Source organism: Aeromonas sp. 600774 (assembly GCF_049175075.1).
Lineage (GTDB): Bacteria > Pseudomonadota > Gammaproteobacteria > Enterobacterales > Aeromonadaceae > Aeromonas > Aeromonas veronii_A.
On record NZ_JAAKUJ010000018.1, the window covers coordinates 1 to 87,611 of the forward strand.

The following is an 87,611-nucleotide window of genomic DNA, read 5'->3' on the forward strand; positions in this document are numbered from 1 at the left end:
TGCAAAGAGACCTACTACGACTTGCCCGGTAAAAAGCGTCATTTCAAGAAAGTGGATATGCACAATCCCAAAAGCCACTTGGGCCTATGGCTCGGTCAAGAGTTCATCGTCGTCAAATAACCCATTTGTGCTGGTACTGCCTTCACCACTCGGTTGCGTGGCGGTGTTGTGTTGCCGAAATCTGAAACCATATGCGTGATATCTTGAAGAAAACCTGCTTGTTGCCACTCTCATTGCTGATGGCGATCTCTGCCTCGGCCAACAACGCGGCACCACTCAAGATCGCCAACGTCATTATTCCGGCCAGTTTTGCTCAGGCACTGGCAGAAGGGCTGGTCGTTCCAGTTCGTCTCCAGTACTCGGATAAAAAAAACCGGCTAGACACCCTGACCGATAACCCGATCGGCAATGCCACCCTACTGCTGCAGGACGGCAAGCTGCACCTGCTGCACATCGATTTCGGTGTTGGCCAGCAACAAGGTCTGCTCAACGATCAGCTTACCGCCATGCTCGCCAGTGAACAGAAACGCACGTTTTCTGCCGAGGGTCGCTTACAGATAGATGCCAATGCCAGTATGCAGCTTGACCTGGTGTCCATGTTGCTGACGATTCAAGTCTCACGCGAAGCATTCGGTCAAGCCAGGCAACCGGACAACCGGGTGACCTTGACTCCGACTGTCGACACCTTGACCGGGGTGCATCGCTACAATCTCGGCTACTCCTTCAACAACAATCGGCAAAGCGGTCATAGTGACTCCAGCTTCCTGCAACTGGACAGCACCATCGGGCTGGGGGCTCATCACGTGGCGCTGGACGCATCCCTCTACAATCTTGGCGAACCTGAACAGAGCGGTGATATCTATCGTGTCATGTACGAACGAGATCTGGACGATCGCCGCATTGCAGCCGGCATGGTCTCGGCCTGGGATCTGCAGACTCTGGGGGTGGTGACCGGCTTGAGTGCTGGCCGCATTTATGGGGCATCGTATGGCAACCAGGCCATGTCACGTAAACAGAACGTCGACGCGTCGACGACCCCGGTACAAGTCTTCATGCCTGCTAATGGCGAGGTCAGGGTGTACCGTGAGGATCGCCTGATCAGCCTCCAGAACCTGGCTATCGGCAACCAAAATATCGACACCTCGGCTTTCCCCAGTGGCATCTACAATGTCACAGTCGAAGTCTATGTAGATGGACAGCTGGCCAGCACCACGACCCAGCGTGTTACCAAGTTGGGCGGCAGTCTGGGCTTTACTCAGGAGTGGGGATGGCAATGGTGGGGAGGCATGATGGAAGACGCCCAGAACAACGGTGATTCGCCGCTGTTGGGGGTATCGCTAGCGCGTTCGCTGGATACTCTGGAGCTGGCCACCACAACCTATACCTTCAAGGATGCAGCGGTAGGCGAAGCGCGTGCAAAGTGGCAGGCAACCGATCGTATCAGTGCCCAGTTGCAAAGCATGCTGGCCTCCGACCAATCGTGGCGATTCGTATCCAGCCTCACCCTGCAGGCCCATGACAATGCCTCCCTCTGGGTCAGCCAGGAAAAATTGAACGCAGGTGATGCCCTGGGTGGGAGTGAAACCGAGCTCTACTCTGCCGGCATCACGCTCAATCTGGGGGGCTGGGTCAGCGGTCTCGGCCAGCTCACCTTCAACACCCTGCGCGACCGCCATATGAATAGCGATCGCAACTATGCCGATTACTACCAACACCTTTATGCCGGCAGATACGGAAACCTATCGATGCGCGCCAGCCTGCAGAATGACAGCGGTACGCTCAACGGATTCAATAACAAGAGCATCACGCTGGATTACTCGATCCCGTTCGACAACCTGTTCAGCTTTGGCATGAGCAGCAACGAGCAGGGCGAGACCACGGCCAACGTCAACTACCAGAAACGCATGGACGGTGTCATCAATCTGGCCTCGTTCAATGTCTCGCGTATGGTGCACGGCAGTGATGAACACAATATGGCGCTCTCAGGCACACTAGGGTTCGAGAACAGGGTCATCGGCGGCACCATGACGCTGGGCCGCGGCCACGGTGGCGACATAAATGGCAACCTGATTGCGCGCGGCGCTCTAGTTAACACGGAAGAGTCACTGGTCGCCTCGAGCCGCAGCGCCTCAGGGGCCGGCGTGATTATCAATACCGGGATCGATCGCGAAGGCCAGATGCTCGCCAAGGTCAACGGTCAGGACTACCCCCTGCAAGGGGAACAGACATTCCTAGCACTCCCACCCTATCAGGAGTACGAGGTGGAACTGCTCAACAGCAAGACGGGCAAGGACAGCTACGATATCAATACCGGCAAGCAGCACTACACCCTGTTTCCCGGCAACGTGGCCACCTTGGATGCAAGCAGCTCAATCAAAGAGATGGTCACCGTCTTTGGTGTGATACGAGCCGAGGACGGTAGCCCGCTGGTCAACGCCCGTATCGACAACCATATCGGTACAGCCATGACAAATACCGCCGGTGAATTTTCCTTGGATGTGGATAAAAATCATCCTACATTAACATTTAAACATGGCGATAAATATTGCGAAGCGAATATGGACCTTTCAAGTCATACAGGGGCTGCCTGGGTAGGTGATGTTCTATGTAGAGGCCTAGAAAGTTACGCGATGAGATGATTACATTACACAGGTATCAAAATGAGAATAAAGCAACTAAGTCTATTTTTTCTTTTAACATTACTTATATCGCCAATAGTAAATGCTATCAATGTGACTATTCTTCCACCAACACAAAGTAAGTTTATCAGTATAGAGGACAGAGATAATATTTATATTGGTGCTCTGTCAAGTGGAGCTAGAGTCACAGGTTCAAGTAACTTTACCACTCATCCTGATCACGGTGGACTGTCTTATGTTTCTGATGGTGAAGATAGAACAGTTCCCGGTATGCCTTGGGGTTATATTTACAATATAGAAATATGGGAGGATAATCCTATCGTTAACTCCCCTTACCTAGGATTACACTGTTGGAAATATCAGAGTGGCTGCCAGTCATCTATCTTTGAAGCAAACAACACTTCAATTAAAAATAATGGTTTTCGTCTAGTCACTCATGATAGCAGTGCTCGCTTGATAAACCCTAGAATAAGCCAAGGGTATATGAATTATCTAAAAGGAATGTCTGTAGGAAATCAATTCACTACTAATATAAACTACTGTTGGACCGTCAGTTTATTCTATGGGGTTGACTGCACTACCCACAGTAATGCTGTCGCGGATAACAACCGTTGGCATAAAAAAAGCGTCACCTTCATTAAAGAGGGGCATCTTCGTCTATACAATATTCCTCTCTCTATTGATGTAATGATCTCAAGTAGTGGAGAGTTTTATGTTTCACCTAGCTCTCGAGAGTGTGAAGCACTAATAGTTGAAGGAAATTATGGTGTAGCATGTCGCTTCCTGACGCATGAGTTCACTCTTGCATCATCCATAGATATCGATATGTTATCACTCACTCCAAGCATTAAAGATAGTAGATTGACATACCTCTCACAGAGTGACTTTCAAATAAGCACGGATAAGGGAGTTTGGTATAAACAGGGTTCCAAGATGCCATTTAGCCAGTTAATGAAATCAGATTCTGTTTATGTCTTCTTGTCAAATAATATGATAGGGCAAATTTCTAAAATTCCTCCTCCGAGAAGCCTTGTCGACATGTTTAGATTGATTGTGAGTAATGACCTTCATCCTGGTAGCGGATTTTATGAAATAAAAGGATCTGCTGATGTTAACTTTACCAGCAGGCAGATGTCCGTGGCTATCAGAGAAAAAGATGGGTTAAGCCAACCAGTCAAAATCGGTACAGTGGGCCGTGATAAACTCGAATTTGAATATTTTATTACTGAATCAGCCAGCGTACCATCGGAGTCATTGGAAGTATCTGTCAGACAGGACTTAGGGTCACCATACGAAAAAAACTGCACATTCTATCCCCCTAACAATGTTAATCAGACGTTGGCAGTTCCAATTCCAGCCAGAATACTCTTCACTAACCGTATTGGCTCATCAAAGAACATATCTATCCAAGTTAGCTGTGATGGCACTCCATTAGATCTTAGGCCGTATAACATTATCGAAAGTCGTTCCTCCATCCCTTGGCAAGAGTCTGATAATGTTACAGGGGCGATTCGCTTCTATGATATCAGCTTGCTATTTGACCTCAGATCCAATCAGGTATTCGAGACCATTGAAGGGGAAGCATGGGAAGGAGAAGTGTATCAAAGTGGTACTATCAGTATAAAAAGCGTGTGGAAGTAAACAGATGGTATGGATGCGATTCAAAGTGCTGACGTTCGTAGCCTTTTCTTGGCCAACATTTGCCATAGACATCGGAACGGCCACAACCGTAATGGCTTCCTCGGATGACTTTTTGGCTAAAACAGTCACCAATAACAATACGACCACTAAGGTATATGAGGTTAAGGTTAAAAAAATCACGAATCCCACGACCAGCGGCCAAGCGATAGATATGCCTGCGGGGGAACTTCTATATTCACCAAAACGCTTTGTTCTATCTGCCGGACAACAGCAGAATGTCAAAGTCTTCTACAAGGGCTTGGAGGACCATCAGGAGCGATATTATTGGCTGACCTTCATTGAATCTCCCACCGCTCAGCTGGCAACGCAAGAAGTTAGTGACGTGACAGGGACTCAAGAGATGAAAGTGGCACTGCAATCGATTCTGGTGGTTCGCCCACGGCGGGTACGTTTTGAATATCAGCTAAACTTGGTCGAGGCGAGCATCACCAATACCGGCAACACCTACTTCGAATTCATGGTCAAGCAAGGCTGTGAGCAGCCGGACAGCGAGGCAGACAGCAAATACCTGTTGCCTGGCGAGACCTACAAGAACCCGAGAATCGGCCAAGCAGGGAACCAGAAGCTGATCGTTTATCAGTCCCGCTTCATCCCGGTCGGCAAGGATTGCTGGCCTGACTAGTCGCTTGCAACCGGGCACTTGAAAATGGCCATGTCCTAATTACATGTTGTATGAGGTGCTTGGGCATCCTATCCAGCAAACCTGAAATCGTTAACAACGCAGCTTAAATACGCAAAGAAAACTGAAAAGCGATTTTGTGATGACGAATCACACTTAAAGTTTGTGCTGTCAGATCAAAAGACTATCGAAAGGTCGTGTTTTGAGCATCATGCTGTGGTTTCAAAAAGGTATACCCCATATAAACCACTTAATACCCTCTCGAAAATCATATTGAAACCACTTATATTGAACCAATAGTTCGGAACCACTTTAAACAGACTGATGGGGGTTCAGTGTTCATACGGGCGTATTTACGTGCATCGACTGTGGAACAGGATGCTGAGCGGGCACGAGAGCTGCTGATTGGTTTTGCTGCTGAGCATGGCCATCAGATTGCCAGTTTCTATGTAGAGAATGAGTCGGGGGCGACGCTGGACAGGCCTGAGCTTATGAGGCTGATCCGCGACGCTGCAGATCGTGACATTGTGCTGGTAGAGCAGATTGATCGTCTGGCCCGTCTCAATCAGACAGATTGGCAAACACTGAAGCAGTTGTTGGCCCAGAAACAGCTCTCCATCGTTTCTCCTGAACTTCCGACTTCCTGGGTGGCATTACAGGGGGACAGTCGTTCCGAGTTCACCAGCGCCATCTTGCTGGCTGTAAATGGCATGCTGCTGGATATGCTGGCAGCCGTCGCTCGCAAAGACTACGAAGATCGCCGACGCAGGCAGAAGCAGGGTATTGCCAAGGCCAGGGATGAGGGGAAATATCGCGGTCGCCAGAAAGATGAAAAGAAGCGTCAGCACATCGCCAGGCTGTTGGTGACAGGCCATAGTTATTCCGCGATCCAGGAGATGCTTGGCTGCTCAAGGTACCTTATCGCCAGTGTGGCCAAGGAGACACGCAGTTAGCTCCAGAAGTAGTAATTTTTGATGACCGGCCCACCCTTGCGCTGTGGACGTGGGGTTGTCTTGAGGGTTTTCGCTGTCCAGATAAGGGCGATGCTCAGCGCTGTGAACAGCCCGGCGGGCCAGTGCCAGCAGGTGAGGGCTGCAAGAGCCATTAACTGCAACCAGGCCGTGATGGGGCGCCTGGTGGCCCAGGCCAGTATTGGCCAGCACCAGTAAACCGGTGGCAGGCAGATCAGCAGCCATGCAAACACCGTGTCGCCAAGTGCCATCAAGCCCAGCGCAACCACCGCCATGAGGGCGATATCAGCGATCGGTTTCATGGTGTCGCTCTTTTTTGTGCATTTTGTAGCTATACAGACTCCACACGAAGACAAGCGTGAAGAAGGCCAGCAAGCCTAACATCCCCCAGCTGAACGCATCCATCGTGTTACTCCACCACTGAACATAATTTCAGCATGGCACCGAAGGCATTGGTTTTCAATCAACTTATTGAAAATGTTGATTTTGTTCGCTCGTGACAAAGTTGGAATACTGGAATCCAGTGGCTTATTGACCAGTGGAATCAGCGCCCTTATCCCCGGCCAATCTCTGTCCAATTCCTTTCCACATAACTATCTATCTGGAATCTTGGTGCGGATATTCCAGATAGTGGAATGCCGCTTCAGAACGAGCACTTGGAACATTGATAGGGGCCTTCCCATCTATCTGGAATGTTCGTGCTGTTTTTCGCTCTGGAATGTTGGCCACTCTGTCTGAGGTGAGTGGGAAAACCCGGTGTGCTGGAATTGATGGGGGCAGATTCCTATCTATCTGGAATCTTAGCCTCTGCATTCAGCGAGAGCCAAACCGGCTGACTTGCTATGGGACTAACTCAAGCGATGCCCTTCAACAATCATTCACTACGGCCTAGTTATGCCATTGCCAGACGTTTCCTTGACCCGAAGGCATGCCATCAAGAGCTGCTCCCCATGTTGTTTTATGAGTCTGAAATCAATAACACCCGGCTGATTTTATGAGAGAATTTTGAGCAATATTGTCCCCCGACCGGAAGAGTGCTCATGGCCGAGATCATTGCCTATCAGGCGCAACTTGATTTGGCCAGAAAGGTAACGCCGGTTGACCAGATCCCGGAAAAAACCTTAATCGCTGGCATTTAGGCGAGGGTAACCTGATTGAGCTGCCATCGAGCAGATCGCCATCTCCAACCAGTGGGGAACCGATACCGAACTGTTGCTGCAGGGTATGACACAGTTGGGCTACCAGATTGAAAAGGTCTAGCAATACAAGGGGATATTGAGGTTTGACGGGCCATCCATCCGATGATGGGCTGGCCGTGATATCACCGATAAGCAAACCACGCTGGCAGGCCAAAAACCGTCAAACAACAACCCCAGCGTAAGTTGCATAGCAACCAAGCGGCCGGGGTCATGTTGCTGGCAACCTTAAAGATACGCCCTCTTTCAGTCAAACATTTTTGCCCCATTTTGTGACGGATAGGGTGTTAGTCGAGTGGGTATTAAAGCAGGATCTCAAAGGCTCTTCAGCTACGTGAGAGCCTGCTTGAAATATCAATATTACAAGGAGTTGCGATGCTACATGCAATCCTGCATGGCAAGGCTGGGCGTATCGAGCGGGAAGGGGAATCCCTGCGCTGGCGCGACCTGTTTAAAGGCAGCGAAGATCTGCTAACTGCCACTTTCTTTGGCCGTCTGCCCCACCTCTCTGACGGTGCTCTGCGTGCCTTGCTGCACTTTCTACTCGGTGACAATCCGCTAGACCTGGCCACCTTTCACCGGCTGGAGCTGTGGCCAAAACTGGCATCGCTGCAGGATCGCCGTTATGTCGAGCCCGATGTGTTGCTCCACTTTGACGACGCACTGGTGGTTATCGAGGTGAAGCCCCCGTTCGGTGGTGACCAGTATCGGGAGCAGTGGCTGGCACAGGTCAATGCTGTGGTCAGCGAAGCCGAGTTTGATGACTATGAAGACCGGCTATATTACGTTGCGCTTGGTAATATCCCTGTCGCCCCGCTGATTCGCCCAGAGCTGCCCGCACGCTTTGTCCAGATGACCTTGCGTGAATGGGAGCCACTGCGCCGCTATCTGCAAACTGCCTCCGAGTTTGAATCCTGCCGTCAGGATCGCGCCATTCGCGATGAGTGGCTGCAGGCGTTTGAGCTGTTTGGCATGGCCCCGGTGGTGCCTGAATGGGCGCCGCTGTTTGCCTACGCAGGGCTGCTGGACCTGGATTGCGGGGTGATGTCTGAGCGGGAAACTCCCCTACCGGCTGAACCTACTGGTTGGGCTGCTCTGCTCGACTATGCCGGGACATTGCACCTCTCTCGCCCCGATTTCTCTTTTTTGAATCACTGACTTTGGCTAAGGATGCCGTCATGCAACACGATCTTGAACAGACCACCCAGCTGGTTACCCAACTGCAAAAAGCCCACCGACTCGCCGCCGGTTTCTACCAGCGTATCCTGCCGCTATTCGATCAGATCGCCAGTCAGGCGCTGGACGCCGAGTTCTGGTATTGGGAGCCCAGCGAAAATAGCCGCCCCTGCCGCTCGGGAACCCGCCCATCCAGCAGTTGGGCATGGGACTATCTGCCACTGTTTGCTTCTACCCATTGTTACCGTGATTGGGGTGGCGATACGGCCGAAAAGAACGATATCACTCTGGCTTTCCGCCTTTACATTGATAGCGATTTTCGCCATACCTCAGTGCTGCGGGCAGGGGTAAAAGGCCAGCCAGACCCTCTGCAACTTGATGGCCAAGCCATTGTTGAAGTGAGTCTGTTCCGTTGTCTGGAAGATAGCGACAAGCATTTCGATGAGCTGTGGCGCCCGGTGCCTTGGCCCCTTCATCAACCGGATTGGAAGCAAAGTGAGGAGTGCGGCCAGCTCGCCTTGTGCTCCAATCATCTGCCGCTCGCCCAGCTGCTTGCCGACCCTGATAGCGTGGCTGATTGGATCAAAGAAATGAACCATCGCTGAGCCTGTGGTTGGCTTGGGATCGCCAACCTAGTGGAGCCTGATGACTTTACTGGCGGTCTCTCGCCAAAATGTCATTTGGCTCTACCAACCCCCCTTCCTGTTTCCATCTTAAATTTCACATCCGAAAATTTTCCAGAAAACGCTGTAAGTGCCCAAAACGGGCACTTACAGCGGTCTGGATTTCGTTAGGTCCCCGGTACGCTCTTGCATGCTGATGTTTGTAACTAGGAGACAATCTGCATGCGCGAACAAAATTCGTCAGTTTTCAGTGATCCGAATGGGGCAATCCTGAAAGAGCTTTATGAGCTTAAGCAGTTGGTAATCCAGCAAGGACAGGCGCAAAAAGAGGTGCTTTCTGCCGAGGAGTGCGCTGAGTTGCTGGGGGTTTCTGTCTGCTATGTGTACCGGCTGACCAGTGAAAAGCGTCTGCCGCATTACAAGCCACAAGGCAAAAAGATCTACTTCAAGCGCGTTGAGCTGCTGGACTGGCTGCTCTCCCACCGCATTTCACCAGACGCCGAACTCACTGAGCATGTAACCAAGCGTGTGCGGCAAGCTAGCCATGGGCGGTTGTGAGGTGGGTATGACACAGGATCTGATTACATCTCTCTGCCCCCAGGATCTCCGGTCGGCTTTTATTGAACCTCCGAAACCCCTCGATTTTGTCCTCCCGGGGCTGCCTGTTGGCTGCGTTGGTGCGTTGGTGTCACCGGGAGGGGTGGGCAAATCGATGTTGGCATTGCAACTGGCAATGCAGATCGCCGGTGGGCCGGATTGGATTGGACTTGGCAAGCTGGGCAGGGGAACCGTGCTCTACCTGCCTGCTGAGGACCCTTGGCCTGTACTGCACCAGCGCTTGTTTGCCTTGGGCGGAGGTCTTGATGCTGAACTTCGTGCCAACGTCGAACGAAACCTTCGTCTTATACCGCTGCAGGGCTCCAGTCCGAATGTGCTGGATAGCCATTGGTGGGAAGCGATTGCTATATGGGCTGAAGGGGTGAGGTTGATTGTCATCGATACTTTGAGGCGCTTCCACGATGCCGACGAGAACGCGGCCTGTGCCATGATGCAGGTACTGGGTCAGTTGGAGCGGCTGGCCATGAGGCTGGGATGCGCTGTGTTGTTTGTACACCACACCAGCAAATCCGCAGTATTCCAAGAAGTTGGCGATCTGCAGCAGGCAAGCCGTGGTTCGTCGGTGCTGGTAGACAATGTGCGCTGGCAGGGCTACCTCGCCACTATGACCAAGAAAGAGGCGCAGCAGCTGGGTGTATCGGCAGAGAAGAGCAAGCTTCACGTGCGGTTTGGGGTAAGCAAAAGTAATTATGGGCCGCCACTACCGGAGTGCTGGTTGGTGCGGGGGGACGGTGGCGTGCTGTATCCCGCTCCCGCTAGGTTGGGCGTAACACGCCGAGCGGGAGGCAAACGTGTCTTGCTTTGAATTGACCCATGCTAGGCATGACCATATGCACTGTCTTGCACCCGGGTTGTTTAGGGCGATCTCGCATGGCCAACGCCGCCGTGACAAGCTGGAGGTGATTTACCGTTTCGGTGGTGGCAATCAGATCGAGTTCTCCGGGCCTGAGCCGCTGGGTGCAGATGACCTCCGTGTGCTTCAGGGGTTGGTTGCCCTGGCTGGACTTGAGTCACAAAGTAACGAGATTGAGCCAGTTGCGGTGAGCGAAACTGGGGCGATATTGCGAGATCTTCTGGATCTTCGTTGGGCTGCCAACCAGCAAAGGGTATTGGTGGTCAGAAGCAGCCTGCGCAAACTGGCCAAGGAGGTTGGATACGCCAATCCTCGGGATACCAATACTGTACGTTGCTGTATCGAGCGATTGTGGAAGGTGTCGGTGATCGCAAAGGTGGCTGGCCAGCGTAGCGGCTTTCGCTTATTGGCGAACTATGTCAGTGACACTCAGACTGATGGACTTTTTTTGGCGCTTAATCCCTTGCTGACCTATGCCATTATGGGTAATGGTCGCCATGTTCGTATCGACATGACAGAAGTTCGGCACTTGAATGGCAGCATCGCTCGGTTGTTGCATCAGCGGCTATGTGCCTGGGTGGATTGTGGTCAGAAAAGGGCAGTGCAGTTAGACACCTTGGTCGCTTATGCCTTTCCCGATGAGGTCAGCACGGCCACCCATCGCAAGCGGCAATCACGAGTTCGTAAGGCATTGGATGAGCTGACTGCTTTGGGCTGGTCTATCTGCGAACATGCCAAGGGGCGCTTTACCATCGGCCGGCCTGCACTATCACGATAACGGTCACAAGCCAATTCAGTGAAACCCAGTTACCGCTTGGGCTGCAGGGCGATCCTGAAATCCGATCTATATTATCTAAGATAATCTAGGCCAGCGCATAGTTGCGCTGGCCTATTTGTTGGCTCTTCCTGGCCATGATCTCGTCGAGGGTGCTTCTATCACCCCAAGACATTGGGGAAATCGAGCATGGCATCTCGGCGCCGCGATTCAAGAATGTCGGCGTAGATCTCGGTAGTTCTCAGCTCACTGTGCCCCAGCAAGCGGGAGAGGGCATAGATATCGACGCCGCGGTTAAGCTGGATGACGGCGAAGGTATGACGCGCGCTGTGGAAGGTTACCTTCTTGGTTATACCCGCCAGCAACGCCCACCGGGTGAGCTCCATGTTGTGCCAAGCCGAGTACTTGAGGCCCTTGAAGATCCGCTCTGTTGCCTTGCCTGGGCGCCCCATCAGCTGCATCGCCATGTCATTCAAATCTAGGTATTGCAGGCCGCTGGTCTTTTTCTGGGTGAAGACGATACGGTAATGGCTATAGAAGGGCTCCAGCTCGGCCCAGGTCAGCTTGTGAATGTCGGACCAGCGCAAGCCAGTGCAACAAGAGAACAGAAAGGCGCGCTTAAGAACGTCGTAGCGGCACTCGGCCTGGGCCAGGGCTCGTACCTCGTCTTCGGTCAGATAAACCCGTTTGTTCTTCTCCCCCTGGATAGCTTTGACTCGTCGTACCGGATTATCCGGTAGCAGCCGTTCCTGCTCAGCCTGGTTCAGGGCCGCCCTTAACTTGTTGAAATAGGCACTCTGGGTGTTGCGGCTCAGTGGTGTGCCGCTTTTGGTTCGGGCTTTGTGCATCAGGTAATGCCGAAAACCCTCCAGGAACAGCTGATCTACTTCCTCGAAAGTCAGCTCCGGCAGCTTATGGTACTGGCGTAAATGCTTGAGGGCTGATATCCAGATGGAGTGGTTGCTCTTGCTGCCTGCCGCTTTTTGGTCTGTAACCTCTTGGAAGTACTCGAAGAAGCTGGCCTTGTAGGCGTTCGAGAAATCCAGATGGTGTTTACCAGTCTCGTACTCGAAGAGTCGCTTGGCGCGGATGGCTTCGGCTGCTCGCTGGGTTTCTTTGTTGTGGAGTCGCTGTGCTGGTGTACGCGGCTTGTCGTACAAGAAGAGATCTAGGGGCTCTCTGCTGCGTTTGTGCTTGCGGATGCCCGTGGTTGGTTCAAGGTAGGAGCCGGCGTAATAGGTTAAGCGCAGAGCGCGCTTGCCTTCGGCGTCAGGTTCGCGGAATTCGATGCTGATCTTCATAATTGTCCCCCGAGAGTACCCCGAGAGGTTACTTCGGGGTACTCTCGGGGTAAATTCTCACGAAACAAGATCAGGCAAGAATAGCCAGTAAAAAACAAAGTCCAATATTTACAATGCCTTATGTTCTCACTGGCTGCTTTTTATTGCTGATTTTTCACCACATTACTTGCCGATGCAGAAGCTGGAGAAGATACGGCCCAGCAGATCGTCGGAGCTGAATTCGCCGGTGATCTCGGAGAGGGACTCCTGCGCCAGGCGCAGCTCTTCGGCCACCAGCTCACCGGCCACGAACACTTCCAGCTGCTCCTTGGCCACCAGCAGGCGCTCGGCGGCGCGCTCCAGCGCATCCAGATGGCGGCGACGGGCCATAAAGCCCCCTTCGGTGTTGCCCTGGAAGCCCATGCAGGCTTTCAGGTGCTCGCGCAGGGCGGGCAGCCCCAGTTCGGTCTTGGCGGAGATGCGATAGACGGCATGGCCCTGCTCCTGGCTCGGTGCCAGATCCTCGCCGGTCAGGTCGGCCTTGTTGCGAATGACGGTGAGGCCGATATTTTTTGGCAACCGATCAACAAATTCCGGCCAGATCTCCCGCGGGTCAACCGCATCCGTAGTGGTGCCATCCACCATAAACAGCACTCGGTCTGCCTGTTCGATCTCTGCCCAGGCGCGCTCGATACCGATCTGCTCCACCTTGTCCTGAGTGTCGCGCAAACCGGCGGTGTCGATGATGTGCAGTGGCATGCCATCGAGATGGATGTGCTCGCGCAGCACGTCGCGGGTGGTACCGGCAATCTCGGTGACGATGGCCGACTCGCGCCCCGCCAGGGCATTGAGCAGGCTCGATTTGCCGGCGTTGGGACGACCGGCGATCACCACCTTCATCCCTTCCCGCAGCAGGGCGCCCTGCTTGGCTTCACCACGCACGTCGTCCAACTCGGACATGATGGCGTAGAGATCGCCCGCCACCTTGCCATCGGAGAGGAAATCGATCTCCTCGTCCGGGAAGTCGATGGCCGCTTCCACATAGATGCGCAGCCGGATCAGGCTCTCCACCAGTTGCTGGATTTTACTGGAGAACTGCCCCTGCAGGGAGTGCATGGCGCTGCGGGCGGCCTGTTCGCTGGAGGCTTCGATCAGATCGGCGATGGCTTCGGCCTGGGCCAGATCCAGCTTGTCGTTGATGAAGGCGCGCTCGCTGAACTCGCCGGGGCGGGCAGGGCGGATGCCATCGATTTTCAGAATGCGGCGGATCAGCATGTCCATGATGACGGGACCGCCGTGGCCCTGCAGCTCCAGCACATCCTCGCCGGTGAAGCTGTTGGGGGCTTTGAACAGCAGGGCGATGCCCTGATCCAGTACCTGGCCTTGCTCATCCTTGAACGGCAGATATTCGGCGTAGCGCACCCGCGGGAGCTTGCCGAGCACTATTCCGGCGACCTGTTCGGCGGCGGGGCCGGAGACCCGGACTATGCCGACGCCACCACGGCCTGGCGCGGTGGCCTGGGCCACGATCGTATCTGTTGTCATCTTGCTTGGCTCGTTTGTTCGCTGATAGGAAAACGTAGTGGGAGACATTGTAATAAAAAAGGCGGCCCGAAGGCCGCCTCTTTTGTCATCACGGGAAGATTAGCTGCGTGAATGCAGTCCTTTCTTCTCCAGCTGACGATAGATGATGGTCTGCTGGATGATGGAGATGACGTTGCTCACCAGCCAGTAGAGAGTCAGACCAGCCGGGAACCAGAGGAACATGAAAGTGAAGATGATCGGCATGAACTGCATCACTTTCTGCTGCATCGGGTCGGTTACGGTGGTCGGGCTCATCTTCTGCAGATACCACATGGAGGCACCCATGAGGATTGGCAGCACGAAGAAGGGGTCCTTCACTGACAGGTCAGTGATCCACAGGGCAAACGGCGCGTGACGCAGTTCAACGGACTCCATCAGTGCCCAGTAGAGGGCGATGAAGATCGGCATCTGAACCAGGATCGGCAGGCAGCCACCCAGCGGGTTGACCTTCTCCTTCTTGTACAGCTCCATCATGCCCTGAGACATCTTCTGGCGGTCGTCGCCGAAGCGCTCGCGCAGGGCCGCAATCTTGGGTTGCAGCATGCGCATCTTGGCCATGGAGGTGTACTGGGCCTTGGTCAGCGGGAACATGATGCCGCGCACCAGCAGGGTCAGCATGATGATGGCCAGACCCCAGTTCTGGACGAAACCGTGGAACACGGTCAGCAGCCAGTGCAGCGGTTGGGCGATGAACCACAGCCAGCCGTAGTCGACGGTCAGGTCGAGGTGGTTAGCCACCTTGGCCATCTGGTCTTGCAGCTTGGGACCAACCCACAGCTTGCTGGTCACTTCAGCCTGTTGGCCGGCAGCCACGTCAACCAGCGGCGCCTTGTAACCGATGATGGCCTGGCCTTTGCCCGGGATCACACGGCTGTAGAAGCTGTTGGTATCGCCGGCATTTGGTGCCCAGGCAGAGACGAAGTAGTGTTGCAGCATGGCGACCCAACCACCCTTGGTGGTCTTGTTCAGGTCGGCATCCTTCATCTCGTCGAAGGTGTACTTCTTGTAGCGGGTATCTTCAGTGGAGAAGGCACCACCACGGTAAGCGCTGGCTACCATGGCATGACCTTCCTGATCCTTCGGTGTGGCTACGGTCTGCTTCAGCTGACCATAGAACTGCACCTGAACCGGCTCGGCAGATTTGTTGTCGATCTTGTAATCAACGCCAACGGCATAGTCGCCACGCTTGAGGATGAACTCCTTGGTGAAGACAACGCCCTTGCTGTCGGTCCAGGTCATCGGAACGACGACTTGATCCTGACCATCGGCCAGCTGATAGCTGGTCTGGGCGGCTTCATAGGTAGGACGACCTTCGGCCTGACTGTCCGGACCGTTGCGACCCACCAGACCGCTCTGGGCGATATAGAGGTGCTCAGGCTTGCTGGTCAGCAGCACGAACGGTTGGTCCTTGCCCTCTTCCAGTTGGTGAGACAGCAGTTCGGCAGACACGATGTCGCCACCCTGGGTATCCAGGGTCAGCTTGAGCACGTCAGAGGAGACGGTGATCAGCTTGCGTGCGGCAGTCGCATTGGCTTGCTCGGAAACCTGAGGAATATCACCGGATTGACCGGCTTCAGGTACGAAATGTTCGGTTTGGGCCACGGTCGTCGGGGCCGGCTTCGGAGCCTTGTCGGACTCCCACTGTTGCCAGAGCAGAAAGCTCACGAACAGCAAACCGATCAGGAGTAGATTGCGTTGTGATTCCATAGTTTTCAGTTTCTTCGCTTTGGTTGCGGAACCGGGTCATAACCACCCTCGGATAAGGGATGGCATTTTAATAGACGTTTGCTGGCTAACCAAACGCCTTTTATGAAACCGTGAAGTCGGATGGCTTCTATCGCAAATTGGGAACAAGTTGGAGTAAAACGGCAGCGCGGCCCGAGCAGAGGGCTAATGATTAGCTGATACAGGCGTATCAGTTTGATAGCTACCCATTGCAACGGCGTGACAGGGTGCGCCATAGCTTTTCCAGTAACTTGAACAGTTCCTCGTTATCCATCTCTTTCACACCGGCCTTGGCGATCACCACGATGTCGATAGCGGGCAGCTGATGTTGTTTTAGGCGGAAACTTTCCCGAACCACCCGTTTGACACGATTACGCCAAACGGCACGCTTGAGTGCTTTTTTGGGCACAGCGAGACCAAGACGAGGGTGTTCGAGCGAATTGGGAGAAGCGAGAAGGGTTATCTGCGGAGAGGCGGCCCGGACAGGCTCGGCGAAAACGCGTTTGAAGTGTTCGGGAGTTAACAGACGTAACTCCCGAGAGAAGGTGTGCTGGGTAGGCATTAGACTACCAGGCGGGCACGACCCTTGGCACGACGAGCGGCCAGAACTTTACGACCGTTGGCAGTTGCCATGCGGGCGCGGAAACCGTGAGAGCGCTTGCGCTTCAGGTTGGACGGTTGAAAAGTACGTTTCATGATTCGATTCCGTATTTCTGTACAGTTTTGATTGTCACACTTAGCCGACGCGCCAGCTATAGCGTGTGACGACTAGCAAAAGAGGCCGAATTCTAAACAGAGTTCGGCTTTTAGTCAATCCGCCGTTCCCTCTCATCCTGCCATGGTCTTGAAAAGGCCACTGCCGAGCGTGAGGATCCAGAGGATCAAGGGCTCCGGATTATACTGGCAACCCGTGGTTAAACAAGGGATCCCTCAATAAAAAAGGCGGCCAAGCCGCCAAAGAGAGAGCTATTTAAGGACTTTCCGCAAGAACTCCCGGGTACGGGGATCCTTGGGAGCGACCAATATCTGATCCGGCGGGCCCTGCTCGACGATCCGCCCCCCTTCCATGAAGATCACCCGATCGGCAACATCACGAGCAAATTCAATCTCATGAGTAACCACCACCATGGTCTGGTGCTGGCGGGCCAACTCTTTCATCAGTCCCAAAACCTCGTCGACCCACTCGGGATCGAGGGCCGAGGTGGGCTCGTCAAACAGGATCACCTTGGAGTGTGCCGCCATGGCGCGACCAATGCCGACCCGCTGCTGCTGGCCGCCGGAAAGGGAGGCCGGATAGGCATCCTGCTTGTCGGCAAGACCAATGTCCTTGAGGATGCCGAGCGCTGTGGCGCGGGCTTCAGCTTTTGGCTGCTTCCAGACGGTGATCAGCCCTTCGGCGATGTTGTCGAGCGCCGTCTTGTTGGCAAAAAGGGCGTAGTTCTGGAACACGAAGGAGGCCCGCTTGCGCAGCTCGATCGCCTGCTGTTCACTGGCCTTGGCCAGATTGAGCTCGAGATCGTCGATGGCCAGGGTGCCCGCATCCGGGGTCTCCAGCAGGTTCAGGCAGCGCAACAGGGTCGACTTGCCGGTGCCGGAGGGGCCTATGATGACGACAATTTCCCCCTTTTTGACCTCCAGATCGATGCCGTTGAGTACCTGATTGCCTTGATATGCCTTGGAGAGGCCGGTTAGCTTGATCATGAGAGCCCTCCTTTAATAGGCACGGTTGAGACGAATTTCCAGCAGGTGCTGCAAGCGGGTAAAGAAGATCACCACCACCCAGTAGATCAGCGCCACCGCCATAAAGCTCTCGAAGAACTTGAAGGAGGAGGAGGCTTCCATCTGCGCCTTGCCCATGATCTCGGCCACTCCCAGTGTGAAGGCCAGCGAGGTGCTCTTGATCATGTCGATGAAGTAGTTCATCAGCGACGGGGTGGCGATACGGGCCGCCTGCGGCAGGATGATCCGCTGCATCGCCTGATAACGGCTCATGCCGATACTGAGCGCCGCTTCCATCTGGCTTTTGTGAATGCCGAGGATGGCTGCTCGGATCGACTCGGCCATGTAGGCGGCGAAATGCAGGGTCAGACCGACGATGGCGGCAGTAAAGGCATCCATCCCCACGAAGATCGGGAACAGTTGCGGCAGTCCGTAGTAGAGCAGGAACAGCTGAACGAGTAGCGGTGTACCCCGAAAGAACGAGATATAGAGCATCGCCAGCCAGTGAATCGCGGGGACGCGAAACACCCGTACTATCGCCAGGGCCAGCGAGAGTACGAGTGCCAGCACGAATCCCCACAGGGCCATTTCCATCGTGGTGCCCAGGTATTTGAGCAGGATGGGAAACAGCCCCAGCGTGTATTCGAGGTCAAATTCCATCATTTATTTGTCGGTGATGTCGGACGCGAACCATTTCTCGGAGATCTGACGCAGTGAGCCATCCTTGCGCATGGCGGTCAGGGCCTCATCGACCTTCTTCAGCAGCGCCTGTTTCTCCGGGGTCTTCAGGAAGGGCAGGGCGTTCTCGATAGTCTCGAACGGTGCGCCTGCCTGTTGCAGCGGCAGCTTGGACTCTTTGATCAGCTGGGCGGTGGAGACGCGGTCCATCACGAAGGCATCGATGCGACCCAGGGCGACATCCTGCTCGAAGGCGGAGTCATAGGTGCGGATGTCGATCTTCTTGTTCGGGTCGTTCTTGCGCAGCAGCTCTTCAAAGTTGGAACCCAGGTTCACGGCCACCTTCTTGCCTTCCAGATCCTTGATGCCATGAATGGTGCTGTTGCCCTTGCGTACCACAATCTGGGCGCCGTCATAGACGTAAGGCTGGGAGAAGTCGTACTTCGCCTTGCGCTCGTCGGTGATGGTGATCTGGTTGGAGATGGTATCGATGCGGCCGGTTTCCAGCATGCCGAACAGGCCGGAGAAGCTGGCGGTCACGAATTCGACCTTGTAGCCGGTGCGCTCGCCGATCTGGTTCCACATATCCACTTCAAAGCCCTGCAGCTTGTCCTGCTTGACGAAAGTGAACGGGAAATATTTGCCAGACATGCCGACCTTGATGGTCTCCTGGGCGATGGCCTGACCGGACAGGGTGGCGAGCAGGATGGCTGCGCCGGAAATAAGCTTGATGGAAGTTTTCATGGGGTTTCTCTCTCTAAATGTCTTGTATTTGTAGTTGTAATAACTGCTTTGGCGCTGATGTTATTGGAATAAAATTTAAAAAATAAATGACATTTGGTTATATGAAATAACAGGAGTGCAGCACGAGATCCGCCAGTTGCAGCAGTGGATCAAGCTGTGGGTAACTTTGGGGATGAAATCCGATCCAAAGGCGCTGGATCCTTGAAAGTCAAGGATCTTATTTGCTGGATCCACCGGGCGATGGCTGGAGATCCGGCGGCTAAAAACGTAGAATAGCCGGTCTTTAGTTAATCAATCGACAGGAGTTTAGAGTGACTGCTTCGCTATGGCAGCAGTGCCTTAACCGGCTGCAAGATGAGTTGCCCTCGGCAGAATTCAGCATGTGGATCCGGCCGCTTCAAGCGGAGTTGAGTGACAATACTCTGACCCTGTATGCACCGAATCGCTTTGTTCTGGACTGGGTACGAGACAAGTATCTCATCCGGGTTAACGGCATCATCAACGAACTCTGCGGGGTCGACGGCCCCGCCCTGCGTTTTGATATAGGCAATCGTCCCCATCCTGTTGCTGTCGCCAGAGCGCCGGTACAGGGTGCCGCGCCTGTGAATAACTTGCAGAAGAGCTGGGAAAGCAAGGCTGAAGCCAAGCCCGAGCCGAACCACAAGAGCAACACCAACGTGAACTATACCTTCGAGAATTTCGTCGAGGGTAAGTCCAACCAGTTGGCGCGTGCGGCTGCCCGTCAGGTAGCGGACAATCCGGGTGGTGCTTACAACCCGCTGTTCCTCTATGGCGGCACCGGCCTGGGTAAAACCCACCTGCTGCACGCCGTTGGCAATGCCATCAAGGAGAGTAAAAAAGATGCCAAAGTCATCTATATGCACTCCGAGCGGTTTGTTCAGGACATGGTGAAAGCGCTGCAAAACAACGCCATTGAAGAGTTCAAGCGTTACTACCGCAGCGTCGATGCCCTGCTCATCGATGACATCCAGTTCTTCGCCAACAAGGAGCGCTCCCAGGAGGAGTTCTTCCATACCTTCAATGCCTTGCTGGAAGGTAACCAGCAGATCATCTTGACCTCGGATCGCTATCCGAAGGAGATCAACGGTGTAGAAGATCGCCTCAAGTCCCGCTTCGGCTGGGGCCTGACCGTGGCGATCGAGCCGCCGGAGCTGGAGACCCGTGTCGCGATCCTGATGCGCAAGGCAGACGAGAACCAGATCCATCTGCCGGACGAAGTGGCCTTCTTCATTGCCAAACGTCTGCGATCCAACGTCCGTGAACTGGAAGGCGCCCTCAACCGGGTGATCGCCAACGCCAACTTCACCGGCCGTGCCATCAACATCGATTTCGTGCGCGAAGCGCTGCGCGACCTGTTGGCACTGCAGGAGAAGCTGGTCACCATCGACAATATCCAGAAGACGGTGGCGGAGTACTACAAGATCAAGCTGGCGGATCTGCTCTCCAAGCGTCGTTCCCGCTCCGTTGCCCGTCCGCGCCAGTTGGCGATGGCGTTGGCCAAGGAGCTGACCAACCACAGTTTGCCGGAGATAGGTGATGCCTTTGGTGGCCGTGACCACACTACCGTTCTTCATGCCTGCCGCAAGATCGAGCAGCTGAAGGAGGAGAGTCACGACATCAAGGAGGACTATTCCAACCTGATCCGTACCCTTTCTTCCTGATAACGGAATCGAGTGGACAGATGCAGCGCGAATATTCCAACCTGATCCGAATCTTTTCCTCCTAATCACAACGGAGAGCACAGATGCAGCTCGAAATTAGCCGTGAGGCCCTGTTACGTCCTCTGCAACTGGTGTCCGGCGCCCTCGGCGGCCGACCGACCCTGCCGATCCTCGGCAACGTGCTGCTTGATGTCAGCAATGGTCTGCTGTCACTGACCGGTACCGATCTCGAAGTAGAGATGATCGGTCAGGTCTATCTGAACGGGGCCAGTGAAGATGGCCGCACCACAGTACCGGCGCGCAAGCTGCTGGATATCTGCCGTGGTCTGCCGGAAGGCGCCGAGATCCGTCTCAATACCGAAGGCGAGCGCCTGATCATCCGCTCCGGTCGCTCCCGCTTCAACCTCTCGACCCTGCCGGCGACCGAGTATCCGAACATCGAGGATTGGGAATCCGTGCTCGAGTTCGATATCAGCCAGCTGGAGCTGAAGAAGCTGATCGATGCGACCCAGTTTTCCATGGCAAGCCAGGATGTGCGTTACTACCTGAACGGCATGCTGTTCGAGAGCGAAGGTCACGGTCTGCGTACCGTGGCGACCGACGGTCACCGTCTGGCCACCTGCCGCCGCGAGGTGGTAGGGGAATCGCTGCCCGATCATCAGGTTATCCTGCCGCGCAAAGGGGTACTGGAGCTGGTGCGTCTGCTGGAGGCGGAAGACAAGCCGGTGCGGCTGCAGATCGGTCGCAGCAATCTGCGTGCAGCCCTCGACGGCTTCATCTTCACCTCCAAGCTGGTGGATGGCCGCTTCCCGGACTGGCGCCGCGTCATTCCGCGCAACAGCGACAAGGCCCTGATCGCCGGTCGTGAGGATCTGCGTCAGGCGTTTGCCCGCGCCGCTATCCTCTCCAACGAGAAATTCCGTGGGGTGCGTCTCAATCTGCAGGAAAACCTGCTGCGCATCACCGCCAACAACCCGGAACAGGAAGAAGCCGAAGAGCTGCTTGACGTACAATATGCCGCTGGCGAGATGGAGATCGGCTTTAACGTCTCTTATGTGCTGGACGTGCTGAATACGTTAAAATGTGACCAAATTCGGATTAGCCTGAGCGATTCCATCAGCAGTGCCATTATTGAGGATTTTGAACATCAGGATGCTCAGTACGTGGTGATGCCGATGCGGATCTAGTCGTGTCCCTGGTCAAACTCCAGCTCAGCGACTTTCGCAATATCCAGCAAGCCAGTCTCAAGCTGTCGCCCGGCCTCAACATTCTGGTCGGGTGCAATGGCAGCGGCAAGACCAGCGTGCTGGAAGCCATTCACTACCTTGGTCTGGGGCGCTCCTTTCGCACTCATTTGACCGGGCGGGTCATCCGCCAGGGGGAGAGGGCCTTTACCCTGTTTGCCCAGTGCGAGCTGGAGGGGCGTCAGGTACCGATCGGTCTTGCCAAAGACAAGAGTGGCGAGACCCAGCTCAAGATTGCCGGGGCGCAGGCCCAGCGGCTGGCCGATTTGGCGGAGCTGTTGCCGGTGCAGTTGATCCATCCCGATGGCTTCAACCTGCTGACTGGCGGGCCTCAGGCTCGCCGCGCCTGGCTCGATTGGGGCGTTTTCCATCAGGAGCCGACCTTCTTTGCCTTGTGGGGGCGAGTGCGGCGGCTGCTGAAACAGCGCAATGCGCTGTTGCGCCAGAGCACCCAGTACCGCCAGCTGGCGTTCTGGGATCAGGAGCTGGTGCGGCTGGGGGGTGAGCTGGCCGAGTTTCGCGCCAGTTATTGTCAGGCCATTACGCCCCTGATCAAGGAGATGACGGCGGATTTTCTGCCGGAATTCGATATCAGTCTCGGCTTTTACCGGGGCTGGGAGAAAGATACTCCCCTCGGCGATTTGCTGGAGGCGGGGTTTGAGCGGGATCAGGCGCTGGGCTATACCGGTGTCGGTCCACAAAAAGCCGATGTGCGCCTCAAGGCGAACGGGGTACCCGCTCAGGATATTTTGTCCCGGGGTCAGCTGAAGTTGCTGGTCTGCGCCATGCGACTGGCCCAAGGGCTCTATTTGAATCAACATAGCAGCCGTGGCTGTATTTTTTTAATTGACGATTTTGCCTCTGAACTGGATGTCGACAAGCGCCGCTTGCTGGCCGCAAGGCTGAAGCAGTGTGCGTCCCAGGTGTTTATCACCGCCATCGACACCGGTCAGCTCGCAGACATGATGGATGCGAATGACTGCAAGTTGTTCCACGTGGAACAGGGTAAAATCTCCGAAACGTTAGAGAAGGCAGAGAGTAAGCTATGAGTGAAAATACTTACGACTCCTCGAATATCAAGGTGCTGAAGGGCCTGGATGCGGTCCGCAAGCGCCCGGGGATGTATATCGGCGATACGGATGATGGCTCGGGTCTGCACCACATGGTGTTCGAGGTCGTCGATAACTCCATTGACGAGGCGCTCGCTGGCTACTGCTCCGATATTCTGGTCAAGATCCATTCCGATGGCTCCGTCTCCGTGCGTGATAACGGCCGTGGTATTCCGGTCGATATTCACCCGGAAGAGGGCCGCTCCGCTGCCGAAGTCATCATGACCGTGCTGCACGCTGGCGGTAAGTTCGATGACAACTCCTACAAGGTTTCCGGTGGTCTGCACGGCGTCGGCGTCTCCGTCGTTAACGCCCTCTCTGACAAGCTGTTGCTGACCATTCGTCGTAACGGCCACGTCTACGAACAGACCTATCATCTGGGTGAGCCGCAAGCTCCGCTCAAGCAGATTGGCGACAGCACCGGCACCGGTACTGAAGTTCGCTTCTGGCCGAGCCCGACCATCTTCAGCGACACCCTGTTCCACTACGAGATCCTGGCCAAGCGCCTGCGCGAGCTCTCCTTCCTCAACTCCGGTGTTTCCATCCGTCTGATGGATGAGCGTGACGGCCGTGAGGCGCATTTCTGCTACGAAGGTGGCATCAAGGCGTTCGTTGAATACCTGAACCAGAACAAGACCCCGATCCACCCGAAGGTGTTCCATTTCACCACCGAGCAGGATGGTATCGGCGTTGAAGTGGCGATGCAGTGGAACGACGCCTATCAGGAAGGGGTTTACTGCTTTACCAACAACATCCCGCAGCGGGATGGTGGTACTCACCTCGTTGGCTTCCGTACCGCGCTGACCCGTACTCTGAACTCTTATATGGACAAAGAGGACTACAGCAAGAAGGCCAAGTCTGCCGCCAGTGGCGACGACGTGCGTGAAGGTCTGATTGCCGTTATCTCCGTCAAGGTGCCGGATCCCAAGTTCTCCTCCCAGACCAAAGACAAGCTGGTCTCTTCCGAAGTGAAGACCGCCGTTGAACAGGCGATGGGTGAGAAACTGGCCGACTTCCTGCTGGAAAACCCGGGCGATGCCAAGATCGTGGTCAACAAGATCATCGATGCGGCCCGTGCCCGTGAAGCGGCCCGCAAAGCCCGCGAACTGACCCGCCGCAAAGGCGCGCTGGATATCGCAGGTCTGCCCGGCAAGCTGGCTGACTGTCAGGAAAAAGACCCGGCGCTCTCCGAACTCTACATAGTGGAAGGGGACTCTGCTGGCGGTTCCGCCAAGCAGGGTCGCAACCGTAAAAACCAGGCCATCCTACCGCTCAAGGGTAAAATCCTGAACGTGGAGAAGGCCCGTTTCGACAAGATGATCTCCTCGCAAGAGGTGGGCACCCTGATCACCGCACTGGGTTGCGGTATCGGTCGCGACGAGTACAACCCGGACAAGCTGCGTTATCACAACATCATCATCATGACCGATGCGGACGTCGATGGTGCGCACATCCGAACCCTGCTGCTGACCTTCTTCTATCGTCAGATGCCGGAAATCATCGAACGCGGCTACGTCTACATCGCCCAGCCGCCGCTCTACAAAGTGAAGAAGGGCAAGCAGGAGCAGTATCTGAAAGACGAAGACGCGCTGCTGCAGTACCAGACCGCCATGGCGCTGGATGGTGCCACTCTGCACGTCAACGAGTCTGCTCCGGCCATCGGTGGCGAGGCTCTGGAGCGTCTGGTCAACCAGCACCGCTCGGTGACTCACCTGATCACCCGCATGTCTCGTCGTGCGCCGGAAGCCGTGCTGACCCAACTGATCTATCAGCCGGAGTTGAACGAAGCGCTGCTGAACAGCGAGAGCGATCTGCTGGCCTGGTGTCAGGGTATGGAAGCCGTGCTCAACGAGAGCAACCACGGTATCCAGTACCAGATCCAGGTTCGTCGTGACGAAGAGCGCAGCCTGTACGTGCCGCACGCCGTGGTACGTCAGCACGGTGTCGATCGCGAATATCCGCTCAGCTACGACTTCCTGCAATCCTCCGAGTACCGTCAGCTGGTCTCGCTGGGTAAGGAGATCGCCAACCTGATCGAGGAAGGCGGTTACATCAAGCGTGGCGAGAAGGTCAAGCCGGTCTCCAGCTTCGTCGAAGCGGTTGAGTGGCTGATGGGCGAAGGCAAGCGCGGCATCTACATCCAGCGCTACAAAGGGCTGGGCGAGATGAACCCGGACCAGCTGTGGGAAACCACCATGGATCCGGAAGCTCGCCGCATGCTGCGCGTCACCATCGACGATGCCGTCGGTGCCGACCAGCTCTTCTCCACCCTGATGGGGGATGCAGTAGAGCCGCGTCGCGACTTTATCGAGACCAACGCCCTGCGCGTAGCCAACCTCGACGTCTAATTCGACGCTGTCAGTTCGATATAAAAAAGCCGCTCCCTGTGAGCGGCTTTTTGTTTTTCTGGCGAAGGAGGTGCACGTTCCACGTGAAACATGGCTCCGTCTTGATGGTGCCGGCTCAGCCCAGTTCGGGGGTCGGGCAGTAGAGGCGCAGACGATGGCCATCCGGATCGAGCGCCATGCAGGTGTAGCCAAACTCCATCTTGGTCGGCGCCTGGATCAGGGGGACCCCGCGCGCCAGCCACTCGGCAGACAGGCGATCGACGGCATCATCATCGGGGAGGGCGAAGGCCAGCTCCATTGCTCCGGCCGTTTGGGTCACGGCAGGTTCAACTGTGGCGCTGGACCAGAGTGCCAGTCTGGCGCCAGATTCGAATACGAACATGGCAAAGGTAGGTGACTCCTCCACCGGTTCACGCCCGAACAACTCGCGGTAGAAGAGCGCGCTGCGGGTCGGATTGGTAACGTAGAGGATGGTGAACTGGGGGACTAACATGGTGATGCTCCTTGCTGATGAGATGGCGCATCAGCGCCGACCCCGTCAGCATGGCGCTACCTGCTGTCAGTTTCTGTCAGCAATGAATTTCGGCTGCGGGATCTGCTGGGTGGCGCGCCACTCCTTCAGCAGGCTCTCTCTGCTTTTTGGATAGCGGCAATCTTGCGGTTGCATCCGGGTGATGCGATCCACCCGAAAGTGGCGAAAGCCCTGACGCAGTTCGCACCAGGCCACCAGTACCCGTACCTGTTCGAAGTAGCCGAGGGCAAAGGGCCAGACGGTGCGCTCAGAGGCCTCATCCTTGAGATCGCGATAGATCAGGGTCACCTTGCGTTGCTGGCGGATGGCGCTGCGCAGCGGGGCTTCATCGGTGAGGCTGTCGTCGCGGGAGGTGCCGATCAGCAGGGCATTGCTCTGGAGCTGCTGGCGATAGCCGGCGGGCAGCACGGCTTCTATCTTGGCCAGCGCACTGCTGGCCGATGCACTCAAGGCTCCGTCACCGTGGGCGACTACCCAGCGCGACCCCAGCACCAGCGCATCCAGCTCCTCTTCACTGAACATCAGTGGCGGCAGCATGAAGCCGGGACGCAGCACATAGCCGATCCCCGGTTCGCCTTCGATATGGGCACCTTGTGCCTGCAGGGTGGCGATATCCCGATAGAGGGTGCGCAGGCAGATGCCAAGCTGGCTGGCCAGCTCCGCGCCAGTGATGGCGTAACGGTGGCCGCGCAGCAGCTGGAGCAGGGTCAGCAGGCGTTCGGAACGGGACATGGAATGACTCCTCGGGATCTCTGGTTAGCCTGCCATAGCGGAGTGAGCGGGTATAGAGGATGTCATCAGACATTGTTGCCGCGAAAAGATCGTCGCCACTCGCTGGGGGAGATGGCAAAGCGGGCGCGGAAGTGATTGCGCAGGGAGGTGGCACTCTTGAAGCCAACCAGCTCGGCGATGCGATCGATGGAATGGCCGCTCACCTCCAGCAGCTCCTGACTGCGCCTGAGCCGCTCCGCCAGCAGCCATTCACCCACCGAGAGGCCGGTTGCCTGATGAAAACGGCGGGTAAAGGTGCGCCGACTCATCAGGGTATGGGCTGCCAGAGAATCCAGGGTGTGAGGCTCGGCCAGATGGGCACGCAGGTGGTCGAGCAACTGGTTCATCCGGACATCGCGGGTGGAGGCGGGCACCGGCTGCTCGATAAACTGGGCCTGACCCCCTTCTCGGTGAGGTGGGATCACCAGCCGCCGCGCCACCTTGTTGGCGATGGCCGAGCCGTGGTACTGGCGCACCAGATAGAGGCAGCAGTCCAGCCCGGCGGCAGTACCTGCGGAGGTGACCAGCCCTTCGTCCTCCGCATAGAGGGCGTTGGTATCGAGCTGCACGCAGGGAAAGCGGCGGCAGAAATCCTGTTCGTACTCCCAGTGGGTCGATGCTTTGCGACCATTAAGTAGGCCGGCGTAGGCGAGCACATAGGTGCCAAGACAGAGCCCGACCAGCCGGGCACCTCTGGCTCTGGCGGCAATCAGGGCATCGAGCAGCGCTGCGGGTGGCCGTGCTGCCGGGTCGTGCCAGAAGGGGATGACGATGATCTCCGCCTCGGCCAGCACCTCCAGCCCATAGGAGGCCTGAATGGTGAAGCCTTGTGCCGAGTGTGCGTGGCGGTTGCCATCGCCGCAGCAGATCTTGAGCTCGAACAGCGGCTGGCCCGGCAGAATATCGCCGAAGATGAGGCAGGGGACGGCGCAGTGAAAAGGGCTGAAGTGATCGAAGGTCACCACGGCAACGATCGGGGTGGTCATGGTGTTGGCTCCTCTCTACGCGCAGACCTCTCATCATAAGCATTTGGCAGTGAAAGCCGAAGGGCCGTGCGCGCTGTTCGGCATGGCCCAGTCAGTTACAGCGAGAGAGCCTCGCCATCCGCCGGTATCCGCACCCGATCCATCATGCCTCGCTCGGTCAGATAGGTATGAAGTTCCTGACGTGACAGCACGGCGTGGTTGACCGCCTCCATATGGCTGGCGATCAGCGTGGCTTGCGGTGCGGCCTGATATACAGCGGCGACATCCTCCTTGCCCATGATGATGGAACCGAGTCCGGGCACCTGTGCATCGCCACAGTTGAGGATGATGACCTCGGGTTGATGCTGTTGCAGGGCTTGTTTGACCGAGGGATGCCAGATGGTATCACCGGCCAGATAGAGGCTCTGTTCATCGGGGTGGGAGAAGACCACACCGCACACTTCTCCCATGCGCTCGCCCAGCACCGCCATCAACTGGTCGCTGCCGTGCTGGCCACCGGTTTGTTGCAGGCGAATGCCAGCAAACTCGGGCTGATCGCTCAGCAGGCGCACATCCTCAAAGCCACTGGCACGAATGGCATCGGCATCTTTCTGATGTTGTACCAAGAGCGGCAGATGTTTGGGGATTAGCGCTCTGGCGGCATCATCCCAGTGGTCGGGATGGTCATGGGTGACGATAACGGCGTCCACATCGACCAGCTCATCGATCGGCAGCGGCAGCTCGACCAGCGGATTGCGCAGCTGGCTGTTGGCGGTGCCCTCAAAGCCGGGGAAGGCACCCTTGGCCGAGAGCATGGGGTCGATCAGAAAGCGGGTGCCGGCATAGTCGAGCAGCAGGGTGGCGTTGCGAACCTGGGTAATCTTCATGGGATGGCTCCATGTTGGCTGGTGGATATGCAACCAATTATGGGGTGCGGAGCGCATTGCCATCAGGGGCCCATGGGTCGATTATCATCACTATCGGGCCAACAGGTTGATGTGCCAAAGGTCGGCACGGCCATTTAAAAAATTTGAAAAAATCCCCTTGAAAGGAAAAAGTGAGCCCCTATATAGGTAACAAGGCCGGAACGCTCAACAGAGGTTTCGACCAGACGCCCGTCCATCAGGAGGGCAAACAATCCGTTATCGCTCACAAGAGGGTAATACTATGCGTTCTATCGATTTTTCTCCGCTCTATCGTTCTGCCATCGGTTTCGATCGTCTGGCCAATCTCATTGAATCTGCGGCCAGCAATGGCAATGCCGGTTATCCCCCCTACAACATCGAGCAACTGGGTGACAACGACTACCGCATCAGCATGGCGGTGGCGGGCTTTACCCAGGAAGAGCTGGAGCTGAGCTTCCAGGAAAATCTGTTGACGGTGAAGGGCAACAAGCAGGCCGATACCGGGCGCAACTATCTCTATCAGGGGATCGCCGAACGTGGTTTCGAGCGCCGCTTCCAGCTGGCCGACTATGTGCGGGTGAAAGGGGCCGACCTGAAAAACGGCTTGCTGCACATTGAGCTGGTGCGTGAAGTGCCCGAGGCGATGAAGCCGCGCAAGATAGAGATCAACGGCTGATAGCCTGAATTCACTGAAATTTTAAAATTTCCCGGGTGCCGATGACGGGCCTGTGGAGAGTTGAACCTGTTGCTTATTAGAAGGATAGGATTATGCGTAACCTCGATTTTTCTCATCTCTATTCCAATGCCGTCGGCTTCGAGCGGATGGCCCGTGAGTTGGAAGGTCTGTTCGAGCAGAAGACCGCTGCTTACCCCCCGTACAACATTGAAAAGCGCGATCAGGATGGCTATCGCATTACGGTCGCCGTGGCTGGCTTCGAGCGCGAAGAGCTGGAGCTGGAGACCGAAAACGGCACCCTCAAGGTGAAGGGTCGTAAAGGGGCCGCGGCCGGTGAACGTCAGTTCCTCCATCAGGGGATTGCCGAGCGTGACTTCGAGCTCGCCTTCAAGCTGAGCCAGCACGTGGAAGTGCAGGGCGCCAAGCTGGAGCATGGTCTGCTGACCATCGATCTGGCCCGCGAACTGCCGGAGGCGCTCAAGCCCCGCGCAATCCCCATCGGTAAACCCGAGCAGCTGGCGCTGCCCGGCTAAGCAAACCGGATCGCGATAAATGACAAAGGCCTGCATCTGCAGGCCTTTCTGTTTTGTATCGCTGGATTGGATTAACCAGCATAGAGGGTGTTGATCTCGTCCGCCAGAATGGCGATGCCGCGACGCACCAGCTCCTCGCTCTGGGAGTAGTTGAGGCGAATGCACTCCTGGCTGTGGCGCCACTCGGGGTCATCAATGCCGGGGAAGAAGTAGTGACCCGGCACGATCAGCAGGTTCTTCGCCTTCAAGCGCTCATAGAGCTCCTGACAGTGGATCGGCAAGCCTTCAAACCAGAGCCAGAGGAAGAGGGCGCCTTCCGGTTTATGAATGTGGAAGCGCGGGTCGGGGATCGCTTCGCGCAGCAGCTGCACCGCCAGCTCTGCCTTTTGCTGATAGAAGGGTTTCACCACCTGTTCGCTGAGGGTGATGATCTCGCCGCTCTCAATCATCGGGATGGTGATGGCAGGCCCCAGACTGCCCGGCGCCAGATTGATGATGCCGCTCAGGTTGGTGATGGCCTGAATGATCTTCTCGTCGGCGATGACGATGCCGCAACGGGTGCCTGGCAGGCCCAGCTTGGAGAGGCTCATGCAGAGGATGGTATTGGTGTTCCAGAACGGCTTGGCTTCGCTGAAGATGATGCCCGGGAAGGGGACGCCGTAGGCGTTGTCGATCAGCAGCGGAATTCCCTTGTCACGGGCGATCTGATCGAGGTGTTCGATCTCTTCGTCGGTCAGCACGTTGCCGGTCGGGTTGGTCGGGCGGGAGACGCAGATCACCCCGATATCGTCACCTACCTGCAGGCTCTCGAAATCCACGTGGTATTTGAACTGGCCATCGGGCAGCTTCTCGATGGTGGGCTTGTAGGCCACGAAGTAGTCGTCGGCCAGCGCCGAGTCGGCATAGCCGATGTATTCAGGGGCGAGCGGGAACAGCACCTTCTTCTTGCGGCCATCGGCAAATTCGCCGGCCAGCAGGTTGAACAGGTAGAAGAAGGCATTCTGGCTGCCGTTGGTCAGGGCGATATTGCGAGCCGAGATATCCCATCCCAGCTCCTTGCTGAGCAGGGCTGCCAGCGCTTTAGTGAACCTGTCTTTGCCCTGTGGGCCGTCGTAGTTAGCCATCGCTTTGACCAGCTCGCCGTTGTCGAGCAGGTTTTTGGCCTCGGCCTGAAAGCGCTCCAGCATGGCGGGGATGGGGGCCGGATTGCCGCCACCCAACATGATGGCGTCCGGATTGGTCAGCCCCTGATTGAGGTCATCCATGAGTTGGGTAATGCCGGCGTGGCGAGTGAACTTCTCGCCGAACAAGGAAAATTCCATTCAGTGACAGATCCAGATTTGAGTTACGGGGATGTAGCACCATAGCTCAGTTTAAAAGCGGGTGTCGATCAAAAAGATGGGACGTTCCACGTGGAACATGGTGCAAAAATCAAGCGTGGTTAAAATCACCAACTGTTGGTTTAAAAATGACTGGGTGGGATGCATTTTGCGACTCAATTTGGTATCGCAAGATAGTTAATTTAAACAAAATCATCATGTTATGAATTGCACGAGGATTGGCACAACTATTGGAATAGCTATCTGGTCATCTCAACCATCCCGGAGCAAACCAGATGAAAAGCCTGATCGCTACCCTGATTGTGAGTGCCCTGAGCCTGAACGTGATGGCCAACGAAAACCCGCGGCCCGAGCTGGAGAGTGCCCAGCTGGAGCAGGATGTGCAGAGCGAGTTGCAACAGGCATCCCATGCCGTGGTGCAGGATGCGCTGCACAACCTCAAACCGCTGGCGCTGGATACCCTGGTGGTGGAGGCGAGCCAGGCTGTGGCGACTCACCCCGAGAGCTGAGATAGCGCAGGGGGGTCTGTCCCGTATGTTGCTTGAAGAAGCTGATGAAGGCACTGTCGCTGGAGAACTCCAGCGCAGCGGCAATCCGGCTGATGGGCTCGCTTTCTGCCAGCAGCTCCATGGCGCGCAACAGTCGCCACTGCTGGCGCCAGGCCTGGTAGCTCATGCCGGTTTCTCGCATGAAGATACGACCTATGGTCTTGTCACTGGCACCCACCCGTTCGGCCAGCCGGTTGAGCCGCTCGGGCAGGGTGTCGCCCCGCTTCACTTCCTGCAGCCAGCCGGCCAGACGTGGGTCTGACGGCAGCGGCAACTGCCAGGATTCCCGTGGCGCTTGCGCCAGCTCCTCCTGCAACAGCGCCAGCGTGCAATGCTGCTCCGCAGCCGGCTTGTCCCACGGCCAGATCGCCATTCGTTCGATGATCTCCCGCAGCAGCGGGTTGACCGCCAGCACCGCCATCTCGGTCGGCAAGCCGGGCTCCGGCTGGAAGTAGAGGGAGCGATATGCCACCACCCCACGCATCAGCACCCGATGGGGCAGGCCTGCCGGCAACCAGGCCGCTCGCGTCGGCGGCAGCAGGCAGACCTGATCGTCCAGCTCTATGGTCATGCAGCCGGCCTGGGCGAACAGCAGCTGATGGCGCCTGTGCTGATGGCGGCCGGAGTCGTGCCAGCCGAGGGCGGAGGCGATCCCGATGGCGCTGCCGTCGTGCTGATCCGGGTCAAAAGGGTGATCGGGAAGAATAAAGGCCACGTGTCCGATTATTGATGTTTATAGTCCTGTTTATTGTAATCGGACAATCGGCGTCACTCTAGAATGACGGCCTCTTGTGAAGGAGGTTTGTCATGAACAACAAGTTGCCACCGCTCTGGCTGGTGGTCGGATTGATGATGTTTCCACAGATAGTGGAGACCATCTACAGCCCGGTGCTGACCCATATCGCCAGCCAGTTTCGGGTGAGCGAGGGGCAGGCATCCCAGACCCTGTCGGTCTATTTTCTGGCGTTTGCGGCGGGCGTGGTCTGCTGGGGCAGACTGTGCGATCTGGTCGGGCGGCGTCCCGCCATGCTGGCGGGGCTGATGACCTATGGCGCCGGCACTCTGCTGGCATTGCTGGCCACTCAATTTGAAACCCTGCTGCTGGCCCGGGTCATCGCGGCCTTCGGCGCCGCCGTGGGCTCCGTGGTGACCCAGACCATGCTGCGCGACAGCTATCAGGGCAGCGATCTGGCGCGGGTCTTTTCAGTGATGGGCATCGCGCTCTCCCTCAGCCCGGTGCTGGGACTGGTGAGCGGCGGCCAGCTGGCGAGCGGGTTCGGCTATCTCGGGGTATTCAGTGCACTGATGGTATTGGCCGCCGGATTGCTGTTGGTCACTTGCTGGCAACTGCCGGAAACCCGGCCGGCCATCACCCAGCGGGTGGCACTCTGGCCGCTGGCACAACGGATGGTGCGTGATGCAGCCTTGTGGCGCAGCGCCGCACTGGTGGCGCTGTTCAACACCATGCTGTTCGGCTACTACAGCCTGGCTCCCTTCCTGTTTGCCGGGCTGGGGTTGAGTGCGGGCGAGTTTGGTTACTCCGGCATCTTGCTGGCGCTGGCGACCCTGGGGAGCAGCCTGCTCAACAAGCGCCTGCTGGGGCGTGGCTGGTCGCCTGCCTCGCTGATCCGGCTCGCTGCCGCGTTGGCGCTAGGATCCGGCTGGCTGGTATGGGCCAGTCAGACTTCGCTCTGGTTCCTGCTGCCCATGATGGGGGTGGTGGTGGCGTTCGGGCTGGCGCTCCCCAATGTGCTGAGCCAGGCGCTGCTGGCCTATCGGGAGGTGGCAGGTAGTGCCGGTGCCCTGTTCGGGCTCGGTTATTACCTGTTGCTCAGCCTGGGGTTGGCGGTTGCAGCCAGCTTGCAGGATCTCGGTCTGCTGCTTGGCGGTTGTGGTCTGCTGGCCCTCTGCTGCGGTTGGCGTCGTTCCACGTGAAACATCAGCTGCCGATAAAGCGGTAGCCGATGCCGGATTCGGTCTCGATCAGCGTGGGTTGCTGGGGGTTATCTCCCAGCTTCTTGCGCAGGCTGGCGATGACGATGCGCAGGTAGTGGGTGTCTTCCTTGTGGCTCGGTCCCCAGATGTCGTTGAGCAGCTGGGTCTGCAGTACCAGCTTGCCGGGGTGGCACACCAGCGCCTGCAGCAGGGCGAACTCTTTGCGGGAGAGGGGCACCTCTTCCTCTCCCAGGGTGACCCTGTGGCTGCTGCTGTCCAGGGTCAGCCCGCACTGGGGGAAGTGGCGTTGCTCGCCGCTGCTGACCCCGGCCCTCTGGCGCAGCAGCACCCGGATACGGGCCATCATCTCGCCGATGCCGAACGGCTTGCTCATGTAGTCGTTGGCCCCCGCATCCAGCAAGCGCACCTTCTCCTGTTCAGAATCCCGCGCCGACAGCACCAGTACCGGGTGCTGATGGTGCTCGCGAATGGCCTGCAACACCTGGATGCCGTCCCCGTCCGGCAGGCCGAGGTCCAGGATCACCAGATCGGGATTGAGGTGGCGATACTGCGCCAGCCCCTCATTGACGCCGACCGCCTCGCTCACCTGATGCCCCTCGGCGATCAGGCTGATCCGCAAAAAACGGCGGATGGCCGCCTCGTCGTCGATGACCAGTATGTGAGCCATTCAGCCTCCAGCTGGATAGAGTAAAAAGGTTCAGGCCGCGGCTGCATTGAGCGCCAGCGGCAGGGAGATGCGCATGCAGGTGCCGTTGCCGTTGGGGCCGGAAAATGCCCAGATGCGGCCACCGTGGGCCTCTATCATAGCGCGGGAAATGGCGAGACCAAGTCCGGTGCCGCGGCTGCCGCAGTCGCCGACCGGCTGGGTGTAGAACAGATTGAAGATCTTGTCCCGATCCGACTCGGCGATGCCGACCCCGATGTCGATGATGTCGAGGATGAGATCGGGATCCGCCAGCATTACCTTGAACTCGATGGGGGTGCCGGCCGGTGAGTAGCGGGAGGCGTTGTCGAGGATGTTGACCAGCACCTGCTCGATCAGGGCGCCGTGCACATAGAGGCGGGGGATCTGCTGATCGAAGTGCACCAGCAGCTTGTGCTGGCGCCAGGAGGAGTCGAGCCGGCGGCGTGCGTTCTCCACCAGATCCGCCAGGTCGACCCAGTCCCGTTTCAGCTGGAAATCCGGCGAGCCGATGCGGGTCATGTCCAGCAGGTTTTGCACATAGCTGTGCAGGCGACGCGCCTCGTCCTGCACCGAGTGCAGCAGCTCGCTGCGATCTTCGCTGCTGATCCGGTCACCATATTCCAGCAGGGTGCTGCCGGCCCCCATGATGGTGGCCAGCGGCGTCTTCAGATCGTGCGAGACCGAGGAGAGCAGGGCGGCGCGCATCCGGTCGGTCTCCGCCTGCAGCTGGCTGTCGGCCAGCCGTTCGTTGAGATCGATCCGGGCCAGCGCGGCGCGGATATCGGTGAGCAGGGCCTGCAGCTGATGCTCGGCCGAAGAGGCGAGCGGATTGGCCAGCACTATCCCCAGCACCAGTTCATCGCTGAGGTGGTGGTACTGGGCCTCGGCCGCGTTGAGGGTGGCGGTGTGGGCGCCGGCGCTCTGTTTCTGGGCCAGACACCAGTCGATGGCCGCCTTGTCGGTCTGCCCCGGCTTGTGCTGGGTCGAACCGGCCCTGTGCTGGTAGTGCTGATCGAGGGCGAACACCGGCTGGCCCAGCGCCAGCAAGATGGCCTGGGATCCCTGTCTGAGCACCTCTTCCGGGCTGCTGGCGGTGGCCAGCCCCTGGCTCAGCGACAGCAGGGCATTGCCCAGTTGCTGGGTCTCGCGCAGGCCGATCAGCTGTTGGCGCTGACGGGAGGCGAGCCGCCCGGCCGTGATGCCGACGATCAGCAACACGAACAGGGTGAGCAGATCGCTGTGGCTGGCCACGCTCAAAGAGAAGTAGGGGGCGGTGAACAGCAGATTGTGGCCGACGAAGCCCAGCACCGCGGCCAGGATGGCGGGCATCAGGCTGGTGGTGAGCGCGGTGGCCAGCACCCCCAGCACGAACAGCATGGGCAGGGAGGCGGGCGGCAGCCAGTGGGAGAGGCCCCAGACAGCGGCCGAGGTGGTCCCCATGATGGCTACCGCCAGCAGGCTCTGACGAATGTCCTTGGGGTGGAGCGGCTGCAAGCCCAGGCTGGGCTTGCGCTTCTCGGTATCCACCAGCGTGATCTCGAGTCCTTGCGCCTGCTTGAGCAGGTGCTGCACCAGCGAGCGACGCCAGGGCGCCTTGTGGGGTTTGCCCAGCAGCAGTTGCGATACCTGCTGCTGCTCGGCGGTCTCCAGCAGGGTGTCGGCCACCGCCGGACTGGAGAGGGTCAACACCTTGGCCCCCAGCTGGGAAGCGAGCGCCAGCGCCTGCTCCAGCTCGACCGAGCGCTGCCCCTTGCTGTCGATGTGCACCACCAGCCAGGGCAGCTGGCGGCGCTGGGCGAAGCGGTGGCCGTAGCGCACCAAGGCCGCGCCGTGCTGATCGCCGAGGCAGACCATCAGCTTGCCCCGCAGCGGCAGAGTGGTCTTGCCGGCGGCCTGCCACTGCAGTTGCAGATCCCCCTCCACGTGGCTGGCGGCGGTCTGCATCGCCAGCTCGCGCAGGGCGGTGAGGTTGTTCAGAGAGAAGAAGGATTGCAGGGCGGCCTTGGCCTGATGGGGCACATAGACCTTCCCCTCCTTGAGGCGGCCGAGCAACTCCTTGGGGGGGAGGTCGATCAGCACCAGGCTGTCGGCCTCCAGCAGCACCTGATCCGGCAGGGTCTCCTTGACCCTGACCCCGGTCAGCTGCCACACCAGATCGTTGAGGCTCTCCAGGTGCTGCACGTTGAGGGTGGTGTAGACGTCGATGCCGGCACCCAGCAGCTCCTCCACATCCTGCCAGCGCTTCTCGTGGCGGCTGCCGGGGGCGTTGCTGTGAGCCAGCTCGTCCACCACGGCGATGGCGGGCTTGCGGGCCAGCAGGCCGTCCAGATCCATCTCCTCCAGCCGCTGCTGGCGGTGCAGGTGCAGCTTGCGCGGCTGGATGGCGAGCTTGTCGAGCAGGGCCAGGGTCTCCTGGCGGCCGTGGGTCTCCACCACCCCGATCAGGATGTCGACTCCCTCCTTGGCCTGCTCCCGTACCGCTTGCAGCATGGCGTAGGTCTTGCCGACGCCGGGGGCGGCACCGAGAAACACCTTCAGCTTGCCCCTGTGCTCCTGTTCCAGGCTCGCCAGCAGGGCGTCCGCCCTCACCTCATCACGCATCCCCGTGCTCCCGTTGCATCGGCCGAACCGCGGCCGTGACCTCATTGCTCATGCTTGTCCCCGTGTCGAAAGGGAGCCTGTCCCGAACTACAAGGAGCGCCCTCAGGCGCCCTTTTGATGATCGAGTTGCAGGTTCAACTGGAGAATGTTGACCACCTGCGGGCCAAGGATACCAGCTTGTGCCGCCGACTTGACCTGCTCTGTCAGCTGAACGGGATCCAGCCCCCGTTGCCCGGCGACCCGCTTTACCTGAGCCAGCGCTGCAGCGAGCGGCAGATGGGGATCGAGGCCGGAGGCGGAGCGGGTCAGCAGGGCGGGGACCCTGGCTTCTAGCTGCGCCCTGACCGCGGCGGCGGCAAACTCGGCCCGCAGCGGCGAGCTCATCCCCAGGTTGCTGGCGCCTCCGCCTATGGTGGCGAAGTCGCTGGCGGAGGGGCGGGAGTGGAAGTAGTCGGCCCGCTCGAACTTCTGTGCCAGCAGGGCGCTGCCGACCACCTGCTGCTTGGCGTTGGTGAGCAGGCTGCCGTTGGCCTGCCAGGGGAAGATAAGCTGGGCCAGCCCGGTGACGGCCAGCGGATACGCCACCCCCAGCAGCAGGGTCAGGGTCAGCAGGGTTCTGATTGCGATCATGTATTTTTGCTCCAAAAGATTGATGGGGTACAAGCCAGGCCTGCACCCCGCTATGTGGTTACACCAGCCCCAGGCCGGTGATAACCAGGTCGATCAGCTTGATACCTATGAAGGGCACTATCAGGCCGCCGACGCCGTAGATCAGCAGGTTGCGGCGCAGCAGGCTGGCGGCCGAGCCCTGCAGGCTGACCCCGCGCAGGGCCAGCGGCACCAGCGCTACGATGATCAGGGCGTTGAAGATGATCGCCGACAGGATGGCGCTCTCGGGGCTGCCCAGCTGCATCAGGTTCAACACCCCCAGCTGCGGATAGGCGGCGATGAACAGGGCCGGCAGGATGGCGAAGTACTTGGCCACGTCGTTGGCGATGGAGAAGGTGGTCAGGGCGCCGCGGGTCACCAGCAGCTGCTTGCCTACTAGCACCACGTCCAGCAGCTTGGTGGGGTTGGAGTCGAGATCCACCAGGTTGCCCGCCTCCTTGGCGGCCTGGGTCCCCTCGTTCATGGCCAGGCCCACGTCAGCCTGGGCCAGCGCCGGTGCGTCGTTGGCACCGTCCCCGCACATGGCGACCAGCCGGCCGTCGGCCTGCTCCTGACGGATGTAGGCCAGCTTCTTCTCCGGCGTCGCCTCGGCGATGAAGTCGTCCACCCCGGCCTCGGCGGCGATGGCGGCGGCGGTCAGCGGGTTGTCACCGGTGATCATTACGGTGCGAATCCCCATGTGGCGCAGGATCTGGAAGCGTGCCTTGATGCCCGGCTTGATGATGTCCTTGAGGAACACTACCCCCAGCAGCTTCTCGTGGGTGCAGACCAGCAGCGGGGTACCGCCCTGGCGGGCGATGTTGTCCACCGATTTGAGGATGAGCTCGGGCACCGCCTTGCGATCGAGCGAGAGGTAGCGCAGCACAGCATCCACCGCCCCCTTGCGATAGTGATGGCCGTTGCGATCCAGCCCGCTCAGCCGGGTCTCGGCGCTGAAGGGGATCAGGATGTCGCTCTCCAGCTGGCTCGGCTTGGTGTGGCTCTTGCCCGCCAGGGTCAGGATGGATTTGCCCTCCGGGGTATTGTCACCGAGCGAGGCCAGCATGGCGGCCTGGGCCAGCAAGGAGGGGTCCACGCCGGGGGCCGGGATCAGCTCGTCCGCCATCCGGTTGCCGAAAGTGATGGTGCCGGTCTTGTCCAGCAGCAGGGTGCGCACGTCGCCGGCGGCTTCCACCGCCCGGCCCGACTTGGCGATCACGTTGAGCTTCACCAGCCGGTCCATACCGGCGATGCCGATGGCGGAGACCAGACCGCCGATGGTGGTCGGGATCAGGGTGATGAACAGCGCCAGCAGATAGAGCCGGGGCACCTGGGTGCCGTTGTAGTCGAGGAACCAGGGCAGGGTGGCCACCACCAGCAGGAAGATCAGGGTCAGCCCTACCAGCAGCGCGTCCAGCGCCATCTCGTTGGGGGTCTTCTGCCGCTTGGCCCCTTCCACCAGCGCAATCATGCGATCCAGCGTGCTTTCGCCCGGGTTGTTGCTGATGTGCACCCAGATCTGGTCGGAGACGACGGTGGTGTTGCCGGTCACGCCGCTGCGGTCGGTGCCCGACTCGCGGATGACGGGGGCGGATTCGCCGGTGATGGCCGCCTCGTTGACCGAGGCGATGCCAGCGACCACTTCGCCGTCGGCCGGGATCATCTCGCCGCTGCGCACCAGCACCAGATCGCCCTTGAGCAGGCTGGTGGCCGGTACCCACTCGCCCTTGTCATCCTGCGGGCTGGTGACTCGACGTGCCTTGAGCTGGCTCATGCCGGCCTTCAGGCTGTCGGCCCGCGCCTTGCCGCGCCCCTCGGCCAGGGTTTCGGCGAAGTTGGCAAACCAGAGGGTGAGCCAGAGCCAGGCGGTCAGCTGCCAGGTCAGCGAAGGAGCGACGCCGGAGAGCGGCTGCCCCAGCAGCGACTCCAGGGTCGCCATCACGGCCGCCAGCCAGAGGGTGAACAGGATGGGGCTGCCGAGCAGTGCCTTGGGGTTGAAGCGATAGAGGGCTTCCACCATGGCCTGCAGGATCTGTGATTTCTGTTTCTTGCCCTTCACCTGAATGGTGTCGGTGCTCATTGAAGCGGACTTGCTCATTGGAAAGCTCCCTGCATCGAATAGTGGGTCACGCAGATCAGTCGGGTGTGCAGCATCAGAAGGCACCTCCCAGCAGGCTCAGGTGTTCCGCCACCGGGCCCAGCGCCAGTACCGGCAGGAAGGAGAGACCCCCCATCAGCAGCACGGTGACGATCAGCAGGGTGATGAAGAGCGGGCCGCTGATCGGGAAGTCCCCTTCGCTCGTCTCCTGGCGCGGGGCGCGGGCCAGCTGGCCGGCGATGGCCAGCACCGGAATGATGTAGCCGAAGCGGCCGAGCAGCATGGCCAGCCCGATGGCGATGCACTGCCAGCTATCGGCGGCGGCAAAGCCGGCGAAGGCGGAGCCGTTGTTGCCGGCGGCCGAGGCGTAGGCATAGATCAGTCGGGACAGGCCGTGGGGGCCGTCGTGCCCGATGACGGTGGCGGAGTCCGGCATCAGCAGGGTAATGCCGCCGATCACCAATACCCCGACCGGCATCACCAGCATGCTGGCGACCACCCACTTCATCTCGGTGATGCCGAGCCGTTTGCCCAGATAGGTGGGGGTGCGCCCCACCATCAGGCCGCACAGGAACACGGTCAGCAGCACGAACAGCATCATGCCGTAGATGCCGGCCCCGACGCCGCCGAACACCACTTCACCCAGCAGCATGTTGATCATGGCGACCATGCCGGCGAGCGGGGCGAAGCTGTCGTGCATGGCGTTGACCGAGCCGTTGGAGGCGGCGGTGGTGGCCACTTCCCAGATGCTGGACAGCACGGGGCCGAAGCGACTCTCCTTGCCTTCCCAGTTGCCGGCTTCGCTGGTGAGGTGGGCGAGGGCGGGATCCGGTTTCAGCTCCTGGCCGATGGCGAGGCAGAGCCCCAGCACCAGCATGATGGTCATGGCGATGAGGATGGCGCGGCTGTGGGCCAGATCCTTCACGTAACGACCCAGGGTGCAGACCATGGCGGCGGCCAGCGTCAGCAGGGCGACCATCTCCAGCCAGTTGGAGAGGGCGGTGGGGTTCTCGAACGGATGGGCCGAGTTGATGCCGAAGAAGCCACCGCCGTTGGAGCCGAGCTGCTTGATGGCGATCTGGGAGGCGGCCGGGCCGAGCGGCAGCAGCTGCTCCTGGCCTTCCAGCCCGTGGAACGGCAGGTAGGCCGACAGGCTCTGGGGCACCCCCTGCCAGACCAGCAGCAGCGCCAGGATCAGCGCCATCGGCAGCAGCACGTAGAGACAGAAGCGCACCAGATCCTGCCAGAAGTTGCCGAGGTGGGTGGTCTGCTGGCGGGCGATGCCGCGAAACAGGGCGATGGCGACCGCGGCGCCGGTGGCGGCGGAGACGAAGTTCTGGGTGGTGAGCCCCACCATCTGGCTGAAATAGGAGAGGCTGGCTTCACCGGAGTAGGCCTGCCAGTTGGTGTTGGTCATGAAGCTGACCGCGGTGTTGAAGGCGAGTTGCCAGTTCAGCCCGGGCAGTTGCTGCGGGTTGAGGGGCAGCAGCCCCTGCGCCAGCAGGATCAGGAACAGCAGGCCGAAGCCTGCGCCGTTGAAGGCCAGCAGGCTGAGGGCGTAGGACTTCCAGTCCTGCTCGCGCCCGTCCGTGCCGCAGCAGGCCTGGGTGGCACGCTCAAGCGGGGCGAGCCAGCGACTCTTGCCTTCAAATACCCGATACAGGTAGTTGCCAAGCAGAGGCGCCGGCAGCAGCACCAGCAGCACGAACGCGACGGGATAGATGATCTCTTGCCACATATCCGGTTCCTCACTCATGGGTGCGCGCGAGGGCGCGCAGCAGATAACCCGCGAGGGCGAGGACCAGCAGCAGATATAGCCAATTCATAACGACTCCGTTGAGGTAATTAGCGTCAGGGATCGATGCATATCCGTGTCGATCCCATAGGTCTCATTGACGCTGAAAGGGTATGTAAAACGGGCGTAAAGGCGCCATAAAGCCCGATTTGGCTGGCGTAAAATCGGCGTAAAGAACGAGGTTTTTGCGAGGGTTCTGGTGGCGAGGCGGGATCAAAAGACCCGGCCTGAGCCGGGTTTGAACGCTGGTGGAGAAGATGACCTGATAGTGGCAGGTCAGTCTGCAACGTGCTTATCGCATTGTTACAAACTCTTCCGCGCTAGTCGGGTGGATGGCGACACAGTTGTCGAAGTCTGCCTTGGTGGCACCCATCTTCATGGCGACGCCGAAGCCTTGCAGGATCTCGTCCATCGCAAAGCCGATGCCGTGCAGACCGACTACCTTCTCTTCCGGGCCGACACAGACCAGCTTCATCCGGGTGGGCTGGCGATGCTGGGTCAGTGCCGAGTACATGGCGGTGAACTGGCTGCGGTAGACCTTCACCTGATCTTCGCCGTATTCGGCGATGGCTTCCGGTTCGGTCATGCCAATGGTACCTATGGGCGGGTGGCTGAACACCACGGTCGGCACCAGATCGTAGTTGAGGTGCTCGTTCGGTTTGTTGTTGAACAGCCGCTCCGAGAGGCGGCGGCCTGCCGCGACAGCCACCGGGGTGAGCTGGATGCGGCCGGTGTTGTCACCGACGGCATAGAGGTTGGCGACGGCGGTGTTCTGGAACTTGTCGGTCGGGATGAAACCCTGCTTGTCCAGCTCGATACCGGCTGCGGCCAGGTTGAGGTTGTCAGTGGCCGGGACGCGGCCGATGGCCCAGATCAGGCAGTCGACGGTGAGGTGGCGACCATCTTCCAGCTGCAGGGTCAGGCTCTCATCGGCGTTCTTGACCACGGCTTTCGGAATGGCGTGGGTGTGCAGCTTGGGCCCTTCTTGCGCCATGATCTCCACCAGAGTCTCGTGGATCATGGGGTCGAAGTTGCGCAGCGGCGCGTGTTTGCGCACCACCAGATGGGTCTCGGAGCCCAGTGCTTGCATTACCCCAGCGATCTCGACGGCGATATACCCTGCCCCTACCACGGCAACCCGCTTGGGCTGGCTTTGCAGCTCGAAGAAGCCGTCGGAGTCGATGCCCAGCTCGGCGCCCGGGATGGCTGGCACTTCAGGACGGCCGCCGGTGGCGATCAGGATGTGATCGGCGCTGTACTGCTCACCATTCACTTCGATGGTGTTGCTGCTGACGAAGCGGGCGAAGCCCTTGATGACGGTGATCTGGTTCTTGCCCAGTACGTTCTGGTAGGACTGATGAATGCGGCCGATGTAGGCCTGGCGGGACTCGACCAACTTGGCCCAGTTGAAGTGGTTGAGGGTGGTGTCGAAGCCGTAGTCGGCGCCATATTTCAGGGCATCGGCGATCTGGCCGGCATACCACATGGCCTTCTTCGGCACGCAGCCGACGTTGACGCAGGTTCCACCCAACTCTTTGGCTTCAATCAGGGCAACTTTCTTACCGTACATGGCAGCCCGGTTGGCCGAGGCGATACCGCCGCTGCCGCCGCCGATGGCGATATAGTCAAAATGCTGTGCCATTGCGAGGTTCTCCGCTCATTAAGAATGCAATCACAGCATGATGGGGATAAAGCGGCTGGCTCACAAGAGCCAGCGCTCAGTTATGTTGGATCGGCAGGCGAATATGGAACTGGGCACCCTGACCCGGTTCGCTGGCACAGTTGATGCGACCACGTAGCAACTGCACTACCAGGTTGTAGATGATGTGGGTGCCCAGACCGCTGCCACCCTGACCCCGCTTGGAGGTGACGAAGGGATCGAAGATGCGCGGCAAGATTTCGGGTGGGATACCGCGACCGTTGTCCGAGTAGTCGATAAACAGCTCCTCTCCCTGCTGCTCCACCTTGATGGTGATCTTCTTCGGTTTGTCCCAGTTGTCGAAGCCGTGGTTGATGGAGTTGAGGATCAGGTTCGAGTAGATCTGGGTGAAGCTGCCCGGAAACGAGAAGATAGACAGCTTGGGATCGCACTGGATATCCACTTCGCACTGGCTCTTCTTCAGTTTGTGGCCGAGGGAGATCACTACCTGATGGAGATTGTCGGCGAGGCTGAAGTTGTAGCGCGCTTCCGATGACTGATCGACAGCCACCTGCTTGAAGCTGGCGATAAGCTCTGAGGCTCGTCGCAGGTTGCTCTGCAGCAACTGCATCGATTCGTCGAGGTTGACGGTGAACTCGTTGAGATAGGATCGTGACAGCTGTTTGGACTCTATGTGGGATTTGAAATCGGCGACCCGTTCCTGCAGGTAGGAGGAGGCGGTCACGCTGATGCCGATAGGGGTGTTGATCTCATGGGCCACCCCGGCCACCAACGAACCGAGTGAGGCCATTTTCTCCGACTCCACCAGGGTCTGCTGGGCCTGTTTCAGATCATCGTATGCCTTGCCCAGCTGGTTGTTGGCTTCGCTGAGGCTGCGGGTGCGCTCCACTACCTTGCCTTCCAACTGTTCGTTGAGTTGGATAATCTCCCGCTCGACCTTTTTCAGTTGGGTAATGTCATAACCGAACCCGATCTGGTATTTGAGATTCGGCCCTTCGTAGAAGGGGACGAAGGTCCACTGCAGCACCAGCTCGTGGGCTTGCTGGTCATGCATGATGACCTCTTTGTCCGCCAGTGAACCCTCTTCGTTCAGGATATTGTTCAGCTCTTCCCGCTGGGATGGGCTGACGAAGAGATCCAGCCAGTTATGCTGCAGCAGCTCCTGTTGGTGATAACCGGTCATAAGGATGGCTGCCGGGTTGATGCTGGCGATGGTCAAGTCCGGTTCCATACAGCAGATGACCATGTTGGCAGAGTTGATCAGGGTGGCTGAGAAATCCCGCTCCTGTTGTAGCTGTTCCACCGCCTGATGGCGGGCAACCAGCTCGTCACGCAGTCGGGTGCGCATCTGGTTGAGGGTAGAGACCAGGGTATCCAACTCATCGGGTTTCTTGCGCGGTTGCGGGCGGCCTTCCAGCTCCAGCTCCATGTCGAGCCGATCGAGATTGAACTTCTGGGCGTAGTTGGCGATACGGTTGATATGCCTGACCACCAGATAGTAAATGATGATCAGGATACAAAATGAGACCACCAGCGTCTTGATGGTCTGGCTGACCATGATCAGCACTGATTTCTCGATCAGGCGCTGGTAAATCTGTTCCAGCGACGCGGCGACAAACAGCTTGCCGACAATTTCCCCCTGATAGGTGAGATTGAACTCCTGGGAGATGTCGTAGCTTTCCCGTTCCACCCCCTGGGTTAATAGTGGCACTTCGGAGTTGCCGAGCATCTCCTTGACCATCACAAACTGCATATTGGGCAGGTTCATAATGCCTTCGATCTGCACCTTGACCTGCTCCTCATCCAGGTTCCACAGGCTGGCGGCGATGGGCTGCAGGAAGGAAGCCTCGATCTGACCGATGCTGTCTTCGATGACGGCGACATCCTTGCGGTAATCCCAGGCGAGTTGCAGCACCGTGATGATCATCGCCAATACGGTACTACACACCAGAATATAGGAGAGCAGGCGGTATGAGAGTCCGTTGCGGCCTACGGCCTCGGCGGTCTTGGAGATGAGTCCTGACATGGCGTCCTTGCGGTCTGGATGTTGTGTTTTTTAGTTTAACTGCTTCATGGACTTATGTCGTCTTTCCTGCGAACCATAAAAAAGGCCCCTTATCGGGGCCTTGGCAAGTGATTGATGATCAGTGTCCGCCGTTTGCCTTGGGCGGAATGGTTTCATCGAATACCGGCAAGGGTTTGTGCTCGGAAGCCAGATAGGTGTAGATCACCGGCAGTACGAACAAGGTGAACAGGGTACCGATGGCAAGGCCTGCCACGATGACGATACCGATGCTGAACCGTTGTGCTGCACCGGCGCCAGTGGCGTAGAGCAGCGGGATCAGACCGGCGATCATGGCGGCCGTGGTCATCAGGATCGGACGCAGACGCACCTTAGCGGCTTGCATCACGGCTTCCATCCGGTTCATGCCACGCAGTAGCTGCTCTTCCTTCGCCACTTCACAGATCAGGATACCGTGCTTGGTAATCAGACCCACTAGCGTGATCAGGCCCACCTGGGAGTAGATGTTCATGGTCGCCAGCCCCCATGCCAGGGCAATCAGCGCTCCGCTGATGGCGAGCGGTACAGAGACCATGATGACCAGCGGGTCACGCACCGACTCGAACTGGATTGCCAGCACCAGGAAGATGATCGCCAGTGCCAGTGCGAAGGTGGCATAGAGCGCATTGCCTTCGGTAACGAACTGACGGGCTTCACCCATGAAGTCGTAACGATAGCCTTGCGGCAGCTTCTCGTCGGCGGTGGTCTGGAACCAGTTGATCGCATCACCCATGGCCACGCCCGGAGCCGGAACGGCACCTATGGTGGCCGAGTTCAGCTGGTTGAAGTGGGGCAGGGCGCGGGGCTCGCCAACCACTTCAATGGTGATCAGGCTGCCGAGGGGGATCGATTTGCCATCTGCGGCTCGCACGTAATAGCCCTTGATGGACTCCGGATTGAGACGGTATTTGCGCTCGACCTGCGGGATCACCTCGTAGGAGCGGCCATCCAGGTCGATACGGTTGACGTAACCGTCCGCCATCATGGTGCCCATGGTGATACCGATATCCTGCATGGTGATGCCGTAGGCACCCGCCTTGTCCTTGTCGATGCGGATCTTCATGGTGGCGGAGTCGTAGTTCAGATCGAGATCCGAATAGACGAACTGACCGTTACTCTGCGCCGCGGCCAGAATTTCACCGGCCACCAGGAACAGGCTTTCGAAGCTGTTCGGGGTGGTGATGACGAACTGGATCGGCAGACCACTCGATGCTCCCGGCAGTTCCGGGAACTGGAAGGTGGTGATGGCCATACCCGGGATGTCTTTCACCAGATTGGCGACCCGATCCAGCACCTCTTTCTGGCTCGCTTCACGTTGGCTCCAGGGCACCATGGAGGCGATACCGAACGCCTGGTTGGCGTTGAACACCCCTGAGAAGACCTGGGAGAAGGCGATCTCGGGCTGCTCGTCCAGGATCTTGTTCACATCCGCCATGGTGTTTTCGATGTAGTCCAGGTTGGCGTTGGACGGTGCGGTACCCAGCACGGCCATTACCCCCTTGTCCTCTGACGGTGCCAGTTCGCTCGGGATGAACTTGAACAGCAGCGGCAGGCTGGCGAAGACGATGGCGGCGAACACCACGATGACGGGGCGCTTTTTCATCACGGCGTGCAGCATGCTGTCGTAGCGATCGGTCATCCGCTCCAGCAGGTGATGGACTGTGCTCTCGAACTTGCCCGGCTGCTCGTTGGCCTTGAGCATCTTGGAACACATCATCGGGGACAGAGTCAGGGCGATGATGCCCGAGACGAACACGGCGCCAGCCAGCGTCAGGGCAAACTCCTTGAACAGGGAGCCGGTGATGCCCCCCATCAAGGCGATAGGGGCGTATACCGCCGCCAGAGTAACCGTCATTGCGATAACCGGCACCGCAATTTCACGGGTACCGATAATGGCGGCCCGGAACGGTTCTTCCCCCTCCTTGATATGACGGTCGACGTTCTCCAGCACCACGATGGCGTCATCCACCACCAGACCGATCGCCAGCACCATCGCCAGCAGGGTCATCAGGTTTATCGAGAAGCCGAACATATCCATCATCATCACTACGCCGATAAGACTGAGCGGAATGGTGATGATCGGGATGATGACCGCGCGGAACGAACCGAGGAACAGGGTGATGACCACCAGAACGATGGCGGCTGCCTCCAGGATGGTCTTGATAACCTCGTGGATGGACTCGTTGATCGCCACGGTGGAGTCATACATCACGTTGAGACGCATGGTGCTCGGCATATTGCGCTCAAGGCTCGGCAGCAACGCCAGCACATCGTGGGCAATGTTGATGGGGTTGGCTGTGGGCGCGGCGTTGACCGCCATGACCACTGCTTCGCGGCCGTTGGCGCTGGCGCGATAGATGTCGTGGCTCTTCTCGAGGGTCACCTTGGCAATGTCGGAAAGGCGGATCACCTTGCCGTCACGGGTAGCAACCACCAGACGCTTCAGCTCGTCGACATCCTTGACCTGGGTCTCGGCGTTGCCGTTGAACAGGGTAAAGTAACCGGTCGCCTGACCTGTCGCGGACTGATAGTTGTTGCTGTTGAGCACCGTCATCACGTCACTGGCAGTCAGGTTGAAGGCCGCCATCTTGGCCGGATCCAGCCATACCCGCAGGGCAAACTCGACACCACCGTAGAGATCAACCTTGGAGACCCCGCCCACGGTAAAGAGCTGCGGCTTGATAACCCGCTCCAGATAGTCGGTGATCTGGCTGGAGTTGAGCTCCGGGCTGGTAAAACCGAGGTAGAGCACCGCCGTGGTTGAACCGGTGGAGGAGGTGACCGACGGGTCTTCCGCCTCTTTCGGCAACTGGGAGCGCACCGAGTTCACCTTCGCCAGGATGTCGGACAGCGCGGCGTTGGGGTCGGTGTTGAGCTTCATGTACGCAGTGATGGTGGAGCTGCCCAGCTGGCTGGAGGAGGTCATGAAGTCGATGTTGTCGGCTTGCGCGACCGCCTGTTCCAGCGGCTGGGTGATGAACCCCTGGATCAGATCAGAACTGGCGCCATAGTAGCCAGTGCTGACGGTGATCACCGTGTTGGTCACCTCGGGGTATTCCCGTACCTGCATCTTGAAGATGGCCTGAAAGCCCAGCAAGGCGATCAGGAAGCTGAGCGAGATCGCCAGCACAGGCCGTTTTATAAATATGTCAGTAAATCGCATCGCAGATCTCCGCGCTTACAGCATCGGGGTTTGTGCCGGAACGGCCAGGGCATCGTTCTCGACCACATGAACCTTGGTGTCGTTGCTCAGGCGAACCTGACCCGACAGTACGATCTGGTCACCGGCCTGGATGCCAGAGAGCACATGCACATCGTTGCCACGGCGCTCACCTGCCTTGACGACTACCTGCTTGGCTCGCAGCACTTTCACCTTGTTACCCTCTTTGTCTGTCTCTTCGCCCTCTTTGAGCACGTAGACATTCTGGCCGTAAAGGGTGAATGAGATGGCTGTTTGCGGGATCACAATCTGATCTTTCACCGTCGGCAGAATGATGCTGGCGCGGGCGAACATACCGGAACGCAGCTGACCGTCGTTGTTCGGAATGTCTGCTTGTACCTGGATCAGGCCGCTCTGGAAGTTGACCGCAGGCTCGATGGCGGTGATGTGACCGTCAAACTGGGTTTGCGGATAAGCATCTACATTAATCTTGATGGTCTGGCCCAGCTTGATTTTGGAGATATCGGTCTGGGGCACGGTGAAGCGCAGGCGCATCACGCTGGTATCCTCCAGGCGCACGATATCTGTGCCTGGCTGCAGATACTGACCGAGGAACACATTGCGCAGGCCGACCACGCCGCTAAAGGGCGCGCGCACTTCACGACGGGCAATGGTCGCCTTCAGACTCTCGATATCCGCTTCCAGCGAACGATAGGCCGCTTCGGCTTCATCCAGCTGCTCTTTGGAGATGGAGCTGGTCTTGTAGAGGTTCTGGAAACGATCGAACTTGGCTTTTGCCGCCGGTAGCTTGGCCTGGGAGGCACGCAGATTGGCACGCTCCACGGTGGAGTCCAGGCTCAGCAGCAGCTGGTCTGCCTTGACCGGTTTGCCTGACTCGAAGGTGATGGCGTCAATGGTACCTGCCAGTTCGGTGGAGAGGGTCACCCCCTGATTCGGCTCGATGAAGCCGATCGCTTCGATGGTCGGTACCCAATCCTGCGCCTTGGTCACCATAGCGGTGACGGGGAACTCGGGTTCCGGCCGGTTGGCCATGTACTGGGCAATCATCTTCTGTTTGAACAAATTGAAGCCGATGACGCTGCCAAACAAGGCGATCGCTATCAGCAACATAATGGCCATCCACTTTTTCATGAACAGGCTCCTGAGGTGGAAAGATTGGGGGATAAAATGGCATTCCAGCTGGCCCGGATCGCGGTTTCCAACTGCGATTCGGTCAGCGTGATGTTGTGAACCCTGCACTGCAGGGCCAGATGCATGACACTGTCCAGACTCAACACCTGGAGTGCCCGTATCGGTAAATCAATAAACAATCCTTGTTCAACGCCCTGTTCAAAAAATCGGTCAAGAGGCTCCCAGGCAGCCAGAATGACAGGATTGGTCTCCAATTCTGCCCCTAGCGGAGAGCTCTCGTACTGCAATTTGCACCGGATAGCGTTGGGTTCGTTAACAAAAATGGCATGAATATTGAGCCATAATTGGCGAAATTGTTGAAATGAAACTTTATCGATTGCTACATCGGCCATGACCATGGGCACACACTGCAAGATAGTGTGCTGGTGCAGTTGCCGGATCAGATCATCCTTGTCGCCGAAGTAACGATAGATGGTGCCGGTGGCAACATTGGCCTTCTTGGCGACTTCTGCAATCGACAGACCATGAAAACCCCGTTCACCCAGCACCTCATGGGCCGCGTTGAAGATGCTCTCTTTTTTATCCAGAATCATCAGTGTGACTTTCGATTGAATGAACGTTCATTCATTCTAGATGGGCATCAAATCAAGTCAAGGCAGCAAGGCGATTTGCGACTGCGATCTGCCCCTTTTTGGCTGTCAGCAGGGGAATAGTGGAAGAAAAGTGCGCAATGTGCTTGAAAAAACAACGAACGGTGTTTCGGTGACAGAAAAGTGTAGACAAACCAGCAACCATCATTAATAATGCGCCCCGTTCGACAGCGTAGCGCCCGTAGCTCAGCTGGATAGAGCGCTGCCCTCCGGAGGCAGAGGTCACAGGTTCGAATCCTGTCGGGCGCACCATCAAAAGTGCGTCGGTTAAACGGGCGTTGTTGTGGAACGAAAACAGCTGTGGTGGCTGTAGCTCAGTTGGTAGAGTCCCGGATTGTGATTCCGGTTGTCGTGGGTTCGAGCCCCATCAGCCACCCCATTTTACAGCTTGTCAGGTACGCGAAGGTGGCGGAATTGGTAGACGCGCTAGCTTCAGGTGTTAGTGCCCCCCGGGTGTGAGGGTTCGAGTCCCTCTCTTCGCACCATACTTGCTGTATGACGAGGATGACCATCAGGTCGTCTTTGTTTTTTGAAGTAAACTATTTTGAAAGAAATAGCCTCGGTGATTAGCGCAGTCCGGTAGCGCATCTGGTTTGGGACCAGAGGGTCAAAGGTTCGAATCCTTTATCACCGACCACATTTAGAAAAACCTCGCTTCGGCGAGGTTTTTTGCTTTCCGGCCTTTACTGCGCCTGCACGCTTTCTCTGTTACGTCTGTTTACACTCTATCAGGGCAGAGTGCCCCACCTTTCGGTTATGCTTCAGCCTCGAGTCACTGACAAACGGATGTCATCGGCCCATTTCAGGCATTTTCCATGAATAACAAAATTTCCCTTGCTTGCTCTCCCGCCCTGCTGGTCGCCTTGTTGCTGGGAGGATGTACCATCAAGCCGCCATCAACCGATGAAATGATGGACTCAATCGCTTCGATACCGTCGGAGGACCGGGTGCTTTCCCCCTTGCTGACCAGCGGTGATTTTTGCGTTGCGGTGTCCCAACAGAAGGTGTTGGCACAACCTTGCAGCGGAAAAGACGATCAACTGTTCGAGTGGGATCTGGGTGAGTTGCGTCTGCAGGATCTCTGTTTGCAAGCCAAAAACGACAGCGAAGTGATGCTGGCACCCTGTGACGGTCAGGCGCAGTGGGAGTGGCAGAAAGACAGGCTTTTCAACAGCAAGGTCTCTCGCTGCCTCGATGTGGCCGGGCGACGCCATACCCCCGGCACGCCGCTGCGGCTGGCTGAATGCTACGGCGGAGCGAACCAGAGCTTCAGCTGGCAGCGGCCCAATCCCTGGCTGGAAACCCTGAAAAAACAAAGCCTCACATGGTGAGGCTTTGCTGAATCGGATGGCGGGCTGAAGAGGATCAGGCTGCGCTGACGTTCTCCAGCTCGAACAGCTTCTCCAGATAGACGGCGACGCCATCTTCATCGGAGGTGAGGGTCTGCTCATACTCCGGCAGCGCCATTTTCAGGCGGTCATGGGCGTTGCCCATCACGATGCCGCGTCCCACCATGGTCAGCATCTCGAAGTCGTTCATGCCATCGCCGAAGGCGATCGCCTCCGACATATCGAACCCGTTCTGCTCCAGCACGGCACGCACCGCATTGCCCTTATGCACCCCGGCGTGCATCACTTCGAGACAGTCCGGCAGGGAGAAGGTTACATTGAGCTGATCGCCATAGCGCTGGTTGAGGTGCGCCTCAATCTTCAGCAGCTTCTCGTGGTCACCGATGTAGAACACCTTGTTGATCTGCTCTTTCGGTTCCTGTTTCAGGTCATCGACCAGACGGTAGGTGAACCCTGACTCGTCGTGGAACTGCAGCAACCAGGGCAGCTCCTCTTCCACCACCCAATCATCACCCTGATAGACATTGAGGTGGATAGAGGGATCTCGCTCCAGTGCAATCAGTTCGGCGGCGATCTCGGTCGGCAGCGGCTGGTTGAAAATCAGCTGGTCCTGTTTGTCATGGACCACGGCGCCATTGGAGGTAATGAGGTAGATGTCCATCCCCAGCGCATCGCGGAAGCTGCGAACGTCAACGTGATGACGGCCGGTGGCGACCACGAATTTCACACCTTGTTCTACCAGGCGGTGCAGGGTATCCCGGGTACGGGGAGAGATCTGGTGCTGCTTGTTGAGCAGAGTGCCATCGAGATCGGATACAACTACCTTGAACATCATTACCTCGGCATCGATTGAAAACAGGGGCAGTTTACCTTAGCCCGCACTGTCACCCCATTTATTTAGGGTTACAAAAAATAGCCAGCTCAGAAGCGGGCGAAAAAGTCGACCATCGCGGTCAGGGCGGGCTGGCGTTTGTCATCGGATTCGATAAACAGTTCGTGCCAGGCCCCCTCGATGCGCAGCGGTTTGCCCCCTTCGCACTTGGCAATGGTGCAGAAGCGTTCCTGCGCGGCATTGTCCACCACGCTGTCGTTGCCAGCTTGCAGCACCAGCAGCGGGGTTTTGATGGCGCCCGCATCGGCGATGGCGGCATCGGCACCGGTGATCCCCTGATAAATCCAGTGGGCAGTCGCGCCACCCAGCTTGATCTGCGGGTGCTGCTCGTAGATTTGGCGGAAGGCTTGATAGCGGGGCTGGCTGTGAGTCAGCTCGTTATCGGCAAAGCCGTGATCCTGATAGGCGCCCTGACCGGGGCCGTAGGGAGGCTCGCCAAGCCAGCCGCCGACCGTGCCTATGGTGCTCGCCAATCCCTTGGCCAGCCACTTGGGCAGACCGCCGAGATTGATGCCCAGCATGGGGGAGGAGAGCACGGCCGCCTTGATATCATCGGGCCAGCGTTCCAGATAGCGGGCCGAGATGGCGCCGCCCATGGAGTGGGCCAGCAGGAACAGCTTTGCAGGCTGGTCCGCCATGATTATCTGGTCGTGAAACTGCTTGAGATCGACCACATAATCGTCGAACTGGTCGACATATCCCTTCTGCGGGTCATTCAGCATCCGGTCGGACATCCCCTGACCACGATGGTCGATGAGATAGAGGCTGTAGCCCTGACGCCAGAGATCCCACGCCAGCTCCTGATACTTGAGGTAGCTCTCGACCCTGCCATTGACGATCAGGATGGCGCGATCGACCTTGGCTTGCCGTAGCGCGGCATAGCGGATGGTTACGCCATCCTTGCCCTTAAACTCTCCTTCCACCGCATGCTGGCGCCAGAAGTCGGGCAGGGTTTGCTGGTAGAGGCTGGGTACATCGGCTTCGCTGGTGAGCTGATAGGTATTGGTCACGGCAAGGGCTCCGGCAGAAAACAGGGTCAGGGCCAACAGGGAAAGAGAGAGGGGTTTCATCAGGCACACTCCTGTTGCCAATGGTGATAAAGGGCGGCGATATCCCCCGAGCAGAGTAGCGCCATGCTGGCTTGCAAGCGGGGCAGGGGCCAGTCCCACCACTGCATCTCTTGCAGCATGAGGATCTGCTCATCGCTGAAACGGCGGCGGATCGGTTGGGCCGGGTTGCCGCCGACTATGGTGTAAGGGGCCACATCCCTGGTCACCACGGCGCGGGTGGCGATGACGGCGCCGTCACCTATGGTGATGCCGGGCATGATCATCGCTTCCGAGCCGATCCAGACATCGTTGCCAATCCGGGTGTCTCCCTTGCGCAGAAAGCCGCTGCGGGCCCCTTCGCCAAAGGTGTCGGGGTTGAACGGGAAGGTGGAAACCCAATCCAGCCGGTGGCCCTGATTGCCCGCCAGCATGAAGGTGGCGCCCGAGCCGATGGAGCAGAACTTGCCGATGATCAGCCGATCCACCTCGCCCCAGAGGCTGCTCTCCCAGGTGTCGCGGGTCGAGCCATCGCCGAGCAGGTAACGGACGCAGTGATCCTCGAACGGCTTGCCGTGGTAGTAGCCGGAGTAGTAGCTGTAGTCGCCGGCCTCTATGTTCGGGTTGGTCAGGTGATCCCGGATGATTTGCGATTCCAGCCAGCTGCCAAAAGGGTTCTCCATCACTCCTCCTGTAGGTCGTCCTGCTCGCTCTGCTGCGCCCACCCTTTGCGGGTCAGCTGCATCCGCTGCCACCACTCTTCGTCCGCCAGAATTTCACCGGCCGGGCCGAGCTGGGGGTAGGGCATTTCTTTCTCTTTGCAGAGCTGGGCATAGATAGGATAACCCCCCTCGAACAGGATGCTGTTCTGCTCCTCCAGCGTGAGCGGGCAGCCGCGCTGATAGCAACCGGCCAGCTCGCGCTGACGCTGCGCTTCGTAGAGGATGGCGGCGGCAGCCACCGAGACGTTGAGGGACTGCACCATGCCCACCATGGGAATGACGATATGGTGGTCGGCCAGCGCCAGCGCCTCTTCACCGATGCCGTGTTTCTCCTGACCCACCAGAATGGCGGTCGGTTTGGTGTAGTCGATAGCGCGAAAATCGACGGAGCTGTCGGAGAGGTGAGTCGCCAGGATCTGCATGCCGGAGGCTTTCAGCTCGGCAACGGCGCTGCCGATGTCCGGGTGCAGTTTTACATCCACCCAGTTCTGGCTGCCGCGGGCGGTGCCCTTGCGCTTGTGGATCCAGGTTTTGGGCCAGACGGCGTGTACCCGGTGGATGCCGATGGCATCGGCGGTACGCACGATGGCGGCCAGATTGTGGGGTTTATGGACCTCTTCCATGCAGACGGTCAAATCGAGCTGACGCTGGGCCAGCATGTCGGTGATGCGCTTGAAGCGTTCGGGGGTCATGGCTTGTCTCTATAAAAGCAGCAGGCGGCTTGCGCCGCCTGTGTTCAGTTCTTCTGTCGGCTCACCTTGAGCACGTTGGGCATCACGCGGATCTTGCGCATGATGTTGGCCAGGTGGATGCGGCTCTTGGTTGTGATGAGCAGGCTGACCTGATAGACCCGGCCATCCTTCTCTTCGGTGCTGATGGCGTGAATGTTGGCGCCGGTGGCGGCAATCACGTTGGCCAGCTCGGCCAGCGCACCCTGATGGTTGATGATCTCGATGCTGATACCGGTGCGGAACTCCTGCTCCTGCTCCTTGTCCACTTCCCACTGCACTGGCAGGTACTTGTCCGGCTCCTTGCTGTAGCCCTTGATGTTGCGGCAGGCTTCCTGGTGGATCACCAGACCCTTGCCCGGACTGATATGGGCGATAATGGCATCTCCCGGGATGGGGCGGCAGCAGTTGGCGAAGGTGACCAGCATGCCGTCGGCACCCTTGATCGGCATCTTCTTGCTGCTGGACTTGGGTTGCTCTTCCGGCGGCAGTTCATCCCCCAGCATGCGGCGCGCCACCATGACACTCATGGCGTTGCCGAGGCCCACATCGGCCAGCAGTCCCTGCAGATTCTCATGTTTGGTATCGGCGAGCACCTGCTTGATGCGCGGCTCGGGGATGTCTTCGATATTCTTGGCGCCCAGCGCATGGTTGAGCAGGCGGCGACCCAGCACCACCGACTCTTCGGTGCGCAGGTTCTTGAGGAACTGGCGGATCTTGGAGCGAGCCTTGGTGGTCACCACGAAGTTGAGCCAGGCTGCATTGGGGCGAGCCCCCGGCGCCGTGATGATCTCCACCGTCTGGCCCGAGTGTAGCGGGCTGCTGAGCGGGTAGGGGTGGCGGTCGACCCGCGAACCGACGCAGGCGTGGCCGATGTCGGTGTGCACCGTATAGGCAAAGTCCACCGGCGTGGCGCCAGCGGGCAGCTCCATGATGCGTCCCTCCGGCGTGAACACGTAGATCTCGTCGGGGAAGAGGTCGGTTTTGACCCCTTCGATAAATTCAAAGGAGCTGCCGGCGCTCTGCTGCAATTCCAGCAGGCTCTGCATCCAGCGCTGGGCGCGGATCTGGGCCGTGGTGCCCGAGCTGTCGCCATCCTGCTTGTAGGCCCAGTGGGCAGCAACCCCTTTGTCGGCCATCTGATCCATGAACTCGGTGCGAATTTGCACCTCGACCGGTACCCCGTGCGGCCCCACCAGCGAGGTGTGCAGCGACTGGTAGCCGTTTGTCTTTGGGATGGCGATGTAATCCTTGAAGCGGCCGGGGCGCGGTTTGTAGAGGCTGTGCATCTGCCCCAGCACCCGGTAACAGGTATCTATGTCCTTCACCTTGACCCGAAAGGCGTAGATATCCATTACCTCATGAAATTGCAGCTCTTTTTTCTCCATTTTGTTGTAGATGGAGAACAGATTCTTCTCGCGGCCACTGACCTGATGTTCGATCCCCGCCTCTTTCAGGCGACCGCTGATTTCGCTCTGGATGGAGTCGATGATCTCGCGGCGATTGCCACGGGCGCGGCGCACCGATTCGCGCAATACCCGCGATCGCATCGGATAGAGCGCCTCGAAGCCCAGCTCTTCCAGCTCGTTCTTCATGGTGTGAATACCGAGGCGGTTGGCTATTGGGGCGAAGATTTCGAGGGTTTCCCGGGCAATGCGGCGGCGCTTGTCCGGCCGCAGCGAGCCCAAGGTGCGCATATTGTGGGTGCGGTCGGCCAGCTTGATCAGAATGACCCGGATATCCTGGGTCATCGCCATCACCATCTTGCGGAAGTTCTCGGCCTGAGCCTCTTTGCGATCGCGAAACTTCAGCTTGTCGAGCTTGGAGACCCCGGCCACCAGCTCGGCGACCGCATCGCCAAACTGTTCGGCCAGATCGGCCTTGGTGATCGGAGTATCCTCGATGACATCGTGCAGCACGGCGGCCATCAGGGTTTCATGATCGAGGCGCATGTCGCCCAGGATTCGGGCAACGGCAACAGGGTGGGTGATGTAGGGTTCGCCACTGGAACGCATCTGACCCTGGTGGGCATCACGGGCCACCACATAGGCTTGCTTGAGCTTCTCAACCTGCTCTGGTGGCAGGTAGGAACTGGCTATTTCTTTAAGGTTTTCAAATAAATACAAGACAGTCCCCGCAGCGGTGAAACGGCAATTCGTGGAATTGAGGGTATAGCCCTGAGTTTGCGAGGTTTTCGAGCGGTTGTAAATGGGGATGAACAGTCGGCACCCGGGCGGGTGCCAACCGGAGGAATAACTTAACCGCGGCCTTCGGCGATGGCAGCAACGGCAGCCAGCTCGGCGGCTTCCTGCTCTTGCTGTTCGTAGCGGTCCTGGGTGTCCATCACTTGATTGTTCACCAGACCCAGCTCGATCTCACGCAGGGCGATCACAGTCGGCTTGTCGTTCTCTTCGTCGACCAGGGGATCTTTGCCTTGTACCGCGATTTGACGAGCGCGGCGCGCGGCGACCAGCACCAGGTCAAAACGGTTACCTACCTGTTTTACAGCATCTTCTACAGTAACGCGTGCCATGCAGGACTCCAGTGTTTGGGCTTTCTGTATTTAGAAAAGCAGTGTTTAAAAATGACGCAAAAGTTTACTTGTTTTTGGCTTACTCTGCCAGTAGCTGTTGCAGCAAGTTTTTTTGAGCCTGTTGCTGGTGACGCATCTCCAGCCGTTGGCACTCAATAATGGACCTGAGCTGGAACAGCGCCTGCTCGAAGTCTTCATTGATAATGACATAGTCATACTCGTCGTAGTGCACCATTTCGGCAATGGCTTTCGCCATCCGGCCGGCAATCACTTCGGCGCTGTCCTGACCGCGCCCAATCAGGCGGCGTTCCAGCTCTTCGCGGCTGGGGGGCAGGATGAAAATGGATTTGGTCGGCATCTGCTCGCGGATCTGGCGGGCACCTTGCCAGTCGATGTCGAGGAATACGTCGATCCCCTTGGCCAGACAGGCTTCGATGGCGGCGCGTGAGGTGCCGTAGTAGTTGCCGAACACTTCGGCCCACTCCAGAAAATCACCGCGTTCGATCAGCGCCTTGAACTCTTCCACCTGGACGAAGTGGTAGTGGACGCCGTGCTCTTCGCCCGGGCGGGTGGCGCGAGTGGTGTGGGAAACCGACAGCTGCATCTTGCCAGCTTGATTGTGGTTGGTCAGCAAGGCATTGAGCAGACTGGATTTACCCGCGCCGCTCGGAGAGGAGATGATATAGAGAGTGCCTTGTTGCGCCATATTATTACCTTTAATCGAAACCGCTGTTTTGGTTGTAGCAGAGACCGCCGTCTTGTGCCCGAAAGGGAGACAGCCAAACGCAAAACGCGGAAAACTCTTGAGTCAGGAGGATGTAAAGGCGGCGAATTTTACCAGAATGCGGCGAATAAAAAAACGGCCGGAATCATATTCCAGCCGATCAAAGTATTCGTAGCTTGCTGCGGGAGCGTAACCCACATCAGCCTGCATTGTGCCTTTGGCTGAGGGCAGAGGCTATCAGGTTATCCCTGCCTGATGGCTCGGAATTCCCGAGGTGCCCTGTCATTACGGCAGCTGACGATCTGCACAGAGGTGGTCGAAGGCGGCGATCACCTGCTCGCTGGTGATTTTTCGCATGGCCTCCGGATCCTTGAGGCGGGTGCGCCAGCTCAATTCGGCCAGCGGCTTGCCGGTCTCCTGCTCGACCAGCTCCTGATAGACGCTGACCACGTAGTCGCGGCAGAGATATGGGCCTGTACGCGCCGGATTGTGGTGAGCATAGAGGCCGATCACCGGCGTGCCGACAATGGTGGCCATATGGGTTGGGCCGGTATCGGGGGCCAGTACCAGACTCGCCTCGCCAATCAGCGCCAGCAGCTGCTTGAGGTTGGTCTGCCCCACCAGATCGACCGGCTTGCTCTGGCTGAGTTGCCGGATCTCGGCGGCCAGATCCCGCTCCAGTTTGGCAGGCCCGCCACATAGATAGACCTGAAAGCCCTTGTTGGCGGCGTGATCTGCCAGCGCGGCATAGCCTGCGGCAGTCCAGTTCTTGAACGCCTTGCTGGCGGCTGCGCAGATAAGCAGAGTCGGTTTACCGCCAATCTTCTCCTTTGCCCACGCCTGATGTTCGGCGCTGATGGGCAGTTGCCAGTCCGGGGTCAGATCCTTGATGCCGAGCTCTTTGGCGAAAGCGAGGAAACCGTCCAGCACGTGGGGGGAGGCAGGCGAAGGCACTTTGTGGTTGGTGAACAGCCACTGGCCGTCGTTGGCCCGTTCCCGATCAAACCCGAGTCTGACCTTGGCCTTGATGCCGAGGGTGGCGATGCTGGCTCGCATCGCTGCCTGCAGGTGGAGCAGGGCATCGAAATTGCGCCCCTTGAGGGTCTGCCAGAGATCGCGATAGCCGCGCCATCCCTTGCTCTTGTCGAAGGGGATCACCTCGACGCCGGGCAGATCGGCAAACAGGGTTGCCTCGATTTTGCCGGTGATCCAGGTGATGCGGGTCTGTGGCCACTCCCGCTGGATGACGCGCACCAGCGCCAGTGCGTGGCAGCAATCCCCGATGGCGGAGAGCCGCAGGATACAGATGGAGGAGGGGGGCGTTTGAAATAGCGGCATGTTGTGGCGCACGGCTGGCAAAAAGGGTGGATGGCATTATGCAAACTCCCCTCTGGATTGTAAAATTGCGCACAATCGTCAGCCAGGATAGGCCGGGCCCAGCGCCATGACCTGTTTCTGCACGTCGTTGATTAAAGGCCACTATTGCGGGCATGCCAGAGCGGCAGCCTCATCGCCAATTGAAAAATTGCGATCCATGACCCACCGAGCGGGATCTCCACGATGCGAGTACAGACCGAACACAACCAGATCTGCTGGTATGCCGAAGGGGCCTTTCGCGACCCTTCTCCCCAGTTATTCGATCCTGCCTGGTGGCAGAACAACCGTCAGGTGGTGGGGACCTCCATCGGACGGGGAGTGACCTGGTTCGTCAAGGATGAGTCCCGCCATCTGGTGCTGCGCCACTACTATCGTGGCGGCATGGTGGGCAAGGTGGTGCGGGATCGTTTCTGGTTTGAAGGGGTCGAGTCGAGCCGCGCCATGGCCGAATACACCCTGCTGGCCAAGCTGTGCGAGCTGGGGCTGCCGGTGCCACGTCCGTTTGGTGCCCGCATGGTCAAACAGGGCCCATTCTATCGTGCCGATATCCTGATCGAGCGAATTCGCGGTGCCAAGGATATGGTGGCGCTGCTCAAGCAGGGGCCGGTGGCGACCGAGGTGTGGCACAAGATAGGCCAGACGGTGCGCCAGCTGCACGATGCCGGGGTCTATCACGCCGATCTCAACAGCCACAACCTGCTGCTCGATAAAGAGGGCAAGGTGTGGGTGATCGATTTTGACAAGGGTGCGATCCGTTCCCCCGGCGAATGGCAGAAGGCCAATCTGGAACGCTTGCTTCGTTCATTCAATAAAGAGTCTCAAATGCATACCAGTTTCCACTTCGTACCGGAGAACTGGCAGACCTTGATGAACGGGTATCAGGGAAAAGCGCTCTGACCCTGTTGCTCGGCGTGAACGCCAATGTTACTTATTGAGCAGGTATTCAGATCCTGTTTCGAGGCGCCCCATGGAAATGCTCAAGACACCTTTGGTCGATGTGACTGCCCGGCTTGATCCGGGTCTGCTGTCTGATGCCATGGCGCTGCTGGAGGCGGGGATCTGGACTTGGTCAGCCCAACATGGACTACAGCGTGATCCCTCCTGCCTGCGATTGCTGGGATTGGGAGAGAGCTGGCCGGATGATCTCGGCTGGCTGGATCGGGTTCACCCCGACGATGTTGCCCGGCTGGAAGATGCCCTGCTCGCCTGTCAGAGTGGCCGCAGCAGTGGTCTGCGCCTCGAATACCGCATTCTTCACCACCACGGCCACTACATCCGGCTGGAAGAGCGGATGCGTCGTGACGAGCGGGGTCATCTATTTGGCGTGGTGCGCCATCTCGATCCCGCCGTGGTGCTGGTGGAAGAGCGGCACGGCACCGATCCGCTGACCGGTCTGGAGAGTCGTGGCCGTTTCGAGCAACTGCTGGAGGAGCGGCTGGCGACCGAGAGCGGGACTTTCAGCCTGCTGCAGTTCTCGGTCGATCACATGGCCAAAATCCAGCAACTGTTTGGCGAAGCAGCTTGCGATGCCATGCTGGCCAAGTTGGCGCGTATCGTGCGCCACGAGCTGCGGCGGGAAGATCCCTTCGCCCGCTGGGATCAGGATGGTTTTATCCTGATGCTCTCCCAGACCGAGCGGATGAGTGCGCTGGAGATCGCCGAGCGGCTGCGCCTCGAGATTGCCGATGCCAGCCTGCTGTCACAGCGGCCGGTCACCGTCAGCATCGGGCTGGTGCAGAGTCAGGCTGGCGAGCAGCTTGATCATCTGCTGGCCCGGCTGGCCAGCTGTCACAGTCAGGCCAGACGGGAGCACAACACGGTCGTCGGCTGAGTGTGGTCAGGGTTGGCCGCGCTTGTCACGCTGGCAGACCCAGAGCGAGGCCAGCATCAGCAGGCCGCCGATGGTCAGCCGGGTCAGGTCGGTATCCTTGCCCCAGAGCAGCAGATTGACCAGCAAGCCGGCCGGAATGAGAGCATTGTTCATGATGGCCAGCACCCCACTGGTGACCAGCGTTGCCCCCTTGTTCCAGAGGAAGTAGCCGAGGCCGGAGGCACCCACCCCCAGCCAGAGCAGAATGCCCCACTGCAACCCTGACGTCGGATATTGCGGCTTGCCCAGCAGCCACCAGGCGGGCAATGCGATCACCAGCGCTCCCAGATAGAAGCAGCCGAACACCGCCAGTTGTGGCGGTTGCTCCGCCTCCCGCGCCAGCAGTACCTTGTAGCCCACCTGACCCAGGGCGAAACAGAGGTTGGCCCCCTGCACCACCAGAAATCCCAGCACATAGCTTTCGGTCAGGCCATCGAAACGGATGACGGCAGCCCCGATCACTGCCAGCAGGGCGCCCCACAGATAGGTGGGCTTGAAGCGCCCTTCCAGCAGGTCGTGCAGCAGGGTGACGTAGATGGGAGTGAAGATGGTAAAGACCAGCACTTCCGGCACCGTCAGCAGCAGAAAGGAGTGGTAGTAGAAGAGATACATGATGCCGAGCTGGATGGCGCCCAGCGCCATCAGCTTGGCCGCCAGATCGGGGCGCAGCCAGCGGCGGCGCAGGAAGGGCAGAAACACCAGACTGGCGAGGGCGATGCGGGTCAGCACCGAGAAGTAGGCATCCACCTGGCCAGCGAGGTAGACCCCGATCAGGCTGAAGGAGAATGACCAGAGCAGGGTGACCCCTATCAAGTAGTTCATGTGTTTGATTTATCGTCAGTTGTCAATTTTAAGGGGGCTATGATGGCCGAGATGGAAGCTGCAATCCAGCGTTTATGGGCACGATTGCCACAGGTCGGAGCATTTGGCTTCACCGCCAGCAATGGCGAGGGGTCGGCGACCGACTGGAATGGTCGCGGCGAGGGGGTTGTGGCGGTGACCGATCATCAGGGGGGCTGGCTATTTAACGAGCAGGGCTGTTACATCACGCCTCATGGCAGGGAACTCGCCATGCATAACCGCTTCTGGTGGCAGCGCAGTGAACGGGGGATCCGTCTCTCCCATCTGCGTTATGAGGCGCCGGTCGAACTGTTCGAGCTGCTGCCGCAGGGGGATGGCCGCTGGCTGACCGCCGAACCCCATCTATGCGGGGCGGATCACTACAGCGCCGAGTTGACCGAGAGCGACGGCGGTTTTCTGCTGAGCTGGCAGATCACCGGGCCGCGCAAGAACGAGCGACTCAGCTATCGCTATCTGATCTGACGCCGGCTGGCAGGCATAAAAAAACCGGCGCAGAGCGCCGGTAGCGGGGGACAAATCGGAGGTTTTTTAAAACAGTCCCAAAAACAGGAGAGATAGACTCTCGTCACACATTCAGAGATGGACTTCAGGCATTCAGGGCATAGCTAAGCATGGCTTGCAGCTTGCTATCGAAGAACCAGGGCAGCAGTACCATCAGCAGGCCCAGGATCCCGGCCAGTCGCTGGCGATATTGCCAGCCGGCAATCAGTACCAGACCACCGCACAGTGTGGTCAGGATGCCTGACATAGGGAGACCTCGCGCTGCATGCGACGCTGTTGCGCCCACTGGTTCATGGCTACCGAGCCGAGGATCAGTGCCAGAGCAACACCTGTAGTGGGGTGGATCTGCTCGCCGAGGAACAGGGCACCCAGCACCACGCCGAACAGCGGTACCAGATAGTTGCTGAAGGAGGCGAACGTCGGGCCAGCCTTCTGGATCAGCGCCATGTAGAGGAAGTAGACCAGACCGGTACAGAGGGTACCCAGTACAGTGATCGCGCTCAGGGCCTGGGTGCTCGGCAGGGTCAGGCTGCCGAGATCAACCATGAATGGGGCGACCAGCAGCAACTGGATTGCCGAGGAGATCAGGATATTGCGGGCGACCACGACCGGATGGTCCTTGGCAAAGCGCTTGATCATCAGCAGGCCGATGGCGAAGCAGCTGGCACCCAGCAGGATGGCGATGGCACCGAGCAGGCCGGCGTTCATGCCCTGGGAGAGTTTCGGCCAGAACAGGGTGAGTACACCGGCAAAGCCGATGATCACGGAAAGCAGACCGGTTTTGGTGATTCTTTCACCAGAAATAAACAGCGGTGCAGCCAGAATGGTCACAAACGGGATACAACCCATGACCACGGCAGCGATGGCGCTATCCACATACTGTTGGCCCCAGGCGACCATGATGAAGGGGATGGTGGCATCCAGCAGGGCGATCAGCATATAGGTGCGCCACGGGGTGTGCTCACTCTTGAGCCGCATGAACAGGCAGAGCAGACCCAGGGTCAGGCTGCCGCACAGGGCACGACCGGCAGCCACCAGAATGGGGGGCAACTCGGCGACGGCCTGGTGCATGAAAATGAACTGGGAACCCCACAGCAGGCCAATGGCCAGCAATAACAGATAGCTACGCATTTGAATCTCCGATGTATTAAGCCAGCGCATTCTAGGCAATCTGTTACTATGGTAAAAATGAATTGTTGGCATTTAACTATGGCAAATATCGATGGATAGCTCGCTCGCCCGTCTCGACCTCAACCTGCTCGCCGTATTCGACATGCTGATGCAGGAGCGCAACGTCACCCGTGCCGCCGAACGGCTGCATCTCTCCCAATCCACCGTCAGTCACGCCTTGGGGCGGCTGCGGGTGGCGCTGGATGACCCGCTGTTCGTGATGAGTCGGCGCGAGATGATGCCGACCGAGCGGGCCAAGGCGCTGGCCGGGCCGGTTCGCCAGGCGCTGGCGATGCTGGAACAGGGATTGCGGCAGGCCAAAGGGTTTGATCCCGCCACTGCGCGGCGGATTTTCCGCATCGCCACTCCGGGCTCGGTGGAGCACGGGCTGGTGCCGGTGCTGGTGGACAGACTCCATCGGCAGGCCCCTCACTGTCGCCTTGAGGTGTGCGAGCTGGCGGACAGCGACTACGAGCGGGAGTTGGAAAAAGGTGAGCTGGATCTGGTGATCGGTTTCGCCGGGGCGAATCATCTCTCACCCCGTTTGTGGCGGGAGGAGTGGTTCAACAACCCGCTGGTCTGCCTGTCGCCGCTCGGCAGCGAGTTGCCCGATGTGCTGACCCCGGTCGAGCTGGTGAGCCGCCCCCACATACATACCTCCAGCTGGGGTCACAGTCAGGCGATGGTGGAGCTCTGGCTGGCCCGTTTCGGGGTGGAGCGGGAGCTGGGCGTGCGGTTGCCGAGCTTTATGGCGGTGCCGCCGCTGATGGCGACCGGCCGCTATCTGGTGGTGGTGCCCGAGATGATCGGGCGCCACTTCTGCCGCTACTACCCGCTGCGGATGCACCAGCTCGACCCTGCCATCCCGATCGTCTACCTGATGGCGGGGCACCCGCTGACCGCCCACGACGAGGCGATCGGCTGGTTCAAGAGCCTGTTGCACCAGCTGGTGTTCGATCTCTATGGCGACGATGCACTCGGGACTCCCGCTCAGCGGATGTTGGCGAAGTAGTCGAGCCCCATGGCGCTTTTCACCTCAGCCAATACCTCATCGGTGATGATGCGAGCCTGCTCGGTGCCCTGATAGAGCAGCTCCAGCAGCATCTTCTTGTCGGCGATGGCCGCGGCACGGCGCTCCCGCATCGGGGCGAGCAGGGTTTGCAGGCAGTCGTTGAGCACCTGCTTGCATCGCATGTCCCCCAGTCCGCCGCACCGGTAGTGCGCCTTCATCTCGGCGACCAGCTCCTTGTCGGGATGGAAGGCATCGAGATAGGCGAACACCGTATTTCCCTCCACCTGACCCGGATCGCTCACCTTGAGGTGGTTGGGGTCGGTATACATGGCGAACACTGCCTGTTTGACCTCTTCCGCCGACATGCCGAGCTCTATGGTGTTGCCGAGGGATTTGGACATCTTGGCCTTGCCGTCGATGCCGGGCAGGCGGCCGGTGTCGCTCAGGATCGGCTGGCATTCGGTCAGCACCTCTTTGCCTACCAGAGAGTTGAAGCGGCGGACGATCTCGTTGGTCTGCTCCAGCATCGGCAGCTGATCTTCCCCGACCGGCACATGGCTGGCGCGAAAGGCGGTGATGTCGGCTGCCTGACTCACCGGATAAACCAGAAAACCGGCCGGCAGTGTGCGTTCAAACCCTTTTTGCTGGATCTCCGCCTTGACGGTGGGGTTGCGTTCCAGTCGGGCGACGCTGACCAAATTGAGGTAGTAGCAGGTGAGCTCGGCGAGGGCGGGCAGGGCGCTTTGCAGACAGAAGGTGGTCTTGGCCGGGTCGAGGCCGACCGCCAGATAGTCGGCCATTACCTCCAGCACGTTGTCGGTCACCTTGGCCGGGTTGTGGCCGTTGTCGGTCAGCGCCTGCAGATCGGCGATCATCACGAATTGACGGTAGTGGTGCTGGGCTTCGACGCGCTGGCGCAGGGAACCGACATAGTGGCCGATGTGCAGTTTGCCGGTGGGACGATCGCCAGTCAGGATAACGGGGTTGTGCATGTCACTCTCTCCAGTTGGGTGAGCCGGGAGGCGACAAAGGGATAAAAACAGTTGACCGCCTCTCGGCGGTCACGGTGTTTTCTTTGGGAAATTTACAATAGAAACGCGGTGCCGCCTGTTTAAGAGCAGCACCACCAGTAGTTGTGATTGAATGAGGTCATATTCATGGCAAATCACACTACGCCTGTTTGATCACTTCTGCAAGGGAACGACCAGCAGATCGCAGGGCACGGTATTCATCAGCTGACGGGCGCTCGAGGTGAGCAGGCTCCAGAAGCTCTGGCGATGGCCGCATACCAGCAGATCGATCTCGTACTCCTTGACCGCCTGATTGACCCGCTCGCTCAGATCGCCGCAGATGACCAGCTTCTTCTCGATGGGGTAGTCCACCGAGGCCAGAAATGCCTCCAGCTTCTCTTTCGCTTCGGCGATCACCTGATCCTGCACGTTGTCGATGTCGATATCGATCATCTCGGTGTAGAGATCCTTGAGGTCCACATCGACATGGATAACCGACAGCTTGGCGCCGTTGGAGCGGGCTCTGTCCACCGCCTTGTCGATCACCTTGCGGTTGTCTTCAGAGAGGTCGATCGCGGCTAGAATATGCTTGTAATAGGTTGTTCCACTCATGGGGGTTCTCCTTACCGATCCTTCAGCCCACTATACCAATCTCTGCTGAAACTAAAATGGTGCCTCAGGCACAGTTTTGGGATTTAAATGAGTTTAATGACGTGTGACACAGGGTCCGCCACTCAGTTATTAACCACTATTTGCCTATAAATTAAACAATAGTTTGACGCCGGTCACACCCCCCGGCTTGCCGATCAGGGGGGAGAGGCATAGGATGGGCCCGTGCTTCGCAATGAACACAAAACAACAAAAAGCATCTGAATACCGCTTTGGGGAGCCACGTGCTCCCTTTTGTTTTTCTGCCTCAATTCCCGCGGCTTTTCTGACTGATAGCGATCCGGCATCAAGTTAATCTCCTTCGATTTGGTTATGCTGTAGCCAGTTTCTTTGGAGGCCTTCCCATGATCATTCATCCCCAGATTCAAGGTTGTGTTGCCCGCAACTGTCATCCCATCGGCTGTCGCGCCGCCGTGCAGCAGCAGATCGAACGTATCAAGGCTGCTGGCTCGTTCAACGGCCCCAAGCGGGTGCTGGTGCTGGGTGCCTCCTCCGGGTTTGGACTGGCGTCGCGCATTGCGCTCGCCTTCGGTGCGGGTGCCGACACCATTGGCATCTCGTTCGAGCGGGGCCCCTCCGACAAGGGGCTGGGCAGTGCCGGTTGGTACAACAACATCTGGTTTCGCAAGGAGGCGGAGCAGGAGGGGCGTATCGCCATCAACCTGATCGGTGATGCCTTCTCCGACGGCATGCGCCAGCAGGCCATCGACACTATCCGCCAGCAGCTGGGGCAGGTGGATCTGGTGATCTATTCGCTCGCGAGCGGCATCCGGGTGCTGCCCGATGGCACGCAGGTGCGTTCGGTGCTCAAGACCACCGGCCAGCCGTTCAGCGGTTGGGGGTTGGATCTGGAACGCGATACCTTGGTGCAGCAGTCGCTGGCGCCCGCCACGCCTGAGGAGATCCGCGATACCGTCACTGTGATGGGGGGCGAGGATTGGCAGCTCTGGATGCAGGCGTTGCAGCAGGCCGATTGTCTCGCCCCCGGCGCGCAAACCGTCGCTTACTCCTATATCGGCCCCGAATCCACCTATCCCCTCTATCGCGATGGCACCATCGGTTATGCCAAGGAGCATCTGCACGCCACCGCCGAGACCATCAACCTGCAGCTGGCCGAGATTGGCGGCCACGCCTGGGTATCGGTCTGCAAGGCGCTGGTGACCAAGGCGAGCGCATATATTCCTGTGCTGCCGGTTTATCTCGGCTTGCTGATGGGGGTGATGAAGGAGCGCGGTGTACACGAAGGCTGTATCGAGCAGATGCAGCGACTGTTCGCCGCCAAGATGTATGGGCCCAATGGGGTGGTGGCTGATGGTAACCGGCTGATCCGGATGGATGACCACGAGCTGGACCCGGCCATTCAGGCCGCCGTTTCGGCGCTCTGGCCCAAGGTGACGCCGGAGAATTTCCACGCGCTGGGGGACTTTGCCGGGCTGCGGCAGGATTTCATGCAACTCAACGGCTTCGAGTTGTCGGGCGTCGATTATGCTGCGCCGGTGGATGTCGCCTCCCTTAGGGAGCTGACCCCCTGAGCTGAAAGAAACGGGATCTCCCTCTCGTTGGCGGGTTGATTCGCGGCGGGAGTGTGGCGACAATCGATACCAAATCACTGAGGAGAAACAAGATGCTGGCCCAAGCCATGATCGAGAAGTTGAACGAGCAGATTAACCTGGAGTTCTACTCCTCCAATCTCTATCTGCAGATGAGCGCCTGGTGCGAAGACAAGGGCTTTGAAGGGGCGGCGACCTTCCTGCGCCAGCACGCGGTCGAGGAGCGCCAGCACATGGAGCGTCTGTTCACCTATGTGAGCGAGACCGGCGCCATGCCAAAACTGGGTGCCATCGATGCCCCTCCCCACGAGTTCAAGTCGCTGGGCGACGTGTTCCGTACCACCCTGGAGCACGAGTACCACATCACCAAGTGCATCAATGGTCTGGCCCACGTAGCCTTCACTACCCAGGACTACTCCACCTTCAATTTCCTGCAGTGGTATGTGGCCGAGCAGCATGAAGAGGAGAAGCTGTTCAAGAGCATCGTCGACCGTCTGGGTCTGGTGGGTGAAGATGGCAAAGGCCTCTACTTCATCGACAAGGAGCTGGCCGAACTGGCCAAGGGCGCCCCGGCCAGCATCATGGACAGCAACGCCTGATAGTCGTGGACACTTAGTGTTCAGCCAGTACAATAACGGCCCTTTTAAGGGCCGTTATTTATTCTGGTGGGCAGCCACTATGGTTGTGTTCCGCCAGAGGCAATCACGGTTCTGGCCAGGTGCCGTTTCTATTTTGATAAGTGAGTGATGATGAAGCAGGTCGATGTGGTGGTGATCGGGGCCGGTGCGGCCGGATTGATGTGTGCGGCGCAGGCGGGCTACCGTGGCCGCTCCGTGCTGGTGCTCGACAACGCCAAGAAGCCGGGCCGCAAGATCCTCATCAGTGGCGGTGGTCGCTGCAACTTCACCAACCATCAGGCGGGCGCTCACGCCTACCTGTCGGAGAATCCCCACTTCAGCAAGTCGGCGCTGGCCCGCTACACCCAGCAGGACTTTATCGATCTGGTGGATCGCCACGGGGTCAACTATCACGAGCGCACTTTGGGGCAGCTGTTCTGCCTTGAGAGTGCCAAGGATATCGTCGATGTGCTGCTCACCGAGTGTGACTGGGCCGGGGTGACCCTGCAGTTCCAGACCGAGATCCTCACCGTCAGCAAGCAGGACGAGGGTTTCGTGCTGACCACCAGCAAGGGTGAGATCGGCTGCCACTCGCTGGTGGTGGCGACTGGCGGTCTCTCCATGCCCAAGCTGGGCGCGACCCCGTATGGCTTCAAGCTGGCGGAGCAGTTCGGCCTCAAGGTGCTGCCGACCCGCGCCGGTCTGGTGCCCTTTACCCTCCATCAGGCGGAGAAAGAGGCCTTTGCCGATCTGGCGGGCATCAGCCTGCCGGTAGCGGTGACCGCCGAGGATGGCACTCGCTTCAAGGAGGCGATGCTGTTCACCCACCGCGGCCTCTCCGGTCCCGTCATCCTGCAGATCTCCTCCTACTGGCATGCCGGCGAGAAGATCCACATCAACCTGTTGCCGGAGCTGGATATTCCGGCCGCCCTGCGCGAGTGGGCGCAGGCTCACCCGGCGCAGGAGCTGAAAACCGTGCTGGGGCGCGAGCTGCCAAAGCGCTTCGTCGACAAGCTGGTGGAGCTGGGTCAGCTGGTCAGCAAGCCGATGCGCCAGTACAACGAGCGGGAACTTGAGGCGATCGCCAACTTGCTGGGTGACTGGCAGATCCTGCCCAACGGCACCGAGGGGTATCGCACCGCCGAAGTGACCCTGGGCGGCGTCGATACCAACGAGCTCTCCTCCAAGACCATGGAAGCGCGCAAGGTGCCCGGCCTCTACTTCATCGGTGAAGTGGTGGATGTGACCGGCTGGCTCGGTGGCTACAACTTCCAGTGGGCCTGGTCTTCCGGCTGGGTGGCCGGTCAGTACTGCTAATTCGGACATATCCCCTGTTGGAGAGCCCAAGAGAACATTATGTATAAGTGTGGTTCTTCATTGCCGACATACTGGAGGTCGAGTATGTCGGCTTGGGGCTGTGCCTACAGTTATCTGTTCATGATTACGTGTTACCGCATTCCCTAGAAAATTCCTGTAAGGTATATAAAATCATATACAATGTAGTTCAACAGAACGTTGAGATTAAATAAAATCATGACAAAGCAATATAAGTATAACGACACGTTCACATTTGAACCTGAGACATACAGAATTATTCTTGACGAGAAAGAAATAAAGCTCAGTCAAAAAGAAACCGTATTGCTGGAAGTGCTTTGTGATAATAGTCTGCGAGTTGTTGAAAGAAAAAAAATACTTGATGATATTTGGGGTGAAACAGAAAGCAGGGATATTAGTCTCAACAAAACAATTCTTCTACTACGTAGGAAGTTTGAGTCTATCGGGATTTTCAATTCTATAGAAACAATTCCTCGTGTGGGTTACATTTTCAAGTTGGAGGTTGAACTTGGTCATGGTGATGAATTGTCACACCGTACGGAGGTGATCACAAAGACTGAGGAATCCGATGATGTTGATGCAAACGAGGAACAAAGACTCTTTGATCGCGGTCGACTTGATAAATATATATTAATGTTCTTTGTTTTTATTGTTACTGTCATTTCAGCTATTACATCATATTATATTTTGACAGAAAAAGATGAGATTTCATTAGAATTTAGAAAGCTTGAAAAGATAAAGGAATTAGCAACACCAAGTGTTAATCGTATTGTTATGTATACAGAGGATATTCGTTCCCCTGACGAGTATAAATATATTGAAAAGTTGATAAAAAAAGACCGAAACTTTTATGCTCTTGCATCAAAAGATGCATTCTCATATTTGGACTTTAATATAAAGGATAATATAGTTTGGCAAAAAACATTTTTAATGGATGAGCGGCTGGACATAAAGAAACAGCTGGAATGCATTGCTCAGAATATTAATCTTGAAGCTGTTTCACCGATCAATGTACACGATATTCCTGGGATGGGATTTGTGCGTTTGAGATTCTATCGCCCATGCCAGATTAAAGCAGACTATATCGGCTATATGTTGATCAAAACTACCGGCATTGATAATGATAATGTTGAACAAGCCGCATGGGCTCAAGATTTGATGTTTAACGATGCAAAGCAAAACATGGTGTTTGAAATAAAAAAGATTTCTCGCGTGCATTTTTATGAGAATGGTTTGAGACATCTTGAGAATAAGTCATTGAAGGTCAAATCGATACAGCAAGATATTTTGCAAGCCGATCCTCAAATTTATACCATTTTTGATCAATTTACACAGGATGATGCTTATTTGCGCACAATTAAGATAAAAAATGAGATTGTTCATGTAACAAGTCTTTTTGGTGGGGTTTTATTTTATACAAAAGTATTCAATGGTAAAAATAGTTAGTGCTTTAAGAAAGTTGAGTGTCTCATTAATATGGATGATTACTTGTCGCCAGATAGAGAGATGACTGATACATTGTTTTATAAATAGAATTTTCGGTAATGAGATGTTAATAAAGTCAGAATAAGAATGCTTGTTTTGATATGGAGTTATAAGTAAAAGCTAATATATAAAGCGTATGTGTCAAGTTACAATCTGATATCAGCGTCAAAGTGATATCAAATTATAACTTAATCTTTACTTTATATGTAACGAGCCGAAGCAGCACTTCCAAATTTTCTGGGCATTTAATCTACCGTAAATACAATTATTCCCGCACCTCGATGTAAACCTAGAGTATTCACGCCTGAAAATAGGCATTTAGCGATCACTTTTTTCCGCATTCCATATTGCACTGTTAACTTATGAGGTTTATTTGGACCAGAGCCTAAATCAAGATTACAATAACCTCCACCATCTAAAACCAATTGACCTTTTTCATCGGTTAATTTAATTGTGCCTGAGGTTGTATTCGTACACTCTAAGTAACTTTCTGCACTTGCAGACATATTTTTAAATTCGCTTGCTGTACCTTTTGCATTTATGGAAATGTTAGGGCCAAATTTACAACTCTCAGCTGGTTTATAACCTGATACGCAATTTGATATTGGTCCAGGATATGAGGCTGATTGTACTGTATCTCTTCCATAAAAAAGACATAAATCAGGGCCTGATTTAAGTCTACGACTACCGATAGTATCATATAAGGGTCTCTGAAGTACGCCATTATTTCGCCAGCAAGAAATAACCTTTCCTAACGTTTTATTTTCATTGGAATTTACACAGCTTCGCCATGACTCTGAGTTAATGCCACCGGCATCATATGATTTATACCCATCAAGTTGTTTGTTTGGCCATGACCTTTCAACTAACCAAGCTAATATGGAACAATCACCCCATTTCTTACCAGCACATAAATTAGGCGTGAGATCATTATTATCACCCCCAATAATTACCGCTTTCATATATGGATCGCCTTTCGTTGTAAGTCCTGGAGCTTCGGTTAAAGAAATGGAAAGGCTAGATGCATAGGTATTTGTTATGCCAAGTAAAAAAACAAACATAACATTTGTTATGAAGCACCAAAAGTAACCAAGGTGTTTTTTAAAATCACTGGTGCTAAATACACCTCGTATTATTTCGAAAAAAAAGACCATATAACCTCAGTATCACATAAATATTAATAAGGTGCTAAAAATTGCTATTAAGAGAGCATGGAGCATGATGCTTAACTTAAGTTTAAGACTTATCCACCACCACATGTAGAAATTTAGTAAGCCACGGGGGGTCGTCGAAAATCTCGAGAAGGAACACTGTGGATTCTAATTTTAACTCAGTATCTTTACTCATACTCTAGCTTGAAGTTGGCACTTGTACTAAACGTACCTGATACCAAGCCCGTTTGTCCCGATGGTAGCAATTGCACATAGGTCGCAAAGGTCAGTACGTTGTCACCAGCAGTTAACATCAATGCACGGCTTGCTTTGTTGAGGGGTAATGCCTTTCCCTGATGCTCCAGTCCGATGGCAATCCCTTTGGCGGTACTGTCCCCCATCAGCGCCAGCAAGTCCGGATTGTCTGGCGCTCCTTGACCACTGAATGTCACCTTCACACCCTTGGAGATATCGGGGTCACACTCTTCAAGATGAAGCTGAAACTCTCTACTTGGTGTGCGTTTGTCCCTCAATAACTCTTTGTTCACGATATTGCCAAAGTTGACGGTGATGGTTTCATCACCGGGGCGCAGCGAACAGGCTTGATTGACTACCTCTGCGACGACATTAATCATCAAGTTATCGCTCCCCGCCTGAGCTTGAGACGGGAGAAGCATGCCCTGCAATGTGATCAATATGAACCACAGGTAACGAACACCTGAGTGGGCCGCGCGCGGAGAAGAGCCTGGCGACATATTTATCTCTCTATTTTGCATCTTGAGCGGGCAACAAATGGCAGATCCCGGTGCAGCGGTAGCTCAGGGTTCGACGGCCGCCGTAGTCATCTACATAGGTAAAAGTGGGTTGCTGGCCAAGCTGGGCCACACCAAGATTGACCATGGCACTGCTATTGGGGGCAATCATGACTGGCTCAAATCCCGTAGTACTACCCGCATTGAGTGTGCGGGCCCCATCCACAATGGAGATGTAGTAAGGGGTCGGATTGGTCAACTGGTATTTTCCTCCTACCGCTTGCAGGGTAACTTTTTCTTGCCACGACGCTTGGTTGCTGCCCGGCTCAACCAGCAGAGTTGCGGGGCGGTAGAAGAACTTGATCCGGGTTTGCAGTGCAAGCTGCAGGGTGTTTGGCTTGTCGCTGCGAGGGGGAATCTCCCGCAAGTTGAAGTAGAACAAGCTCTCTTTATCCTGGGGCAGCAGAGCGACAGCGGGTAATGCTTGCACCTTGACCAGGCTCTCCATACCCGGCTCCAGCCGCTGAACCGGTGGCAACAGGGTGAACGGACTATTTATCTTGTTGCCATTGGCATCTTCCAGCCAGGCCTGGGCCAGGTAAGGCAGTGTTTTGTTATTATTGTGGATCGTCAGGCTCATTGAATTGGCTCCCGCCGGATAGATCACTCGGGTGCGATCCAGTGAGACGGCAGCCTGAACCTGGCTAGCCATCATGGTTAGCAATAGAGGCAGAGTGAACAACAGTTTCTTGGTCATATCGGTTTATCTCAATCTGGTTATACAAAATCGATTACTGACAAGTCAGTCTCGCTGTCGTGTTGACTTCTGGTAGCGGTGATGGCAAATAAAAGCGGCAATGCTGCTCGCTGCCCCAGCGAGCCTCCACAGGACTTCCTTCATGCAGGCCTGCGAGATAGGCCATGCCATCATCACCGACCATCCCCAATTGTTGCCCCTTGTCATTGACGACTTCAGCGGCGAATGGAACTGGGCTGCCATCTGTTTTGACCAGTTCAAGCATGCGCTTGCCGCCCGACAACATATCGAAATGACGATAACCGATAGCTCCTTCGGTCAGGGTCCCCATGGAAATAGGTGTCCCAATAGGCTCAACATCATCACCCAATTGATCGATGTCGATGCTGGTTCGTTGACGATAGTAGCTGGATATATCGGCTACAACCGCCTTGCCATTTTGATTCGTGAAGGTGACTGGCCCGCCGGTGTGTACAGGCACACCGCTGGCCCCGTCAGTATCTACCATGATACGACTGCCCCCCATCATGCCTACCCGGTGCATGGCAATCCCCTCTTTGGTCGCAGTAATTCCGCCATTGATGGAGAGCCCTGCGGCTGTTGAACTACCTGCCTGGTGACTAACGTTGGCCATCAGGGTGGTTTTGTCGCCAGTGTGGGTATAGAAACCGCTGGCGCTTTCACCTGCTGGCGAGGTTGAGGCCGTGACTGAGTAACTGTTACGGTCATCCACCCGGTTGAAGAGGCTGATATTGTTGGTGGTTTTGCCCCCCATGGTTGAGGCGCTGTAACTCACATGTTTGTTCAGCCCAAAGGGAATCGACAGTGTGAAGTACATGCCATTATCAGTCTGACGGCCCTGCTCGTTGTGATAGGTGGTGAGCGAGGTCGCCAGGCCACGCCACTCCATTACATCAAAATAGTGAGACAGAGAGAGGCTGATACGCTCACTATCTGTCTGGGACCAGTAAGACTGATGGGTGTAATCGATATATGCTCCCAGCTGAGCTGCTTTGAATTGCTTGCTTAGCCTCACGTTATACAGTTCTCTGGAGCCGCCCCTGTATGGTTGGCCAATCTTGCGGGCGGCCATAAAGTCATTCATGTTCATAAAATCCCGCTCCGAGAAGCGGTAACCGGCAAACGCCACTTGGCTGTCATACTCTTCGAAGTTCTTTGAATAGTTGATTCGATAAGAGCTGCCAGTTTTTGAGCCCTCTGCCAACTGGGCACGAGATTCAGTGATATCGAAAGAGATAGCACCTAATTGCAGCAAATCACGTCCAACCCCGACAGAGAGTGCATCGTAACCCTCACTGAGCAGAGCCCCTCCCAACAGTGACCATCCATTGCTCACGCCCCAAGAGAATTCACTGCTGGCAAAGGCCGGTCCATCCAAGCGATGGGGTTGACTGCTGATCTTGCCACTATTGAACTTGTAGCGTATCGAGCCTGGTCGGGAGAGATAGGGGATGCGAGCGGTGTTGACCTGAAAAGTCTGCACCGATCCATCCTGCTCCTCTACTCTGACATCCAGGGTGCCGCTGACTGCGCTGCTCAAATCCTGAATACGAAATGGCCCGGAAGCCACCTGCGTTTCATAAATAACGCGCCCTTGCTGACTAATCACTACCTTGGCGTTGGTCTTGGCAATACCTACCACTTCCGGGGCGTAGCCACGCAAGTCGGGGGGTAACATGTTGTCATCGTTAACTACAGAGGCGCCTGCATACAGAAAGCTATCGAACATGGAGTTATCCAGATCGAGTTCGCCCATCGTCAACTTGGTGCTGAGTTCGGGTAAGGCGCGATAGGCATACACACGACTGACATCCAGCTCACTTTGGGAGCCTGCTTGCTCTTTGTTACGCTCATAACGACCCTGCCAGTCAGCCCGCAGCCGCCAGGCCCCCATATTGACACCAGCCACACCATAGGCACTGACATTGGTTGTGTCACCATTACCATGGGTCGAATGGTTCTCTTGAAGATTGATGCCATAATCGAGCAGGGCACCATTGACCCCTTCATCCCAACGTGACGGGGGATCCCAGGAGTCACTCACATAATCCCGATATGCTTGAGGGACAGAAATGAGAAGCGTGTCTTTGCTGATATCGCCCTTGATCACTATTCCTTCGAGTACGTCAGGATTAAGGCAAGAGCCCCTCTTCCCACTAGTCAGTAGGCGTTCCAGATCGTGCTTTTTAAGGCCCAATTCATTGGCCAGCGCAACGGTCAAACACAGCTGTGAGCTGTTGCTGGAGGTTGCTTGAAACTTGACGTTACGCTCGCCAATAAAGGCATCGTTTACCACCATTTGCATGGTGTATTCACCGGGTACAATATAACCCGCCTGTTTAAAAGCACCTGATTCAATGCTTTCTTTATCTTTAACATCCAACAGGTCAGTATTGAACTCAATATCACCTGCGTGAGAACTTTTTGCCACACTCATAAAAATGAAAAAAATGGCCAACGATAATAAAAATTGTTTCATAGATTTCAATTTATAAGGTAAACAAAAGGAAACGCGCCTCCCTGCGCGTAATTACTGGATAAATGTTTGATTAAATTTAAATATTTACTGGTAGGTCATGATAAAGTCAGTGGTTGCACTAAATTCACCCGGGATTGCTTTTCCGCCGTCACCCGCTTTGATATTGCTTACCAACTTGGCACCAAATTTCAGGTGGTTGTCACCCTCAACCAGAGTGGCAGCCTTGGTCGGGGTGCCCAAAACAACTTCAGAACCATCCAGTTGGCTAATCATGGCGATAGCCGCACCTTTTGCGAAACCATTAATAGCTAAATGTTTTTTCTCAGTATCATCAGGAATGCCGTTGAAGGTAATCGCGGCAGTTTTGGCGGTATCAAGAGAGCAGCCTTCAAGATGAATATCGAACGGACGCAGAGGACCCTCACCTTGATGCTCGAGTACACTGTTGGAGATTTGTCCCATATTTATGGTTTGATCTACGCTTTCCGGGGCGATAGAGCAGGGGGCATCTACAATTGCACCAATAAATTTGATCACGCCATGGCCTTGATCAGTTGCTGCTGGAGTTGCACTATTTTCAGCATAACTGGCGCCAGAGAATACAGCTAGTAATACAGAAGCTACAATAGCCTTTTTCATATTTTACCCTTTTAATCTGAATTGAGAGTTTCATTCTTGACAAGACTAAGGTTGTCAAAAATGAAACAAGTTTTGAGAAAGCAACAAATTTTTATTAGAAGATTTATTGTTGTGTCATGTCATCAGAGACATGTTGATGACTGATTTCGGTGGCTATTTAATCACCGGGGGCAGTGGTTTTCAAAATATCTAAAAATACAAAAAAATACCAATAAAAACAAGATCTTATGGTTTCTTTGTGATGTTGAAAAGGAGGGAGGGGAAGTCATGGTGTTTTATGTAATTTAATATATTTTGTTTTTTGGTGTATTGTTTCTACCCCTTTAGGGTTGGCATGCAAAGTACCTGGAGATTCATGATGGTGACTGGCATGTTGGTTTGAACTTGTGATTTTTTTTGATAAAGCGAGGAAAATAACAACTTATTTGCACTGATATATTTTATGTTGTTTTTAGATCTTTTACATTAAATTGCTTTCTGAAGTCGGTCACTCATTTAAATTGGTGGTGTTTAGTAAGCGTATAGCAATCAGGGTGATTAAAAATTCAGTGGGTTTTATTTTTACTGGTGCGTGCATCACGCCTATCATTTTATAGGCGGTAAATGATGTTTTTTTCTCCAAAAAGTTAGCTTGGTATCAAGGGTACCAATCTCACAGATAGCAAAATAAAGTGGCAAGTCTTCAATGATGAGTAGAGAAATTAAGATTGTCTACTTGAGTAGACTATTTCCTATGTTAAATAAATCATCAATGATTTTTGAAAGGATGTTTTTGAGGCTGGGATTCAGAGATGGCTTTTGAATATATTCAGTTTTGCACTGTACAGGTAATTATCTCTAAAAGTATGGTTGATAGAGGATTTTGTTGTGCGTGGAGCTTGGATGACGGATGCCATTACATTAACCGTGAGCTGTTTTTTTAGCTGGCAAGTTAGTAGCCAGTAACTTGTGCTGACTCGTTATCCATAGACATGGTTTCGTTTTATTCGTACGGTTAGGCCACTTTCATCCTGTTTCGAAATCAGTACATTGCCAGCAAATAGGATATGATCCGGAGTACTCTTGGTTGATGCAGGAATACAGTTGTGCTTGAAAATCAGATGATGCTGCTGGCGGTGTTCGAACGGGCGGCGCTGATGCTGATGACCCTCTTCTTCCTGACCCGCACCCGGCCGTTCCAGCGGCTGTTCCAGAAGCGGGATCACACCCCGGCGGAGCTGGTGCTGGTGGCCTCCATCTTCGGCCTGTTTGCGGTGTTCAGCACCTACACCGGCATTCCGGTGGAGGGGGCGCTGATCAACGTGCGGATCATCGCCATCATCTCCGGCGGCATCCTGTTCGGCCCCTGGGTCGGCATTCCGGCCGGGGTCATCTCCGGCCTGCACCGCTACCTCATCGACATGGATGGCCACACCTCCATCCCTTGCCTCATCGCCAGCATCATCGCCGGTCTGCTCGCTACCTGGCTGCACCTGCGCTGTCGCAAGTCGCGGCTCTGGCTGTACGGCATTCTGGCGGGGATGCTCTGCGAAGGGCTCACCATGCTGCTGATCTGGCAGCTGACCGAGCCCCACTCGGTGGGGGTGGAGATCGTTAACCACATCGCCTATCCGATGATCGCCGGGGCGCTCTGTATCGGCCTCATCATCAAGCTGGTGCAGGATCTGGATGACGAGAAGGAGCTGATTGCTGCCAAGCAGGCCAAGCTGGCGCTCGATATCGCCAACAAGACGCTGCCCTTCTTCCAGAACATCGATCGCCACTCCCTCAGTCAGGTGTGCGATGTGATCCGGCGCGACATCAGCGCCGATGCGGTGGCCATCACAGATACCCATGACGTGCTGGCCTATGTCGGGGTGGGCAAGGATTACTACGAGCTGGATGAGCACCACGCCATCAGCGGCATGACCCAGCAGGCGGTGCTGCTCGACCAGATCATCATCAACAACGATCTGCGCCAGTATCACCTCTCCGATTTCCACTCGGTCATCATTATTCCGCTGCGGGAAAACGGCGCCGTCAGCGGTACCCTCAAGATCTACTACCGCCGCACCCACAGCATCACCAGTTCGCTGCGAGAAATGGCGGTCGGCCTCTCCCAGCTCATCTCCACCCAGATGGAGGTGTCGCGCATCGAGCAGTTGAAAGAGATGACCCGCAAGGCGGAGTTCACCGCGCTGCAGAGCAAGATCAACCCGCACTTCCTGTTCAACGCCCTCAACGCCATCTCGTCGCTGATCCGCATCCGGCCCCAGCAGGCGCGCCAGCTCATTGCCAATCTGGCGGACTACCTGCGCTACAACCTCAACAAGGGTGACACCCTCATCGACATCAAGGAGGAGTTGCAGCAGGTGCGCGACTACGTGGCCATCGAGCAGGCCCGCTTTGGCGACAAGCTGGAGGTGGTGTTTGATGTGGATGACGTGCATATCGAGGTGCCGAGCCTGCTGTTGCAGCCGCTGGTGGAAAACGCCATCCTGCACGGCATCCAGCCCCGCAGCGCGCCGGGCCGGGTCACCATCGAGGTGAAACAGCTGGCGGGCGGCATCCGGGTAGCGGTGCGTGACACCGGTTACGGCATCAGTCAGGAGGTGATCGACGGGGTGGCTGCCGGGCGGGTGGAGAGCCGCAGCATCGGCCTGATGAACGTGCATCAGCGGGTCAAGCTGCTCTATGGTGACGGCCTGCACCTCAAACGGCTGGAACCGGGTACCGAAGTGAGTTTCTATCTGCCGGATCAGGAGTCGATGCCATGCTGAGTGCCATCATGGCTGAGGATAAGTGTGTGCCGCGAGAGGTGTTGTCATGCTGAAAGCGATCATAGTGGAAGACGAATATCTGGCCCGCGAGGAGCTCATCTATCTGGTGAACCAGCACAGCACCATCGAGATAGTGGCGAGCTTTGAGGATGGGCTGGAGGCGTTCAAATACCTGCAGGATCACGAGGTGGATGTGGTGTTTCTGGATATCCAGATCCCCTCCATCGATGGTCTGCTGCTGGCCAAGAACCTGCACAAGTCGAGTCACCCGCCCCACATCGTCTTCGTTACCGCCTACAAGGAGTTTGCGGTGGAGGCGTTCGAGCTGGAGGCGTTCGATTACATCCTCAAACCCTACAACGAGCCGCGCCTCATCAGCCTGCTGCAAAAGCTGGAGCTAGCGGGCAAGGCGCAGGCGGGGCAGGGGAGCGAGCCGGGGGCAGCGCAGAATCGCACCGTCAATCTGGTGAAGGGGGAGCGCATCATCGTCACCCCCTGCGAGCAGATCTACTACGCGGAAGCCGACGAGAAGCTTACCTATGTCTACACCCGTGATGACCGCTACGTGATGACCATGACCATCAGCGAGTTTGTCAGCCGGCTGCCTGCCGAGGGGTTCTTCCGCTGCCACCGCTCCTACTGCGTCAACATCAACAAGATCCGCGAAATAGTCCCCTGGTTCAACAGCACCTATCTCATCCGGCTCCATGACCTGCCGTTCGAGGTGCCGGTCAGTCGCAGCAACATCAAAGCGTTCCGTCAGCTGATGCGGCTCTGATTGTCATTCATTCCTGCCGATCTGCATTTCATGCCTTAATCGATCGGCGCGAACTGCGTCTTACCTATAGTGGCCTCAATTTCCTTAAGGCCATCGACCGAGACGCATCATGACCAAAGAGATGAATCGCACCCGGTACCTGACACTGATCGGTACCATCATCACCCAGTTCGCACTGGGTTCCGTTTATACCTGGAGCCTGTTCAACGCCCAGCTCTCCGACAAGCTGGACGAGCCGGTGAGTCAGGTCGCTTTCGCCTTCGGCCTGCTCAGCCTCTCGCTGGCGGTCGCCTCCTCCATGGCGGGCAAGCTGCAGGAGCGATTCGGTGTGCGCAACGTGACCCTGGGCGCTGGTGTGCTGCTCGGCATCGGCTTCTTCCTCACTGCCCATGCCAGCAATCTGGCGATGCTCTACCTCTGCGCGGGCATTCTGGTCGGTTTTGCCGACGGTACCGGCTACCTGATGACCCTCTCCAACTGCGTGAAGTGGTTCCCGGAGCGCAAGGGGCTGATCTCCGCCTGTTCCATCGGTGCCTATGGCCTCGGCAGTCTCGGTTTCAAATACATCAACCTGCTGCTGCTCTCCAGCTCCGGCCTTGAGACCACCTTCCAGCTGTGGGGGCTGATCGCCATGTCCATGGTGCTGGTGGGCGGCATGCTGATGAAGGATGCGCCCAAGCAGGCCGCCTCCGTGCAGCAGAGCGAGAGCCGTGACTTCACTCTGGCCGAGGCGATGCGCAAGCCGCAGTACTGGATGCTGGCGCTGATGTTCCTCACCGCCTGCATGAGCGGCCTCTACGTCATCGGCGTGGCCAAGGACATCGGCGAGAAGATGGTGGGTCTGCCTGCTGTCGTCGCTGCCAATGCCGTCGCCATCATCGCCATGGCCAACCTGGGTGGCCGTCTGGTACTGGGTATCCTCTCCGACAAGATGTCCCGCATCCGGGTCATCACCATCGCCCAGCTGATTACCCTGGCGGGCATGGCGCTGCTGCTGTTCGTGCCGCTCAATGCCAATCTGTTTTTCGTGGCGGTTGCCTGTGTGGCCTTCAGCTTCGGTGGCACCATCACCGTCTACCCCTCGCTGGTGAGCGACTTCTTCGGTCTCAACAACCTGACCAAGAACTACGGCGTCATCTATCTGGGCTTTGGTCTGGGCAGCATCATCGGCTCCATCGTAGCCTCCCTGTTTGGCGGCTTTATGGCGACCTTCCACCTGATCCTGGTGTTGCTGGTGGTGGCGCTGGTGCTCTCCCTCACTATCCGTCTGCCGGCTCCGATAGCGGTGGAGCGGGCCTGATAGCCTCTTGGCTACACCAAGCAATAACATGACCCGACCCATGTCAGTTCTGTAATGTTGTTCACCTAAGCTGAGCCGCATTGCCGTCTAAAGTGACACATCATCATCAACGTCCTGGGCTTGATAGCCTGGGGCGTTTTTTTTATTAATATTTCTCCAATCTGGCCCCGATACTCGACCAATCGCAGTGGCGTATGTAATAACGACAATACATTATCTATTATTTCATTATGAACCGAGCGGGAAATATTGTCCGTTGGATTTTATATGACTAGGTATATCAATGCGACTGTTAAGTTTTATACGGCAGACATAAAAATTAAGGCGCCGAGAAAAAATGCTGCTAACGTTTTATAGCTGATTTTTTTGATATTTTATCTTAACTAAATAGCATGCAGGTATACCAATATTTTCTTCATGAAACATAGGTGTTGATTTTGGTGATGGTTCCAGGTAGTTTCATGGGTGGATAATAATGAAATAGTGTTGCTACATTGCTTAGTTATATTTAACACTATTTAGCAACCATCAAACATCTTTATGAAAATCAATTACTTGCACTCTTTCCCGACTGGTATGAATTTATTTTTATATATGATCACATGCTGATTTCCTGCTTTTCCAATATTATTGTTGTGCCATCTTTCACCGGGTAATAAATACTTGCTTGTGGCTTCACTGTCTGGCTGTTCACAGCCTTGCTTAACCATGAATTCAAAATAAGTGTTTCCTGAATTAGTGATTGTCTGTTGGTTTTCATCAAATAGATAATCAAAGGCTATTTGTCGCGGACGAACAACCAAAATAGATTGCACAGCCAGTTTTATCTCTAATGCCCCCTTTAGACTATTACGCATGTTTTTATCAACTTGAGCTACGGGTGACTCTGTGAAGGTGATTCGATAGTAACGCTCATTATTATCAGCGGGCCCTTTGTAATATAGCTTAATATTTTGTGCATTATTAGCATGTAACATGAAGCGTTTGGGGGAAAACAACAGTTCGCCTGGTATGGTTGGGAGTGTGACACCTTTAGTTGTTGGGTTATTTATCTTTTCCATCTGGACTTCATACACTTTTGTTACATTACTATTGTTGGTGATAGTTCGAACTATAAAGTCTTCCTTTGGAGCCATGGCGATTGTCATGGCTCCAATGTCAATCGCCAAGGCATTTGAAGAGAGTGCAAATATTAGCAAGGAGCCAAAAAAACGATACATAACTTTCTCCATATTTAGCGCCAAGTTCCCTTTATAGTTATAGTACCACTTTGTTGTACACTTCCCTCCCATAACTCATCATTAATGGTACGCTGTACCATGGGGTCGGTTAGATCAAACTCTAGCGCCAGCTCATAAAACCGGGTAATCCCTTTCCCACTGATGGGATCATTCCATTCTTGCGGTGTAGTGCTATCCTGGATCCCTAATGCACGAATGTCTAAAGGGGTGCCATCGCAACGGATATTATGCTGTGATAATAACCCATTGGTAGTTGAATTAAATACCAACTTGGTCGGTATTGGCACTGCCTGCTCGATGGCCGAGTCCTCTGCAGGATAGAAGGTGCAAAATCCCTGATAAGGTGACCCGATATCTTGGGTAATAGCAATCTCCAACATGTCCGCACTGATGGGGCCACTATCCGATATTTTGTAAGAGAAATTCAAAATGTCTTTTCCTACGCTACCCTCCTGGTATGGAGAGCTCACCCCTTCAGAGGACAGGATAGAGACGCTAAAATCTCGTGGCTTGATAACTATTTCAGTGGTACCACTGAACTCATAAAAACCGCTCTCCGGTGCTTTGATATTTCTCATATTAAAGTTAATCAAGTTTCTAGTTAGCTGTTCTTGCAATCCAAGTCTAACCACTTGCTTGAAAAAATTGCTTGATAGAAAAAGATAGATAGATGATTGACCTTTAAGATAGCTGACATTGTAGTCTGCCCCCCTAAGAGCCCAGTTGGTCAAGTTGGTGCTCATTTGAACATCTGCACTGACAATGGCACTATTCAACGTTGAGTTTTTTATGTTGGTGTAAATATAGGGGTCTGAAAATGACTGGCTGCCATCTTGATTAAATTCATAGTCAAGAAAACGACATAAAACGCCATTTCTAGTTCCTAGCCGATAATTTTCACAACCTTGTGAGCCAGGTAGTATGTATGGCATGCCATTGCTATCAACAATAACTTCGCTGATTGCATTGGTTTGGATAAAACGCAAGTGCCCCGCTTTTTTGTGCTGTGTTTTTTTTACATACCAAGATCCACTATCTTGGTTTATACAGCGCTCTCCTGCTGCTGCGTTATATACTCTTGTTGTCCTGCAAAAGTTCATTTCTCTATTTAATATCGTACCTACAGGCATGCTTCTAAGGTAGTCAAAGAAGCTGGAACTTAGCTTTGCATGTGCATATCCAGTAGCTGCTTTCATTAACCCATAGAAACCTGATTCGTTAACTTCAGCAGGTTTATTAATGGCCTCTGCGGTTTGTGGATCACACCCAGACCAGCTTTTTATGCAGCGCTGGTTAATGTATGGGTGTCTTATTGGCCCATTTTCCCACATGTCTATATTATCGTTAGTTACACTATAGTTATGGCCATTATCCGCATATGCCAAACTCACCTGTCTGGAATCAGAGGTCCAAGCATTACCCCCTGATAAACGGGGGTCAAGGTAATCAGTTGGTGTGATAAATAAGTTGTGGTCCTCCTGATTTTCAATGAATAGAAAATGACGAAGATCAGCATCCACCAAATTATACTTAGTGACAGCTGAATTGCCATTTTGATTCCAGCATGCTGCAAGCGCGATAACAAAAAATAATTTATATGAAAATTTCATAATCAATAATCTCTCAACATGGCATAGGTCGGCATTCCTTGGCAGGTTATCATTCCTACCCAAGCTGCTCCTGAATGTTTTTCAAGATCAAGTTCCGCTTCACAAAACTCACTGCCGTTGCGGAATGTCAATATTGGGTTGGATTTATCCACATCCAGTGAAAACTCTCCAACATCATTGGTGATAGTGGTGCCAACATGGTTATCAATTCGTGCATTAACTATCAGGGAGCCATCTTCGGCTCTTAGTATGCCAAATACAGTGACCATTTCTTTGATAGCATTGCTGGCATCCAGGGTTGCTACGTTACCGGGGAATAAAGTGTACTTTTGTTTTCCGGTATTAATGTCATAGCTGTCTTTGCCTTGCTTGCTATTGAGCAGCTCGATTTCGTATTCACTATAAGGTGAGAGAGCTAAAAAGGTTTGCTCGCCTTTTAAGGGGTAGTCCTGACCATTGATTTTGGCAAGCATCTGACCTTCACGATCTATCCCGGTGTTAATAATGAGTCCGGAGCCGGAGCTATTTTGGCTTGAGGTAATCACTGAGTCTAGAGTTGTGACAAGTGCACCACGAGCAATGAGATTGCCATTTATATCACCGCTGTGGCCACGTCCCATCGTTACCGTACCACCAATCGCTTTGTTCTCGAAACCCAAGGTTCCGGAGAGCGCTGTATTATGAACATCGCTACCATGCACCATTCGAGAAGCGTTGAATGAGGCCAGGTTAATGACGCCATCCATACGTTTTTGATAATTCAAGTTGGCAGTTGTCTGGCCTTGCTCGTTGCTGCTCATACCCAAGCTGAATAAATTGTCGAATGGAATAGAGTAGTCGAGCGTGATACTTCTGTTATCAAAACTATTGAATGTCCCGCCGTCACTTTGCAAGCTTGCTCGCATCGACAGATTGCCATAGCGGCCAGAATAGAGGTGCTGGCTGTAATCAACGTAGCTACGTTCACTGTTTATTTCACGGTCATGCGTGGTATTAAATGTCAGTTGCCCAAGACCATCAATCCAGCCACCTAGATTCAAGGTAATACCGGCAGAGTAAAGTTCCGCTTCACTTACCGTCAGGGTATTACCTACTTTCAGTTTTTCCTGGCTGAGCCACAGGGACGCATTTTCATAAGCCTGCAGGGATAGACCGGATGCGAGTCTCCAGGATTGATCGGAAGACACCATGCTTTGCAATTGGGTATTGAGGTGTTCGTTTACTTGCCAGCTGGCGCGAGCTTCACCTACCGCGGCGTCTTTGAACGCATACGATGTCGTGGCCAACTCAATGGTGTTAAACGAACGAGCCAATGACATACCAAGCAATGGGGAATCGCCATTCTCCTGCGTCCCTTCCATCATCCCTCCCCACAATTGCCATCCCCACTCTTGGGTAAAGTGCTGAGTACCACCTAATTTGGTCACTCGTTGGCTTGTGGTGCTGGTAAGGCGCCCATCGACATACACTTCAACAGTGACGTTATAAATCCCGTTGGGAAAAGCCGAGGTATCGATGTTTTGGTTGCCGATAGCCAAATTTTGCAACGCAATCAGTCGTCCATCTCGGTATACCCTGGCCTCGCCATTGGCTGGCATGAAGACTTGCACCTGAGTGGTCGACTCATTGACTGTCTGCTTGCGTGACTGTGCCTGGTTGCCATACGACGCACCGTAAATACGTCCGGCACTTAGGGCGGTTACCCCGCTCAGCGTCTGAAGGTCCCATGTCGACACCATCCCTGCAGCAATACGACGGTCATCAAGATCTCGCTCGTACATGACGCGATAGATGTCTCCGGATTGTTCCGGTTCCCCGAGATTATAAAGAGAGGCATCCATGGCTATATGATGCGCACCCAGTCCGACGGTGCTGTTCAGTTGCAGGAAGTTCGAGTCGCTATGACCACTTTGTTGGTTATTGTTGAAAGAGTAACCCATGTTGTAGCGATGTACTCCTGTCAGGGTGTCAACGCTTGGTGTCAATGCAACCCGGTTGTCTTGCTGTTTGGCTTGGCCAAATGCTTCGCGTGAGACTTGAATCGTCAGCAACATGGACACCAGGTCAAGCTGCATGCTCGCGTTGCTATCTATTTGCAACCGCCCGTCCGCAGAGAATGTACGCCTTTGTTCATTGGCAAGCATGTTGGTAAGCGTATCGTTGAGTAGTTGCTGTTGTTCACCAGCACTGAAGTCGATACGTAACAAATGGAGCTGTCCACCCTGTAGAAGCAGAGTTGCATTACCGATAGGACTGTCTGTCAATGTGTCGAGTCCGTTGTTTTCATCGGAATATTGCAGGCGAACAGGAACCGCCAGCCCCTCTTCCAGTGCCTTTGCAAAGCTGGCCGGGATGATGACATTGGCAATCTTGAGTGGCGCCGCGCTGTTGGCCGAGGTAGAAACAACTATCAGCATGGAGAGCGGCAACAGGCAGGTTTTCTTCAACATATCAAGCACCATGGTTTACAGATTCCGGCAAGACAACACCGCCACTCGACCGAGTGGTACAGGCTGTACCAGTACAAACGGGTTATTTGACGACGATGAACTCTTGACCGAGCCATAGGCCCAAATGGCTTTTGGGATTGTGCATATCCACTTTCTTGAAATGACGCTTTTTACCGGGCAAGTCGTAGTAGGTCTCTTTGCA

76 protein-coding genes, 4 tRNA genes and 2 pseudogenes are annotated in these 87,611 nt (G+C 56.3%); 34 read left to right on the plus strand and 48 right to left on the minus strand.

The window, feature by feature from the left end:
* From G5171_RS18350 to G5171_RS18370, 5 genes and pseudogenes are all read left to right on the plus strand, one after another.
* A pseudogene (locus tag G5171_RS18350) lies at nucleotides 1-120 on the plus strand (hypothetical protein); the annotation flags it as partial.
* A 71-nt stretch (nucleotides 121-191) separates the two neighbouring features.
* Entirely contained in the window at nucleotides 192-2,639 is a 2,448-nt protein-coding gene (locus tag G5171_RS18355; protein WP_421251476.1) for a TcfC E-set like domain-containing protein, read from the plus strand.
* Nucleotides 2,640-2,660: 21 nt separating this feature from the next.
* On the plus strand, nucleotides 2,661-4,280 hold the full coding sequence (locus G5171_RS18360) for a hypothetical protein (protein WP_421251477.1): 1,620 nt from the start codon (nucleotides 2,661-2,663) through the stop codon (nucleotides 4,278-4,280).
* A gap of 13 nt (nucleotides 4,281-4,293) precedes the next feature.
* Nucleotides 4,294-4,962, plus strand: a complete 669-nt coding sequence (locus G5171_RS18365; protein WP_421251478.1) for a fimbria/pilus periplasmic chaperone — start codon at nucleotides 4,294-4,296, stop codon at nucleotides 4,960-4,962.
* A 332-nt stretch (nucleotides 4,963-5,294) separates the two neighbouring features.
* Nucleotides 5,295-5,912 (plus strand): recombinase family protein, encoded by a 618-nt coding sequence (locus tag G5171_RS18370; protein WP_421251479.1) that lies wholly within the window; start codon nucleotides 5,295-5,297, stop codon nucleotides 5,910-5,912.
* Here the strand turns inward: G5171_RS18370 and G5171_RS18375 are convergent.
* Nucleotides 5,909-6,232, minus strand: coding sequence for a hypothetical protein (locus G5171_RS18375; protein WP_421251480.1), 324 nt, complete (start codon nucleotides 6,230-6,232; stop codon nucleotides 5,909-5,911). The genes G5171_RS18370 and G5171_RS18375 overlap by 4 nt on opposite strands.
* Nucleotides 6,233-7,501: 1,269 nt before the next feature.
* Here G5171_RS18375 and G5171_RS18380 point away from each other — a divergent pair.
* The 5 genes from G5171_RS18380 (at nucleotide 7,502) to repC (ending at nucleotide 11,174) form a co-directional block, all read left to right on the plus strand.
* Nucleotides 7,502-8,284 carry a hypothetical protein gene (locus tag G5171_RS18380; protein ID WP_421260560.1) on the plus strand — a complete coding sequence of 261 codons (783 nt, stop codon included), beginning with the start codon at nucleotides 7,502-7,504 and terminating at the stop codon, nucleotides 8,282-8,284.
* A gap of 20 nt (nucleotides 8,285-8,304) precedes the next feature.
* Complete coding sequence (locus G5171_RS18385) at nucleotides 8,305-8,907, plus strand: hypothetical protein (protein WP_421251482.1); 603 nt, start codon at nucleotides 8,305-8,307, stop codon at nucleotides 8,905-8,907.
* Nucleotides 8,908-9,147: 240 nt separating this feature from the next.
* Entirely contained in the window at nucleotides 9,148-9,483 is a 336-nt protein-coding gene (locus G5171_RS18390) for a helix-turn-helix domain-containing protein (protein WP_015848536.1), read from the plus strand.
* Between the two features lie 7 nt (nucleotides 9,484-9,490).
* Nucleotides 9,491-10,348: a helicase RepA family protein gene (locus G5171_RS18395; protein WP_421260561.1), complete on the plus strand. Its 858-nt coding sequence runs from the start codon at nucleotides 9,491-9,493 to the stop codon at nucleotides 10,346-10,348.
* Nucleotides 10,335-11,174 carry a replication protein C, IncQ-type gene (gene repC, locus G5171_RS18400; RefSeq protein ID WP_047439884.1) on the plus strand — a complete coding sequence of 280 codons (840 nt, stop codon included), beginning with the start codon at nucleotides 10,335-10,337 and terminating at the stop codon, nucleotides 11,172-11,174. The genes G5171_RS18395 and repC overlap by 14 nt, the downstream gene beginning before the upstream one ends.
* A 158-nt stretch (nucleotides 11,175-11,332) precedes the next feature.
* Here repC and G5171_RS18405 read toward each other — a convergent pair whose 3' ends face one another.
* From G5171_RS18405 to G5171_RS18445, 9 genes are all read right to left on the minus strand, one after another.
* A complete protein-coding gene (locus G5171_RS18405) occupies nucleotides 11,333-12,472 on the minus strand; it encodes a site-specific integrase (protein WP_421260562.1) in 1,140 nt (379 codons plus the stop codon).
* 162 nt (nucleotides 12,473-12,634) lie between these two features.
* A complete protein-coding gene (gene mnmE, locus G5171_RS18410) occupies nucleotides 12,635-13,996 on the minus strand; it encodes a tRNA uridine-5-carboxymethylaminomethyl(34) synthesis GTPase MnmE (RefSeq protein ID WP_019445516.1) in 1,362 nt (453 codons plus the stop codon).
* Nucleotides 13,997-14,095: 99 nt separating this feature from the next.
* Complete coding sequence (gene yidC, locus G5171_RS18415; RefSeq protein ID WP_421260563.1) at nucleotides 14,096-15,742, minus strand: membrane protein insertase YidC; 1,647 nt, start codon at nucleotides 15,740-15,742, stop codon at nucleotides 14,096-14,098.
* A gap of 5 nt (nucleotides 15,743-15,747) precedes the next feature.
* Complete coding sequence (yidD, locus tag G5171_RS18420) at nucleotides 15,748-15,996, minus strand: membrane protein insertion efficiency factor YidD (RefSeq protein WP_075116235.1); 249 nt, start codon at nucleotides 15,994-15,996, stop codon at nucleotides 15,748-15,750.
* Nucleotides 15,963-16,322 carry a ribonuclease P protein component gene (rnpA, locus tag G5171_RS18425; RefSeq protein ID WP_005342318.1) on the minus strand — a complete coding sequence of 120 codons (360 nt, stop codon included), beginning with the start codon at nucleotides 16,320-16,322 and terminating at the stop codon, nucleotides 15,963-15,965. Before rnpA ends, yidD begins: the two co-directional genes overlap by 34 nt.
* Nucleotides 16,322-16,456, minus strand: a complete 135-nt coding sequence (rpmH, locus tag G5171_RS18430; protein ID WP_005307156.1) for a 50S ribosomal protein L34 — start codon at nucleotides 16,454-16,456, stop codon at nucleotides 16,322-16,324. The genes rnpA and rpmH overlap by 1 nt, the downstream gene beginning before the upstream one ends.
* A gap of 270 nt (nucleotides 16,457-16,726) precedes the next feature.
* Nucleotides 16,727-17,461 carry an amino acid ABC transporter ATP-binding protein gene (locus G5171_RS18435; protein WP_421260564.1) on the minus strand — a complete coding sequence of 245 codons (735 nt, stop codon included), beginning with the start codon at nucleotides 17,459-17,461 and terminating at the stop codon, nucleotides 16,727-16,729.
* Nucleotides 17,462-17,473: 12 nt separating this feature from the next.
* Nucleotides 17,474-18,142 (minus strand): amino acid ABC transporter permease, encoded by a 669-nt coding sequence (locus G5171_RS18440; protein WP_013724235.1) that lies wholly within the window; start codon nucleotides 18,140-18,142, stop codon nucleotides 17,474-17,476.
* Nucleotides 18,143-18,901 (minus strand): amino acid ABC transporter substrate-binding protein, encoded by a 759-nt coding sequence (locus G5171_RS18445; RefSeq protein WP_005339308.1) that lies wholly within the window; start codon nucleotides 18,899-18,901, stop codon nucleotides 18,143-18,145.
* 311 nt (nucleotides 18,902-19,212) lie between these two features.
* On the opposite strand from G5171_RS18445, the gene dnaA reads away from it, so the two are divergent.
* The 4 genes from dnaA to gyrB all read left to right on the plus strand — a co-directional run bounded on the left by dnaA (nucleotide 19,213) and on the right by gyrB (nucleotide 25,284).
* Nucleotides 19,213-20,583: a chromosomal replication initiator protein DnaA gene (dnaA, locus tag G5171_RS18450; protein ID WP_005339307.1), complete on the plus strand. Its 1,371-nt coding sequence runs from the start codon at nucleotides 19,213-19,215 to the stop codon at nucleotides 20,581-20,583.
* A gap of 83 nt (nucleotides 20,584-20,666) precedes the next feature.
* Nucleotides 20,667-21,770: a DNA polymerase III subunit beta gene (gene dnaN, locus G5171_RS18455; protein ID WP_005339306.1), complete on the plus strand. Its 1,104-nt coding sequence runs from the start codon at nucleotides 20,667-20,669 to the stop codon at nucleotides 21,768-21,770.
* A 2-nt stretch (nucleotides 21,771-21,772) separates the two neighbouring features.
* Nucleotides 21,773-22,876, plus strand: a complete 1,104-nt coding sequence (gene recF / locus G5171_RS18460; RefSeq protein ID WP_421260565.1) for a DNA replication/repair protein RecF — start codon at nucleotides 21,773-21,775, stop codon at nucleotides 22,874-22,876.
* Nucleotides 22,873-25,284 (plus strand): DNA topoisomerase (ATP-hydrolyzing) subunit B, encoded by a 2,412-nt coding sequence (gene gyrB / locus G5171_RS18465; protein ID WP_421260566.1) that lies wholly within the window; start codon nucleotides 22,873-22,875, stop codon nucleotides 25,282-25,284. Before recF ends, gyrB begins: the two co-directional genes overlap by 4 nt.
* Before the next feature lie 115 nt (nucleotides 25,285-25,399).
* Here gyrB and G5171_RS18470 read toward each other — a convergent pair whose 3' ends face one another.
* The 4 genes from G5171_RS18470 to G5171_RS18485 all read right to left on the minus strand — a co-directional run bounded on the left by G5171_RS18470 (nucleotide 25,400) and on the right by G5171_RS18485 (nucleotide 28,439).
* The gene (locus tag G5171_RS18470) at nucleotides 25,400-25,777 is read right to left on the minus strand and encodes a VOC family protein (RefSeq protein ID WP_421260567.1); all 378 of its coding nucleotides are present in this window, start codon (nucleotides 25,775-25,777) and stop codon (nucleotides 25,400-25,402) included.
* A 66-nt stretch (nucleotides 25,778-25,843) separates the two neighbouring features.
* A complete protein-coding gene (locus G5171_RS18475) occupies nucleotides 25,844-26,548 on the minus strand; it encodes a helix-turn-helix transcriptional regulator (protein ID WP_421260568.1) in 705 nt (234 codons plus the stop codon).
* Between the two features lie 65 nt (nucleotides 26,549-26,613).
* Nucleotides 26,614-27,573 carry a helix-turn-helix domain-containing protein gene (locus tag G5171_RS18480; protein ID WP_421260569.1) on the minus strand — a complete coding sequence of 320 codons (960 nt, stop codon included), beginning with the start codon at nucleotides 27,571-27,573 and terminating at the stop codon, nucleotides 26,614-26,616.
* A gap of 95 nt (nucleotides 27,574-27,668) precedes the next feature.
* Nucleotides 27,669-28,439, minus strand: coding sequence for an MBL fold metallo-hydrolase (locus G5171_RS18485; protein WP_421244758.1), 771 nt, complete (start codon nucleotides 28,437-28,439; stop codon nucleotides 27,669-27,671).
* Between the two features lie 280 nt (nucleotides 28,440-28,719).
* Here G5171_RS18485 and G5171_RS18490 point away from each other — a divergent pair, with 280 nt between their 5' ends.
* Both G5171_RS18490 and G5171_RS18495 read left to right on the plus strand, forming a co-directional pair.
* Nucleotides 28,720-29,133, plus strand: a complete 414-nt coding sequence (locus tag G5171_RS18490) for an Hsp20 family protein (protein ID WP_005339298.1) — start codon at nucleotides 28,720-28,722, stop codon at nucleotides 29,131-29,133.
* Between the two features lie 92 nt (nucleotides 29,134-29,225).
* Nucleotides 29,226-29,666, plus strand: a complete 441-nt coding sequence (locus G5171_RS18495; RefSeq protein ID WP_005339297.1) for an Hsp20 family protein — start codon at nucleotides 29,226-29,228, stop codon at nucleotides 29,664-29,666.
* 71 nt (nucleotides 29,667-29,737) lie between these two features.
* Here G5171_RS18495 and G5171_RS18500 read toward each other — a convergent pair whose 3' ends face one another.
* A complete protein-coding gene (locus G5171_RS18500; protein WP_421260570.1) occupies nucleotides 29,738-30,988 on the minus strand; it encodes a valine--pyruvate transaminase in 1,251 nt (416 codons plus the stop codon).
* A 293-nt stretch (nucleotides 30,989-31,281) separates the two neighbouring features.
* Here G5171_RS18500 and G5171_RS18505 point away from each other — a divergent pair, with 293 nt between their 5' ends.
* Nucleotides 31,282-31,515, plus strand: coding sequence for a hypothetical protein (locus G5171_RS18505; protein WP_005342304.1), 234 nt, complete (start codon nucleotides 31,282-31,284; stop codon nucleotides 31,513-31,515).
* Here G5171_RS18505 and G5171_RS18510 read toward each other — a convergent pair.
* Nucleotides 31,445-32,269 carry an AraC family transcriptional regulator gene (locus tag G5171_RS18510; RefSeq protein ID WP_421260571.1) on the minus strand — a complete coding sequence of 275 codons (825 nt, stop codon included), beginning with the start codon at nucleotides 32,267-32,269 and terminating at the stop codon, nucleotides 31,445-31,447. The two genes, G5171_RS18505 and G5171_RS18510, sit on opposite strands and share 71 nt — an antisense overlap.
* Nucleotides 32,270-32,361: 92 nt before the next feature.
* On the opposite strand from G5171_RS18510, the gene G5171_RS18515 reads away from it, so the two are divergent.
* Nucleotides 32,362-33,489 carry a multidrug effflux MFS transporter gene (locus G5171_RS18515; protein WP_421260572.1) on the plus strand — a complete coding sequence of 376 codons (1,128 nt, stop codon included), beginning with the start codon at nucleotides 32,362-32,364 and terminating at the stop codon, nucleotides 33,487-33,489.
* A 4-nt stretch (nucleotides 33,490-33,493) separates the two neighbouring features.
* Here the strand turns inward: G5171_RS18515 and G5171_RS18520 are convergent, their stop codons facing one another.
* The 10 genes from G5171_RS18520 to G5171_RS18565 all read right to left on the minus strand — a co-directional run bounded on the left by G5171_RS18520 (nucleotide 33,494) and on the right by G5171_RS18565 (nucleotide 49,964).
* Complete coding sequence (locus G5171_RS18520) at nucleotides 33,494-34,177, minus strand: response regulator (protein WP_011704058.1); 684 nt, start codon at nucleotides 34,175-34,177, stop codon at nucleotides 33,494-33,496.
* Nucleotides 34,178-34,207: 30 nt separating this feature from the next.
* Nucleotides 34,208-36,796 (minus strand): DUF4118 domain-containing protein, encoded by a 2,589-nt coding sequence (locus G5171_RS18525; RefSeq protein ID WP_421260573.1) that lies wholly within the window; start codon nucleotides 36,794-36,796, stop codon nucleotides 34,208-34,210.
* Between the two features lie 102 nt (nucleotides 36,797-36,898).
* Nucleotides 36,899-37,426, minus strand: coding sequence for a potassium-transporting ATPase subunit C (locus tag G5171_RS18530; protein ID WP_421244763.1), 528 nt, complete (start codon nucleotides 37,424-37,426; stop codon nucleotides 36,899-36,901).
* 58 nt (nucleotides 37,427-37,484) lie between these two features.
* Entirely contained in the window at nucleotides 37,485-39,542 is a 2,058-nt protein-coding gene (gene kdpB, locus G5171_RS18535; RefSeq protein WP_421260574.1) for a potassium-transporting ATPase subunit KdpB, read from the minus strand.
* Nucleotides 39,543-39,597: 55 nt separating this feature from the next.
* Entirely contained in the window at nucleotides 39,598-41,280 is a 1,683-nt protein-coding gene (gene kdpA, locus G5171_RS18540; RefSeq protein ID WP_421260575.1) for a potassium-transporting ATPase subunit KdpA, read from the minus strand.
* Between the two features lie 349 nt (nucleotides 41,281-41,629).
* On the minus strand, nucleotides 41,630-42,979 hold the full coding sequence (gorA, locus tag G5171_RS18545; protein ID WP_337073432.1) for a glutathione-disulfide reductase: 1,350 nt from the start codon (nucleotides 42,977-42,979) through the stop codon (nucleotides 41,630-41,632).
* Nucleotides 42,980-43,055: 76 nt separating this feature from the next.
* Nucleotides 43,056-45,023, minus strand: a complete 1,968-nt coding sequence (locus G5171_RS18550) for an ATP-binding protein (protein WP_005342282.1) — start codon at nucleotides 45,021-45,023, stop codon at nucleotides 43,056-43,058.
* A 118-nt stretch (nucleotides 45,024-45,141) separates the two neighbouring features.
* On the minus strand, nucleotides 45,142-48,222 hold the full coding sequence (locus G5171_RS18555; RefSeq protein WP_421260576.1) for a multidrug efflux RND transporter permease subunit: 3,081 nt from the start codon (nucleotides 48,220-48,222) through the stop codon (nucleotides 45,142-45,144).
* A 15-nt stretch (nucleotides 48,223-48,237) separates the two neighbouring features.
* The gene (locus G5171_RS18560; protein WP_005355753.1) at nucleotides 48,238-49,371 is read right to left on the minus strand and encodes an efflux RND transporter periplasmic adaptor subunit; all 1,134 of its coding nucleotides are present in this window, start codon (nucleotides 49,369-49,371) and stop codon (nucleotides 48,238-48,240) included.
* The gene (locus tag G5171_RS18565; protein ID WP_005339267.1) at nucleotides 49,368-49,964 is read right to left on the minus strand and encodes a TetR/AcrR family transcriptional regulator; all 597 of its coding nucleotides are present in this window, start codon (nucleotides 49,962-49,964) and stop codon (nucleotides 49,368-49,370) included. The genes G5171_RS18560 and G5171_RS18565 overlap by 4 nt, the downstream gene beginning before the upstream one ends.
* 232 nt (nucleotides 49,965-50,196) lie before the next feature.
* Between G5171_RS18565 and G5171_RS18570 the strand changes: the two genes are divergently transcribed.
* The 5 genes from G5171_RS18570 (at nucleotide 50,197) to G5171_RS18590 (ending at nucleotide 51,352) form a co-directional block, all read left to right on the plus strand.
* Nucleotides 50,197-50,273, plus strand: a tRNA-Arg gene (locus tag G5171_RS18570).
* A 51-nt stretch (nucleotides 50,274-50,324) separates the two neighbouring features.
* A tRNA-His gene (locus tag G5171_RS18575) sits at nucleotides 50,325-50,400 on the plus strand.
* 20 nt (nucleotides 50,401-50,420) lie between these two features.
* Nucleotides 50,421-50,506 (plus strand) — tRNA-Leu (locus G5171_RS18580).
* Nucleotides 50,507-50,581: 75 nt separating this feature from the next.
* Nucleotides 50,582-50,658 (plus strand) — tRNA-Pro (locus G5171_RS18585).
* Between the two features lie 178 nt (nucleotides 50,659-50,836).
* Nucleotides 50,837-51,352 (plus strand): ricin-type beta-trefoil lectin domain protein, encoded by a 516-nt coding sequence (locus G5171_RS18590; RefSeq protein WP_216979787.1) that lies wholly within the window; start codon nucleotides 50,837-50,839, stop codon nucleotides 51,350-51,352.
* A 34-nt stretch (nucleotides 51,353-51,386) separates the two neighbouring features.
* Here G5171_RS18590 and G5171_RS18595 read toward each other — a convergent pair whose 3' ends face one another.
* The 8 genes from G5171_RS18595 to G5171_RS18630 form a co-directional block, all read right to left on the minus strand.
* The gene (locus G5171_RS18595) at nucleotides 51,387-52,202 is read right to left on the minus strand and encodes a Cof-type HAD-IIB family hydrolase (protein ID WP_040069618.1); all 816 of its coding nucleotides are present in this window, start codon (nucleotides 52,200-52,202) and stop codon (nucleotides 51,387-51,389) included.
* Nucleotides 52,203-52,291: 89 nt separating this feature from the next.
* Nucleotides 52,292-53,332 (minus strand): alpha/beta fold hydrolase, encoded by a 1,041-nt coding sequence (locus G5171_RS18600; RefSeq protein WP_421260577.1) that lies wholly within the window; start codon nucleotides 53,330-53,332, stop codon nucleotides 52,292-52,294.
* On the minus strand, nucleotides 53,332-53,991 hold the full coding sequence (locus G5171_RS18605) for a CatB-related O-acetyltransferase (RefSeq protein WP_421260578.1): 660 nt from the start codon (nucleotides 53,989-53,991) through the stop codon (nucleotides 53,332-53,334). The genes G5171_RS18600 and G5171_RS18605 overlap by 1 nt, the downstream gene beginning before the upstream one ends.
* Nucleotides 53,991-54,722, minus strand: coding sequence for a tRNA (guanosine(18)-2'-O)-methyltransferase TrmH (trmH, locus tag G5171_RS18610; protein WP_216979784.1), 732 nt, complete (start codon nucleotides 54,720-54,722; stop codon nucleotides 53,991-53,993). The genes G5171_RS18605 and trmH overlap by 1 nt, the downstream gene beginning before the upstream one ends.
* Before the next feature lie 44 nt (nucleotides 54,723-54,766).
* Entirely contained in the window at nucleotides 54,767-56,884 is a 2,118-nt protein-coding gene (spoT, locus tag G5171_RS18615; protein ID WP_421251498.1) for a bifunctional GTP diphosphokinase/guanosine-3',5'-bis pyrophosphate 3'-pyrophosphohydrolase, read from the minus strand.
* Between the two features lie 131 nt (nucleotides 56,885-57,015).
* Nucleotides 57,016-57,291 (minus strand): DNA-directed RNA polymerase subunit omega, encoded by a 276-nt coding sequence (rpoZ, locus tag G5171_RS18620; RefSeq protein WP_005307060.1) that lies wholly within the window; start codon nucleotides 57,289-57,291, stop codon nucleotides 57,016-57,018.
* A gap of 79 nt (nucleotides 57,292-57,370) precedes the next feature.
* Nucleotides 57,371-57,997 carry a guanylate kinase gene (gene gmk, locus G5171_RS18625; protein ID WP_005339253.1) on the minus strand — a complete coding sequence of 209 codons (627 nt, stop codon included), beginning with the start codon at nucleotides 57,995-57,997 and terminating at the stop codon, nucleotides 57,371-57,373.
* Nucleotides 57,998-58,300: 303 nt separating this feature from the next.
* Nucleotides 58,301-59,353: a glycosyltransferase family 9 protein gene (locus G5171_RS18630; protein WP_421251499.1), complete on the minus strand. Its 1,053-nt coding sequence runs from the start codon at nucleotides 59,351-59,353 to the stop codon at nucleotides 58,301-58,303.
* Nucleotides 59,354-59,575: 222 nt separating this feature from the next.
* Here G5171_RS18630 and G5171_RS18635 point away from each other — a divergent pair, with 222 nt between their 5' ends.
* Nucleotides 59,576-60,289: a 3-deoxy-D-manno-octulosonic acid kinase gene (locus G5171_RS18635; RefSeq protein ID WP_335865798.1), complete on the plus strand. Its 714-nt coding sequence runs from the start codon at nucleotides 59,576-59,578 to the stop codon at nucleotides 60,287-60,289.
* A 70-nt stretch (nucleotides 60,290-60,359) separates the two neighbouring features.
* Nucleotides 60,360-61,223: a GGDEF domain-containing protein gene (locus G5171_RS18640; RefSeq protein ID WP_421260579.1), complete on the plus strand. Its 864-nt coding sequence runs from the start codon at nucleotides 60,360-60,362 to the stop codon at nucleotides 61,221-61,223.
* Between the two features lie 6 nt (nucleotides 61,224-61,229).
* Here the strand turns inward: G5171_RS18640 and G5171_RS18645 are convergent, their stop codons facing one another.
* Nucleotides 61,230-62,084, minus strand: a complete 855-nt coding sequence (locus tag G5171_RS18645; protein WP_103252031.1) for a carboxylate/amino acid/amine transporter — start codon at nucleotides 62,082-62,084, stop codon at nucleotides 61,230-61,232.
* Between the two features lie 42 nt (nucleotides 62,085-62,126).
* Here G5171_RS18645 and G5171_RS18650 point away from each other — a divergent pair, with 42 nt between their 5' ends.
* Nucleotides 62,127-62,585 carry a DUF6314 family protein gene (locus tag G5171_RS18650; protein WP_235655458.1) on the plus strand — a complete coding sequence of 153 codons (459 nt, stop codon included), beginning with the start codon at nucleotides 62,127-62,129 and terminating at the stop codon, nucleotides 62,583-62,585.
* 124 nt (nucleotides 62,586-62,709) lie between these two features.
* Here the strand turns inward: G5171_RS18650 and G5171_RS18655 are convergent, their stop codons facing one another.
* Together G5171_RS18655 and G5171_RS18660 are read right to left on the minus strand one after the other, a co-directional pair.
* Entirely contained in the window at nucleotides 62,710-62,871 is a 162-nt protein-coding gene (locus G5171_RS18655; RefSeq protein WP_005339236.1) for a hypothetical protein, read from the minus strand.
* A complete protein-coding gene (locus G5171_RS18660; RefSeq protein WP_421260580.1) occupies nucleotides 62,856-63,755 on the minus strand; it encodes a DMT family transporter in 900 nt (299 codons plus the stop codon). The genes G5171_RS18655 and G5171_RS18660 overlap by 16 nt, the downstream gene beginning before the upstream one ends.
* Nucleotides 63,756-63,846: 91 nt before the next feature.
* On the opposite strand from G5171_RS18660, the gene G5171_RS18665 reads away from it, so the two are divergent.
* Nucleotides 63,847-64,806, plus strand: a complete 960-nt coding sequence (locus G5171_RS18665) for a LysR family transcriptional regulator (RefSeq protein ID WP_058056572.1) — start codon at nucleotides 63,847-63,849, stop codon at nucleotides 64,804-64,806.
* Here the strand turns inward: G5171_RS18665 and trpS are convergent.
* Together trpS and G5171_RS18675 are read right to left on the minus strand one after the other, a co-directional pair.
* The gene (gene trpS / locus G5171_RS18670; protein WP_204381475.1) at nucleotides 64,785-65,798 is read right to left on the minus strand and encodes a tryptophan--tRNA ligase; all 1,014 of its coding nucleotides are present in this window, start codon (nucleotides 65,796-65,798) and stop codon (nucleotides 64,785-64,787) included. The genes G5171_RS18665 and trpS overlap by 22 nt on opposite strands.
* A gap of 192 nt (nucleotides 65,799-65,990) precedes the next feature.
* On the minus strand, nucleotides 65,991-66,428 hold the full coding sequence (locus G5171_RS18675) for a universal stress protein (RefSeq protein WP_005339229.1): 438 nt from the start codon (nucleotides 66,426-66,428) through the stop codon (nucleotides 65,991-65,993).
* A 401-nt stretch (nucleotides 66,429-66,829) separates the two neighbouring features.
* On the opposite strand from G5171_RS18675, the gene fabV reads away from it, so the two are divergent.
* From fabV to G5171_RS18695, 4 genes are all read left to right on the plus strand, one after another.
* Nucleotides 66,830-68,017, plus strand: a complete 1,188-nt coding sequence (gene fabV, locus G5171_RS18680; protein WP_258721683.1) for an enoyl-ACP reductase FabV — start codon at nucleotides 66,830-66,832, stop codon at nucleotides 68,015-68,017.
* Between the two features lie 92 nt (nucleotides 68,018-68,109).
* Nucleotides 68,110-68,634 (plus strand): non-heme ferritin, encoded by a 525-nt coding sequence (gene ftnA, locus G5171_RS18685; protein WP_005339225.1) that lies wholly within the window; start codon nucleotides 68,110-68,112, stop codon nucleotides 68,632-68,634.
* A 150-nt stretch (nucleotides 68,635-68,784) separates the two neighbouring features.
* Nucleotides 68,785-69,969 carry an NAD(P)/FAD-dependent oxidoreductase gene (locus G5171_RS18690; RefSeq protein ID WP_080764968.1) on the plus strand — a complete coding sequence of 395 codons (1,185 nt, stop codon included), beginning with the start codon at nucleotides 68,785-68,787 and terminating at the stop codon, nucleotides 69,967-69,969.
* A gap of 216 nt (nucleotides 69,970-70,185) precedes the next feature.
* Nucleotides 70,186-71,433, plus strand: a complete 1,248-nt coding sequence (locus G5171_RS18695; RefSeq protein ID WP_421260581.1) for a winged helix-turn-helix domain-containing protein — start codon at nucleotides 70,186-70,188, stop codon at nucleotides 71,431-71,433.
* Nucleotides 71,434-71,717: 284 nt separating this feature from the next.
* Here G5171_RS18695 and G5171_RS18700 read toward each other — a convergent pair whose 3' ends face one another.
* From G5171_RS18700 to G5171_RS18720, 5 genes are all read right to left on the minus strand, one after another.
* Nucleotides 71,718-72,626: a hypothetical protein gene (locus tag G5171_RS18700; protein WP_421244778.1), complete on the minus strand. Its 909-nt coding sequence runs from the start codon at nucleotides 72,624-72,626 to the stop codon at nucleotides 71,718-71,720.
* A 185-nt stretch (nucleotides 72,627-72,811) separates the two neighbouring features.
* Nucleotides 72,812-73,258 carry a fimbrial protein gene (locus G5171_RS18705; RefSeq protein WP_216954480.1) on the minus strand — a complete coding sequence of 149 codons (447 nt, stop codon included), beginning with the start codon at nucleotides 73,256-73,258 and terminating at the stop codon, nucleotides 72,812-72,814.
* A 130-nt stretch (nucleotides 73,259-73,388) separates the two neighbouring features.
* Nucleotides 73,389-74,132: a fimbria/pilus periplasmic chaperone gene (locus G5171_RS18710; protein WP_421260582.1), complete on the minus strand. Its 744-nt coding sequence runs from the start codon at nucleotides 74,130-74,132 to the stop codon at nucleotides 73,389-73,391.
* Between the two features lie 34 nt (nucleotides 74,133-74,166).
* A complete protein-coding gene (locus G5171_RS18715) occupies nucleotides 74,167-76,632 on the minus strand; it encodes a fimbria/pilus outer membrane usher protein (protein WP_421260583.1) in 2,466 nt (821 codons plus the stop codon).
* 84 nt (nucleotides 76,633-76,716) lie between these two features.
* Nucleotides 76,717-77,271, minus strand: a complete 555-nt coding sequence (locus tag G5171_RS18720; protein WP_005342239.1) for a fimbrial protein — start codon at nucleotides 77,269-77,271, stop codon at nucleotides 76,717-76,719.
* 1,085 nt (nucleotides 77,272-78,356) lie between these two features.
* Here G5171_RS18720 and G5171_RS18725 point away from each other — a divergent pair.
* From G5171_RS18725 to G5171_RS18735, 3 genes are all read left to right on the plus strand, one after another.
* A complete protein-coding gene (locus G5171_RS18725; RefSeq protein ID WP_421260584.1) occupies nucleotides 78,357-80,030 on the plus strand; it encodes a LytS/YhcK type 5TM receptor domain-containing protein in 1,674 nt (557 codons plus the stop codon).
* Between the two features lie 46 nt (nucleotides 80,031-80,076).
* Nucleotides 80,077-80,808: a LytR/AlgR family response regulator transcription factor gene (locus G5171_RS18730; RefSeq protein ID WP_421260585.1), complete on the plus strand. Its 732-nt coding sequence runs from the start codon at nucleotides 80,077-80,079 to the stop codon at nucleotides 80,806-80,808.
* Nucleotides 80,809-80,917: 109 nt separating this feature from the next.
* Nucleotides 80,918-82,108 carry an L-lactate MFS transporter gene (locus G5171_RS18735; protein WP_216979773.1) on the plus strand — a complete coding sequence of 397 codons (1,191 nt, stop codon included), beginning with the start codon at nucleotides 80,918-80,920 and terminating at the stop codon, nucleotides 82,106-82,108.
* 551 nt (nucleotides 82,109-82,659) lie between these two features.
* On the opposite strand, the gene G5171_RS18740 is transcribed toward G5171_RS18735, so the two are convergent.
* The 4 genes and pseudogenes from G5171_RS18740 to G5171_RS18755 all read right to left on the minus strand — a co-directional run.
* Nucleotides 82,660-83,328, minus strand: a complete 669-nt coding sequence (locus G5171_RS18740) for a fimbria/pilus periplasmic chaperone (protein WP_421251509.1) — start codon at nucleotides 83,326-83,328, stop codon at nucleotides 82,660-82,662.
* Nucleotides 83,329-83,342: 14 nt separating this feature from the next.
* The gene (locus G5171_RS18745; RefSeq protein ID WP_254204533.1) at nucleotides 83,343-84,959 is read right to left on the minus strand and encodes a hypothetical protein; all 1,617 of its coding nucleotides are present in this window, start codon (nucleotides 84,957-84,959) and stop codon (nucleotides 83,343-83,345) included.
* A gap of 2 nt (nucleotides 84,960-84,961) precedes the next feature.
* Nucleotides 84,962-87,409 carry a TcfC E-set like domain-containing protein gene (locus tag G5171_RS18750; protein WP_421251510.1) on the minus strand — a complete coding sequence of 816 codons (2,448 nt, stop codon included), beginning with the start codon at nucleotides 87,407-87,409 and terminating at the stop codon, nucleotides 84,962-84,964.
* Between the two features lie 82 nt (nucleotides 87,410-87,491).
* Nucleotides 87,492-87,611: pseudogene (locus G5171_RS18755) on the minus strand (hypothetical protein); the annotation flags it as partial.

Excerpts from the sequence above, each read along its gene's own strand:
- G5171_RS18440 (WP_013724235.1), bottom strand. The coding sequence starts at position 18,142 with ATGATGGAATTTGACCTCGAATACACGCTGGGGCTGTTTCCCATCCTG.
- G5171_RS18355 (WP_421251476.1), top strand. The coding sequence starts at position 192 with ATGCGTGATATCTTGAAGAAAACCTGCTTGTTGCCACTCTCATTGCTG.
- G5171_RS18705 (WP_216954480.1), bottom strand. The coding sequence starts at position 73,258 with ATGATTAATGTCGTCGCAGAGGTAGTCAATCAAGCCTGTTCGCTGCGC.
- G5171_RS18590 (WP_216979787.1), top strand. The coding sequence starts at position 50,837 with ATGAATAACAAAATTTCCCTTGCTTGCTCTCCCGCCCTGCTGGTCGCC.
- G5171_RS18750 (WP_421251510.1), bottom strand. The coding sequence starts at position 87,409 with ATGTTGAAGAAAACCTGCCTGTTGCCGCTCTCCATGCTGATAGTTGTT.
- yidC (WP_421260563.1), bottom strand. The coding sequence starts at position 15,742 with ATGGAATCACAACGCAATCTACTCCTGATCGGTTTGCTGTTCGTGAGC.
- G5171_RS18405 (WP_421260562.1), bottom strand. The coding sequence starts at position 12,472 with ATGAAGATCAGCATCGAATTCCGCGAACCTGACGCCGAAGGCAAGCGC.
- rpmH (WP_005307156.1), bottom strand. The coding sequence starts at position 16,456 with ATGAAACGTACTTTTCAACCGTCCAACCTGAAGCGCAAGCGCTCTCAC.
- G5171_RS18595 (WP_040069618.1), bottom strand. The coding sequence starts at position 52,202 with ATGTTCAAGGTAGTTGTATCCGATCTCGATGGCACTCTGCTCAACAAG.
- G5171_RS18720 (WP_005342239.1), bottom strand. The coding sequence starts at position 77,271 with ATGAAAAAGGCTATTGTAGCTTCTGTATTACTAGCTGTATTCTCTGGC.
- G5171_RS18715 (WP_421260583.1), bottom strand. The coding sequence starts at position 76,632 with ATGAAACAATTTTTATTATCGTTGGCCATTTTTTTCATTTTTATGAGT.
- G5171_RS18475 (WP_421260568.1), bottom strand. The coding sequence starts at position 26,548 with ATGTCCCGTTCCGAACGCCTGCTGACCCTGCTCCAGCTGCTGCGCGGC.
- G5171_RS18565 (WP_005339267.1), bottom strand. The coding sequence starts at position 49,964 with ATGATTCTGGATAAAAAAGAGAGCATCTTCAACGCGGCCCATGAGGTG.
- G5171_RS18650 (WP_235655458.1), top strand. The coding sequence starts at position 62,127 with ATGGCCGAGATGGAAGCTGCAATCCAGCGTTTATGGGCACGATTGCCA.
- kdpA (WP_421260575.1), bottom strand. The coding sequence starts at position 41,280 with ATGTGGCAAGAGATCATCTATCCCGTCGCGTTCGTGCTGCTGGTGCTG.
- G5171_RS18500 (WP_421260570.1), bottom strand. The coding sequence starts at position 30,988 with ATGGAATTTTCCTTGTTCGGCGAGAAGTTCACTCGCCACGCCGGCATT.
- G5171_RS18555 (WP_421260576.1), bottom strand. The coding sequence starts at position 48,222 with ATGCGATTTACTGACATATTTATAAAACGGCCTGTGCTGGCGATCTCG.
- G5171_RS18470 (WP_421260567.1), bottom strand. The coding sequence starts at position 25,777 with ATGTTAGTCCCCCAGTTCACCATCCTCTACGTTACCAATCCGACCCGC.
- trpS (WP_204381475.1), bottom strand. The coding sequence starts at position 65,798 with ATGCACAACCCCGTTATCCTGACTGGCGATCGTCCCACCGGCAAACTG.
- G5171_RS18365 (WP_421251478.1), top strand. The coding sequence starts at position 4,294 with ATGCGATTCAAAGTGCTGACGTTCGTAGCCTTTTCTTGGCCAACATTT.
- G5171_RS18395 (WP_421260561.1), top strand. The coding sequence starts at position 9,491 with ATGACACAGGATCTGATTACATCTCTCTGCCCCCAGGATCTCCGGTCG.
- G5171_RS18665 (WP_058056572.1), top strand. The coding sequence starts at position 63,847 with ATGGATAGCTCGCTCGCCCGTCTCGACCTCAACCTGCTCGCCGTATTC.
- G5171_RS18695 (WP_421260581.1), top strand. The coding sequence starts at position 70,186 with ATGACAAAGCAATATAAGTATAACGACACGTTCACATTTGAACCTGAG.
- G5171_RS18560 (WP_005355753.1), bottom strand. The coding sequence starts at position 49,371 with ATGAAAAAGTGGATGGCCATTATGTTGCTGATAGCGATCGCCTTGTTT.
- G5171_RS18445 (WP_005339308.1), bottom strand. The coding sequence starts at position 18,901 with ATGAAAACTTCCATCAAGCTTATTTCCGGCGCAGCCATCCTGCTCGCC.
- G5171_RS18690 (WP_080764968.1), top strand. The coding sequence starts at position 68,785 with ATGAAGCAGGTCGATGTGGTGGTGATCGGGGCCGGTGCGGCCGGATTG.
- G5171_RS18740 (WP_421251509.1), bottom strand. The coding sequence starts at position 83,328 with ATGTATCGTTTTTTTGGCTCCTTGCTAATATTTGCACTCTCTTCAAAT.
- G5171_RS18710 (WP_421260582.1), bottom strand. The coding sequence starts at position 74,132 with ATGACCAAGAAACTGTTGTTCACTCTGCCTCTATTGCTAACCATGATG.
- G5171_RS18640 (WP_421260579.1), top strand. The coding sequence starts at position 60,360 with ATGGAAATGCTCAAGACACCTTTGGTCGATGTGACTGCCCGGCTTGAT.
- G5171_RS18495 (WP_005339297.1), top strand. The coding sequence starts at position 29,226 with ATGCGTAACCTCGATTTTTCTCATCTCTATTCCAATGCCGTCGGCTTC.
- kdpB (WP_421260574.1), bottom strand. The coding sequence starts at position 39,542 with ATGAGCAAGTCCGCTTCAATGAGCACCGACACCATTCAGGTGAAGGGC.
- G5171_RS18360 (WP_421251477.1), top strand. The coding sequence starts at position 2,661 with ATGAGAATAAAGCAACTAAGTCTATTTTTTCTTTTAACATTACTTATA.
- G5171_RS18380 (WP_421260560.1), top strand. The coding sequence starts at position 7,502 with ATGCTACATGCAATCCTGCATGGCAAGGCTGGGCGTATCGAGCGGGAA.
- G5171_RS18600 (WP_421260577.1), bottom strand. The coding sequence starts at position 53,332 with ATGAAACCCCTCTCTCTTTCCCTGTTGGCCCTGACCCTGTTTTCTGCC.
- G5171_RS18385 (WP_421251482.1), top strand. The coding sequence starts at position 8,305 with ATGCAACACGATCTTGAACAGACCACCCAGCTGGTTACCCAACTGCAA.
- G5171_RS18735 (WP_216979773.1), top strand. The coding sequence starts at position 80,918 with ATGACCAAAGAGATGAATCGCACCCGGTACCTGACACTGATCGGTACC.
- G5171_RS18700 (WP_421244778.1), bottom strand. The coding sequence starts at position 72,626 with ATGGTCTTTTTTTTCGAAATAATACGAGGTGTATTTAGCACCAGTGAT.
- G5171_RS18515 (WP_421260572.1), top strand. The coding sequence starts at position 32,362 with ATGAACAACAAGTTGCCACCGCTCTGGCTGGTGGTCGGATTGATGATG.
- yidD (WP_075116235.1), bottom strand. The coding sequence starts at position 15,996 with ATGGCGCACCCTGTCACGCCGTTGCAATGGGTAGCTATCAAACTGATA.
- G5171_RS18485 (WP_421244758.1), bottom strand. The coding sequence starts at position 28,439 with ATGAAGATTACCCAGGTTCGCAACGCCACCCTGCTGCTCGACTATGCC.
- rpoZ (WP_005307060.1), bottom strand. The coding sequence starts at position 57,291 with ATGGCACGCGTTACTGTAGAAGATGCTGTAAAACAGGTAGGTAACCGT.
- G5171_RS18745 (WP_254204533.1), bottom strand. The coding sequence starts at position 84,959 with ATGAAATTTTCATATAAATTATTTTTTGTTATCGCGCTTGCAGCATGC.
- G5171_RS18630 (WP_421251499.1), bottom strand. The coding sequence starts at position 59,353 with ATGCCGCTATTTCAAACGCCCCCCTCCTCCATCTGTATCCTGCGGCTC.
- gmk (WP_005339253.1), bottom strand. The coding sequence starts at position 57,997 with ATGGCGCAACAAGGCACTCTCTATATCATCTCCTCTCCGAGCGGCGCG.
- G5171_RS18730 (WP_421260585.1), top strand. The coding sequence starts at position 80,077 with ATGCTGAAAGCGATCATAGTGGAAGACGAATATCTGGCCCGCGAGGAG.
- mnmE (WP_019445516.1), bottom strand. The coding sequence starts at position 13,996 with ATGACAACAGATACGATCGTGGCCCAGGCCACCGCGCCAGGCCGTGGT.
- dnaN (WP_005339306.1), top strand. The coding sequence starts at position 20,667 with ATGCAGCTCGAAATTAGCCGTGAGGCCCTGTTACGTCCTCTGCAACTG.
- G5171_RS18390 (WP_015848536.1), top strand. The coding sequence starts at position 9,148 with ATGCGCGAACAAAATTCGTCAGTTTTCAGTGATCCGAATGGGGCAATC.
- G5171_RS18520 (WP_011704058.1), bottom strand. The coding sequence starts at position 34,177 with ATGGCTCACATACTGGTCATCGACGACGAGGCGGCCATCCGCCGTTTT.
- ftnA (WP_005339225.1), top strand. The coding sequence starts at position 68,110 with ATGCTGGCCCAAGCCATGATCGAGAAGTTGAACGAGCAGATTAACCTG.
- G5171_RS18480 (WP_421260569.1), bottom strand. The coding sequence starts at position 27,573 with ATGACCACCCCGATCGTTGCCGTGGTGACCTTCGATCACTTCAGCCCT.
- G5171_RS18530 (WP_421244763.1), bottom strand. The coding sequence starts at position 37,426 with ATGATCGCAATCAGAACCCTGCTGACCCTGACCCTGCTGCTGGGGGTG.
- G5171_RS18525 (WP_421260573.1), bottom strand. The coding sequence starts at position 36,796 with ATGCGTGATGAGGTGAGGGCGGACGCCCTGCTGGCGAGCCTGGAACAG.
- G5171_RS18655 (WP_005339236.1), bottom strand. The coding sequence starts at position 62,871 with ATGTCAGGCATCCTGACCACACTGTGCGGTGGTCTGGTACTGATTGCC.
- G5171_RS18605 (WP_421260578.1), bottom strand. The coding sequence starts at position 53,991 with ATGGAGAACCCTTTTGGCAGCTGGCTGGAATCGCAAATCATCCGGGAT.
- G5171_RS18435 (WP_421260564.1), bottom strand. The coding sequence starts at position 17,461 with ATGATCAAGCTAACCGGCCTCTCCAAGGCATATCAAGGCAATCAGGTA.
- rnpA (WP_005342318.1), bottom strand. The coding sequence starts at position 16,322 with ATGCCTACCCAGCACACCTTCTCTCGGGAGTTACGTCTGTTAACTCCC.
- G5171_RS18505 (WP_005342304.1), top strand. The coding sequence starts at position 31,282 with ATGAAAAGCCTGATCGCTACCCTGATTGTGAGTGCCCTGAGCCTGAAC.
- G5171_RS18675 (WP_005339229.1), bottom strand. The coding sequence starts at position 66,428 with ATGAGTGGAACAACCTATTACAAGCATATTCTAGCCGCGATCGACCTC.
- gyrB (WP_421260566.1), top strand. The coding sequence starts at position 22,873 with ATGAGTGAAAATACTTACGACTCCTCGAATATCAAGGTGCTGAAGGGC.
- G5171_RS18375 (WP_421251480.1), bottom strand. The coding sequence starts at position 6,232 with ATGAAACCGATCGCTGATATCGCCCTCATGGCGGTGGTTGCGCTGGGC.
- fabV (WP_258721683.1), top strand. The coding sequence starts at position 66,830 with ATGATCATTCATCCCCAGATTCAAGGTTGTGTTGCCCGCAACTGTCAT.
- trmH (WP_216979784.1), bottom strand. The coding sequence starts at position 54,722 with ATGACCCCCGAACGCTTCAAGCGCATCACCGACATGCTGGCCCAGCGT.
- G5171_RS18635 (WP_335865798.1), top strand. The coding sequence starts at position 59,576 with ATGCGAGTACAGACCGAACACAACCAGATCTGCTGGTATGCCGAAGGG.
- G5171_RS18490 (WP_005339298.1), top strand. The coding sequence starts at position 28,720 with ATGCGTTCTATCGATTTTTCTCCGCTCTATCGTTCTGCCATCGGTTTC.
- G5171_RS18645 (WP_103252031.1), bottom strand. The coding sequence starts at position 62,084 with ATGAACTACTTGATAGGGGTCACCCTGCTCTGGTCATTCTCCTTCAGC.
- G5171_RS18550 (WP_005342282.1), bottom strand. The coding sequence starts at position 45,023 with ATGTCAGGACTCATCTCCAAGACCGCCGAGGCCGTAGGCCGCAACGGA.
- G5171_RS18660 (WP_421260580.1), bottom strand. The coding sequence starts at position 63,755 with ATGCGTAGCTATCTGTTATTGCTGGCCATTGGCCTGCTGTGGGGTTCC.
- gorA (WP_337073432.1), bottom strand. The coding sequence starts at position 42,979 with ATGGCACAGCATTTTGACTATATCGCCATCGGCGGCGGCAGCGGCGGT.